A 90,251-nucleotide genomic window follows, 5' to 3' on the forward strand; every position below is an offset into this window, starting at 1 on the left:
GTACGGCGTCCGCGGCGAGACCAGCAGGTATCGCCCCTCGCCGTCCGCCAGGCGTGAGTCGGCCTCGAGCAGGGTGACGACGACCGTCGCGTCGCCGCTGCTGGGGAGACTGCCAGCGTTCGCGCCGGCCTCCGCGTCCGGAGCGACCAGCCGCGTACCGGGCACGTCGGCGGCCGGCGGCAGCGCGGAGTACGGGAGGGCGGCGTTCGCGCTCCCGTCGCCGCCGTGTGTCATCGGCTCGAGCGCCCCGCGATCTCCCCACCGCTCCCGCTCGAGCAGGTCGATCCCCTCGACTACGTCCTCGCGGAACGCCCGATCGTACGTGAACTCGAACGTCGCGGTCCCACCCTCGGTGAACCGGTCCGCGAGGGAGCCGGTCCGCCGCGTCGGGAGCGGCGGGAGATCGACGCTGACGGCGTAGGTGTCGTCCGCCGGCAGCGTGAGGTTGTCGCCGAAGTGGACGCCCATCTCCTGGGAGAGCATGGGCCAGAGCTGTCGGGACGCGATCCGCTCGCCCCGCCGCATGATCGTCACTCTCGGCTCGGCGTCCCCGGGGAGGACGATTCCCGTCTCCCGATCCCAGCACACGAGCATGAGGTGGACGCCGCGACCGGCCGTCGGCTCGACCCGGTGCCGGTCGGTCCCGGTGACGGTCCAGAACGGATGCGGATACGTGAGCATCGGTGTGAGCGCGTACTCGCCGGCCGCGACCGGCTCGAGGACCCGCATCGACTTCCGGTGACCGGGGAGGTAAACCGCCTCGGGTGGGTCCTCGATCCGCGGGATCGGTGCGGTCCCCGCCCCGTCCCGAAACTCATCCCCGTTCCCATCCCCGTCGGTGCTGCCGTCGCTCCCGTCGGTCCCGGTGCCCGGTGCCGCACAGCCCGCGACGGCCAGTGTCGCCGGGAGCACGGTCGCCCGCCGGAGGAACGTTCGTCGGTGCATGTCAGCTGTGACCTCGAGTAGTCTCGTCCCCGCTCGATCGCGTCAGTAGTGCCACGGGAAGTCGTCGAAGTCCGGGTCTCGGCCCTCGACGAAGGCGTCCCGGCCCTCCTTGGCCTCGTCGGTCATATAGCCCAGCCGCGTGGCCTCGCCGGCGAAGACCTGCTGGCCGACCATCCCGTCGTCGGTCATGTTGAACGCGTACTTGAGCATCCGCATCGCCATCGGGCTCTTCGAGTTGATGCGCCGGCCCCACTCGAGGGCGGTCGCCTCTAACTCCTCGTGGGGCACTGCCTCGTTGACCATCCCCATCTCCGCGGCCGCCGCGGCGTCGTAGGTCTTCCCGAGGAAGAACACCTCGCGGGCCTTCTTCTGGCCGATCTGTTTGGCGAGATAGGCCGAGCCGAAGCCGGCGTCGTAGCTCGCTACGTCGGGATCGGTCTGCAAGAACTTCGCGTGCTCCTCGCTCGCGAGCGTGAGATCGCAGACCACGTGCAGCGAGTGCCCCCCACCGACGGCCCAGCCGGGGACCACGGCGACGACCACCTTCGGAATGTGACGGATCAGCCGCTGGACCTCGAGAATGTGGAGCCGCCCCTGCTCCGATGCCCGCGCTCGCGGACCCTGTCCGCTCGCGTCTTCCGAGGCGCTTCGCGCCTCGCCCTCCTCGTCACCTTCGTACTGATACCCGTCCTCACCGCGAACCGTCTGGTCCCCGCCGGAACAGAACGCCCAGCCGCCGTCCTTCGAGGACGGGCCGTTCCCGGTCAGCAGGATACAGCCCACGTCGGTCTGGCGCTTGGCGTGGTCGAGCGCGTCGTAGAGTTCGTCGACGGTCCCCGGCCGGAAGGCGTTTCGCACGTCGGGCCGGTCGAACGCGATCCGGACCGTCCCGGAATCGACCGCGCGGTGGTACGTAACGTCCCGTAACTCGCGATCGAGGTCATCGATCGGTTCCCACCGGTCCGCGTCGAAGAGTTCCGAAACCATTTGTCCGACGTTGGTGTGCCGGACGTGAAATAGGTTCGCGTCCGACCGGCGCATCGTCGGCCGGCAGTGAGCCGGCGGTTCGTCGCCCGTCGCTGTCCAGGGAATTCGACACGGACTGTCTTCCCTGATAGTGAGTGATTGCTATATCGAAATAAGATTTATTGACCGCGAGACGGCCGTCAGTGAATCGCGATCGATCGATTCCGATGCCCGAGAAACCTATCGCCGTCGCCGACAGTCGTTTCAGCCGAGTGGTTTTTTACGCAGCCAGCCGACCGTTCACGCGATGGGGGACACGTACTACGACGTTCTCGGGGTCGATCCGGACGCGACCCGGGACGAAATCGAGTCGGCCTATCGCGACCGCGTCCTCGAGACGCATCCGGATCACTCCGACGACCCCGATGCGGCCGAGCGGTTCCAGCGGGTGATGACCGCGAAATCGGTGCTCACGGACGAGACGGAGCGCGCGCGGTACGACCGCCTCGGCCACGAGGCGTACGTCGATCCCGGCGACGGAGCCGCCGCCGGCTCGGGCGACGCGTCCGAGCGGTCGGCTACGGCCTCGGGCCAAACGAATGCTCGGCGAACGTCGACCGGGAACGAGACGGGGGCGACTGAGGGGCAGACGACGAGCGGTTCGGGAACGGCGACTGGGACGGGAACGGCCGGATCGGACACGGCCGGCGGACGGACGACCGCGAACGGCCGACGAACGAGCGATGGAACCGAGGACACTACCAGAACGGAGAGTCACCACGCACGACAGCGGTCCAAGCGCCGCCGGCAACGAGCGAAACGGCACGCGGCGGCCGGCTGGTCGTTCGACGGGGACGAGACGGCGCGTTCGAACGCCGAAACGGCCACGTCCTCGGGGGCTACGACGGCTACGACGACGGACGCGACGGACACAACGGAGTCCGAGGAAACCGCGTACTCCGTCCACGACTGGAACGACGAGGTCGACCTCGAGTGGGAGGGGCCGCGGATCGATCAGACTGCAGTCCTCTCGCTCGGCACCGCTGCGCTCCTCTATCCGCTCTTCGTCGCCGCGAGTCTGACGCCGCTGTTTTCGCTCCCGATCAACGCGATCGTCGCCGCCTGTACGCTCGCCCTGATCGGCTATCTGCTGACGATGCCGCGGATCGCGGCCGTGACGTTCGGGATCTGGAGCGTGCTCTTTCCCGTCGGCATCGCCCGATTCGAATCGGTCGAACTCCTCTCGCTGTTCGGCCTGCTGGCGCTGGCCTTCGCCTGGATTCCACTCGGGTACGCGGGCGCGCTCTGGTGGGTCCTACGGCCCTGACTCAGTCGCGGTCCGACTCGAGCCCCGCATCGACCGCGTCCTCGACCTGCGTCTCGAGTTCGTCGCGTCGTCGGTGACTCGCTTCGGAATCGAATTCGACCGCAAGTACCTGTGTCCCCGCTCGCTCGAGGGACCGTCGGTAGGCGTCCGCGAACGCCGCGGGTGCGACGCGCTCGAACTCGAGACCGTATGCGTCGGCGAGCGCGTCGAACGCGACGCCGTGGGGGGTCTTGAACTGGTCGGTGAACGGCGGATCGAACGCCTCGATCGGGAGTTCGTGGAAGATGCCGCCGCCGTCGTTGTCTATGAGGACGATCGTGGCGTCGACGTCGCACCGATCGACCGCGAGCAGCCCGTTCGAATCGTGATAGAACGCTAAGTCGCCGGTCACGAGCACCAGTGGGTCGTCGGTCGTGCTGCCGGCACCGAGCGCCGTGCTGGCGATCCCGTCGATCCCGCTCGCGCCACGATTCGCGAGCATGGTCACGGCGGCCGCCCGCGGCCGGGCGAACCGGTCGGCGTCCCGGATCGGCATGCTGTTCGAGACGAACACCGTCGCCGGGTCCGGCGCGTTCGAGACCACCGACGCGAGGATCGCACCCTCGAACGGGGCGGCCTCGAGCGCGTCGGCGGTCAGCGCCTCGTCGCGGATCGCCCAGTGGCGGCGCTCGGCCGCATCGAACCGATCCCGCCACGCGTCGTCGGACCTGGCCTCCGCGGCCGTCACCGTCTCGAGCAGTCCGTCGACGACGGTCTCGGGCGCGGCCGCGAGCAGGTCGGTCGCGGTAAAGGTCGCCTCGCGCCACGCGCCCGCGGGATCGACGAGGAACTGTCGGGCGTCGGCGTCCCGCAGCCAGTGGCGGAGCGGTTTCGACGTGGGAGAGGCACCGAACCGGAGCACGACGTCCGGCGCCGGCAACGCGGGGACGTAGGTATCGTAGCCGCCGTAGATCGTCCGCGAGTCGCCGTCGCCCGCTCCGCCGACGTGGGGGCCGAATCGGAGCCCCGAGAGCGGGTCCGCGAGGACCGGCGCACCGAGTCGGTCCGCGAGGTCGGCGACGGCCGCGGGCTCGAGGGTCGCGAGCGTCGCCGGATCGGCGGGGCCGGCGACGATCAGCGGTCGGTCGGCGGCAACGAGCGCGTGTCGGAGTCGGTGACGGTCGTCGTCCGCGAGCGTCCGCGTTCCGCCGCCGGTATCGACGAAGGGGCCGTCCCGCCCTCGTCCGGCAGTCGTCTCGGCGAAGGAGTCGGGCACGTCGCCCGGCACCGCGATCGGCTCGAGGGGCTTGCGGAACGGACAGTTCAGATGGACGGGGCCGGGTTCGACGCCGGTCGTCTCAGCAAGTGCGCGGGCGGCGGTCGTTCGGAGGCTGCGGACTTTCCGCTCGTCGGCTTCGGGCTCGGGGAGGTCGGCGTCCCACCGGACCGCGTCGCCGTAGAGGGCGACCTGATCGACGGTCTGGTTCGCGCCGCTGTTACGGAGTTCGGGCGGTCGATCGGCCGTGAGGACGAGCAGCGGGACGCGGGCCCGGTCGGCTTCCATCACCGCGGGGTGAAAGTTCGCCGCGGCCGTGCCGGAGGTACAGACCAGTGCCGTCGGTTCGCCGGTCCGGCGGGCGCGTCCGAGCGCGAAGTAGGCCGCCGAGCGTTCGTCTAACTGCGAGTAAACGTCGACTTCGGGATGCTCGGCGAACGCAACCGTCAGCGGTGTCGAGCGGCTCCCGGGGGCAATACAGACGGCATCGAGACCTCCCTTCACGAGTTCGTCGGCGAGGACGCGACCCCACAGGGTCGCGCGGTTCGGTGCGGACATCGGTGTCAGGTACTACTGCAGTTCATCGAGGATCGGGCGGTACTTCAGCTGTACTTCGTCCCACTCTTCCTCGGGGTCGCTATCGCCGACGATGCCGTTCCCGGCGAAGAGCGTCACCGTTCCGTCGGCCGCGATTCCCGACCGAATAGCGACCGCGAACTCGCCGTCGCCGTCGGCGTCGAACCACCCTACCGGCGACGCGTACCAGCCCCGCTCGAACGTCTCCGTGTCCCGGATCGTCTCCCAGGCCACGTCGGGTGGAACGCCGCCGACCGCGGGCGTCGGATGCAACGCCTCGACGATCTCGAGGACGTGGCGGTCGCCCGACAGCGTCGCTTCGATCGGCGTCTGGAGGTGCTGAATCGTTGCCAGTCGCCGGATCGTCTGGTCGCTCACGGTGAGATCGCGTGCGAACGGGGCGAGTTGCTTTCGGATCGCGTCGACGACGAGCCCGTGTTCGTGCTGGAACTTCTCGTCGGCGCGCATGCGGTCGACGTGCTCCTCGTCTTCGGCCGGCGTCTCCCCGCGGGGCACCGACCCGGCGAGCGCTTCCGTCTCGACGCGCTGGCCGCGTTTCGAAACCAGTCCCTCGGGCGGCGCGCCGAAGAACGTGCCGCCGATATCGTGGCTCACCAGAAACCGGTAACAGTTCGGATACCGTCGGCGCAGGCGCTCGAGGGTCGCGGGAACGTCGACCGGCCCCTCGAGCGTCACCGAAAGGGCCTGCGCGAGGACGGCTTTCGTCAATCGGCCGTCGGCGATCCGCTCGAGCACCGCCTCGACCTGGCTGGTCCACACGGCTGGGGAGGTCGTCCGCCGCGTCGCGGCGACGCCGGGCGTCGAACCGCTCGGTCGCATCGCCGGCAGCGCCGTCAGGCGCTCGTGCCAACGCTCGAGTCGGTCGTCGACGTCGTCGCTGCGATTTCCGACGGCGGTCAACCACGTCCCGTCGTCGGTCCTCGTGACGAGCACCTGCGGGACGACGAAGGAGGCGGCGTCGAAACCAGTCCAGGGCGGGGCCGGTTCGTGGCCGTCGTGAAACGAGACGCCGCCGAAGGCTCGCGGGCGGGCCGCTTCGGGGCCGTCGTGGACGAGTCCGTCGAAGGCGCGGCTCGCCTGCGTTCGAACGCGGTCGAACCGGTCGGGGCCGTCGGCGGTGAAGCGAGCGGCGACGCCGCGACCGACGAGTTCGAGACCGCCGGGCGTAGCCCACTGGACGCGTGACTCGGCGCTCCCGTCGAGAATCGCACTGAAAGAGACATCCTCGAGCTCGCGACTCCGGCTGACGAGGTCACCGGCAGCGTCCACTGCCCCCGTTTCGCCCGTCAGTCGGCCATCGCCCAACGATCGATCCATCGACCGCACGTCAGGACCGCCCGGCCTTCAGCCTAACTATTCTTCGACCGGGACCGGTGTGCTAACTGTACCGTTCCTCCTGCCACGGGTCCGCCGTCTGCGAGTAGCCTCGCCGCTCCCAGTAGCCACGTTGGGGTTCGGTGAGGAACTCGACCCCGTCGACCCACTTCGCGCCCTTGTAGGCGTACCGGTGTGGCGTGACGACGCGGAGCGGCCCGCCGTGGTCCGCGGGGAGCGGGTCGCCGTCGAACGCCCAGGTAAAGAGGACCTCCTCGCGCATGCAGTCCTCGAGTGGCAGATCCGTCGTGTAGTCGTCAAGCGCGGAGAACATGACGTGGACGGCGTCGTCGTGGACGCCGGCTCGCTCGGCGAGTTCGGGGAAGGGAACGCCGGTGAACTCGCAGTCGAACTTGCTCCAGCCGGTCACGCAATGGAAGTCCTGTCGCTGGGTGACGCTCGGCAGCTCCCGGAACTCGTCCCACGATACGGACAGTTCCTCGTCGACCGCGCCGGTGACGGTAAACTCCCACGTCTCGGGGTCCCAGTCGGGCGTCCCGCTCTTCGAGAGGACGGGAAACGCGCTGGTTTCGCGCTGTCCCGGCGGCAGCCGCTCGTCACCGAACTCCTGATAGAGGTCCGTCACGTCCGTCACATCCATACTCGTGGATACGTCCCGAAAGACGTAGATGTGACGCCTCGTCGTCGATCGCCGATCGCCGGACGACCGCTCGCGCTCGCATCCGTGACGCGGGACGGTCGACGCGTATCGATCGCCCGCACACACGTATCGCGCCGATCGAGGGATCAGTCCGTGAGAAACATCCGATTGACACCCGGGAACGGGGTTCGAAACTGACTGCAACGGTCACGAAACGGGGACAACTCGAGTGTTTCCCGCGAAACCCTCGCCACCACTTAGTACGGTCTCGGCGAGAGATAGCGATGCATGGCGAGCACAGAACAGTTCACGGAGCGGGAGACGTCCGGACAGACAACGGCGGAAGTCGGTGAACAGGCGATGGGGCCCGCGTTCGTCGCGTCAGCGGCATCGGTCGGCCTCGCGCTGTACTATTATTTCATTCAGGGTGAACGCGAACTCGGGACGTTCGTCGGCCTGTGGCCCCCGACGATCCTCGCGTTCGCGAGCTACTTCAATCAGCGGCGGATGCGCAAACAACTCCAGACGCTGACCCAGCCCGGAACGAAACTACGGGACGCGATCGATTCGGTGATGGGTGGCAGTTGAATCGGCCCGCGGGTCTCACCCACGCGGTTCCTGCATCGGCCTGCACCGCGAGAGACGCCACCGGTTCGACCGAGACCGGGCTCCGTCCCGTCGGTGTTGGCTCCCCGTCAAACCTAAATACCCCCTCGCCGAAAGCCGAATCAGATGCCGAAAGTAGAGATCACCATACCGGAACACCTCGAGATGCAGATCGCCCAGATGGTCGAACGCGGCGAGTTCGTCAACCGCGAGGAGGCGATCGAGGACCTCCTTTCGACGGGCATCAAGGCCTACAAGACCAGTGGACCCTCCGACGAAGAGGAGGGCGCAACCGGCGGCACCGGCTTCGAAGACGACGGCATGATGGGCCACGACGACGAATACGTCTTCTAGCTTAGACGCCGACTGCGAGCAACGGTATTCCGAACGCGACCGCCGAGCCGACTAGTGCGACGAGTATCCCGATCAGAACGGCTCGCGCCGAGTACTCGCTCATCGGCGCGGTCGTCCGGTCGGCGACGAGGTCGTGGCCGACGGCCGCTCCCGTGTCCTGTTCTGCCGACTGCTCCGCGTCGTCTGACATACGTGCGTGTTGCCGGGTCGAGACCTTAAAGACACCTCTCTCGCCGGAGCGCGACCGCGGCGCTCGAGCGACTCCAGCCGCTCACTCGCCTTTTCTGAGTGGTCTTCAAATCAGTCAGCAAGTATTTACCGAGCGGTTACGTATCGGCGGGGCGAATGCCCTCCGCGCCCCTCTCTCGCCGCCGGTTGCTGACTGCCACCGGCGGCTTCTCCATGGCGGTCGCCGGCTGTACCGGAACCGGGAGCAACGACTCGGCCAGCGGGACCGGCGACGATCCCACCCTCGACTCGCCCCACGAGCACGAGACGATGTCCGTACAAGCCGAACGTGCGTTCCCGGTCGTGTATCCGAACGCTGACGCCGCCGAAGCCGCTGCGGACGATCGAAGAGCGAGACTTCACTGGACGTTCGTCGTCACCGACGCCGACGACGCCGCGGCGCTGCGGATCGACGACATCGACGACGCGGCTGACGTACGATCGTTCGTCGCGGCGACCGACTTCGACGCGGCATCCGTCCTCGTCGACCAGCAGTCGATCGACGATTGCTACCGGCGACGGCTGCTCGGCGTCCGCGCGACCGACGAGACCGTCCGTACGAGCTACTGTCTGGCCCTGAAGGCACCGACGACGGCTTGCGAAGCCGAGACGACCGTACTGGACGTGACTCTCGTCCGCATTCATCGCCCCTACGAGGGTCATCCCCCGGGACGGCGCAGCAGTCAACGCCGGTCCTGTCCGGAAAGCGGTCCCACCGACGAAACGGCAGCCGGTGAGGGACCGACCGACGAGACCGCGACCACCGGAGCGGCGAGCACATCCAGGGAGTCGGATACGACGGACGAACGACCCGAGACGAGCGAGGCGATCGGCCGATGACCGGACGCCGTGGCCGCCACCGGCGGCAGTTCCTCGCGGGGTGCGCCGCGATCGGCGGCGTGACCGTCGCCGGCTGCAACGGGCTCCCCTGGAGCGACGACACCGGACCGACGTTCACCGCGGCCGACGCCGCTACCGTCGTCACCGACCCGGCACCGCCGATCGAGTGGCCGGTCCCGGTCGTCCCCGCGGCCAGCGCCGTCGACGAGGGCCTCGAGCGCGTCGACGCCCTGCTCGCCGACGTACCGGACCCGCTCGACGCCGAAACGGTGCCCAACGGCGTCGTCAGGGAGGAGATACGCGACAGCCGGGACAGCGCCCGCGAGCATCGAGCCGAAGCCGCCGCGGCGACCGGCGACGGGCTGTACCACGCGCTGCACACGACGCGTGACGCTCGGGAGACCGCTCGGTCCGCGAGGGCGACGTTCGCCGCGATCGACGACGACCGACTGGTCGAAATCGTCCGCGACGAACGCCGCGAGGTTCGCTCGATCGCCCGCGACCAACTCGAGTCGGTCGCGTATCGGGGCAGCGAAGACCGGCTGCTCCGCTCGGCGCTGGTGTACGCGCGTCTCGAATCGGACCTCGAGCGCGTCACGACTCGCCTCGGCGATCGACGCTGGGACGTCGGTCCCGATTCCACCGTCGTCGACATCGGAACCGGTGCTGGCGCGGTCGAGTTCGGCGCGGCGACGACGGCGGTCTGGGACCACCTCGACGAGCGCCACCGCGATCGACTCGCCGAACCGACGGACGTGACGGGGGTTTTCGACGCCGCACTCGAGGCGTCGGCCGAGCGCGTCGACGCCGCCGCCCTTCCGGTCCGGCGGGACGCTCGGGACTGGCTCGCCGACATCGACGCGGACCTCGACGACCGCCTCGAACAGGTGCTCTGGCGGGCAATCGACCCTGTCTCGAGCGCGAAAACCGGCCTGCGAACGGCGAGCGACAGCGGACAGTTGGGACGCGGCCTCCACGAGGCCGTTCGGTTCGAACAGCGGTATCGGGCCCTCGAACGCGTCCGCAACGGTGTCGAAGACGGAACGGTCGCCGTCCCCGAAACGGTCGACGAGATCCGTACGGCACGAACGGCTGCGGTCGACGCAGCCGCGTCGGTGCGGGAGTCACTCACTGACCCCTCGCTCGGGATGTACGTCCTCGCGGAGACGCTGCGATCGCTCGAGTGGACCGACGATCGAGTGCGACGAGCCGCGGACAACGACGCCGAGACCGGCGTCTCGCTCGTCGACGAATACGGCGAGTACACGCGTCTGCGGGCGCAATTCGAGGTGCTGCCGGACGCCGTCGCGGCGTTCCGTACGCGCCTCCGGTCCGCCTGAGAGCCGTGCAGACCGACTCGAGTCCTGGGTTGCGGATTCCGCGGGCGACCCTCGACGACCGCCCGATCCAGACCCCTTTACTACCCCCGGTCCGAAGGAACGGGTACGAATCACATGGTACTGACCAAGCGAGTCATCCCGTGTATCGACGTGGATCTCGACGAGGACGGGAACCCGGCGGTCTACACCGGCGTCAACTTCGAGGACCTGCAATACACCGGCGATCCGGTCGAGATGGCCAAAGCCTACAACGAGTCCGGCGCGGACGAGTTCGTCTTCCTCGACATCACCGCCTCCGCGGAGGGCCGCGAGACGATGCTCGACGTCGTCGAGCGCGTCGCCGACGAAGTCTTCATCCCGCTCACCGTGGGCGGCGGCATCCGCACCACCGCGGACATCAAGGAAACGCTACGGGCCGGCGCGGACAAGGTCTCGATCACCACCGGCGCGCTCGAGCGGCCCGAACTGATCACCGAGGGCGCGCGCGCGTTCGGCAATCAATGTATCGTCATCAGCGTCGACGCCAGACGGCGGTTCGACGAAGGGGGCGAACACTACGTCGAGGTCGACGGCGAGTCCTGCTGGTTCGAATGCACGAAAAAGGGCGGCCGCGAAGGGACCGGCATCGACGTCCTCGAGTGGGCCGCCGAAGCCGAATCCCGCGGCGCGGGCGAACTCTTCGTCAACTCGATCGACAAGGACGGGACGAAAGACGGCTACGACCTGGCGCTGACGGAAGCGGTCTGTGACACCGTCGACACGCCGGTGATCGCCTCCTCGGGCTGTGGCAGCCCCGAAGACATGTACGATGTGTTCACCGAGGCGGGTGCCGACGCTGGCCTCGCGGCCTCGATTTTCCACTTCGACGAGTACTCCATCGCGGAGACGAAGGCCTACCTCGATGAGCACGGCGTTCCCGTCCGAATCTGAGAGTCCGCCGCCAGGGATCGGTTGCGACACGCGGTCTGCGGCGATTCCTCGAGGTGGACGATAGCGATAGACAGGCACGGTCTAGAGAAATAGAGATCGGTACTGCAGCGATTTTCGAAGCAGCAGGAATACAACCTTCGAGAGGGGGATCTGAAACGGGGACATTCGCGGGTTACATTTTAGTCCCATCTCTCTTAGATCGTATCCGCTATTAATTGTGACCGCGTGTGGTGACCACTGAACAGCTTTATACGAATTGTCCACCGCCGTGCGACGAGGCGACAGTGACTTCCAGCGGTATTTGATAGATGAGCAAGGCGAGTACCTCGAGGCTTGACCCCGAAAAAGTTCACGCAGTACTGATGGGACCTGGATTTCCAGTATCCTTATACGCTCGCGGTCGTGCCTTTCTACCAGTGAAGTGGCGGTGTACGCGGTGTGGCAAACCGCACGCGAACGACGACCCACCCTGTGACGCCTGCGGCCACAACAGCTTCGAGAAGGCGGTCGTTCGCGTCGACGCAGAGCGCGACTCCGGATCCGGGAGCGGTGGCACTCCCGACGGTAATCGCGATCCCGTCCCGTCCGGGACCGTCGAAACCGGCCCGGAATACGTCTGGGCCTGTTCGAACTGCGGCCGCGAGCACGTCCGGAACACCCCGCCCTGTTCGCGCTGTGGCAATCCGGACCTCGAGCGGGTCGAGCAGACCTACGACGGACTCGAACAGGACCTCGCCACGCCGAGTTGGTTCGAGGTCGCGAAGCCCTACCTCCCGATCTTCGTCGTCATTGGCATCGTCGTCGCCCTGTTCGCGACGGGGATCGTCCCGCCGTCGGTGCTGCCGGGGATCGGCCAACCGTCACCGCCGGATGCGCCCGGGGACGGGACCGAGTCGGGAGGGCTCGATCTCGAGGCCACCGAGGGGGCGATCCATGACCGACTCGAGGACGAGCGGGACACAGCCGAGAGTCGGACCTACGACAGCGGCCTCGCGGCCTACGCGGAGTACCAGAACCGTCGGCTCGTCGAGCGCGAGTTCGGGGACTCCGATCCCGAGACCGTCGACGCCGGCAGGTTCGATCACGTGTGTGGCGAGGCGATCCCCCAGGAAGGACCGATCGTCATTACGGGCGTCTCGGCCGCGGACTACACCGACGAGGCAGCCCTCGCCGACGCGATCGTCGCGGGGTCTCTCTCGCGGTACGGCGATGCGATGCGAACCGGGTTCGACGCGGAGGGGGTCGACGTTCACGTCGCTCCGAACGGGGACATCTACGCCTTTTACGCGACGTGCTGACCGGTGGTGCGGCGGCCAGTGGCCCCGTGGCTCGACGTGATCGAGCCGCCGCTCTCGGCGACGGATAGGGAACTCGATCCGGATGAAAACGAGCGCCGAAATCGAATCATGCGATCGGTTCGCCGACAGCAGCTGCGTTTCAGGCCGCCGCTTCGAACGCGTTCTTGAACGAGTTCGCTTTCTCGCGAACGGTCACGGCCCCGTCCTCGAGACACTCGAGGGGATCGGCATCGTCCTCGGTCTTGATGGTCAGGATGGGCTCGGTCTGGCCGCCCGACTGTTCGGGGTTGACGTCGTAGGTCGCTGCACTCACGTCGTCGTGCTCGAGCAGTGCGCCTTTGAGCACGTTCATGAAGGTGTGGTCCTCGCCGGCGATTTCGATCGAGAGTTCGTTCTCGGTGCTCTCGGTGACCCGCAGTTCCATGTCATCCAATCCGGTCGTCGGCTGTTTGTACCTTTCGAAGCCGCCGCTCGCGCGGGTCGCTGAAGGCAAATCACTATACGCCCCCGTTCGAACCACGGGACATGCGCTCGCTTGCGGCCCTGCTGACGGTCCTCGTCGCCGCGGCGCTGGTGGGGTCGATCGCCGTCGTGCGACGGCTCCATCGGCCGACTCGGCGCTGGCGTGACGTGCTCCAGTCGCGATTCGTCTACGGCGTCCCATGGGGATCGCTCGTGGTCATCGCGTTCGTGGTCTGTGTCTATCTCTTCGTGCAGGACGGGGTCACGAACGTCGACGAGCCGGTGACGATCCCCTACCGGACCTGGTCGTACTTCTATCCGCTCGGGATGGTCACGGCGGCGTTTTCCCACGCCGGCCCCGGCCATCTCGTCGGGAACCTGGCCGGGACGGCCGTCGTCGCACCGCTCACCGAGTTCATCTGGGGACACTACCCCGCCGAGAACGACCCGGGCCGGACCGACGCCTGGTATGCTGCTCCTCGAGTGCGGGCGTTCGTGGGCTTTCCGCTGGCCGTCATCGCCGTCGGCCTGATCACGAGCCTGTTCGCGCTCGGTCCCGTGATCGGCTTCTCCGGCGTCGTCTTCGCCTTTGCCGGCTTCGCGATCGTCCACTATCCGATCGTCACGATCGTGGGCACCCTCGGCGTCCAGAGCGTACTCCTGCGACTCTTCTACGCGCTCCGGGAACCGATCAGCGTCTACACCGCCCAGTCGCGGCCGCCCACCGCCCCGTCGTGGGCCGGGATCGCCATTCAGGGCCACGCACTGGGGCTGTTTCTCGGCTTCGTTCTCGGCATCGCGCTCCTCGAGCGCCGGGGACAGCGCCCGAATCCGGTGCGACTCTGGCTCGCGATCCTCATCTTCGGATTCTCGAAGCGGCTGTGGGCGATCTACTGGTTCGGCGGCGAGAACACGTACGTCCTCTACCAAGGGCCGGGCATCGCCATCGTGTCGGTGCTCGCACTGGTCGTCACGCTCTCGATGACCGCGTCGGAGCGGCCGCTGGTCCCGCAGCGACTCGAGGGGCTGTTCACGCGGCCGGAGCGGCCGACACTCGGACAGGACGGCGGCGAGCGGCCGTCGATCGACCGAGTGCTCGAACTGGTCACCACCGATCGCGGCGACGGGGCCGTCACCGCACGCGTCGACCGCGTTCGAGAGATCGCCGCCGGAACCCGAACGCGAGCCCGCGACTCGGGTTCGCTGTTCGGCCGCGGCCGCAAACGGACCGCTTTGCTGGCGGTCATGGTCGTTCTCGCAGTCCTCGCGGGCATCGCCATCCCCGCCAATTTCCTCGTCGTCGATGAGACTCCCGCGTCTTCGGAGTCGGCCGTCGAGATCGAGGATTACACGATCGAGTACGCCGAAGGCGTCCAGAACGCGCTCGTCAGCGGCATCGGTATCGAGGCACTCGAGAGCGACGCGGGCCTCGAGTCGAGCGGGGTGATCGTCTCGAGCGACGAGCGGGAACTCTGGCTCGAGGCGGTCAGCGCTCGGCGACTCTCCGTGACGGGCGAGGAAACGGTGTACGTCGGCGGACCCGGCTGGCGCGAAGCGGTTCACGTCGAACGCACCGGCTGGGACCCGGTCGGCAACGATACCGTGTATCAGGTCCGACTGGGGGAAGGCGAAGCGACCGAACTCGCGTACGAATCGAACGAGTCACGAGCCACGGCGCGAATCGCCGACCGGAACGTGACGATCGACTCCGACGACGGGACGTTCGTCCTCGAGGTAACAGCGGCCGAGACCGACGCGGTCGCGACGACGACGGTGCCGGCCGCAAACGAGACGACGACGGCGGGCGGGCTCACCTTCGACCGCGAAAACGAGTCGATCTACGCGGCCGCCGACGGAACGCGAGTCGCGATCGCGAGCGAAGAGACGTACGGCGCGGTCGGGTAATCGCGGTCCCGTCTCGGGTGCTTATCAGTTACTTTTTAGTAATGAATGTAGTAGTTAGATACATGCCATTTGATGGCAGTCGGCTCCGCAAACGGGGCCGTTCGCTCGTCTCGGTCGTATCGCCCTGGTTCGTCGGTCGCCGTCCCGCCGCGTCCTTGGCCGTCGGGTTCCTCGCGGCCGTGCTCGCCCTCGCGGTCGCAGCAGGTGTCGGGACGACGATCGGTAGCGGCCGCGTCGCCGACCTCGTCGTCGAAACGTGGACCGGTGCCGAACTCCACGTCGAGGTCGTGGCCGCGACCTGTCTGGTCGTCGCCATCGGCGCTGTAAGCGCCGCCGTCACTCGTGGGTTCGTCCCGACGTTCGCGCTGGTCGCCAGCGTCCCGTTCGGCGTCGGACTCGCTCGGTACGGAATCGAATACACGGTCGGCCACATGACCGCGGTCGTCTCGCTACCTGAGGCGTTCGCCGATGGGGCGGGCGCTGCGATCGTCATCGGCCTTCCGCTCGCGGTGGTCAGCTATCTCGTGGGCGTCAGCGTTCGACGCGCCGCCGACAGCGACGGTGGTAGTTCCGGCCCCGGACTTCACCCCCACCGGACCTAACCCGTTACTCCCACTCGATCCGGAAGACCTCGGCCTCGAGCGTCTCCTCACTCTCGGTGTGAAACGCGAACCGCTTCGCGATCGGGAACGTAGCCCGGAACGCGTGCGTTACCTCACCGCCGGCGTCCGCGGCGTAGGATTCGACGAACGACTGACTCCCCTCGTTGTGGATCGTGTACGACACGGCCGCGATTTCGCCGGCCGTCTCGAGGAAGTCCCGATCCGCGTGTCGATTCCCGCGTTGGGCACCGAACGGGGGGTTCGAGACCACGGTCGCGTCGCTCGTCGAAAACGGATGCCGTGTGACGTCCCCACGGAGCCACTCGAGAGTGCGGTCGCTGCCCGCTCCGTGCCCGTTCAGAACCGTCCGCTCGTTCCGTCGAGCCAGGTCGAGAGCCCCCGCGTCCACGTCGATCCCCGCGACTCGGCGAGCACCGGCCAGCGACGCCGCGATCGCGAGCATCCCGGTTCCCGTTCCGAGATCGACGACTCGTCGGTCGAGGTCGTCGTGCAACCCGGCCAGATGACAGATGTGGGCCGCAAGCTCCGCCGGCGTCAGGTACTGCTCGAGGTCGGCCGCGGGATCGGAAAAGTCCACGATCGACTCGAGACGGCGGGCGAGCGTCCGTCGCGAGGGACCGGCCATCTCACGCGTCGACGGCGATGGGTCCCTCGAGAGCGAACGCGAGTCCGTCGCGATCGGCTCGTTCGGCACAGGCCGCCAGCGCGGGTCGGACCTTCTCGGGGTCCGCGACGCCATCGACGGTGACGGTCACCGTGCCGACGCCGAGGAAGGACCCGGCGCGTACGTAGCCGCGGATGCGATCCACTTCCGCCTGCGTCGCGAGCGAGCAATCCTCGTCGAAACACGCGTCGACGGTCAGTTCGGCGGGGACCAACCCCTCGTCGGTCAGCCGTTCCTTGAGATCGCGGAGGTACGCCGGTGCCGTCGACTCGAGCGCTGCGGCCTCGATGGTGACCGGCGTTGCGTCTGCGGGATGACAGCGATCGATCGTGGAGCCGTGGGACGACGTCGTACTCATTACCGCACCATACATAGGCTGCATACAAAAAGGTTGTTGAATACTCAGTAGTAATATCTCGAGCGACCAGAGGGCGTCCACGGACCGACGGGTCGGCCCGAGGGGAACGCTTCCGCGTCGCGACAGGTTCGAATAGAGTTAAGGACGGTCCGGGAAAGTTACACGTATGGAGCAGTGTCCACGGTGTGGGGGTACCGTCGAAGAACTCTCCCTCGGAGCGGTGTCGACGGTCGCGTGTCCCCACTGTGGGTTCGCCGATGTCCCCGTCGAACACCAGCCGGAGGGCGACGAGCCCGAATCCTGGCGGGACGCGTTCAACCGCTTCTACGAGGAGCAGGCCGTCGAGTGACCTCGAGACCCGCTGCTCTCCGTGGCATCCCGAAAGAATCGCGGCCCGCGGTTCCGAGACTTATTCGCTTGCGGCCGCTGCTTCCGCGTCCTCGTCGTCCTGTTGGTGTTCGGCGTCCTCGTCGGAGCGTGCAGCGACGAGACCGCCGCGGGCGACGCTGTACAGCGGTTCGTTCGCGTGGCTCACGCCGCTGATCGAGAACGGAATGTTCGCGTCTGCCAGGTGGTCACGGAACAGCGCCTCGAAGCCGCTCGGGCTCGAGGTCCCGCCGGTGACGACGACAGGGACATCCAGCCCTTCCTCGACGTCTTCCTCGTCGACCTCTTTGACGATGTTTTCGATGACGTAGTCAAGGAGGTTCTCGTAGTAGATCGAAAGCGCCCCTTCGACGCCCCCGACATCGGTCGTGAAGTCGAGTTCGAAGTCGTCTTCCTTGATCGAGGTGACCTTGTCGACGGGCGTTCCGGTCGCGCGGGCTGCTTGCTCGTCGACCCAGTCGCCGCCGCGGGCGACGGAGAACTTCATGACGGGCACCGCGTAGTAGGAGAGACAGACGTTCGTCATCCCGGCACCGAAGCTGATCCCCAGGCCGGTGAAGTTGTTGTCCGCGAGTTCGCTGTAGATGACGGACATGCCCTCGTTGATCGGTTCGGAGTCGTATCCCATGTCGTCGAGGAACGACTCGATCGTCTTCTGGTGGTACAGCGTCGAGAGGTCGGAATCGATCGGGTCGGCGGGGGACGAGAAGTAGAGTTTCTCGTCGGGATAGGCGGGTTCGCCGACGACCTGCTCGATGATGAGTTTCATCATCGGGATCGCGCTCTGCTCGTCGTTCGAGAGGATCCCGTGTTTCATCGGGCGGCGGGTCTCCTTGTTGAAGATGTTCGCAAAGTTGAGCGCGTCGTCGCCGACGACGTAGACCTTGTCGTCCTTGCGAATGTGGAGTACTTCGCTTCGCGAGAGCATCTGCTCGGCCATATCCGAGTACTCGATCTCGACGAATGAGTTACGCTGTTGCACGAAAACCGTATCGTTCCCATCCTGCTGTGCTGACAGGATGTTCATCGTACCGACGTCCAGGCCTTTGGCCATACGTGGGCAAGGCCACTGACGGGTTATAAATCTATGTGGATTAATTCCGCCCTCACAAATTACGATACAATTTCATATTTCCTACAGCCAGCCGACATTAATTCCGTTTTACGAGAGCCCGTAGTTTCTCGATGAGCCCTGAAAAGGGCTTCGTCACGGTTTCGACGGCGGTGTCGTCGTCGGCCGTAGCCAACTCCTCCGCGCGCTGTTGTTCGCGCAGTTCCCGCAGTTTCGCCGTCTGGTCGTCGACCGTCGAACTCGAGGTGGTCTCTTTGGTCTCGCCACCTTTCAATCCCTTGAGGCCCGCGACCTGTGCATCGACGCCCGACGAGCGGGTCGTCGTCGTCCCGGCGTCCGAGTCGATACTGACGTCGTCGAGGTCGTCGCTCGAGAAAGTGAGTCGTTTGTGCTCGGTCTGTTCGACGCCGCCCCACGAGAGTTCGACGCCGTCCATCGCGTCGTCGATGTCCCGTTGCACCTCCGCGTCGGTGAGTTCGGGTTCGGAATCGTCCGCGTCGGCTTCGGTCGCGACGGCCTCGGCTTGCTGTGCCATGTCGAGGTAGTGTGCGATCAGCGCCGCGCCAGTCGAGGCGGTGATCCCGGCGAGTCCGAGGGCGTAGACCGGGACGACGTAAACGGTGTAATTGGCACCGTAGCCGTTCCAGTGGTGGGGATAGACGACCAGGAAGCCGACGACTGCGCCGGCAGTGATGGCGCCGCCGGCGACCGAGGTATACAGCATCCGGCGCTCCGAGGGGAGGAGCACGACGATTCCGAGCATAGTCACGGGCAGTGCCATCATCGCGAGCGCGTACGCGGGACCGGCCCACGCGAAGTAGCTCCCGGACCGCACCTCGAACGTGCTGGCCCAGACGAAGAGTACGAGGGCGACGATCGCCAGCCCGATCCCGCCGAGAAACAGACCGAAGCCGACGTAGACGTCGGTCCGGTCCTCCGGTTCACCGATGTATCGACGATAGAGGTCGAAGAGATAGCCGTCTGCGGCCTGTTCCGCTGCCATTAACCCTCCGTTTATGCTCCAGTACTATGACTGTTGGGACGACAAACGAACGCTCGAGCGGCCGCACACGTCGACTCGACTGCCGGACGGCGGCGGCGGCCGCTTCCGGTTGCCGGACGGCAGCGATCGGCGGCCGGCCCAGTCCCGGCACGCAGATCCCGTCGTGTACGACGCACACGCGTGTCTCGGCACAGCGTGCAGTATATACGTCCGTGGGCGTTAGGGCGGCCAATGAGTCAGGAGTCGGAGTACACCGAGGGGGACCTCCGGAACACGGGAATGCGTCTCAAGCACGACCGGGAGTGGGACTACGAACTCGAGGAGATCGTCGACGCGATCGAGGAACGGGACGCGACGAAGGTCGGACTCCAGTTCCCCGAAGGACTGAAGCGGCGCGGCCCGGCCGTCGCGGACGACCTCCGCGAGTTGGCCGACGACGACGTGACGTTCATGCTCTCGGGCCAGCCGTGTTACGGTGCCTGCGATCTCGATACCTATCTGATGAAACGCACCGACGTGTTCGTTCACTTCGGCCACTCGCCGATGAAAGACACGGACAAGGTGATTTACGTCCCGCTGTTCTCGAACGTCGAGGTCACGCCGATCATGGAGGAGTCCCTCGAGACGCTCGAGCCCCCCGAGGAGACGGAGGGCGTCGGCCTCGTCACCACGGCCCAGCACATGAACCGCTACGACGAGATGAAGGCGTTCTTAGAGGAGCGAGGGTACGAGGTCTACAGCCGTCGCGGCGACGATCGACTCACCCACGAGGGGCAGGTGCTCGGCTGTAACTACGCGAGCGCGGACGTGCCCGCGGATCAGGTGTTGTACGTCGGCGGCGGGAAGTTCCACCCCCTCGGGCTAGCGATGGAACACCCCGACAAACACGTCGTCATCGCCGACCCAGTCAACAACGTCGTCACCGTCGCGGACACGGACAAGTTCATGAAACAACGCTACGGGGCGATCCATCGTGCGATGGACGCCGAGAAGTGGGGCGTCATCTTCTGTACCAAGATCGGCCAGGGCCGCTGGGAGATGGCCCAGGAGATCCTCGAGGACAACGATAACGCCTACCTCATCACGATGGACGAGGTGACGCCGGACCGCCTGCGAAACTTCGACATGGACGCGTTCGTCAACACCGGCTGTCCGCGGATCACGACCGACGACGGTCCGCAGTTCCACAAGCCGATGCTCACCCCCGGCGAGTACCGGATCGCCGTCGGTGACGAGCCGCTCGATAGCCTCTCGTTCGATACGTTCCACGGCACCTGGTAGCGACGAGCGATCGGGGTCCACGTCTCGCTCGTTTGCCGATCCGGTCGAGTCGTTTCGATGGTAGTCCGGACACGGCGACCGCAGTCGGCGAACGACGGTAGCGACCGATTGCGTGCTCGGCAGTCGGATCGGAGCGAAATAGGACGTTCTCGGCAGAAATAACGTCTTTAGTTGATTTTCTCCTCACGATGAGGGATCGAACACCGCATCCAAAGTGGTTTGGAGGAGTTCTTTTGCATGCTAGTCCCCGACGGGTAGTCGATGAGTAACACAGCACGAAGCGCGTCCGCGGCCGCCACCCGCGACGAACTCTTCGGTGCCCTCGCCGACGCCCGCCGCCGAACCGTTCTCCGTCTCGTCCGCGACCGAACGCCTCAGGGAATCGGGAAAGACGATCTTGCGCTCCGGCTCGCGGCGGTCACGACCGATAAAGCACTCGCTACGGTGACCGACGACGACCACCATCGAGCGCTCGTCGCGCTCCACCACCGACACCTGCCCCGCCTGACGGACGCAGGGCTGCTCGAGGAGACCGACGACGGTCTGCTCCGGGTCGCCGATCACCCAGTGATCGACGAACTCGATGTCGCGCGTTCGGATAGCGAGACGACGGATGCTGACGGAGCCGATGCCGTCTTCGAGGCTCCGCTCGACGGCCGCTGACGGACGGTTTTGGCGGTCCACGGATCCGCACTAGCGTGGGTCGGTACCGCGTCGGCGGAGACGACAACACTTACCCAATCGGTCACCGCATCCTCCCGTATGATCCGAAGCGACTGGGGCGACTGGCTCGTTCGCGACGTGGAGGACGCGACTCCGGACGGCGTCGCGATCTGGTATCTCGGCTGTAACGGTTTCGTCGTCAAGGGCCGCGAGGGAACGACGATTTACGTCGATCCGTACCTCGGCCTGGGTGATCCGCCGCGGACGATTCGCATGATCCCCGTGCCGTTCGATCCTGACGACGTCCAAGCGGCCGACGCGGTGCTGGCGACCCACGAACACACCGACCACGTTCACGGGCCGAGCCAAGCGCCGATCCTCGCGAACACGGGAGCCCCCTTCTACGCGCCCGACGACAGCGTCGCGGTCGCCCGCGAAGAAGAGGCCTGGACCGACGAGTGGGACGTGGCCGACGATCAGCTAACCGACGTCGTCGAGAGCGACACCCTCGAGATCGGCGAGTTCACCGTCCACGTCGAGCAGGCGAACGATCCCGATGCGACCCACCCCGTGAGCTACGTGTTCGAGCACGAGGCGGGGACGTTCTTCCACGGCGGGGACACGAAACCCACCGACGAGTTCGAGCGGATCGGCGACGAGTACGCGATCGACCTCGCGGCGCTCGCGTTCGGTACCGTCGGACAGATTCCGGACAAGCGGACCCGCGACCCGAAGCGGACACGCTGGTACAACGACGAGAATCAGATCGTCGAGTGCGCCGCCGCCCTCGAGTGCGAGCGCCTCCTGCCGAGCCACTGGGACATGTGGAAGGGGCTTACCGCCGATCCAGCGGCGCTGCACCACCACGCGGCGAGCTTCGATCACCCCCGACGACTCGAGCTCGTCGAGATCGGTGATCGCGTCGACCTGTCGTAGATCGAGACTGAATCCGTCCGCACAATTTATAGTAATGGTATCGTAACGTTGGGTCCATATGAGTAGCACCGCCGACACGGATGACGTGATCGAGGTCAGTACTGACGGGATAGCCGTCCGAAAGACGTTCACGGCGGACGAGTTCCCCGTCCCCGCGATTCGGTTCGAAATCGAGTCGAATCGCGATGATCCCGTGACGTTTCAGCTTTCGGAGGACATTCCCGAGTCGTTCCCGATGGACAAGGTCGGGTTCCACCCCGATTTTCACAGCGACGACTGGACGGCCTATCAGGACCACCACGTCGAGTTCACCGCCACGATCGAGCCGGGCGCGCGACTCGAGACGGTCTACGGCATCCAGATCGACGACGAAAGTCGGGCCGCGGCGTTTCTCACCGAACCGACGATCGTCGAACGCGAGACCGGCGGCGACGACACGGTAGAGGCCGACGAAGTCGATGACGAGGTCATCGACAATATCGTCTCCGAGGACCGCAACCAGGCCGTCAAGGACATGATCGCCGGCGACTCCGACACCGTGCCGGGGCTCGAGGACGACGATGCCGACGCCACGACCGCAGAGACGGAGACCGACGCCGGCGAGGACGACGAAGGATCCGACGGGCTCGATCTCGACTTCGGTGACGTCGATACCGACCCTGGGTCGACCGACGTCGACGCGGGTGACGACGAAGAAACGGACACACCCGACATCGACCTCGGATTCGAGGAAGACGAGATTCCCGAGTCCGACGACGACGACGCGGGGATCGATGTCGCTGCGGACGAGACGGACGACGAGCCCGCGGTCGAACTCGATCTCGGTACCGACGCGGACGAGGCGGAGACGGACGACGACGGACTCGGCGACGACGCTGCGGCGGCCGAGGACGCCGAGCCCGAAATCGACCTCGGACTCGAGGAGGCGGCTGCCGCCGCCGACGAAGACGAAATCGCGTCGGAGCCCGACCCGGACCCCGTCGAATCCATCGAGGAACCCGACGAGTCGGAGGACACAAGCGAGGACGGCGACGCCGAGTCGACACTCGACGTCGATCTCGAGACCGAAGTCGAGGCTGACGATTCGGAACCCGAGTCGGACGCGGATGAGACGGAAGCCGAATCGGCTACCGACGTGGATGACGCAGAAACCGCATCGACTACCGACGCAGCTGACGCGGAACCCGAGTCGGCGATCGATACGGACGGGAGCGACGACGAGCCGGCTGCCGACGAGGGATCGATCGACGACGACGATCGGGCTATCGCAGACGATGCTCCCGCGACGGACGATAACGACTCGAGCGACACGTCCGAGCCGGCACGCGCGGACGCGGCCGACGATGCGGCGACCAAGGCCGACGCCATCGACGGCTCGATCGCGACCCGCCTCGCGGCCGAGATCCGCGACGGGACGGTCGACGACGACGATCTCGAGACCGTTCGGGCGGCACTCGATCTGGAGCCGTCCGGACCCGACATCGCAAAAGTCGAGCACCTCCAGTCCCGCGTCGAGGAAGTCGCCGCCTACACCGACGCGCTCGAAACGTTCCTCGAGGAGAACGGCACGGGCGCAGCCCTCATCGAGGACCTCCAGACCGATCTCGAGGCGCTGGAAGCCGACCTCGCGTCGGTAGACGAGCGACTCGGCGGAACGGAATCACGGGTCGACGACCTCGACGGCGACGTCGGCGATCTGAGCGAGTGGAACGCCGATCTCGAGGCCGATCTGAACGCGGTCGACGAGGACATGGACGACCTCGAAGCGACCGTCGACGACCTCGCTGCCGATCTCGATGGGGTCGACGACGAGGTCGAGACAGTAGCCAGCGGGCTCGAAACGGTCGAAGAAACCGTCGAAACCGTCGAAGACGGCCTGGAAACCGTCGAATCGGATGTCGAATCGGTCGAGGGGACCGTCGAGTCCGTGGAGGCCGACGTCACGGACATCGAGGACGGGCTCGAAGACGTGGAAGACGACGTCGAGTCGGTCGAGGACGAACTCGAAGACGTGAAGGCGGACGTGACGGACATCCAGGAGTGGCGCGACCAGCTCGGCTCGATGTTCTCGGACTGAATCGGTCACGGTTCCGGACCGAGAGACGGCTATTCCGGAAACACAACTCGTTTATCCGTCGGCAGTAGACCATCGGTCGATGGGCGAGACGATACCGATCGCTGTTCCGCGCAAAGGACGACCCCTCGAGTCGGTGCTCGACCGATTCGCTGACCGTCTCGGGGTCCCCGGACTCGCGGACGACATTACGTCGACGCTTCGCCACGAAAAGGCGCTCACGAAGGGCAGCATAGACCCCGACGAGGAGGACGTCTACCATCGTCTCGCCGACTACAGCGCCGTCGACGATCCGACCGAACCCGAGTACACGTTGGTGCGGGACGACCGGGCCGGCAAACCGCGCCGAATCGTCTTCGACAGTGTAACGGTTCCGCTGACGGGCGTCGAAGGGGCTCCCGACGGCGCGGCGATCCAACTCGTAGGTCGCGAAGAGCCGTTTCGCTCCCTACGGACCCACGAGTTCGCGCTCGGATTCGACAGCGCCGATCTCGTCCTCGAGGAAGTCGTCGAACTCAGACCGGAACCGCTCGGCCGGATCGCCGACATCAACGCTCGGATCGATCCCTCCGACACCGACGTACAGGTCGTCACCGGCCTCGGCGATACCGTCTATCACACGCTGTTGGCCACGCCCGAGGTCGCTCCGGCCTCGGAGTCGCTCGATCGCGACTTCCTCGAGCACTACGAGGGATCGCTCTGTATCGAACCGAGATACGAACGGCTCGTGCAGGCGGTGCTCGGCACCCGGGCGCTCGCCGGCATCGACTTCCGCTACCCCGAGGAGGGCCGCGAAGAAGAAGCGGCCATCGCCGACGTGGGGCTGGGCGTTTACTTGACGGTGACCGGCTCGACCGCCCGCGAATACGGACTCTTGCTGGGCGAACAGTTGTTCCCCAGTGAGACGGTGTTGCTCGAAAACGCAGCGGAGACGACCGAGACGGTCGCGTTCGTCCGGTCGCTATTGAACGGCGGCGACCTCGAGACGGAACTCGCGGTCAGCCGGTAGCAGTCCCGTCCGCTTGTCGAGCGCTCGCCGAACGCGTGAGCCGTCCGCTCCAATTCGTACCGAAAGCCGGTCGTTCGTCTCGAGACCCGACGAGATCGGTGACTCGAGATCGGCCACGATTCTCCGCGTGACGCGTCGATCCGACGAGAACACCGTTCAGTAGTGGTGCGAGAAGTGGGCACGAGACGCGTCGACTGTCCCGTCCTCGTTTTCGCATCCGCCGGAAGTATATTGATATCGCAGTATGTGGTTTACGGGTTGCATTCGGGACAGAATGATTGAGTCGGGGCGTAGTAAATATGCGCCCGATCCGAACGAATTCCGCAGCACTGACCGAAACAGCGACACCGACCCACCGCAGACGTGGTCGGCGGCCCACGGTTCGTTCTCGCTACCGAGTCACCCCGTAGATACACTCGAGGTAGGTTTCACGGACCCGGTCACCCCAGTTGTGGGTGTAGGTGTCGATCACGTCGCCGGCGACGTCGCCGCGGAGGTACTGGACGATCCCCCGATCGCCGGTTCGATCCCGGAGATGGGTGGTAAAGAAGTGCCGGAAGTAGTGGGGCGTCACGTTCTCCTGGGTTCCGCCGCCAGTCCGGTACCAGCCGTGCTCTCGAGCGTGTTTCTCGACGAAATAGCGCACGTCCGACGGCGTGAGCCGCTGACCCCACGAATCGCGCGTATCGAGAAAGAGCGGCCGCGCCCCCGAGACCGCATCCGGACGAATCGCCAGCCACTCGAGCAGTACGCGTCGGAGTTCGTCGTCGACCGGAACGACCGTCTCCCGCTTTCGCTTGTTCGAGGCCGTCCGTTCCTCCCCGTTGACGGTCGTTCCGCGGTCGGGTTCCGCCGAGACGAACAGTGACGACGGCCGCCGCTCGAGTCCGACGCGGGGCGTCCACTCGAGATCGAGTGCGGGCGTCTCGAGGTGGAGGTCCCGTAGATCGAGGTTACACAGTTCGCCGACACGCATCCCGGTCTTCAGGAGGGTGACGACGACGGCCCGCTCGAGGGGATGGGTGATCGAGCCGACGAACGATCGCATTTCGCCGACCGAGAGGTCGCGTCTCGTCGGGTTCGTATCGATCGATTCGGACATCTCTTCCATGACCAGCCCCATCGGGTTGTCGTCGAAGACGCCGACGCGGGTCATGTAATCGTAAAACCGGTTGAGATACGAAGCGTAGGTCGCGATCGTGCTGGATTCGAACTCGCCGCGCAGCGAGTGAATCCAGGCCATACACTCGCGACGCTGGGCCGTACCGATCGCCTCGACATCGAAGCGTTCCCGGACGAACGCTTCGAACCGCCGGAGCACACGCTCGTAGGCCTCGAGGGTCCGCTCGCTTTTGCCGTGGTATCGCTGATCGTCGAGGAAGTACTCGATTGGGTCCGCCACGTCCGTCGGGGCATCGGCCCCGGGTTCAGTCGCCATCGCCACCACCGTCGACGGTCGTGTACCCGCCGTGGCGTCCGCTGTATCGAATCCGGTTTGCCGACTGCAGTTCCTCGAGCGTCTCGTCCAATCGCGACTCGATGTCGTCGGCGACCGCCTCGAGGAGTTCGTCCCAGGTATACGTGTCAGCGGACAGCAATTCGAGGACCCGTGTCTCGAGGGCGTTACCCCCAGGGTCTGGATCCGGAGAATCGGGTTCCGCTGAGCCGGATTCGAACCCCCGACGGCCAGCCTGAACCATCGTCCGAACGAACTCGCTCTGGCTCATGTCGAGGCGGTCAGCATGGGATTGCCACTCCTCTTTTTGATAGGTCGGAACGTATGTTTTGACGGCAGTCTTCTCAGTGTCCGTCGAATCGCCCATACGCCATCCATCAGAGGCGACGATATTCAATCTGCCTATTATCCGAGCTAAGTGAGTTTATCTTCATCAATAGCACCTATATTGCGCAGCTGTTAGTACTACAGTTAGAGATTAGTATAGTCTATAGGCATGTGAGTAGGGATAAAAGTGGATTAGCGCTAGTACCAAAGTTCAAGATACAAGTGAGATCGAACGGCCGGTGAACGATATCCGATCGTCACTCGCGGTCCCCGCCTCTCCTGCCCGCGGAGGGTGATCCGCCTCCCCTATCCTCTCAGGTCGCTCTCGTCCTCGAGTGCTGGAGGTCGAACGCGTTTGCGGAACCACGAGTGCCACGCAACTGTCGCGGCCATCGTCCCGGTCGGGTTGGCTACCGTCTATCGAATCGTCGATTTCTCGACCGGTGGGGGTAGATCCCTAGTGCTCGAATCGACCTGTAGCTCATCGGATGGAGTGACGTTCAGTCGGCACTGGCCGGCATGCTACCAGCCCCGACCCACCCCCGGAGTCGGTTCGACTGTTATCCGGCGGGGTGCAGTACCCGCTGTCTCACCGAGTCGTCACTTTCTGCCTCGAGCGTCCTGATTCTGTGGCGACCACGATACACGTCGCAACCGACGATCGCAAACGGCGGCTCCGGTCGACTGCAACGACCATCCGGCCACTCTCTTGGCGAAGCGGACCGCTGTGGTATCGCGACTCGCCGGCGTTCATTCAGTTCGGTTTCGAGCGGCCAGCGGTGGGCTCGCGTCTCCTCTCAGCCGTCGACGGGAGTGGGCGAGTCGTCCGAAGGGATCGTTGGAAGACGACTGGCCCCGACCGCGACGGTTTCGATGAGGGCCGCCACAGCGGACGTATCCGCCCGGCAGTCGCAGGTCGTGTGTGGGTTCTCGTACACTCCGCTGACAGCGACGTTCACCGGATCGGTTTGAGTTTGGTCCTCCCCTGGGTTGGGCCCCCTCAGAACGCCACTGAGAGGGTTTCAGCGGAGAGAGTGATGGCTTCGCTATCGGAACTGTTCGAGCGATCCATCTCGGCACTGCGTGCGAAGGAGTTTCGGGCCACGTTCGACGGTGTTCTCAGTCATTCGGATTTCAGGCGGAGTGTCCGTCCGAACCCATATAAATAATATATCGCTATACACAGTACAGGGCCCCACGGTACGTATCGACGCTCGTCGGAAACGCGTCAACGAGACTGGAGGTCGAATAGCTAACCCGCTTTCCCGCCCTCGAGACCTAAATCGACGATTCACCGGTGGCACGTGGACTCCTTCCGGGCGGTAGTTATTCCACGCTGGTCGCCGTCCGACTCGATATGGCAGACATGACCGTCGACGAGGCCCTGGCGAAGTACGGACCGTCCAAACTCGCTCGCGACGATCTACTGGTTCTCGAGGACCCACACTACACCGCCGAGAACATCGCAATCGTGACGGGGGCCGGCTCGGGGATCGGCCGGGCAACCGCGCTGGCCTTCGCCGCGAACGGATTGACCGTCGTCGCGACGGATCGCGACGAAGAGGGTCTCGCCGAGACGCAAACGCAGTCCGAGGAGTTGTCCCTGCCGGGCGAACTCGTTACGGTCGTCGGCGACCTAACTACCGATTCGGATCTCGAGCGGATCGTCGACGAAGCGGCCGACCGCGGCAGTATCCGCTATCTAGCCAACATCGCCGGACTGCAGACGGTCGCGCCCATCGAGTCGTTCCCGCTCGAGAAGTACGACCTGATGCACGATGTCATGCAGCGGGCTCCGTTGGTGCTCACCAAACACTGTCTCCCGCATTTCCGCGACAACGAGGACGGCGCGGGAGTCGTCGGGAACATGTGTTCGGTCCACGGCCACATCGTCACCCAAGACAAGGTCGCGTACAACACGACGAAGTTCGGACTGCGCGGGCTCACACAATCGATCGCCGCCGAAGGCGAGGGAAACGTCCGGGCGTTCACCGTCAGCACTGCCTACGTCAAGACGGCGCTCGTCGCGAAACAACTCCCCGAGACGGCCGACCGCCGCGACATGACCGTCGACGAGGTCGTCGAGAACGTCATGTTAGAGCACACCCGCGGCACGGAGATGATGGAACCCTACGAGGTCGCGAACCTGTTCGTGATGGGCTGTTCACACCACAGCAAACACCTCAACGGCGGTGATATGACTCACGAAGGCGGGATGAGCCTGACGTACTGATTCACATCGGTCAGTCACTCCTCGCCGTCACTCTCGGTCGCCGACTCCTCGTCCGTCGGATCGATCCCGTCCCGGAACCATCGCCGTCCCGTCCGCTGGTGCTGACGCGCCCGGAGGCGCTCCTGCAACCGGTCCTCGATGGCGGCCTGCATCTCGAGGCCCCGGTCCGTATCCACGTCGTGAGCGGTCGCGGCTCGACCGAGTAACGAGGCGGAACTGGCGGTATCGGCGGTGACGCTGGCGAGTCGCCGTCGGCGCTGGAAGATCGTCGCCTGGTGGAGGACGGCCTGCACCCGGTAGTAGGGGACGACCTTCGTCGTCCGCCGCCAGAACCCCGTCCGGGCGAGGACGTATCGGTCGTCGAGGCGGACGCCCCGATTCCGCCATTTCAGATGCGCCGCGATCGGGACGAGGACCGCGAGGGCGGCGAGAACGTACCACTGGCGGATGAATCCCGTGTATCGCGCCAACAGAAACGCGACGCCGACGACGGCGGCGACGACGAGCAGGTATCGGACCGCGTACCGCTCGCGGGCGCGTCGCGGCGGCGACTCGAGGTCAATCGGACCAAACGGCTCGATCGCACGCGCGAGTTCGGCGACCCGGTCGGCGTCGGCCAGCGGAATCGCGGACTCCGAACCGCGGGAATCGGACTGGCCGGGAGCGTAACCGGCCGTCTCGACGCTCAACGCGGCGTAACCGAACCAGCGGAAGGGGATCGATTCCGTGATCGTCAGCGTCTGGATCTTCTCGAGGGGGATCGTCCCGCTGTAGCGCTGGAGGAGGCCGCGTTCGTAGTAGAGTTCGTCGCCGACGCGGGTGAGACGGAAGCCGTAGTAACGGGTGAACGTGAGAGCGGCACTGATGAGCCAAGCCGCGAGCACGAAGAGCAGGAGGCCCCACGCGATCGCGATCAAGCCCGTTTCCGGGCCGGGGAGCCCGCCGAGACGGTTCGCCGGAACCAGCGCCACAGGGTCGAACCCGCTGGCGAACGAGAGCGCGATGCCGCCCAGCAGGCTCGCCCCCGGATCGATCGTGAAGACACTCAGAATCGCGAGTTCGTGGGGTCGAATTTCGAACAGGACCGTCTCGTCGCCGGCCGACGCCGCGTCGGTGTCCCTGACGGCGGTCCCCGTCTCGTCCGTGTCGGACGCGTCGGTACTCACACCGTCGCGGAGTTGGCGTCTGAGACGGCGGGCTTCGTCCTCGTCGACGTATTGCAGGCTGACTTCGGTCTGGCCGCCGCCCGCGGTCTCGATGTGGACGGCGGCGATGCCGAGGACGCGGACGAGGACGTTCTGCCTGATGTCGACGTTCTGGACTCGCCCCAGAGGAAGTTCCCGATCCCTGCGTGCGAGGACGCCGGAGGTAACGTCGAACGTGTCGTCGGTGAGTTCGTATCGGAACCGCCGATAGTAGGCGAACTCGTAGACGATCCCGAGGACGATCCCGATCGCGACGAGTCCGACCACGGACAGCAGGTTCGTCCCGTTCCCGCCGGGCGAGGCGACGATCCCGACGACGAAAAACAGGAAGCCGGTGTTGAGGCTCCGCGAGAGCGAGCGGACGGCGACCGACGCCGGATGGAGCGTCGTCATACGGCGTCCTCACCCGCCGTCTCGATCGCGAGTTGGCGAAGCGATTCCTGCAGGTCCTCGGCTCGAGTCGGCGTGAGTCCCGGGATCGCCACATCGGAACTTCGGGAGCCGGCCGTATAGACCACGACCGTCGCGAGCCCGGTCGTGCGCTCGAGCGGTGACCGCCGAGAGTCGACGTGCTGGACTCGGACGTAGGGGACGACCGTCTTGACGCGCGTGAAGACGCCGCGTTCGATGTAGAGATCGTCGTCCCGAAGCTCGAACCGCCAGACGCCGTAGCGACGCCAGGCCACGAGGATGCGAAGGAGCGCGAGAGCGACGGCGAGAGCGACGGCGGCCGGCACGAGGACGTCCGGCGCGGACTCCCAGACTGCCGTACGGGTGAGACCGAACGCCGCGCCGACGATGGCGCCACCGAAAATCGCGGCTCGAACGAGCGCGAGGAGGAGCCAAACGACGCGCACTCGTGGAGTGAGCCGTTCCATACGTATCGTCAGGGCACGATCGGATTAAAGGATGGGAAAGCGACGGTCGTTCTCACGGGGTGAAACGGAGTTGACCCGTGAGGACGGTTCGATCGGGCACTCGCGACGATCTCCGTTGTCGAGTGAACGTCCGTCTCGGCGGCGAACCACAGGTATTTGTGCACAGTTACCATAGGACTGGATAATGGGAAACGATCACGTCACCCCCGATCTGTTCGCCCTCCGGACGGCGGCCGATGACGTCCCGATTGACGACGTGATCCGTCTTCTCGGGACGTTTCACGCTCGAAACGCGATCGTCTATCTCTCCGATCACTCGACGGTGACGGTCGACGAACTCGCCGACGTACTCGCGGCCGCGGCGGCGAGTAACGACGAGACGATCGCGACGCCATCGGACCGCGACCGGATTCGGATCCGACTCTACCACGCGATCCTCCCGCGACTCGCCGACCTGGAGTTCATCACGTTCGACAGCGAGACGAACACCGTGACCGAGACATCGATTCCGGACGCGGTCACTGCCGCGTTGCGGATCGACGACTGATCGGCATGCACTCGCTTCGAGACGCTTTCGAGAACGTCGACCGACGACGGAAGACGCTCGAGATCCACACCGACGAGGAGTCGGTCATCGCGGAGTTCCGACAGCAGTTCGATACGCGGAACGTCGACGTGACCCACCGGTCACTGGGGGCGATCGACGAGATGGGGTTCGTGATCGTTCGGGATGGCGACGGGGAGTTCCGGGGTGCGCTGGGTATCGATCAGTTCGAGGCGGTCCTCTCGCCCGACCTCCACCCGCCGTGGGAACTCGCCGAACGGGACCTCGACAGCGCGGCCCTGTTCAGTTTCCTCGAGAACACGCTGTTTTCGTCGTACGATCGCCGGCAGATGGTGGCCACGTCCCGGGAGATCGAAGAACGGGCGTGGCGCGTCGGAACGGGGCGACTGTACGCCGGCTTCCAGCGGCCGGCAGCGCTCCGTGCACAAACTGACGTGTACCGGCGGTTCGGCGACCGCGACTCGCTCACCGTGGTCGTATTCATAGACGGGGAGTACGACGGGATGCTCACCGACGACGTAACGGTCGTCACGGACGCCAACGACGAATTCGACGCGTTCTGGTTCGTGGTGTTCGACGGCGGCGGAACCGACCACCATCGCTGTGCGTTGGTCGCCGAAGAACGCGATCCGGGTCGGTACTACGGCTTCTGGACGTACGACCCGATGCTCGTCGGCGATCTGGTCGCCTATCTCGAGGCGGCATCCGACGGCCGGTGACTCGCCTGTCGAGCCGCCTTCGGTCTCGGCATGCCGGCCCCGATAGTCGATCCGCTATCGTCGGCCGGCCGAGGGACGAAACGGAACGCTCCGGCGTTACTGGGTCGCGGTGCGAACGGCGCCGACGCGATAGAGGTCTTTCTCGAGTCCGTCCCCATCACAGTCCTCGTTCGGACACTCGTAGTGCCAGCCGTCCTGGGTCGCCGCGCCTTCCTGAAATCGCTCCCCGCATACCTCACAGAGGAGTTGTCCGTTTGTACACGTATCCCGGTGTAATTCGAGGGCGAGTTCGGTCTGGAACGACTGGTTGCAGTTACGACAGGTGTGCATAGTTCGTCTGACGCGAGCATTCGCCAAAACTGCTTGGGTTCTTTTATTCCGCTCTATTTCGGGCTGATTAGGCGGCTCTGTCCGGATTTGGCGTCGACAGTTCGGGAAAAAAGACAGCCCGAACGGAGCGTTTACTCGCCCTCGAGTATTCCGTGTGCTGGGGGATCAGCCGAACGGCGGGCTCGGAACAACACCGCCCGATGGGGTGTCAGGTAACTAGTAGGACGGGCGTCAGCCGGTCGATTCGGACGGGAACGATTTCCCCGACTGATTTATGTTCACCGGTTCAATGGCCGAATGATGAACTCGCTTGTCATCGGTGGACGGCTGTTCGCGGGCGTAGTGCTCATTCTGGCGAACGCCTTCTTCGTCGCGATCGAGTTCGCGCTGACGCGCGCTCGGCAGTTCTCGGAGGCGGAGTTCGTCGGTGACAACCCGAAACTCGAACGGGCGTGGGCGATGACCGACGATCTCGAACTCTATCTCACCACGTGCCAGGTGGGGATCACTGCCTCGAGCATCGCGGTCGGGATCGTCGCCGAGCCCGCGCTGGCCGCGATCTTCGAGCCACTGTTCGAGAACACGGTGCTGGCGACGATCGGCAGCGGGGCGATCCTCGCCTTCCTCATCATCAACCTCGTCCACCTGACCCACGGCGAGCAGACGCCGACGTATCTCGGCGTCGAGCGCTCGCGGCTGGTCTGTCGGTACGGCGCGACGCCCCTGTACTGGTTCTACCGGCTCATCTCGCCGGTTATCGCGCTCGGCGACGGCATCGCGAAACTGACCCTCAAGCTCTTCGGGATCGAAATGACAGGCGCGTGGCTCGAGACCGAGGAGGACGTCATCGAGTCCCGCGCCGACCTGCGGAACCGGCTGGGTTCGATCCTTCAGGAAGGGAATCTCTCCGAGGAACGGCGCGAAGAGGTCATGAACGCGTTCCAGATCGGTGAACAGTCCATCAGCGAACTGATGGTGCCCCCCGAGGAGATCGTCGCGCTCTCGACCGACGCCGACCCCGAAGAGAACTTCCGGAAGATGGAGGAGCGCCCCCAGACCCGCTATCCGCTGGTCGGCGGCGAACTGACGGACTTCCGCGGCATCCTCTACACGCCGATCCTCGTCAGACACCGCCAGGAACTGGCCGATGGCACCGTCGACTTCGAAGAGCTGGCGGCGCCGCCAATGACGCTCTCGCCCGACGCGGACGTCAGCGACGCGGTCGACCAGTTCCAGGCCGAAAATCAGGAACTCGCCCTGGTGATCGAGGACGGCAAGGTCGCCGGCCTCGTCACCGTGACCGACCTGCTCGAGGCGGTGATGGGCGACATCGAAGATCCGCTCGACGGCGCACAGCTCGAGCCGGTCGATCGCTGATCGCCGCGGGCACGGCCGAGACAATCGGTCCCCGCGAGTGCGCGTGTTCGCTTTTTGTCCGCCGGCGTGAAAACGACTGTCGTGTACGACGACGTACTGGTTCCGACCGACGGGAGCGCGACGAGCGAGGCGGCGGTCGAGCAGGCCGTTTCGATCGCCGAAGGGGCGGGAGCGACGATTCACTTCCTCCACGTCGTTGACATAGGGACGAAGATGTCCGCCGGCGCGACGGGAAGCATCGCCCCGCAACTCACCGAGACGCTCGAGGAAGCGGCCGAGTCGGCCCTCGACGAGGCCGCGAGCCGGGCCGAATCGGCCGGGGTGACCTACGAACGGTTCACCCGCGAGGGGGATCCCCACGAGGTGATCGAAGCGTACTGCGACGAGCACGACGTCGATCTCGTCGCCATGGGGGCCAGCGGCCACTCAGGCGTGAAAGAACGGCTGCTCGGTAGCACGACCGATCGCGTCGTCCGGAGCGTCGAGGCGTCGGTCCTCGTCGCACGGCCCTGAGAGGGATCCGGAGCGTCGATCGGAAACGGGATTCAGCGCCGTCTCAGTCGTCCCGCCCGAGAATACCGCGCTCGGCCATCTTGCGGGGATCGAGGACTTCGTCTGCCTCCTCCTCGTCGAGATAGCCCTTCTCGAGGACGACCTCGCGGACGGTCTTGTCCTCCTTGAGCGCGGTCTTTGCGACCTCGCTGGCCTTGTCGTAGCCGATGTGGACGTTCAGCGAGGTGGCCATCGCCATCGACTGCTCGACGCGCTCCTCGCAGTACTCCGCGTTGGCCTCGAGCTCGCGGACGAACCGCTCGGCGAAGACCTGACTCGCGTTCGAGATCAGTTCGGCCGACTCGAGGAAGTTGTGCGCGAGCACGGGCTTGTAGAGGTTGAGGTCGATCTGGCCCTCGGCCGCGCCGGCGGAGACGGCGGCGTCGTTGCCGACGACCTGCTTGTGGACCTGGTTGACCGCCTCGGCGACGACCGGGTTGATCTTGCCGGGCATGATCGAGGAGCCGGGCTGGTTCTCGGGCTGTTCGACCTCGCCGAGGCCGTTGCGCGGCCCGGACGCGAGCAGCCGGAGGTCGTTTGCGATCTTGTTCAGCGAGCCCGCCACCGTACGGAGCGCGCCATGGGCCTCGCTCATCGCGTCGTGGGCGGCCTGGGCCTCGAAGTGGTTGTCTGCCTCGCGGAACTGGACGCCGGTCTCCTTCGTGATGTACTCGGCGGCGCGGCCGGGGAACTCCTCGTGGGTGTTCAGCCCCGTTCCGGTCGCGGTCCCGCCGAGCGCGAGTTCGCCGAGATGGTCACGCACCTGGTCGACGCGGGCCAGGCCCTTCTCGACCTGCGTGCGGTAGCCGCCAAACTCCTGGCCCAGCGTGACCGGCGTCGCGTCCTGTAGGTGCGTGCGGCCGGTCTTGATCACGTCGTCGAACTCCTCCTCTTTTGCCTCGAGCGCTTCGCGGAGCGTGTCGAGCGCCGGAATGACGTCTTTCTCCACCGCCTCGAGCGAGGCGACGTGCATCGCGGTCGGGATGACGTCGTTGCTCGACTGGCCGTAGTTGACGTGGTCGTTGGGATGGACGACGCGGTCGCCGATCTCCGCGCCCATGAGTTCGGCGGCGCGGTTGGCGATGACCTCGTTGGCGTTCATGTTCGAGGACGTGCCCGACCCGGTCTGGAAGACGTCGACGGGGAACTGGTCGTCGTGCTCGCCGGCGATGACCTCGTCGGCGGCCTCGATGATCGCTTCGGCGACGTCGTCGTCGACGAGTCCGAGGTCGCGGTTGGCCTGCGCGGCGGCCTTCTTGACGACGCCCAGCCCGCGGACGAACCGCCGGCTGAACGTGATCCCCGAGATTGGGAAGTTCTGAATCGCGCGTTGGGTCTGTGCGCCCCAGTAGGCGTCGGCCGGGACCTGCATCTCGCCGAGGCTGTCCTCCTCGAGTCGGTAATCGTCTCCGTCTGCCATACGCGGAGCCTCGGGGCCGGTCACGTAAAATCCACCGAAAGCCCGATATCGTCCGTGCGAGCGCGGTCGCGCAGCGTCGACTGGCAGACTCAAGTCAAAGTCGCTGGTCCCAGCCACAGATCCTACTGTTTCAGCAACAATGATTCACACACTGATTTTGATTTTCTACAGATTTCCGGAGATGATCGTATGAAGTACTCGAAACCCACCTATTGACACAACTAGCGCTAAAAAGGCAAGGAGACGATATTCATTGAACCAAATAATCCCGATCAATAATGATGCTAGAGAAAGGACTGCGACCATCGCTGTGGTGAACACAACGGACTGTGCAATCGGTTCGTATGTTGTTGCCAATACGTACACGAACGCGAAACATCCGGCCGCTAATAGCACAGCATTCGTGTTTTGTTCAACCAAATAATACAATAATGTCCCAAGAATTATTGCACCGAACCCACGATCGGCTTGTATTTGTTCTAAACCCATATTATAATAATTTGATTAAAATTACATAATATTTTCTAGATATGGCCAGAATCACCTACGTAGATACGCCCTCTGAATGGGCCGGCTCATTGGAGGTTCGAAAGCCATCCTGTGGTCTTCCGTCGCAGTAACGACTGGTACTCTCGCTTAGTCACTTCGAGGCAATTCCTATCAATCCTGGCTATAATCTGCGGGGAATCGGTTTGAGTCACGTAAAATCCACCGAAAGCCCGATATCGTCCGTGCGAGCGCGGTCGCGCAGCGCCGACTGAAGCCGTTCTCGGCTCGTGCCGTGGATCTCGCGGGCCGTCTCGAGGTCGATGTCGTAGATCGTCGGCGTTCCCCAGACGAAGGTCCGCGAACTGGCGGTGTCGACGGTCAGCGACGCCAGTTCGAGCCGCCGCTGGAAGACGGATCGTCGCGTCGCGACCGTTTGGATCCGGTAGTAGGGAATTACGGTCGTCCGGCGCTTCCAGAAGCCGGTCCGGATCACGAGGTGATCGGCTCCAACGACGTAGCCCAGGTTGGCGTACCGCAGGTGTGCCGCGGGCGGCACTGCGACGAAGACGACCGCCGCGAGATACCAGCGCTCGAGGGCCGAGACCTGCGCAAGTCCGAACGCGGCGACGACGACGACGGCCGCGAGCAGAGCGTAGCGGACGAAGTACCGTCGACGCGCCAGCGGCGGCGGGCTTTGGAATCCCGACGGCTCGGCACCGGTGAGGTTCTCCGCGAAGCGATGGACGCGATCGCGTCGAGCCATCGGAACCGTCGCCTGGCTGCCGTCGCCGCTGTCGGGTCCGTAACCCGCCGTCTCGACCCAGAGGCCGGCGTAGCCGAGCAACCGCTGGAGCGGGTTCTCGGCGATCGTGACCGACTGGACCTTGTCCGCGGGGATGGAGCCGCTGTATCGCTGAATCAGTCCGCGCTCGTAGACGAAGTCGTCGCCCGCGCGTCCGAGACGGAACCCGTAGTAGTTCGCGACCGTATAGATCGCGCTCGAGACGTACGTGAAAACCGACCACTGGACGAGCGACACGGCGATCAACACGAGCACCGGGCCGATCGACACCCCCTCGAGCGTCGCCGGGCCGCCGAAGGGACGCGCGGCGTCGAACACGAATGCGGGCACGAGGCCCGACCCCGAATCGGAGCCGGTCAGGAACAATACTAGTACGAGCGGGAAGATCGCCGCCCCCCACCGAAACGACGAGAGGGCGTAGAGCAGCAGTTCCTCGGCCTCGAGTTCGAACAACTGGGTCGGCGTGGCCCCGTCTCCCGGTCGGTCGCGACGGGTGGATTCGGAAGGGGAAGCCGACTCGTCGGCGGATCCCGGACGGTCGGCGTCGGGTTCGGCGGTCGACTCCGCTGTCGCAGCCGTCAGCCGGCGAATCTCCGATCGAATCCGTTCGGCTTCCTCCTCGCTGACGAAGTGGAGCGTCGCCTCGGTGTCGCCGCCGCCGGCGGTCTCGATCGAGACGATGGCGACACCGAGCACCCGCTGGAGGAGCCCCTGCGAGACGTCGACGTTCTGAATCCGCCGGTAGGGAATCTCCCGGGATCGTCGGGAGAACACCCCCGACGAGACATCGACGGTATCGGCCGTCACTGCGTAGCCAAATCGGTAGTAGTGGGCGATGCCGTACCCCGCGCCGGCGACGAAGCCGATCGGGGCCAACCAGAACACCCAACCGATAGCGACGAAATCGACGACGCTCGCCGCGACCATGACGAAGAAAAACGGCATGGAGAATCCGGTGACGCCGCGCTGGAGGGCCAGCATCGCTCCGCTCAGTGGGTGTAAGCGCTTCATGTTAGACGGCGTCCTCGGCCTCGCTCTCGACCGCCAGTTCACGGAGGGTTTCCTGAAGGCTCCGGGCTCGATCCGGCGTCAGTCCCGGAATCCGAACGTCGGCGTTCCGGGAGCCGGCCGTGTAGACCACGACGCTCGAGAGTCCGAGGACGCGCTCGATCGGCCCGAACTGCGTGTCGACGTGCTGGACGCGGACGAACGGGACCGCGGTCTCGACGAAGGTGACGACGCCCCGCTCGAGGTAGAGGGCGTCGTCCTGGAGTTCGAACCGCCAGACCTGATAGAGGCGAACGGCGTAGGCGACGACGAGGACGAGCGCGAGCGCGACGACGACCCCGATCGCGACCGTGGGGACGGTGAGCTGCCACTGGTCGAGGACGACCAGTGCGACGGCGAGGACGACCGCCGCGAGCGCGCCGCGAGCGATCCAGAGCAACCGGATGCGGGGATGAAGCGACTCCATACCCACATCATGTCAATCCCAGTGGATAAAGCTACGGTTCAGAGCGGTCGGGCGGCGTCGTGATCGAAGCCGCCGACGAGAGCCGTCTCGAGGACGGCGCGAAACCGGTCCGCACTACTGCTCGTCGAGGTCGGCGTACTCCTCGGGCGTGTACGTCGAGAGTTCCAGGGCGTGGATGTCGGTCGTCATGTGATCGCCGAGCGCGTCGTAGACCCGTTCGTGTTGTTGGACGAGCGAGAGCCCATCGAAGACCGGCGAGACGACCGTCGCAGCGAGGTGGTCATCGTCGTGTTCGTCGCGTGCGTGCGTGACCGTCGCCTCGCTGTCCTCGAGATTCGATTCGATGACGTCCTCGACGGCTGCTGGTTCCATACGAAGGGCATGCATCGCTCGTGGCAAAAGTACCGCGGTCGCGGCCAACTGCCGACGGGTCCGTAGTAAGTGTTGTGCGACGGGGAATGCCGCCAATTCGCCGCGATCGGACCCTTCGTTGCGGGTCCCGTCCGGCCCGGGAACGGCTCGAGTGCTGGAACCGAGACCGTGAGTCGGGGTGTCAGAACGGGGTGTCGGGCGGTACGTTGCGACCCGAGGAACTCTCGTCGGCGAGCCCCTCGAGACCGGTACTGACCGACACGTGGTCGATCGCGTCGATTTCGGACGGGAGACGCCGACGAATCGCCTGCGTCGTCATCGGGCTGACGCCACAGCCGCTGCAGGCACCGCTCAGGTTGATCGAGACGTGGCGCTCGTCCAGGTCGACCGCGGTGATCGACGAGTCGCCGCCGTGCATCTCGATCTGGGGGAAGTTCCGTCGGAGGAACAGCGACACTTCGTCGCGGACCGCGTCCTCGGGGGACTGCTCCGTGTCGGACTCGCTCATGGGTAAGGCCAGGTGCTGGAGCGATATATACTGTCGGGCGAACGTTCCCTCGGACGGCGGCGACGGCGCGACTGCGAGCCGTCCGACACGATGGCGGCGACTTTATGCCGACGCGAGACGCCGTCCCCGATATGTCACTGGCAGCCGAAACCCGTCGGGCGGTCGATCGGCGGCCGTTCCTCCGGACCGCCCTGCGAGCCGGCGTCGTCAACTACACCGCCGCGGCTCGCTTTCTCGCGGTCGACGGCGAGACCGACGCCATTGCGACGGCGTTGCGGCGATACGCCGACGAGTTACCGGCGTACGAGACCGAATCGCGAGCCGTTCGGGTCCGGATGGAACGCGGGATCGGCCCGCTCGAGACCACTGCCGACGGAGCCGACGTGGACGGCGAACCCGACGCCCCGCTCGTTAGCGTCGGCGGTGTGACGGTCGGCCCCTGCGGCGGTGATCGCACCGCGATCGTCGCGACGGGCGATGTCGATGCCGCCGCACTCGCCGACGTACTGGCGCGGCTTTCGGCCGACGGACTGGCAGCGACTGCGGCGGGCGTCGCCGACGGAACGATGGTGGTCACGGTCGACCGCCTCGAGGGTGCCGACGCGCTGCGGGCGGTCGAAGACACGCTCGATCGAGCGGACAGCGAAACGGTGTGAAAAGCGGAGAAACGGCTTCGAACGACAGAAGAGTGATCGAGATTCCCGTGCTCAGTGCTCGCTGCTATCGTACGCCTCGCTGAACGCCCATTCGCGACGGAGGAGTTCCTCGACGCCGTGCTCGAGGATGACGTCACCGAGGATCGTCGCCCTGTAGTACGTATACAACCCCTCGCTGTCCCGTTCGGTCCGGACGCGTTTTTCGATAAGGCCCACGTCCCGGAGTTCGTTGAGGTGGTAGTGGAGGGTGCTATCGTCGATCTCCATCATCGACTCGAATTCCGTGGGGGTCAGTTCGTCGGTCCGGGAGAGCCGGTAGACGATCTCGAAACGGGTCCGATTGCCGATCGCGGCCTGCATCTCGAGGTACTCCTCGAGGGAGAGCACGCTCTCCGCCGGGAGGAGGTCGTCCGGATCGTCCGGGTCGTCGGCGATCCGCGTGTGTTTCGTCCCCATCGTAGCGCGAACTACTCGCGCTCGTCTCTTAGTCCTTGTCAAGCCAGCATCTGCTGAAAACACCGTTCTTTATATTATCCCGCCGAATTGGTCGGGGTATGTCCCCGAATATCACGCGAGATCGTATCGCCGACCGGCTCGGCGCGGTCACGTACGATCGGTTCCTCCTCTACCTGATGGGACCGTACAAATCCTTCAATCTGAACTACGTCCTGTCCGACGAGGAGTTACGGGACGTGGACATCGACGCCCTTCCCGGCCCGTTCAGAACGCTCTTTCGGAACGAGGACGCGATCGACGAGGCGAAAGCGCTGCTCCGGCGGGTGCAGGGAACGCTTCGGACCGACCCGGGCGTAAACGCGTTCCTCGCCGTCGACGTCGATATCGATACGGACGAGATCGATGCGGTGACCCAGAGTATCGAGTACGCCCGCCACGCGAACGCGACCGTCTTCGTCGTCCCCTTTCTCGGCCACAACTTCGGTGTCGGCGAGGAAGCGGGAAGCATCCTCGAGAACGTCGCGAAAACGCACGGGGACAGGATCGTCTTCGTCCACGAGGCGAACGTGACGAGCGAGATGATCCGGTCGGCACGAACCCGCTGGGACCTCCGGGTCGAAACGTACGACACGGAGGCGGACCTGATCGATACGGTGCGCCGGTTCGTCGTCACGACGATGAACCGCGAGCGGTTCGGCGACCTCGAGGCGCTCGACTGACACATCGGTCGTGCTATCGGCCCCGGCGTCGGGCACCTCGTGTCCGACCGGTCTCGGTCACGCCCGGAGCGCGCTCGTCCCGCTGACCGGCGCGTGGCACACCGGGTGTCATCACACCGTTTAACTTTCGTCCGGGGGAAATGCGCGTAATGACCCTGCACGTGACGAACACGCTGACGGGCGAGCGCGAGCCGTTCGAGCCACGGGACCCCGAGGACGTGCTCCTGTATTACTGTGGCCTGACGGTCTCCGACCCGCCGCATCTGGGCCACGCGCGGTCGTGGGTCCACGTCGACGTCATGCACCGCTGGCTCGAGCACCTCGGCTACGACGTCCGTCACGTCGAGAACTTCACCGACGTCAACGAGAAGATCGTCGCCCGCGTCGGCGAGGACGACCTCGGCGAGAGCGAAGCCGCGGTCGCGGAGACCTACATCCAGCGGACGATCGACGACATGCGCTCGCTGAACCTCCTGCGTGCGGAGGTCTATCCCCGCGTTTCCGAACACGTGCCCGAGATCATCGACCTCGTCGAGACCCTGATCGAGAAGGACTACGCCTACGAGTCCAACGGCTCGGTCTACTTCGACGTGACCGGGTTCGACGAGTACGGCAAGCTCTCGAACCAGGAACTCGACGAGATCGAATCCCAGGGCGAGCCCGACGAGCGCGCCGAGAAGCGGAATCCGGCGGACTTCGCGCTCTGGAAGGCCGGCGGTGTCGATCCCGACGCCGTCGAAGAGCACCGCCACGAGGGTGTCGACCACGGCGGCGACCCGCCCGCGGGGCTGACCTGGGACTCGCCGTGGGGCGAGGGCCGTCCGGGCTGGCACATCGAGTGCTCGGCGATGAGCATGACCCACCTGGACGAGACCCTGGATATCCACGTCGGTGGCCGTGATCTCGTCTTTCCCCACCACGAAAACGAGATCGCACAGTCCGAAGCCGCGACGGACCAACAGTTCGCCAACTACTGGCTCCACTGTGAACTGTTCCAGATGGACGACGAAAAGATGTCCTCGAGTCTGGGCAACTTCGTCACGGTCGACGAAGCGATCGACCGCTGGGGAACGAACGTCGTACGGACGTTCCTGACCGCCGGCTCCTACAACAGCAAACAGCTCTACTCCGACGAGACGATCGCCGAGGCCGAGCAGCGCTGGGCGCAACTCGAGCGGGGCTACGAGGCAGCCGTCGAGGCGCTTGACTCCCCGGCGGCGAGTTCGAAGGTCGAAGACGGGACGTTGCGCGACGCGATCGACGGCGCGCGCGAGGCGTTTACGACCGCGATGAACGACGACTTCAACACGCGGGAGGCCCAGTCCGCACTGCTGTCGATCGCCACGGCCATCAACCGGCATCTCGAGGCCGCACGCGACGAGATCGACCGCGACGCCGGACCCGAGTACGACTACCGCGGCCTCCGGCGGGCCGTCGACACGCTCGCGGAACTGGGCGGCGTGCTCGGCCTCACCTTTACCGGCGAGACGACCGGTTCTGCGGAACTCGCGGGTGATGTCGTCGACCTCGTCCTCGAGGTCCGCGAGCGGGAGCGCGAGGCCGGCAACTACGAGCGCGCCGACGAGTTGCGCGACGAGCTCGCGGCGCTCGGGATCGAGGTGCAGGATACGGACGACGGCTCGACGTATCGGCTGCCGACCGCGGAGTGAGCGGGGTTCGATCCCGTGCTCGCCGGGCCCGCCGTGGTCGGCCAGGAGTCGTATGACAGCCCAACGGCAAGACGTCTCAAGTAGGTCGCGTTCAAAGGAGACACAATGAGACGTTCAGGCTCGTTCGTCGCGGCCGGGTTCGACGCGCTCCCCGCGCGCATCGCCATTCTGGACGACGCAGGTGACATCGTCTACACGAACGAGTCGTGGCACTCGTTTGGCGACGCACAGGGACTGAGCGAGGACACGGGTGGAGTCGGGAGCAACTACCTCGAAGTCTGCGAAGCCAGCGACGATCCCGACGCGACGGCGACGGCACGGGGCATCCGCGCCGTCGCAGCCGGCGAGCGCGACACGTTTTCCCTCGAGTACCCCTGTCACGGCCCCGAGGAGGACGGCTGGTACATGATGCAGGCGACGCCGTACGAACACGACGGCGAGGCGTACGTCCTCGTCATGCACATCGACATCACCGAGCGACGGCTGCTCGAGCAACGGACCAGAGACCAGGCCGACCGGATGGAGTCGTTCGCGAAACTGCTCTCGCACGACCTTCGCAATCCGTTATCGGTCGCGCTGGCCCACGCGGAGATGCTCGAGTTGGACGACGGTGCCACGCTCGAAGCCGGCGACGAGGATCGGAGCGCGTTGCGCTCGTCGCTCGAGCGCATGGAAGCGATCATCGACGACGCGCTGGTGCTCGTGACCGTCGACGAAGTCGAGGAGGCCGACCCGCTTCCGCTCGCGACCGCGGTCGAAACCGCGTGGGCCAACGTCCGGACGGGGTCGGCGACGGTCTCGGTCCGCGACGACATCGTGATCCGTGCGAACGCTTCGCTCGTGAGTCACCTGTTCGAGAACCTGTTCAGAAACGCCGTGGAGCACGCGGGCGACGCTCCGCGCATCGAAATCGGGGCGCTCGAGGCGGTGGCAGGAAGCGAGCCGGCGGTCGACGAGGATCGCCGCGAAGAAGCGGGGGATGCGGACTGGACGGGCGAGGCGGGCGCGTTCGACGGGTTCTACGTCGAAGACGACGGACCGGGGATTCCGGCCGCCCAGCGCGAGCAGGTGTTCGAATCCGGCTATTCGAACGCCGGTGGATCGGGGTTCGGGCTCGCGATCGTCCGACACGTCGTCGACGCACACGGCTGGTCGGTTTCGGCCACGACGGGCCGTGACGGCGGTGCCAGATTCGAAGTACGCGGCGTCTCCGTCCTCGGCTCGTAGGTCAGGGAGACAACGCCGATCGCGCGGTCATCAGGCGGTGAAGATCGCCGCGTCGCTTATCCGTTCGACGCTGGTCGGAGTGAGTGACATGGACCGACGGCAGTTCATCGGCGCGCTCGCGGCCGGCGTGATCGGGACGGCGGCCGGCTGCCTCAGCGGTATCGACGACATGACGACGTTTTCGGCAGCGCCGGCGCGCGTCTCGGAAGAAGCGGCCGCCGAGGCCGGCTACGAGTACCGGGGGACGAGACGACGGGTCGACGAGGAACGCGTCGGCGGCGAGGACATCGAAGCGACGAGTTACGTCAGCACGTACGATCGGGCGATCGACTTGCCGGCCGAGCAGTTCGGCGACGAGCCGGTTCGATCCGGCGTGTTCGGCGTGCTCACGACGCCGCAGGTTCGCGTCGGTGACGCGGATTTCAACCCGGTGAGCGATCTCTCGAACAGGGAGATCGCCGACCGCATTCAGGACCACTACGCGGGCCTCACGATCGAACGGGCCGTCGGCGGTCGCGCGCTCGAGGCACTGGGCGAGCGCTTTTCGTTCCAGACGTACGGGGGAACGGCAACGCTGCAGGACGAGTACGAGGCCGATATCGTTCTCGACATCGTCCAGCGCGACCACGAGGACGACCACATCGTCGTGGCCGCCGTGTATCCCGCCGCCGACGTCGTGCCGGGCGAGACCGCGCGGATCGATACGCTGGTTCGCGGTCTCGAGCACTACGACGATCTCGAGGTCGATCTCGTCGAGGACGGTGCGGACGGCGGCGAGGAGTGAGTCCAGCCGAATCGACGGCTCGGGAAGTCGCCACGAGAGGTGACAGCGGATCGGCGACTGCGGAGCGCGTTCAGAGGCCGATCGCGGTGGCGATCGAGAGCCCGCTTGCGAGCGCCCCGAGCAGGTAGCCGCCGATCGCGCCGCCGTTGAGCAGCGGCAGTCCGGCGTGGGCCCGCCCCTCGAGAACCATGTACATGAGCGCGAGCAGGCCGGCGATCGTGCCGACCGCCGCGCCGAGGGCCGGCAGGTTCACCGCGAGGACGGGGACGGAAAGGGTGCCGGCGTCGAGGAACGCCGCCGCGCTAGCCACGAGCACCGTCGGAATGACGGCGTCGCCGAGGCCGATGAACAGCGCGTCCCGATCGAGCGCGCCGTCCGCGTCCGATCCGGCGTCGGCAGCCGCGTCGGTATCGTCGGGGTCGGCTGCATCGCCGTCCGTGGCGTCATCGCCGAGCGCGTCACCGGCGGGATCGTCGTGCGGCTCAGTTTCGGTGCCGCCGTCCTCGAGAACGTCGTCGGTGCTGCCGGCCGCGCGGTAGGAGTACGAGAGGGTCAGCGGGACGACGAGCACGACGGGAATCTTGAGGTCCATCACGCCCTCGGCGAGGTCGAGCATGTGTTCGGTGCCGTAGACGCTGATGGCGTCGTAGATCGCGAGCGCCGAGAGCAACAGCAGTGCGGGAAGGAGGCCGAAGCTGATCCCGAACAGGGCGGCGGCACCGGCCCCCATCACCACCCCCGCGCCGTCGATGACGTACCACTCGGGATACCACAGGAGTGCGCCGCCGACGGCCAGCGAGGCGACGATCGCGAGCCCGCTTGCGACCCCTTCGGAGACGAACGGGTCGACGACCGCGGGGACGAGTTCGGCGAAGACGTACCACGAGATCATCACGCTCACGCCGATGAGCAGGAGTCGAATGAGGCGGTCGAGGTCGTACTTGAACGCGGCGAGCATGAGCCCGGTCGCGACGAGCATGACGCCGACGTAGAGGATGCTGTTGGTCGGGTCGTCGGGGTTTTCGACGGCCTGTCGGCCCGATTCGGTGAACGGGTCGACCAACGCCAGCGCGCCGAGTTGGACGCCGAGAAACAGGCAGACCGTCGCGCCGACGGCGGCGAGGACCCGAGTGCGGTCGTTCATGGCGCGGCGTTTGCACCCCGTTCCTATTGGCCTTTCCACTTCGAGGTCGCCGAAAAAAGAGCGATCGGTTCCGAACGGAACGCCGTCGGATCGGGCGTTACCGGGCGTACAACGTCGATCCGACCAGCGACGGCAGGTGTGTCCCGTCGTCGGGGGTCACCGCCAGATAGGGCCGCGAAACCGGTCCGAAGACGTCGACGACGCGGCCGACGGTCTCGAGGTCGTCGTCGATGACCATCGTCCCGATATCGTCGCGGTGGCCGTCGATATCGGTGGCGCGCTCGCCGCTGTCACCCTCGTCCGCCCGCAGGATTGCGAGCCCCTGTGCAGTACGGACGACCGTTCCAACCCGATGCATGTTACTCACGCATCGCGACGACGTACGCCGCGACGGCCTGAACGAGGTCGTTTTTCGTCGAGTCGTCGGCCCCGCGGACGACGACGCGGCCCCGTTCGGCCCAGTGTTCTCGAGAGTAGGCTTTGTCCCGCTCGATCGTGGCGTCGTACCCGATCTGCTGGACGGCCTTCGCGATCTCGTCGACCGTCGGCTCCTCGACCGCCAGATCCTGGGATACGCGCCGTCCCTCGGCCCGCGAGAGGGACGCATCGAGATAGGCGGGCCAGATAACGTTCTCGACCATGCGCGTCCCTGGGAGGTCCGGCGAGTAAACCCTTTTCAAAACGATACGTAACTGGCTCCGAACTGAACGGGGGAGTGGCCGAAAAGGGTCGCTCGGATTATCGACGCCGTGTGGCGATCCCGAGAGTGGCCAACAGGGTGACGACGGCGACGGGGACCCCAAATCCGGGGATGGCGCTCTCGCCGCTTGCCGCGTCGGTATCGGTCTCATCGCTGCTCCCGTCGCCGTTCTCGGGAGCCGCCTCGAGATCGTCGCTCACCTGTTCGTAGGCCTCGGGATGCACCGTCTCGACGAGATCGATGATCGTGGAGACGATTCCCGGTGCGGGCTGGTTCATCCGATTCGCGTCGACCGCGATGACGTTGTCGTTCCGGGATGCCGTCGTCGCCCGAATCGACTCGTGAATCGGGGGCTCCTCCCTGTCGTCGGGATAGACGATCCACTCGGGGTTCTCGTTGACGACCGTCTCGGGATTGATCGACCCGTAGCCCTCGATGCCGGCGCGGTCCGCGACGGGTTCCAGCCCCGCCGTCGTCATCGCATCGTGGATGAACGTCCCCGAACCGGCGGTGTAGCCGTCGCCCATCGCGTAGTACGCCAGCGGGCGGTCGGTCCCCTCGAGCGCCCGGTCGATGATCGCGAGTTGCTCGTCCATCCAGTCGACCGTCGCTTCGGCCCCGTCGCACTCGCCGGTGAGTCGGCCGGTCGTCAGGATGTTGTCGCGAACGTCGGCGATCGATTCGGCGTCGTCGAACTGGTAGACGGTAAGTCCGGCGGCACGGAGTTGCGCGATGGTTTCGCCGTCGGTCGTATTGGCGGCCACGACGAGGTCGGGATCGAGATCGACCACTCGTTCGGGAAGAACCTCGTAGCCGTCGGTGACGGCCGTTCGGTCACCCATCTCGAGGTCGCTCGTCGCCGGGTTGTCGGGCAGCCCGACGAGGCGGTCCTCGGCCCCGATTTCGAACATCGTCCGGGCGTCGCTCGGCTGGAGCGCGACGACGGAGTCGGGCGGGTCCTCGAGCGTCACCGTCTCGCCCGTGGCGTCGGTGACCTCGAGCGGGAACTCGCACTCGACCGACGAGTCGGGGCCGTCGGTCGATTGTCCGGTGACAGCGGGTGCGAACGCCGAAATGGCGATCAGTACGGCCAGGAAGACGGGGAGCGATCGTCGCATCGCACGATCCTCCACCCTACTTCAACAAATATTTGCCCACTGCAAGTTTGGTTGCCATATGTACCGACCGGTCCGAACGGCGGCATGGTCGGCCGGGTTAGTCGTTCTGCTGGTCGTCGTTTCCCTCACCAGCGCCGCCCTCGGCCCGGTCAGGATCGACCTCGTGACGGTCGCGATGGCGATGCTGAACGCGATCGTCGTCCCCGCAGGCGTAACCGTCGGCAGCGCCTCGATTCCCCTCCTCGGCCTCTCCGTGCCGGTTCCCGGACTCGAGTACGCCGCGGTCTTTTCGTTCGACGTTCCGGCGACGCGCCAGATCATCGTCGCGGACATTCGGTTACCCCGCATCGCGCTCGCGGCGACGGTCGGGCTCGCACTCGCCGCCGCGGGAACCGTGATGCAGGGGTTCTTTCGAAACCCGCTGGCCGATCCGTCTATCATCGGCGTCTCCTCCGGTGCCGCCGCGGGGGCGGTCGCCGCCATCGCGTTTCCGGCGCTGGTTCCGTTCGGGGGGCTTCACCTCTCGGCGTTCGTCGGCGCGCTCGCGACGGCGTTTCTGGTCTACGCGATCGCGACCGACGGGGGACGGACGCCGGTCGCGACGCTGTTGCTCGCCGGCGTCGCGGTCCAGGCGTTCCTCGGTGCGATGATTTCCTACATGCTCGTCCACAGCGGCGACTCGCTGCGGGAAGCCGTCTTCTGGATGATGGGACGTCTCAACAACAGCCAGTGGAGCGACGTGGCGTTCGCGTTCCCGATCACGCTGGTCGGCGTCCTCGTTTTGTGTGCGTTCAGACGGGACCTGAACGTCCTCCTGCTCGGCGAGGAGGACGCTCACCACCTCGGCATCGAGGTCGAACGCACCAAACTGCTCTTGCTCGCGCTCGCGAGCGTCATTACCGCCGCCGGCGTCGCGGTCGCGGGTATCATCGGCTTCGTCGGGCTCGTCGTCCCGCACATCATGCGGCTCGTCGTCGGCCCCGATCACCGAATCCTGTTGCCGACCAGCGCGCTCGCCGGCGCGTCGTTCCTGGTCGCGACCGATACGATCGCCCGGGCCGGTCCCGCCGTCGTCCCCGTCGGGATCATCACGGCGGCGCTCGGCGCACCGTTCTTCCTGTTTCTGCTCACCCGTCGGGAGGTGCATTCGGTATGACCGACGCCGATCGCGGCGACGACGAACGGGACTCCGGGTTCGGACCCGAGCCGGTGACCGTCTCCATCGACGGCTGTTCCCTCGCGTTCGGTGATCTTTCGGTGCTCGAGGGGATCTCCCTCACGATCGAGCCCGGCGAGTTCGTCGGTATCATCGGACCCAACGGGGCCGGGAAGACCACGCTATTGCGGGCGATCAGCGGCGCGCTCGAGCCCGATTCGGGAACGGTACGGATCGACGGCGTCGACGTCCACGACCTCTCCTCGCGGGCCTCGAGCCGGCTCGTCTCCGTCGTGCCCCAGGACACGTCGCTCTCGTTTTCCTTCCCGGCCCGCGACGTCGTCGAGATGGGGCGACAGCCACATCGCTCGCGGTTCTCCTCGCCGGGCCCCGAAGACCGCGCTGCGGTCGAGCGCGCCCTCGAGCGGACCCGCACGGCAGAGTTGGCCGACCGGCCGATCGACGAGATCAGCGGCGGCCAGCGACAGCGCGTTGTCCTGGCGCGCGCGATCGCCCAGGAAACGCCGGTCACGGTGCTCGACGAACCGACGGCAAGTCTCGATATCAATCATCAGATCGAGACGCTCGAACTCGTCCGCGACCTGGTCGCGGAGGGACGGACCGTGGTCGCGGCGATTCACGATCTGAATCTGGCCGCGCGGTACTGCGATCGGCTCGTGTTGCTCGCCGACGGCGCGGTCGCCCGGGACGGACCTCCCGCGAGCGTTCTGACCGGCGATGCCCTCGCGGCGTCGTTCGACGCGAACGCGGTCGTCATGCCCAACCCGGTGACGGGAACCGAAACGGTGACCGCGTTCAGGGCCGACTGCCACGCCGATTCCCACCCGGAGCGCGTCCACGTGGTGGGGAGTGGAGTCGCCGCTGCCGGCGTCGTCGCTCGATTGAGCGCCGCGGGAATCGACGTGACGCTCGGCCCGGTCTCGAGCGGCGATACCGCGGCCGAAACGGCGCGGTCGATCGGCATCGAGCACCTCGAAACCGAGCCGTTCGCGACGCTCTCCCCCGCGGAGCTGGAGGCTGCCGAGACGCTGATTCGTGATGCCGGCGTAACGGTCCTCGCCGATTTCGTGGTCGGGTCCGGAACCCGAGCGCTCCTCGAGGTGGTCGACGATGCCGAATCGCTCGTCCTGATCGAAACGCGGCCATTCGAGGAGCGGAACTTCGCCGGCAGTGCCGCCCGAAACCGGTACGAGAGCTATCGAGAGCGTGCGATCGAAGTCCCACGGCGTCGCGTGCTCGATGCGGTCACAGCGGGTGACGGGAATCGGCCACAGTCCCAGCCGTCGCCGTCGATCGATCCGACCGACGAATGACGACTGCCGGCTGTCGACGGTGAGCGCGGTCAAGCGGGTATTACACGATCAAAACGCGTTCCGAGACCGAGACGTCCGACCGAGATCGACACCAGTACAGCGGGCGGAACCCGATCGGCTCGCAACGGGAGCCGGTATCCGTTTCGTCGATCGGGAAGCGAATCAATGCCCGCTTCCCCCGTCAAACCTCACTCTGTCTCGAGAAACGGGAGCACGCTTTTTTCGTCGTCGCCGGAGTCGACGCGATGTATGACCCGCTCCGAACGGACGCGGCGAACGGCACTCGAACTCATCGGTGCGACGGCTGCGGCCACCGGTGTAGCGGGCGCGGTGACCGCCCAGGAGAACGGGAACGAGGAGGAAGAGGAAACCGATCGGCGTCCGATCATCCTCGCTGGCCGAATCGACCACTGGTACGGCATCGCACCCGAGGAGATCGAAGGCGAAGAGAACCCGACGCTGGAGTTCGAGGACGGAGAGGCGTACGAGCTCGTCTGGATCAACGCCGACGGCGCCGAGCACGAACTGGTCCTCGAGAGCGACGACGGGGAGGAACTCGAGGCATCCGACTCGTCGGAGACGGGGGGCGAGACAGTATCGGTGACGTTCGAGGCGGACGAGGACGTCACCGAGTACTACTGTGCGTTCCATCCCGAGTCGATGCGCGGTGACGTCGAGTTCGACGGCGGGTTCGACCTCTAATCGAACGGGCACGACGAGCAGGGGCCGAGACCGAAGCGGAATCGAAGAGCGAGACGGGAGACGACGGGACCGGGTAGTGGCTGGTCCGCCGCGACGGCGCGGACTGGACGGTTTTTTACCCCTCCGCCACCGAGTGGCCGCCAATGACTGACTACGATTACGAGGCGCTTGGCCTCGTCGCCGGGCTGGAGATCCACCAGCAACTCGACACGGCGACGAAGCTGTTCTGTCAGTGTCCGACCGCCCTCCGGGAGCCCGAGGAGTCGACGCGCAGCTTCACGCGCTACCTCCACCCGACTCGGAGCGAACTGGGCGAACTCGACGACGCCGCCGTCGAGGAGAGCAAGGTCGAACGGGAGTTCGAGTACCTCGCCTACGATACGACCTGTCTCGTCGAAGAGGACGACGAACCGCCCCACGAGTTGGACGAAGAGGCCCTCGAGACGACCCTCGAGGTCGCCCAGCTGATGGACATGAAGCCGGTCGATCAAGCCCACGTCATGCGCAAGATCGTCGTCGACGGCTCGAACACGACGGGGTTCCAGCGCTCGTCGCTGATCGCCACCGACGGCGAGATCGAGACCAGCGAGGGCACCGTCGGGATCGAGGACATGCTGCTCGAGGAGGAGAGCGCCCAGCGCGTCGCGGAGACCGACGACGGGGTGCGCTACAGCCTCGATCGACTCGGCATTCCGCTGGTCGAGATCGGGACGAGGCCGGACATTTCGAGCCCCGAACAGGCGCTCGAGGCGGCCGAACGGATCGGGATGTTGCTGCGCTCGACCGGGAAGGTCAAGCGCGGACTGGGGACGATCCGCCAGGACGTCAACGTCTCCATCGCGGAGGGCGCTCGCGTCGAGATCAAGGGCGTCCAGAGCCTCGACGACATCGACGACATCGTCCGCAACGAGGTCGCCCGACAGGCCGAACTGGTCGAGATCCGGGACGAACTCGCGGATCGCGACGCGTCGGTCGGTGACCGACGGGACGTGACCGAGGTCTTCGAGGACACCGACAGCGGCGTCATCGCGGGGGCACTGAACGCCGGTGGGTCCGTCACGGCGGTCCCGCTGTATGGCTTCGACGGGATCGTGGGTCGCGAGATCGCTCCCGACCGCCGGCTCGGGACCGAACTCTCGGATCACGCGAAGCGCCACGGCGCGGGCGGGATCTTCCACACCGACGAACTGCCTGCGTACGGGGTCACGGAGGACGAGGTCACGGCCCTGCGCGAGGCGGTCGGTGCGGGTCCCGAGGACGCCGTCGCGATCGTCGCCGCGGAGACGGACGTGGCCGAGGCCGCCATCGAGGCCGCCGCCGAGCGCGCCGAAACCGCGCTCGAGGGAGTGCCCGAAGAAACGCGGGGTGCGAACGACGACGGGACGACCCGCTATCTCCGTCCCCTGCCGGGCGCGGCGCGAATGTACCCCGAAACGGACGTGCCGCCGGTCGAACCCGACCCGAGCGACGTCCCCGAACCCGAACTCCTGACGGAGAAGGTCGACCGCTATCAGGAGGAGTTCGACCTCGGCGAGGGGCTGGCCGAGCAGGTCGCCTTCGGCGAGTACATGCCCCTGTTCGAGGCTGTCGTGGCCGACGGGATCGATCCGACGCTGGCCGCGACGACGCTCGAGTCGACGCTGACGGAACTCCGACGCGACGACGTACCCGTCGAAAAGCTGACTCGGGACCATCTCGAAGACGTCCTCCGCATGGTCGAGGACGGCGACCTCCCCAACGAGGGCGTGCCGGACCTGCTCGAGGCGTTGGCCGAGGACCCGGACCGAACGGCTGCGGCGGCGGCCGACGACGCCGGACTCGGCGGGGCCGATGAGGCGGAGGTCCGCGAGGCGATCGTCGAGGTCGTCGACCGAAACGGCGACCAGGTCGAAGAAGAGGGCATGCAGGCATTCTCGGGACTCATGGGCGAGTGTATGGGTGCGCTCCGCGGGAAGGCCGACGGCGACCTCGTCAGCGAACTCCTCCGCGAGGAGATTCAGAAGCGAACGTAGCCCGGTAGCCGGCGTCTCGTTTTCCCGCGGTCGTCACTCGACGAGTTCCTCGAGCAGCGTCTCGAGGCTGTAGCTCTGAAGCGCGTCCCGTTCTTCGATCGCCGAAATGACGAACGTCGAGTCGGTCCGTTCGACGCCCTCGAGTTGTTCGAACTCGGCGATCAGGCGTTCGACCATGCCGCTGTCGCTCAGGCGCGCGACGACGATGAAGTCCGTCTCGCCCATCGTGAAATAGACGTTCGTGACTCCTTCGACGGTCAGGAGCCGATCCGCGAACGTCTCGTAGGAGCCCTGATAGTCCGCGTGCACCTCGATCAACACGGTGACACCCAGGCCGAGTTCCTCGAGATCGATATCGTAGCGGTCGTTCTCGATGACGCCCTCGTCCCGGAGGTTGTTGAGCCGATAGTGGATCGTCGAGATCGGGATGTCGGTCGCCTCGTGGAGCCGTTCGGGGCTCCCCGTCTCGAGTTCGGCGATCGCCTTGAGGAGGCGCACGTCGCGTTCGTCCATAGGACGGCGTTCGGCCCCAACCGGCATGTGTTTTCCGACCGACGTAATTGGATATTTCTACAACTAGAGGCGAACCAGTGGCTGCCGATTCGAAATTCATTCATATGTGTGGTCTTTGGTTCTCAAAACACGGTGCGCTTGTAGAAGGATCTAAATACGGCCGTGATTTCCGAATGGAATATGAGATCAATCGATTCGGTTCCAGACGGGTACCGCGAAGCGGTGCTCTTTTCGATGCTCGCACTGTGTTGGGGGAGTTCGTTCGTCGCGATCGAGATCGGACTCGAGTACGTCCCGCCGCTTCTGTTCGCCGGCTTTCGATACGCGATCGCGGGTGCGATCGTCTTCGGATACGCGGCCGTGACGAACGATCGGGTTCGACCGGCGGGTCGGGGCGAATGGGCGGCCGTTGCCGTCGCCGGCACGTTCGTCATCGCGCTCTATCACGGCCTGTTGTATCTCGGCGAACTGTACGTCTCGGGCGCGGTGGCGGCGACCATCGTCAGCACGGCACCGATCCTGACGGCAGCGTTCGCCGGCGTGGTCCTCCCGGAAGAGCGGCTGGCACCCGCCGGCGTTGCGGGCTTCGTGCTCGGTCTGGTGGGCGTGATCGCCGTCGTCCAGCCGTCGTCAGCCGCACTCGGCAGCGATGTCACGGTCGGTGCGACCCTCGTGTTCGGTGCGGCCATCGCGTTCGCACTCGGGGGCGTCCTCGTCCGCCCGATCGACTCGGCGCTCCCGATCGAGACGCTCCAGGCGTGGGCGATGCTCATCGGGGCCGGCGTGTTGCTCGGCTGGGCGTTCCTGCGCGGGGAGTCGGTCGCGGCGATCGAACTGACCTCGGGAATGGTGCTCTCGTTTGCCTACCTGACGCTGGTCTCCGGCGTGTTCGCGTTCTTCCTTTACTTCCACCTGCTCGAGCGAAGCGGGGCGACGCAGGTCATTCTCGTCAGCTACGCCGAGCCGGTGGTCGCGATGGGCGTGAGTTGGGTCACGCTGGGATACCTCGTCGATTCGCTCACCCTCGTCGGTCTGGTAACGATCCTCGCCGGCTTCGTCATGATCAAACGCGAGGCGCTGCGGTCCCTGCTTCGCTCGGCCGTCGACGGAGCCACCACCACGACGCCGTGATCGGGCCGGTCACGGGCGACTGCGGCAGTTCCCGCTCGCGCCGGCCGGTCGGGTTGGCGGGTCATATCCGCCCCGTCGAAAACATTTATTAGCACACACGTTGCCCGACCACCTGACTGATGACTCTGACGAGAGAACCTGACCGACCGGCACTGACCGTGGTGTGTCACGTCCGAGCGCCGCTGCTGCTCGAGCCGGTGGACGAACAGATCGAGACGATACAGGCCTGCGAGACGGAAGGCGCGATCGACGACTTGTTGCTTCGGAGCTGGCCCAAGGAGATCGCACTGTCCGAGGAGAGCCCCCACCAGGAAGTCCTCGAGAGCTACGAACGGTTCTCGGCGTGGGCCGACGAGCGAGGCGTGACGATCCGGCCGCCGTTCCGAAAGCGTACGACGACATCACAGGTGACCGGCGAGACCCGGGAGCGACTCGTGACGCCGCTGTTGTGCCTCGAACTCTACGCCGGCGACGAACTGCTCGGCGTCTTCCCACACTCCGACGAGGCGACCACGGACACCTACACCACCGACGAGGCGATCGCGACGCTTCGAACCGGCGGTCTCCCGACGCCGCTCGGGTCGGTCACCGATTCCGACGAGCGTCTCGAGTCGGGGACGGCGGACACGTGCCCCGACTGCGGCGGGTCGTTGATCGACGGCCAAGGGCTGTTCGCGTGTGGCGACTGTGGCTGGATCGGGACCGTCTCCGAGTCCGGCCGCCGCGAGTCGCAGCCGACGCGACCGACACGGGAAGGGGAGCCGTCGATCGTCGAACCGCAGTAGCGATTCGGGAGATGGGGACCGGAATCGGGGGACTGCCTGCCCCGTCGGGCTCGACCGGGCTCGAGTCGGCGATCGATGGAGCGGTTACTCGCGGGCGAACTCCCCACCGTACTCGGCGTCGATTTCGACCCGCGAGCCGACGGTGGCGAACTCGACGGTCTCCGCTTCCGTTCCCAGCGCCGACTCGAGGCGGCCCTGATCGACGCGGTCCTCGCTGCGATAGGTGACGACGGCCGTCGCGGTCGCGGCCGCATCGGCGTCGGTCACCGCAAGGTGCTGGGAGACGCCGTTCGCCCCCTCGAAGGCATCGAAGGCGAACTGCAGGCTGTCCTCGTCGGTCGCCCGATCGCTCGAGAGAGCGTCCGCGTCGAACTCGTCGGCGTCGGTGTACAGACAGCTCGTGATCCCGCCGTTCTCGCCGGCTCGAAGCAGTCGGTCGAAGCCGTCGTCGACCTCGTGTTTCGGCGGTCGGTCACCGGCCGCCGTCGCGACCGTCCGCTCGACCGCGGCGATCGGATCGAAGTCGGACTCGTCGCCGTTGGGATACGAGTACGCGTACACGCCTGCCGAGATCCCGACGACCTCGTCGCTCTCGGCGTCGGTATAGACGGCGTAGGCGTCCGCCTCGCGTTCGGCGGTGTAGCCCGCCGCCTCGAGCGCCGTCGCGAGGCCGTCACGATCGTACGAGCCGACGAGGGCGTAGACACCGTCGGCGTAGACGAACTGCTCCTCGCCGTCGGCCGTCTCGTTGTGGTCGGTGTACGCACTGCGTCCGGCGGAGGACCCCAGTTGTTGCAGGCCGAACGAACAGAGGAGCGCGACGACGACCGGGTTGCCGACGAGCGGGTCCGTCGGTTCCGCGCCGGCTTCGGCACCCTCGTCCTCGAGCAGGGTGCTCATCGTCTCGACATCGATCGCGCCGTAGAAGTATGTCGAGCGCTCGGTCGTCGGGAGTACCGAGGCGTACGACGGGAGGTCTCCCTCGATGGTATCGTTCGGGTCGTTCGAATCGTTCGGGTCGTTCGAATCGTTCGAGCCGGTGTCGTCGGTTTCGGTACCGTTTCCGTCGGACGTCTCCGAGCAACCGGCCAGAAACGCCATGCCACCGCCGAGCAACTGCAACGCGTTCCGTCGACGTAAGTCGGTCATCCAGTAGTCGTGGTTACCGGGACCGTATTACTGTAATGGCCATCGAGAGAGGCTGTGTTGATCGATTTGACAGTTTTAGGCCGACGGGTTGACAGCTTCCTCAGCCCGACGAGTCGATACCTACTGCCCGAGAGTCAGTTTTCGGCCGGCCGGTCGGTCGCCCGCCGGAGGAGACCCACCAACGTGGTCGCCTCGCGTTCGGTCAGGTCGGCCCGTCCGTACACCCGGCGGAGCATCCGCATCGTCTTGTCGCGTTTCTCCGCCGGGTGGTTGATCTCCTCGAGCAGCGCCGCCCACTGGTCGTAGAGCCGATCGATCGTCTGTTCGGGCGCGCGGACGCGCTCGAGATCGGGTAACTGCGTTTCCTCGAGCGTGAGCGAGCGGAGTTCGTAGAGAGTTACCGTGGCGGCCTGCCCGAGATTGAGCACAGGGTACTCGGCGCTCGCGGGGATCGAGCAGATCTCGTCGATCCGGGCGAGTTCCTCGTTCGTCAGGCCGACGCGCTCGCGACCGAAGACGAGCGCGGTCGGCCCCTCGACGGTCGGCAATCGCTCGGCCAACGCCGCCGGCGTCGAGTAGGGAAACCGCGTGTGGCTACGGTCATCCTCGTTCGTCACCGCCGTACAGCCGATCGTGTGGTAGTTCTCGGCGAGGTGGTCGAACGTGATCTCGTCGGCGTCGGGAAGGACGTCTTCGCGAGCGTGTCCCGCGAAGCCGTAGGCCTCGCCGTCGGGGTCCAGTTCGGGCGGGTCGACCAACAGGAGGTCCTCGAAGCCGAAGTTCTTCATCGCGCGAGCGATCGTTCCGACGTTACCCGGTGACTGTGCGTCGACCACGGCGACGGCCGGCGGCGTCCGATCCACGTCCGTCCGGGTATCGGGGGCGTCGTCACTCATTGGGTCGTCGGTGCGATGGACTCGAGACGATGGGTGACCGTACCGGTTCGGAGACGATGGGACGTGAGCGCGTCCGACGGTCCCGTCGTCGCGATGAGCGTGTGCATACCTGGAGTACCGAACGGGAACGCAAAAAGAAACGCGTTCGCCGCCTCGTGCGAGTCCTCTCACGTGTGTTCCGTTCGGGTCCCTCACGCACGCTCGAGTGTCCACGTTTCCCACAGTTCGCGTCCTTTGCAGTCCGAGTGCTACTTTCTTCTGCTCTTTCTCGGTTCTGGTTAAACTAGTCTAGTAACTAGTTGTTACGGGAAACGAGGAGAGACGCGTTTGACGGCGCATACGTGCGCCTTTTCGAGGGAGAGCCTGACATCGTACACAGTGGGAGAGGGACACACCCCCCTCGCGTTTGTAACGGGAATTCCGTGTGGGGTCCCTGTTTGGGAACACACCATCTCCGCGGATGTAAATTCGGGCCGAAATCGGGATCTAAACACGAATATTTCGGGATCAGCTGTTCCCACCCTTACGCTGTTGCCGTTACAAACGCGAGGGGGGTGTGTCCCCCGACTGGAACCAGCTAACCGCTCGTTTACGGTCTTTCCGGGCCGTTTCCGATGCATTCGCCGTCGTTCTGTCCTCGTGAAAAGAACTCGATCGGATTCCCCGAACCGGACCGAGTGGCGCTCACACCGACTCGTTCGTGCGAGCCTTACATCCGCGATGGGGGTGTCCGCCGACGGTCACGTCCCGCCTCGGTTAGAAGCGCGAGGGTGGCCCTGGGACAGCGGCTCCGATATACCGCTGTTATCCTCCGATTCAGCCCACTCACGAGGGTTATTTACATCCGCGATCGATCTCCATACCTTTATTTCAATCCAGTTGGAAGGGGCTGGATATCGCAATGTCCGCCAACGACGATCGAGACCCGCTCTTTCGGTACGACGATCCGGTCTTCGCCGACGAGCGCCTGCTCGAGATCACGCACCTGCCCGGTCCGGATCGGATCGTCGGTCGTGACGAGCAGATGCAACGGGTTGCGGACGCCCTGAACCCGGCTATCTTCGGGAGCGAACCCAACCACCTGTTTATCTTCGGCAAGACCGGAACCGGTAAATCGCTTATCTCGCGGTCGGTCACCCAGCGCGTGATCACCGAGGCCGAGCACGACGATATCACGGTCAAGTACGCCTTCATCGACTGTGGCGAGCAGAACACGGAAGCCTCCATCGTCAAGACGATCGCCCAACTCGTCAACGAACCCGATGCGAGCGGGGTCACCATCCCCGACCGCGGGCTCGGGACCGGCGACTACTACAAGCGCCTCTGGCAGGCCATCGATCACTGTACCGACGTGACCATCGTCATCCTGGACGAGATCGACATGCTCGAGGACGACGAAGTACTGCGTAAACTCTCCCGAGCCGGCGAAAACCGCCGTATCTCGGACTCGAGTATCGGGATCATCGGCATCTCGAACAAGATCGACTTCCCAGATCACCTCTCCGAACGCGTCAAATCGAGCCTCTCGCGGGACGAACTCGTCTTCTCGCCGTACGACGCCAACCAACTCGTCGAGATCCTCGAGAAACGGCGCGACGCCTTCCACGACGGGGTGCTCTCCGACGACGTGATTCCGCTGACCGCCGCGCTGGCCGCCCAGGAACACGGCGACGCGCGAAAGGCGATCGATATCCTCCGGAACGCGGGTCGGATCGCGAAGAAACAAAACGACACGCGGGTCACCGCCGATCACGTCCGCGACGCCAAGGAGAAGACCGAAGCCGACCGGTTCAACGAACTGATCGAGGGCTCGCCCCAGCAGGCGAAGGCGATCCTCTACTCGTTGACGTTGCTGACCGAGAACAGTTCGGAGAAGGAGTTCCCGACGAAGATCATCTACAACCAGTACAAGGAGGTCGCACGTCGACTCGATTTCGACGTGCTCTCGGAACGCCGCGTCCAGGAGATCCTCCAGGAACAGAACTTCCTCAACGTGATCCAGTCCGAACGCGAGGGCCGGGGTCGCGGCCGCGGCGCACACGCGAAACACCGTCTGCTCGAGAACCCCTCGATCGTCAAGAAGGTCCTCCTGCGGGATTCGCGACTCGCCGTCCTCGAGGACGGCGAGTGACGACTCGGCCGAGCGTCCGACTGGCGCATCGTTCCGCGGAGGACCATCGGCCTAACGGCCACACCTCACGACCTCCGGTTCTATTCGACGGTTCTCCAATCGGTGTGGGCTGACCAACTCTCTGCTACACTAACGACGCTCCGGCGGCCCACTAACCGACGCGGTCGTCCTCGGGGGCGAGCTACGCGAGGAGGCGATAGCGGCTCGCCGGAACCACGATGCCTTTTTGCCTCGCTTCCACAGACCGAGTATGGACAGCGTCGACGCTGCCGGCCTCGGGATCGGTGACGAGTACCCGCCCCGAATCATGGGCGTATTGAACGTCAGCGAGGAATCGCCGTACGATCCGAGCGTCTTCGACGACCCCGGCGAGGCGGCCCGTTACGTCGACGAGGAACTGATCGATGAGGGGGCCGACATCGTCGATATCGGCCTCGAGTCGGCGAACAAGCGCTTCGACGTGCTCTCGGCCGAAGAGGAACTCGAGCGGCTGTCCGTCGCGCTCGAGACGATCGAGAGCGTTTCCGGGGACGCGATCTTCTCGATCGAGACGCGGTACGCCGAGGTAGCCGACGAGGCTCTCTCGCAGGGGTTCGACATGGTCAACGACATCTGCGGCTTCGCCGATCCCGAGCTGCCGACCGTCTGCGAGGACTACGATGTCGCCGTCGCCAAGATGGCGAGTCCGCCCGATCTCGAGCGGCCGGGTGCCGTCGAGGAGACCGACTGGGCGGCGCGGAAGTCCCCCGAGTGGGCCGCCGAGGCCGACTACGTCGAGCAGGTCTACGAGGCGCTCAAACAAAACGGGATCACGGACAAGACGATCGTCGATCCCGCGTTCGGCGGCTGGAGCGAGGCCCAGACGCTCGCCGACGACCGCGATACCTTCCGCCGACTCCACGAGTTCCGTGCGCTCGACCGACCGATGCTGGTCTCGATCAATCGGAAGAACTTCCTCGGCGAACTCGCGGACCGCGAGACCGACGAGCGGTTACCGGTGAGTCTGGCGGCGACTTCGATGGCCGTCGAACGCGGGGCACACGTGATTCGGACCCACGACGTGGCCGAAACGCGGGACGCGGCGCTGATCGGGAAGGCCTTTACCGAGCGTACAAGCGCCAGTATCGGCGGGGTCACCATCTCGCAACTGGACGTGGACTCGACCCGCGCGTTTCGGACCCATCTCAGAGAGCGCGGGATCGATCCCACGTTCGCGGACGACTGGGGAACCCAACTGCTCGAGATCGAGGGTCTCGATGACGACGCGAGCGAGCGGCTGACGTCGATCGCAGCGGAACACGGTGCGGTCATCCAGCCGTCGTCCGACGGCGACCTTCTTCTTATAGGATCGGCGACGGCCGTTTCCGATGTTTCAGGTCGTCTCGCCGGAAAAACCGGCGACATCGGGGCCCTCGGAGAGAAGCTGTCAAGGCTGCTGCGTTAAGAGAAAGCTTATGCCGGATGCTTCAAAAGGAGGGAGTGGACGCCGGGGTAGCCTCCCGGGTAGGGGTACTTTGGAGGCGACCCCCGGCCCATAACACGGAATTATTGCGCTACTACATTGCCCAGTGCGAACTGGGTCCAGCTACGGAGTATTGTGGGTACCCCATCACTCCTGACACGCAGTGATGCTCGCTGCTATTCGGCCCTGCTCTCGGTCTCCCGAGACCGAACACACAAACGGGTAGAGCGTCGAAGACGGTCACATGGAGTTCGACGACTGGGAACCCGTCTACGAGGCGATCCGCCGGGATTTCGGCTACGATCGCGCCGGCGACGAGCGTGGGCGCGATCGTCTCGCGTCCCTTCTCGAGACGTCGTTCGACCCCTCCGAACTGCCGATCGGCCCCGAAACGACCGTCGCCGTGGCGGGAGCGGGGCCGTCTCTCGAGACCGACCGATCCCTCGAGCGGGCGCGCGAGGCCGATGTCGTCGTCGCCGCATCGACGGCCGTCGACACCCTCGCGGCCCACGGCGTCGAGGTGGACTGTATGGTGACGGATCTCGACAAGAACCCGGCGACCGTCGAGCGACTCACCGCGCGGGGCGTCCCGGTCGCGGTTCACGGTCACGGCGACAATCTCGACGCGATCCGGACGGTCGTTCCGAACTGCGACCACGAGTACGTTCTGCCGACGACACAGGCCGCGCCGTACGGCCCGGTCCGGAACGTCGGCGGCTTTACCGACGGCGACCGGGCCGCGTTTCTCGCCGATCACGCCGGAGCCGCTCGACTCGTCTTCGTCGGCTGGGACTTCGACGATCCCGCGGTCGACCCGCCGAAAGCGCGCAAACTCGAGTGGGCCGAACGCCTCCTCTTCTGGCTCGAGACGCGCCGCGACGAGCGATTCGCGGTGCTCGACGGCCGACGCGACACCATCGAGACGACCGCACTCCCGATCCCGTAACGGGACTTGTCGGTCCTCGATTTACCTCCAACTACCGACTCCCGGCGTGACCGACGCCGCTGACTCCGGTTTCGACTATAGGCTGGACAGTGCGCGAGCGTCGACTCGAGCGTCGTCCCACACCGACGACACTCCTCGATAACCGTTCCGTCGTCTCCCGGGAGCAACGCCACCTCGAGTGCTTTTCGCATCATCGATCGCATCGTGGGCCCGTTCTCCTGTCTCCTCATGAGCAGTCGGTCGAGAATATCACCGATCGTTATGACCTGCCGACATATGTCATAGAACCATGTCTATCCAGATACCCGTTCCGGTAGGGGCGAATCCGCTGTCGCCATTTCCGGGTGGGTTGCTGAGCAACGCCGCTCTTCTCCTCACCAGTCAGAACCGTCCAGATCAACAGCCCACCCAGTGTCACATAGAGATTGGCGTCAGTACTCACAGGAGAGTGATTCGATGAATTGGGACCAAATCACCTGTTCGAAGGGCTTCAGTCCCCTCGCTACACAGAGCCTGTGACTGTGTGTGTGATACCCAGCACCCGGCGATTGCACAGAGTGCCGACAGTAACGCACTGAATGTGATCACGAAGAGAGACCACAGCACTCCCACCACGTTCGCAAGAGCCAGAATGTCAAGCGGTGCTGAAAGCTCTGCTACGACGAGATCCGCAGAGGACCAGACTACCGGTAAGCCACCGATGGCCCCAGTTCGAAGGCCGGCACGTTTCACCGACCCAGAGTGTGTCCCGGAGTACAGCCCGGACAGGAAACCGGCCACGAGAACCGGAGTCAAGTAAATCATCGACGGATCGGACGTCAGAATTACTGTGAACGGTATTGAGATAACACCGAGGAGAACGTCCACCCCCATGTATGTTTTTTCCAGTGAGTGGTCATTACTGTTGGAGCCCATAGTGTCTATGAATGTAGTATCTCGTCCCGATATCAAGTATTCTTTGAATACAGGGAATGAAAGAAAAACCGTTCACTCGTCTCGAGCATCGTCCTTCTGAACGTCTTCGCTTTGACTAGACCCGTCCTCTGAGTCGTTATCGTCGAACATAGTATATACTCATAAATTCGACATGGATCTGTTACGGTCACTACGTCTCTCCGATAGTTTCTGCAAAACATATTCACTCGAGGTCCCGATTACAGCCCGGCCGACCGACGGACGATGTCGACGTGGTGGTGGTGGTTCCGAAGGCTCCTGCCGCCCGGCCGGGTGACTGTCGGGGCTCGAGCGAGCCCGTATAGTAGCAACTGAAACGATTGACACACTGATCGCAACGCCGTCGTGCGATCAGGTGTACAATGACTTTCAGTTGCTACTATAGTTGTCGCGGTGGACGAGTTTCGGCGGCACCGTACAGCCACAGGGGCTCGCGGAGGCGGTCATGGGGCCGGAGACGGTGAGGAATCCGATGGGGGTACCGCAGCGCGGGCACTCCGGGGGCGGCGAGTCGTCGTCCGGATCGCCGTCGCGGCCGCTACGCATGGGTCGCACACCTCGAGCGGGGGGACGGCGATGACACTCCTGCAGTCGGGCGATTCCGCGGTCGTGCGGGACGTTTATATCCCGGTAGAATGTACGCAATCATTGCTTGCAAATCCCCGCAGGGATTTGGAAGCGAGTCTCGGGTGGTACCAGCACCCGGGACGTTTCGATACGTCCCCTTACCTTTGGAGACTGCTTCCAGTATATCCGTTGACTCGTTGGCACTTATATCTACTGCAAGCGGCGCGAAAACGACCGTCGCCGCCCGCGCTCCCCGCCGCTCGAGGCCCGCCCTGCGGACGCGGCTGTCCGCCTCGGGGTTGATTTTTCGACGGGGTTCAGTCTCCGCTCAAGAGAACGGACCTCGTCCTCTGTGAGTGTTATTGTTTCGGTATACTGAACGCCGCTCGCTCCGTCGCGTGGTAATTCGTTCCTAACTCCGTTTGCACGACCGCTCCCGTCGTTCGATCGACGTGCTCGTCCCGAACGGGATCGATGGGATCGCGCTCGCGGGTGTTAAAACAGCGCGTCGAGTTCGTCGCCAGTGTCCATCAGCGACGCGAAGTCCTCGTCGGCGGTCGCCCGCACGTCCGCGGTCGTCTCCTGAGCCTCGATCGCGACCTCCTGGAGTTGGTCGATCCGCGGCACGTCGGTCACGCCCGACAGCAGGACGATCGTCCCGACCTCGTCCCGAACCGTGATCGGGTAATCCCCGCCGCGGATCTCCATGCTGCCGGTCTCGTCCTCGAGCCACTGGCGGCCGCGTTCGACGCCCTTGCGATTGAGGTAGTTCGGCGGACCACTCGCGACGACCAGGCCGCGGTCGGCGCTGGCGACGTCGCAGGGGAGCGTGAGGCGGCCGAGGGTTGCCTTGCGGACGAGGCTGGTCAGTCGGTTCGTCGCCGATCCTTCGTCGAACTCGTCGTCGGCGGTCAGCGACGACAGGAGGCCGTCGTCGATCTCGACCGTCTCGCTGGCGTAGCCGACCGTGGAGACGCCGCTGTTCGAGAGCGTGTTGATGATCTCGCTCGAGTCGACGACGCTCTCGGCGACGTGATCGCCTTCCCGAACCTCGCCGGCGGCGAAGAGGAGGCCGAACCGCTCGACGATTTCGCGGTTGATGCGGTCGTAGCCGCCTTCGACGGACTCGCCGGCGCTGCGCCAGGCGTCGTTGTCGAAGACCAGCAGGTTGTCGACCTGGTCGACGAACGTCCGGAACGAGCGGGCTGCGTTGAGCGTGTAAATGCCACCCTCGTCCGTGCCGGGGAGGATACCCAGCCCGTAGACGGGTTGGGTGTAGACCCGCTGGAGGTGTTTCGCGAGGACCGGCGCGCCGCCGCTCCCGGTGCCGCCGCCCATGCCAGCGACGACGAGGAACGCGTCGATCTCGTGGACCGGAATCCGATCGATCGCGCCCTGTAGTTCGTCGATGTTCGCCTCGGCGATTTCCGCGCCGAGTTCGTTGTCAGCGCCGACGCCGTGGCCTTTCACGCGTGCCTGTCCGATGAGGACTCGGTTCTCCACGGAGACGCGGTCGAGGCCTTTGAGGTCCGTCGTCGCCGAGTTGATCGCGATCGCCGATTCGACGAAGCCGCCGTCGATCGCGTCGTCGAACGCGAGGAACTCGTCGACGACCTTCCCGCCTGCCTGACCGAAGCCGATGAGTGCGAGTTTCATAGCTGTCTGACGTGGCCGTTCCCCGGCGCGACCGCGACCGGATAGCGTCGCCGGGCGGATCAGCCGGGATCGGAACGGGTTCCACGTCCCGTGAATCCGCGGACGTAGGCATTGTTATGAGCCGCATATACTCGAAGAAAATACACTCACGAATTCGTTACCCTCTGTAAGCCGTGACTCCCATTGGAAGCTAACTGTCCGCATCAGTCGGGCACCGACGACGTGGCAGTGCAGTCGTACCCCGAACGAATCGTCGCTCGTGGCGCGTCGATACCCCCACGTTTTCCGTTCTCCGCCCGTCAGATCCGGGTATGATCGTTCACTGGCACCGTCGGGACCTCCGTCCGGGTGATAACCGCGGGCTCGCACGCGCCGCCTCGGCCGACGAGCCCGTCGTCCCGCTGTTCGTGCTCGACCCGTCCGTCCTCGAACACGCCTCGCCGGTCCGTGTCGCATGCCTGCTCGAGGCCCTCGAGAGCCTTCGGTCGTGGTACGACGCGCACGGGAGTGACCTGCTCGTGGTGCGGGACGAGGCGAGCGCGGCCGTACCCCGGGTCGCGACGGCACACGACGCCGCGACGGTCGTCTGGAACGAGGACTACAGCGGACTCGCCCGGGAACGCGACCAGGCCGTCCGGGCGGCGCTCGCGGACGAGGGGATCACGGCCGAGTCGGTCCACGATGCGGTCCACCACGAACCGGGGTCGATTACGCCGAATCAGGGCGATCACTACTCGGTCTTTTCCTACTTCTGGAAGAAGTGGCGCGACCGCGACAAGCGAGCGCCGGCCGACGAGCCCGAGTCGAGCGACCTCGCGGCCGTCTCGGGCGACCCGATTCCGACGCTCGCGGATCTCGGGTTCGACGAGCCCGAGGCGACGCCGCCGACGGTGACGACGGCGGCGGCCCGGGAGCGGGTGGCCGACTTCTGTTCGGGACCGATCTACGAGTACGCCGCGCTGCGCGACTATCCCGCCGAAAGCGGGACCTCCCGGCTCTCGCCACACCTCAAGTGGGGAACGATCGGGCCGCGGGAACTGTACGCCGCCACCGAGCGCGCCGCCGACCGAGCCGAGCGCGACGCCGATCGCGAGAGCGTCCGCGAGTTCCAGCGCCAACTCGCCTGGCGAGAGTTCTACGCCCACGTCCTCGCGTTCAACCCGAACACGGTCACCGAGGACTTCAGCGGCTACGACAACGAGATCGACTGGCGCGACGATCCCGACGCGCTCGAGGCCTGGAAAGCCGGCACGACGGGGTATCCGATCATCGACGCGGGGATGCGCCAACTCCGCGCGGACGGGTGGATGCACAACCGCGTGCGGATGCTCGTCGCCTCTTTCCTGACGAAGGACCTCCTGACCGACTGGCGCGCGGGCTACGCCTGGTTCCGGGAGAAACTGGCGGACCACGACACCGCAAACGACGTCGGCGGGTGGCAGTGGGCGGGATCGACCGGGACCGACGCCCAGCCGTATTTCCGGGTGTTCAACCCGATGAAACAGGGCCGTGAGTACGATCCCGACGCCGAGTACATCCGCGAGTACGTCCCCGAACTCGCGGACGCGACTGCCGCGGACATCCACGGCTGGCACGACCTCGAGCCGGCCGAGCGCGAGCGGATCGCCCCCGACTATCCGGGGCCGATCGTCGACCACGCCGAGCGTCGGGACCGAGCCATCGAACTCTTCGAACGGGCGCGCGGCGAGTCGTCGGAGTAGGGTCGCGCCGCCTCGTCGTTCGGGAGTGGGTCGGAACGCCGTCGACGGAGTCGGCCGACGAGTGGCCGCCGAGGTCGGCCTACGCCCAGTAGGCGTCTCCGGGCTGGGTCTCGAAGATCGCCCGCTCGAGGAGGTCGATCGCCTTCTCGAGGCCTTCCCGCGAACTGGTCAGGGAATCCTCATGTTCGATGCTCAGGGCGCCGTCGTAGCCGACCAGTCGGAGCGTCGAGACGATGTCCTTCCAGTGGGTTTCGTCGTGACCGTACCCGACCGACCGGAAGAGCCACGAGCGGTTGGGTTCGTCGTCGTAGGCGGTCGTGTCTAGAACTCCCTTTTCGCGGGCCTGTGCGTCGTAGATCTTGGTATCCTTGGCGTGGACGTGGTGGATCGCGTCGCGCTCGCCCAGATAGCGGATCGCGTCGGTGATCGTGATCCCTTGCCAGTAGAGGTGGGACGGATCGAAATTCGCCCCGATCCGCTCGCCGGTCTCCTCGCGTAGCCGTGCCAGGCCGTGGGGCTCGTAGACCAGCATGTTCGGATGCATCTCGATCGCGATATCGACCTCGTGATCGGCGGCTAGAGCCGCGATCTCACCCCAGTAGTCGACGGCCCGCTCCCACTGGTACTCGAGCGCGGCGGCGTGTTCGGGCGGCCACGGGGCCGTGATCCAGTTTGGCACCTCGTCGTTCGGCCCGCCGGCCGGGAGTCCCGAGAAGCAAGTGACGGTCCCGACCTCGAGTTGGGCGGCCAGTCGGATCGCCTCGCGGAGTTCGGTGTCGGCCTCCTCGGCCCGCTGGTCGTCGGGATGGAGCGGATTGTTGTGGGTCGCGAGCGCGCTGATCCGCATGTCGTACTCTTCGAGCAGATCGCGGAGTGCCGCCTGTTCGCTCTCGTCGTCGAGGTATGCGGCCCGCTCGAGGTGGTCCTGTCCCGGATGCCCGCCGACGCCCGGTTCGATCGCCCCGACGCCGAGTCCGTCGAGGTCGGGCAGCGCGCTCTCGAGCGGTTCGTCGGCCAGCGGTGGGGTATGCACGCCGATCTCCATGGGCGTGCCAGCACGGCCGGAAAAATAAAACGAGGGCTGGCAGGCACTCGGTGGCGTCGACCGGTCGCCCGCGTTTCACTCCTCGATCGGAACCGTGTGGCCGGCGTCGCTCGAGCGGTAGATGCCGTTGATGACCCGCTGGACCGTGAGGGCCTCTTCGATACTGTTCCCGCGCGTGCCCTCGCCGACGATCCGATCGAAGAACTCCCGTTGTTCGTCCGAGTGAGTGTCGTTCTGGCGCGTTTCGATGGTCGTATCCTCGAGATGATCCGGTCCGACCTTGCTCGCCGAGTGGATCGTGAGATCGCCGTCGAGGAGGTCGAAGCGGGCCGCGGAGTCGGTCCCGCGGGCGACGAATTCGTGGGTCGCCGGCCGATTGGTCGCCCACGCGACCTCGAGCGAGATCGTTCGATTCCCCGCACAGCGGATGAAGGCACTGGCGGAGTCGTCGACGTCGAACCCGTCGGGTCCCGCGTCGTCGGCCCACATGTCGAGGTAGGCGTACTCCTCACGGGAGCCGAACTCGCTGCGGGCGATGCCGCTTACCTCCTCGACCTCGGGATAGCCGAGCAGGTAGAGGGCGAGATCGACGGCGTGAACGCCGAGATCGATCAGTGCACCGCCACCAGCGATCTGCTGCCGGGTGAACCACGAGCCCCGACCCGGGATGCCGCGCCGCCGGACGTAGTTCGCTTCGACGTGGGACACGTCGCCGAGTTCGCCCCGATCGATCCGGTTTTTCACGATTCGGACCGTGTTGGCAAAGCGGTTGTTGAACCCCACCATCGCGCAGCCGTCCGACGCTGCTGCCGCGGTAGCGATTCGCTCGGCGCTTTCCGTCGAGTGACCGAGGGGCTTTTCCAACAGGACGTGGAGGTCCCGCTCGAAGGCGTCGATGGCGTACTCCTCGTGGTACTTGTTCGGCGTCGTGATGATGACCGCGTCGATGGCATCGTATAGTTCGTGGTGGTCGTCGTAGACGTCCACGTCGTACCGTCGTGCAAAGCGCGTTCGCGCCTCAGCGACGACGTCCATGCCCCCGGCGAGCGTCACGCCGAGGTCGACGAGTCGCTCGGCGTGATACTGGCCGATGTTGCCGAGGCCGACGATCCCGGTTTCGATTTCCGATCGATCTTCTATCATTTCCCTGGTGTTTTGGCACTGCCAACGTTCGTCTCCGTTCGGACTGATACACCCACATCCGCTATATAGAACTCTTCGGCTCGAGGAACTTCCGTCCGTCGCCAAACGCCGAGCGCTCTGCGGCGGGGATCGCTCTCGAGAACGCTCCGGCACCGAGGGCGCTCAGCTGTCGGCTTCGGTCGGCGTCGTCCCGGGCTCTCGTTCGGGGAGGTCGGTGATGTCGTGAACCAGCGCGTCACCGGTCGCGGTATCGAAGAGATGAATCCTCGACCGGTCCAGGACGACATCGACGTCCTGGCCCGCCTCGATCTCCGTGTCGGGCGTGACGCTCATCAGCAACTGGTTCGGTGACGCCGCGGGGTCTTGTTCCATCGAGCCCGTGGCGGCCTCGGAGAGCAGCAGGTAGACGAAGACCTCGTCGCCCATCGGTTCCAAGACGTCGGTTCGGGCGTCGATCCGGTCCGTCGACGACGCGAGCGACTCCGCGTACGACGACAGATGGACGTCCTCCGGTCTGATCCCGAGCGTGACGGCGTCGCCGACCGCCACGTCCGGCAGCCGGGACGGATCGAGATCGACGGTGAAGTTGTTCGTCTCGAGGCCGCCCTCGACGAGCGTCCCTTCGACGAAGTTCATCGACGGCGAGCCGATGAAGCCGGCGACGAACAGGTTTGTGGGTTCGTTGTAACAGACCAGCGGCGGGGCGATCTGCTGGAGTCGGCCGTCGTTCAGCACGGCGATCCGGTTCGACATCGTCATCGCCTCGGCCTGATCGTGGGTGACGTAGATCACCGTCGCATCCAGCTCCCGATGGAGCCGCTGGAGTTCGGTCCGCATGTGGACGCGCAGCTTCGCGTCCAGATTGGCCAGCGGCTCGTCCATCAGGAACACGTCGGGGTTGCGCACGATCGCGCGGGCGATCCCGACCCGCTGTTGCTGGCCGCCGGACATCTCCTTGGGCATCCGATCGAGCATGCCCTCGAGCTGGACGATATCGGCGGCCTCTTCGACGCGCCGCCGGACCTCCTCGTCGTCGTACTTTCGGAGGCGCAGCCCGAACGAGATGTTCTCGTAGACGTCCATGTGCGGGAACAGAGCGATGTTCTGGAAGACCATCGCGACGCCCCGGTTCTTCGGGGCGAGATCGGTCACGTCGTCGTCGCCGATGTAGACCCGCCCCTCGGTCGGCCGGGTCAACCCCGCGACCGTCTCCATCGTCGTCGACTTCCCACAGCCCGAGGGGCCGACGAAAGTAACGAACTCCCCGTCTTCGACCTCGAGGCTGATGTCGTCGACCGCCGTTTCGTCTCCGTACCGTTTCGTGATGTTCTCGAGTCGGACTCGTGACATTGTCTTACTCTTTGAGTGCGCCCGCAGTCAGCCCGCTAACGATCTTTTCCTGCGCGATCACCACGAGAATCGCGACGGGGATGACCCCGAGGATGCTCGCGGCCGCCATGAGATTGTACAGGACTTCGTACTGCCCTTGATACGCGAGAATCCCGTCGAGAATGGGCGCCCAGTTTTCCGGCTGGCCGTCCGTCATCAGGAACGAGAAGAAGAACTCGTTGTAGACGGCGATGAAGGTCAACACGCCGGCCGTCGCGACGCCCGGTGCCGACAGCGGGATGATGACCCGGAACAACGCACCGAGCCGAGTCGTCCCCTCGACCCGAGCCGCGTCCTCGAGGCCGTCCGGGATCTGTCCGTAGAACGTCGTGAGGATAAAGATCGCGAGCGGCATGAAGATCGCCGACAGCGGGGTCACGAGGGCGAACGGCGTGTTGTAGAGCGTCCCGTCGCCGGTGACCGGCTCGAGGAACACGAACGAGGTGTTGAAGAGGTCGTTCAGCGGGATGAAGAACGCGGCCGGCGGGAAGAAGGAAATAACCAGCACGAGCAGCATGAGCGGGGTCCGGCCGGGGAACTCGAGGCGACCGAAGGCGTAGCCGGCGAGGCTGGCGATGACGAGGACGACGACCGTCGAGGCGAGCGCGATCACGAAGCTGTTGAACATGTAGACGTGGAAGGGGATGACCTCGAAGACCTCGACGAACGCGCCCGGATTGAAGCCGTTCGGCGTAAAGACGATGTCCTGAAGCTGTCCTTCCGGCGTCAGTGCGACCATGAGCAGCCAGTAGAACGGGAACAGCGTCGTCACGAGGAAGAAGATCGCTGCGACGTAGAACATCGCCCGGTACACCCGCTCGGGATGGGAGATGGAGTTCGCCACCCACCGCTGGAACGGGCCACGGTCGAGTTCGGCGTCGCGGTCGTCCTCGAGGACCGTCGTCCCGCCGTCGGGTCGGCGGAGGGTCGGGTCTCGCGGCGGGCCGCCGCCAGCGTCGTCGATACCTCCAGTGTCGTTCGGATCGGTGGACTCCGTTGAATCGGACATCAGTACATCCCTCCTTCGGTGTCACGGAAGAGGAGCACGTAGCCGCCGATGATCAGGCCGATCGCGAGTGCCGTGGCGAAGGCCACGGCGGCGGCCGTCGCGTAGATGCGAGTCCCGCCGAACATCGCTTCGACGACGAGACAACTCAGCGAGGGAACGGTCGTACAGCCGGCAGTCGACTCGATCAGTCCGAAGACGCGCATCGCGTCCATGGTTCGGAACAGCATCGCGACCAGCAGGGCCGGCATCACGAGCGGCAGCGTGATCATCTTGAATCGCTGCCACGGCGAGGCCCCGGCCACGCGGGCGACGTCGTAGAGGCTTCGATCGACGCTCTGGAGTCCCGCGAGGATCAGCAGGGCCATGAACGCCGACGACTTCCAGATGTCGGCGACGAGGATGATGATGAACGCGTCCCGGCTGTTGGCCAGCGGCGTCCCGCTGAAGACCCCGATGCTCTGCATGAGATCGGAGCCGAACCCGACCGTCGGCTGGAACAGCAGGAAGAAGATCATCCCCTGAATGACGATCGGCACCGCCCACGGGAGGATGATCGCCACGCGGACCCAGCGACGCCCCGTGAACTCCTGGTCGAGCACGTAAGCCTGGCCGAACCCGATCACCGTCTCGAAGATGACGCTGATGACCGCGAAGGCGAGCGTGACGAACAGCGCCTGCTGGAAGAACGGGGTTCCGAGTTCGATAAACGGAAACGACGAGGTCAGTCCGACGTCGAGGAACTGCCGGGCCAGTCGCGCGTTCCCGGTGAGGATGTCGACGTAGTTTTCGATGCCGACGAACCCCCCGAGGGGGTCGAGTCCTCGCGTTTGGTTGGCGCGAAGCGACATGACGAACGTTCGGAGCATCGGATAGAACGCGATCAGCGTCAGCAACGCGAACGCCGGCAGCAACAGCAGGTACGCGTATGCCGCCTCGCTCAGCCCTTCCATCCAGTTGACGACGGGGTTACCGGTCCGTTCACGGTCTCGTTCCCGTCCGGACTCGCCGCCGATCAACCCGTCCGTATCAGTTGCCATTCGTCTCCACCTCGGCTTCGCTCTGCTCGAGTTCTGCCGCGAGGTCGCTCATCGCGACCTCGGGGGATCGCTCGCCGCGATACGCCGCGTTGACCGGTTGGTAGATCAGTGCGGACTGTTCCGGCCAGAGGTCGGTCGCCGGTCGCGGGACCGCGTTCTCGCTGGCCCGCTGGACCACGTCGCCGTAGCGAGCGACGGGCCCGACCTCGTCCGGACTGGCCTCCGCGACCAGGTCGAGGTTCGGCGGTAAGTAGCCCCCGAGTTCGAAGACCGTGAGCATGACCTCCTCGGTGGCGAAGGCCTCGAGGACCTGCAGTGCTTGCTCCTGTCGCTCGGAAAACGGGCTCACGGCGAGGTTCCAACCGCCCAGTGCCGCAATGGTGCCACCGGTGCCGTCGTACTTGGCTTCCTGCCGAGAGACCGCGTACGGTCGCGTCGTGACCCCGAGGTTTTCGCCGAAGACGTCTTCCGTACCCGTCTCCGCGATCGCGTACGACCAGTTGCGGTTCGAGACGGCTGCGCCGTTGGCGAACGGGTTGAGTGACTGCTGTTCGGTCCATTGGACGATCGCCGACGGACAGATCTGGGCGTAGCCGTCCATGGTGTGTTGCTCCTCGCCCTCGATGAACGAGCGCATCATCCGGATCGCGTCGATGCAGCGCTCCTCGTCGACGGTGATCGGCCGATCGCCCGCGGTGAAGAGGTTGTCGACCCCGCCGAAGTATGCCCCACCCCAGGACGTCATCACTTCGTTGAACGTACAGCAGGACAACCCCTCGTAGGCGGCCGCCTGCGTCGTGAACCCGTAGTTGAGGCCGGCCTGATCACGTGCATCGTGGACCGCCGCCGAGAACTCCTCCCAGGACGGCGGTTCCGACGGCCAGTTGTTGGTGTCGTAGCCGGCGTTTTCGATCAGGTCCTCACGGTACAGCGTGAACCCCAGGTCCGGAAAGAACGGCAGCCCGTGGAGGTCTCCGGACTGCGGATCGCGCGCCGTCCTGAGGATCGCATCGAGGTACTGATCATTGACCCGCTCGAGGACATCGTTCGAGAGCTCTGCGGTCAGGTTTACCGTCTGGTTCCGGAGAATGAAAGGAACCGTCCAGCCGCTGTCCATCATGTGGATGTCGGGCGGAGCCCGACCCGCCTCGAGCGCCGACTGAGCCGTCTGCATCCGCGATGCGGAGTCGCTGACGACGGTCTGGATCTCGACCCGGATGTCTTCGTCGAGGCCGGCGTCCCAGAGTGCCTGCTGAACCGAAGGCTCGTCGCCGTCGCTGTGTATGATCCCCGCGACACCCGAGTCGGCAGTCATCACCACGGTATTCGGGCTGCGACCCCGACCGAGACAGCCGGTGACGGCGACCGCTCCCACCGTCGATGCCGATGCGGCCGTCAGGAACGACCGCCGTCTCAGACGGGCGCGGTCATACTGTCCGGTGGTATCGCGTCCCATGCGAGACAACGGACTACGTTCACCATCTTAATTATTGGCTATAAATATCGTAATAAAATCTGAGTGTTCGGATTTCGTTTCGATTACGGATTCCATCCGTCGAGCGCCGGCGGCACGGACGGCGGCCCGTTACCGGCCGGACCTGCCTCGAGAGCGCTAATTACCGATTGGCCGACAGCGGTCGGCAGATGCCGGCCGACGGCCTACGTGGCTGCTCGCCGTACGGAACGCGGCAAATTCAGTACCCCGGTTCGGCGTGCCCGGCCGGATCGGCGCGGCGAAGTCGGCTCCCGGCACGGTCGGTTCCAGTGGCGGGATCAGCGATCCTCGAGCGTCGGCGGTTCGTCCCGGCCGATGTGGATCTCGTGGGCTTCGATATCCTCGAGTGCGGCGACGCGGCCACCGACGGAAACGTCGCCGTCGTCGGTTTCGATCGTGAGGCTGGCGACCTCTTCGCTGACCTCGAAGGAAATGTCGCGGACGCGACCGCGGACGATCCGCTGGCCGCCGACCTCGACGTCCCGGCCCTCGACGGTCGCGTAGAACTCGCCGCCCTCCTCGATGAGGTCCTTTACACACCGGCGGATCGAGGCGTACTTCCGGGGGTACGTTCGATCGGTTCCGTCCTCGCCCAGCACCCGCTCGGCGGTCGTCCAGAGGACCGTCCCGAAGAACCCGGAGATGAGGAAGCCGAGCGCTGAACGGTTGAAGATAACGCCGTATCGATCCTGATCGTCGCGCAGGGCGTCCTGGGTGGCATAGACCGAGTAGTTGCCGTCGGCGACGGCGACGACCGGCGTCGTGATCCCCCGCCGAGCACGGGCGGTCGACGCGACCGCGCCGTATTCGAACTCCGAGGGATCGGGCGCTTCGCTCGCGGGCGTCACGATGAGGTCGACGCTCACGCCGGCCTCGACCGCCGTGCGCAACTCCGCCTCGAACCGCGTCAACAGGTCCGGCGTCAGCGACAGGGAGAGTTCGTACTCCGCGGCGTCGATGACCTCCTCGAGATAGCGCAGGATCGTCGATCGCGATTTCACGAGGGAGACGGCCTCCGTATCGCGGGCCGGCGCGGTGTAGCGGGCCTCGAGTTCCGAAATCATCTGCTCGAAGGAGGTCTGGACGTCGTCGAAGGCCTCCCCGGGATCGATCGCGACGACCTTCATCGGGCGGGACTCCCGCAGTTCGACCAGTCCGCGATCACTGAGGCTGCGGACGGTATCGTAGACGCGAGGCTGGGGAATCTCCGTTCGGTCCGCGATCTCGCTCGCCGTGAGCTGACCCTGCTCGAGGACGGTGAGGTAGGCGTCGATCTCGTACTCGCCGAGGTTAAAGCGGTCCCCGACGCGCTCGACGGTCGAGCGAAGTTCGTCTGGTGCCATACCGGTCGCTACGACCCCGACCGCTAAATGATTTATTATACTTCGAGTAGCACGCGTTTTCGAAATCGGGTTGTCCGGGTTTCGGTCCCCGAAGCTGACGGTCAGAACGCTTAACCACAACGGGCCTGAGCCTCTTGGTATGCGCGAGGTCCTCCAGAGAGATGCGAGTTCGGTAGTCGAGGCGGCTCAGGCTGTGCTGCCGAGCGGGACGCCCGAACTCGCGGTCGAAATCGCGCTGGCCCTCTTCGTCCTCGCTGTCGGCTGGTACCTCTCGAAACTCGCCGTTCGGGTCGCCGGTCGCACGGTCGCTCGCAGAATCGAACGACCGAGCGTCACGCGGACCGTGCTCCGTGGCGTCAGACTCGCCGTGTTGCTCTGGGCGATCGGCGTCGCGGCCGGCATCCTCGGCGTCGGCGACACGCAGATCCTCCTCTCGGTGACCGTCATCTCGGCCGTGATCGCGATCGTGCTCGCGCCGCTGGTCGGGAGTCTGATCAACGGCCTCTACATCCTCGCGGATCGCCCCTACGAGATCGGCGACATGATCGAAGTCACCGACGCCGGCCACCGCGGATTCGTCGAGGACATCACGATCCGCTACACGAAGATCTTCACGCTCCAGAATACCTTCATCGTCATCCCCAACTCCGAAATCCACGCGCGCGACGTCGTCAACTTCTCCGCGGAGGACGAACGGACGCGAATCTCCATCGGGTTCGATATCACCTACGACAGCGATCTCGAGGCGGCGCGACAGGCCGCGGAACGAGCAGCCAGGAGCGTCGACGAAGTGATCTCCGGCGGCCCCGACATCCGGATCGGCAGCGCCCGCTACGCCGCCGCTCCCTCCTGTTACATCGCCGAGTACGGGGATCACGGGATCGCCCTCGAGCTGTTCTTCTGGATGAACCACCCCTACAAGCAGACCGTCGTCCGATCGGCGGTTCAGGACGCTATCAACGAGCGCTTCGCCGACATCGATGCGGAGTTCGCCTACCCGCGTCGTCACCACGTCTTCGACGGAAGCAGCGGCGTCGCCCGCGTGTCCGTCGACGACTCCGGCTTCGAGCGACCGCGCACGAACCCGTCCCGGTCACCGGGACCGGCGGGCGAGCGCCCTGCGGACCCGACGGATCAGTGACGGCGGCCGGCGTTTCCGCTCGCTCGGTATCGTGGGGGTGATTTATGCTGTCCCCGGTTCAATGCGCAGTCAGTCGACAGATGTACGACGATATTCTCATCCCGACGGACGGAAGCGATACCGTTCCCGAGACACTCGCTCACGGACTGCCGCTCGCCGCGGACAACGATGCGACGGTCCACTCGCTGTACGTCGTCGATAGCCGCGTCACCGCCGCGGCCGACGACGAGACCGGTGCCGACCTCGAGCGCTCGCTCGAGGACGAGGGACGGGACGCGGTCGCCGATGTCGAGGAACGGGCGGCAGCGGCGGGTCTCGAGACCGTCGGCGAAGTTCGCCACGGGACGCCCGCGAAGACGATCCTCGAGTACGCCGACGAGGCGGGGATCGACCTGATCGTGATCGGGACGCGCGGCAAAAGCCCACGAGAAAAGGTAACGTCGTTAGGGAGCGTCTCGGAGCGCGTCGTCGACAACGCCTCGGTTCCGGTGTTCGTCGTTCGAAACGCCGGTGCCGACGAGTGAGCGGCCAGTTTTCGACTGCGGTCACGCGCGTGCGCTATCGACCGTGATGACTTCGCAGTCGAGGTGGGCTCGGAGATAGCGGTCGATGTCCGGGTTATCCGTCAGGCGTTGGAAGAGCCGTCGCAGCCGACTCGCCTGTTTGGTCCCGATGACGACGGCGTCGGCACCCTCCGCCCCGACCTCGTCGAGAATGCTCTCCTCGACGAGGAAGCCGGTACGGACGACGTACCGCGCGTTCTCGAGCCGTCCGAAGGTCCGCTCGACGGCGCTTTTCAGATCCATTCGCGTTGTTTTCTTCCCGTTCTGGTACAGGTCGACGTGGAGTATCGTCAGCGCCGCGTCGCGCTCGCGAGCGATCTCGATCGCCTGCTCGAGCGTTCGCCGCGAGTGTTTCGACAGCGGATACCGAACGGGAACCACGACCAGCGACATTAGGCATCCGAACGCCTTCCGAGCGGGTAAACCTTTCAGTACGGACTATCAGGGATGAGTACCTGTCTCATGCGGTGGTATATAACACGGATTGGATTCCGGATTCGGCGAACCGCTCGCGGCGGCGAATTCGACCCGGAAAGACAGTCATTTACCGGGTGCAAGCCTACGAGCGGGCATGCAAAGCAGGTCGACCGACGACGGCGACACCGTCTACGTTTCGGAGACGGATGGCGACAGGGGATCGAAAGGAGCGTTCCTCGTCGCCTACGAATCGCCAGACACGAACCATCGGTATGGGTGGTTCTGTACGAACTGCGAGAGCCTCGACAACGCGATGGATTCGATGGGTCGAATCAAATGCAACCGGTGTGGGAACTTCCGCAAGCCTACCGAGTGGGACGCCGCCCACGAGTGATCGACTCTGACTGCCGCGCCGCTCGAGTCCTCGTTCGACCGCCTTTGCGGCCGTGGACCCCGTAGAACGGCCGGTAAATATCTATTACTGACCGCACGTCGGCTCCGCGCCGACACGGGCGAATCCTCCTTTCGAGGCGGGGACTCGCTTCGACGAGTCCCACCCGCTCCTCTTGTCACGCACTAACATTTATGGTGGATGGCGACATAGACGGTAGTGAATGGGTCCTGTTAACATGCGACTCGTCGAGCAGGCCAGGTCGATCTTCGCTGAACTGGGCTACACCGTCGAAGGCAACGGCCCCGAGTTCCGCGCCGAACGAGCATGGAAAGTCGTTCACGTAAACGCCGTCCTCGAGACGGGACAGCTCCCGTCGCCCGCGTCGGGGCAGTTTCACTGTTTCGTCGCCGAACCCGAGGACGCCGACGATCTCGAGGCGCGACTCGAGCGGACGAATCCGAACTACGAGTGGGCGATTATCGTCGTCGACGGGGAAGACTATCAGGTCGAACGAGCGCCGCCAGGACCGCGAGTAACAGCGTAAAAACCGCCGACAGCGTCCGGCCACCTTATTCTTCGAGCGCGTTGCGCGTCGCAGTGACACCTGCGCCCGGATCGACGGCCGCGCCCATCGATTCCAAGACGTCGCCCAGCGCCGTCACGACGTAGATCACGTTCTCCGGGCGCGCGGAGTGACCCATACAGCCGATCCGGAATATCTCGCCGGCGAGATCGCCCAGCCCACCGGCGATCTCGAGGTCGTACTGCTCGAGCAGGGCGTTACAGACCGCGCCGTCGTCGATCCCGTCGGGAACGCGGACGGCGTTGAGACTCGGCAGCCAGTACTCGTCGGGGGCGTTCATCTCGAGCCCCATCGCCTCGACGCCGGCTTTCAGTGCGCCGGCCAGGCGTTCGTGGCGGGCCCAGCGCTGCTCGATGCCTTCCTCGGCGACCAGCCGCAGGGCCTCCCGGATCGCGTAGACGTTCGTAATCGGCGCGGTGTGGTGGTAGGCTCGTTCGTCGCCCCAGTACCCCTCGAGCAGTGAGAGATCGAGGTACCACGAGCGAGGGTCCTCGTCGCGCGAGAGGACCTTCTCCATGGCCTCGTCCGAGAGAGTCAGCGGGCTCGCGCCCGGCGGACAGGAGAGACACTTCTGCGGGCCCGAGTACGCCACGTCGATCTCCCACTCGTCGACTCGCAACTCGACCCCGCCCAGCGAGGTGACGCTGTCGGCGATCACGAGGGCGTCGTGGTCGTGGGCCGCGGCGGTCAGTTCCGTCACGTCGGGCTGGAGGACACCCGTACTCGTCTCGGCGTGGACGAACCCGAAGACGTCGGGGTCGTGTTCGGCCAGCGCGTCCGCGACGTCGTCGGACTCGAGCGGCTCGCCCCACGGCGCGTCGACTGCGACGACCTCGCCACCCGCTCGCCGAGCCATCGATGCCATCCGGCCGCTGAAGTAGCCGTTCGTCGGCACGAGCATGGTGTCGCCGGGCTCGACGACGTTGCCGATCGCGGCCTCCATCGCCGCGGAGCCGGTCCCCGAGACCGGAATGGTCCACTGATTGTCCGTCCGGAACGTGTACCGGAGTAGTTCCTGAACCTCGTCCATGATCTCGACGAAAGAGGGGTCGAGGTGGCCGACCAGCGGCGTACTCATCGCCCGAAGGACGCGCGGGTGCACGTCGCTCGGTCCGGGTCCCATCAGGGTCCGATCCGGTGGTGTGAGTTCGCCGACGGATGGCGCGCGAGCCGCCTCGTTCGCCGCGTCCTGAGACATGGGCGTGTGCTCGCCGGCCACTCGCAAAGGCCTACCGGCACCGGCGAATTACAGGCCACGATCGGCCGACCGGACCACCATGCGCTCGGTATCGCCCGTCAGCGACAGTCCTTCCCCACGAGTCGTTTCGTGGCTCCTGCTACCAGTTATCGTTGCTGCGAGCCGCTTAAGGCTTCACGACACATAACGGAACTATCGTGTTTATCGGTCACGGACTCCTCGCGTTTGCCGTCGCCGCGTGCGTCGCCGACTGGCGGGGCTGGGAGCCTCGACGAGCCCTCCTCGTCGGTGCCGTCGCCGGCGCGTTCGCGACGATTCCGGACATCGATGTCGTCTACGCGCTCGTCGGCCTCCTCGAGTGGCAGGTGTCCGACGGTGCCCTCGGGGCGTCGACGGCCTTCTGGGACGCGAGCCGCGACGTCCACCGGTCCGTGACCCACTCGCTGGTGGTCGGTGCGATCGCCGCACCGGCGTTCGGACTACTCGCCGCCCGCAGCAGTTCCGCTCGCGCTCGCATCGCCCGGGGCGCTGCGATCGCCCTTCTCGTGGGACTCGTCGTCATCGCCGTCCTCCGAGACGGGCCGATCGCGGCGCTCGTCATGTGCCTGTTCGCAGCGAGTGGTCTCCTCGTCGCCCGCGGCGTCGCTCGAGCGTCGACGCTCTCGCCGGCGACGGTCGTCCTCGCTGCCCTCTGGGGGCTCTGGTCACACCCGTGGGGCGACCTCCTCACCGGCTCGCCGCCCGACTGGCTGTTCCCGTTCGGAGCACCCGTTCTCGAGTCGCGTCTCGTCCTCCACTCGGACCCGACGCTCAATCTGCTCGGCGCGTTCGGGATCGAACTCGCGACGATCTGGCTCGCGCTCGCGGTCGGCTGCCGACTTACCGACCGTTCGCTCCTCGCAGCCGTCGATCGGCGGGCGGGGGTCGGCGTCGCCTACGGCGTGGCCGCGCTCGCGGTAACGCCGCCGACCCTCGACGTGTCCTATCACTTCGTCTTCTCGATACTCGGGGTCGGCCTCCTCTGTGGCGTCGTTCGGGAACCCACCTCGCTGACGCTGCCCCGCTCGCGCGCTCGCCGGCTCCCGTCGTCCGACGGACTGCTCGAGATCGCACTCACCGCGCTGACCGCCGTGACCGTCGCCCTCGGCGCGTACGTCGTCGTCTATGTGGTTGCGGTGCCGTCGTAAGGTGGTCTCGGCGGCCCGGGACTCCGTACGCTTTTGTGAGGGCAGTCAGTACGGGCTACTGTGTCTCGGACCCCCCTCGCGAACCTGATCGCTGACGACCGCTCCAACGCGGTGGTCGCGTGGCTGTTGGTCGTTGCGATCGCACTCATCGGCCTCGGTGAGTTCGTGACGGGTGGCGTCCTTTGGACGACGTTCGCGGTGATACTCGTCGTGTTGGCGTTGTTGCCGCCGCTTGCCGTTCGGTCCCCGGTCGCAATGCTCCCCTGGGAAGTGCTCTTGCTCGCGGCGCTGCCCGTGCTCGGGATGGTTCTCGAGGCGGACCGGCTGACGGGGAACTTCGCGTCGTACCTCTCGGTCGCGGCGATCGCACTCGTCATCGCCGTCGAACTGCAGGCGTTTACCACCGTGCGGATGACACCGGGCTTCGCCGTCATCTTCGTCGCCGTGACGACGATGGCCGCTGCCGCCCTGTGGGCGCTCTTTCGGTGGAGCGTTTCCGGACTGCTCGGCGTGCCGTTCCCGAGCGACCACGACGCCGTGATGTGGGAGTTCGTCTATTCCGCGGCCACCGGGCTCGGTGCCGGCATCGTTTTCGAACTGTATTTCAGGCGACTCGGTCGCCTCGAGCAGTACGGGACCGGCGAGGAAGCGTCCCCGGGGGAGGGCACCGATGCGTAACATCTCCGGGTTGTTGCCGTCCCAGGAGCAACAGCGGCGACTGACCTATTTCATGGAGATCGGGTTGATCGGCATGCTGTTCGTCGGGATCGAACGCGGCAACGGCGGCATCGTCCTGAACACGGCCGTCGCACTCGCCGTCACCCAACTCCCGCCGCTCCTCGAGCGCGACTACGAGATCCCGATGGACCCGCGACTCACGCTCTGGATCACCACTGCGGTCTTCCTCCACGCTTTCGGGACCGTCGGACTCCCGGGTGCTACCAAAACGCTCTACAGTCAAGTCTGGTGGTGGGACCACATGACCCACGCGCTCTCGGCGTCGCTCGTCGCCGGCGCGGGATACGCGACCGTCCGTGCGCTCCACGAGCACGCCGACGGCATCCACTTCCCACAGCGGTTCGTCGCGGTGTTCATCCTGCTTTTCGTCCTCGCGTTCGGCGTCCTCTGGGAAATCCTCGAGTTCGCCATCGCGCTGTCGGCGCAAGCACTGGGGATCAGAGCCGTGCTCACACAGTACGGTCTCGCCGATACGATGCTCGACTTCGTGTTCAACTCGATCGGCGGTCTGATCGTCGCCCTGTGGGGCGGTGCCTACCTCGCGGACGTCACCGGCGCGATCCGCGATCGACTCGACGCGCGGGACGACTGAATCGGACAGTATCGACGCCGACGATGTCGGGTCACACCTGAACGGACGCCGTGTTTTACGTTACTACGCAGCGTACCCGCACAGGCCATGGTCTTCAAGAAGATAACGCTCATCGGCACCAGTCCGGAAAGTTTCGACGCCGCGGCCGACGACGCCATCGACCGCGCGGAAGCGACCCTGCAGAACGTGCAGTGGATCGAGGTCGACGAACTCGGCGTCGAAGTCGCCAGCGCGGACGATCGGGAGTACCAGGCCGAAGTCACCGTCGCGTTCGAACTCGAGGAGTAGTCGACCGATGCGGCGGCTTTCGCCGGCCGCTCTCGAGCGCTCCTTTTCGTCGAGCCGATCGATCGTTCCTGTCCGTCAGCCGTCGGTCGCGACCCAGGCCGGCAGAAAGCAGGGCGGTACGGAATCGGCTGTGAACGGCTTCGGTTACGTTCGGAACGATTCGCCGCAGCCGCATTCGCTGACGACGTTTGGATTGTCCACGTGGAACCCTTCGGCCTGCAACCCGTCCTCGTAGTCGAGGACGCTCCCCTCGATGTACTTCAGACTCGCCGGATCGACGAACACGCGCAGGTCGTGGTGCTCGTAGATCGTGTCGTCCTCGTCCGGCGCGTCGTCGAACCGCATGCCGTAGGAGAGACCGGCACAGCCACCCTGTTGGACGAATAGCCGAAGGCCGGCTTCCGTCACGTCGAGGTCCTCGCCCTCGAGGAGGGACAGCGCCTGTTCGGCCGCGTCTTCGGTCACTTCGATCGTCGGGCGCGTGTCCGCCTCCCCGCCGTCCATACTGTCCGTGCTCATACCACTCCATTCCGGCGCAACGATGTTAACTGTGACGCCGTTCTCGGACTCCTGAACTAGCCGAATCCGGTTACGCACGGCCTCGATCGACCGATCGCGACTCGGCTACCAGTTCGCACGCCGGAGCGATCGATAGCACGTCCCGAACTGTCGCTCGTCGTTGCGCGAGAGTTCGATGTCGTGTTCCGCCAGCAACTCGAGCATCCGCTCCGGGTCGCAATCGTACCACATCGAGAGGAGCCGCACGTTCCGCTGTGCGTAGTCGTAGTTGCGCTCGAGGACGCGCCCGTCCATCGGATCGACACGCGGTTCCATCTCGGTCCCTACTCCGGCCTCCAGCTACGTAAAACCGGTCCGCAATTCCGTCTGCTGAAACCGTCCTCCTCCCGTTTCCAATGGCTATTCGTCGTCGTCCGTCCCGTCCTCGAGTCGACTCCGGACGCTCTCGGCGTGGGCCTCGAGTCCTTCGGCCGTCGCGAGCGTGGTGATCGTCTCGCCCATGTCGGCGAGGCCCGTCTCGGAGAGTCGCTGGACCGTCGTCGACCGCAGGAACGTCTCGACCGCGAGCCCGCCGGTCACGCGCGCGCCGCCGTTGGTCGGCAGGACGTGGTTGGTACCGCTGGCGTAGTCACCCGCCGCGACGGGGGTGTTCGGACCGAGAAAGACGCTACCGGCGCTGTCGATGCGCTCGAGGAGCGATTCGTCGTCCTCGGCGATGATCGAGAGGTGCTCGGGCGCGTACTCCTCGGCGAAGAGGATCGCTTCGCTCATCGATCGCGCACGGAGGACACCGCTCGCATCGTTTTCGAGCGCCTCTCGAATCACGGTCTCTCGTTCGCGCGCGTCGGCCTGCTCGTCGACGGCTGCGGCCACCGCGTCGGCGGTCTCGGCGTCGTCGGTGACGGCCACGACCGAGGCGTTGGGATCGTGCTCGGCCTGTGCGACGAGTTCCGCGGCGACGAGTTCCGGGTCCGCGCTCCCGTCGGCCACGACGACCACTTCGCTCGGTCCGGCGAGGAAGTCGATCTCGACGTCACCCCGTACCTCGGCCTTGGCCGCGGTCACCCACTTGTTTCCGGGCCCGACGACCTTCTGGACGCGGGTGATCGTTTCCGTCCCGTAGGCCATTCCTGCGATCGCCTGCGCGCCGCCGACGCAGTAGACCGCGTCCGCGCCCGCCGCGTGGATCGCCGCCAACGTCACCGGGTTCAGTTCGTCCGCCGGCGGCGTAACCACGGACACGTGATCGACGCCGGCGACGACCGCCGGCACGATACCCATGATCGCACTCGAGGGGTAGGCCGCCGAGCCGCCGGGGACGTAGACGCCGACGCGCTCTATCGGTCGAAAGCGCCGGCCCAGCGTGCGCCCCTCGCTGAACTCCCGCCGCCAATCCTCGGGACGTTGTGCCTCGTGGAACTCGCGGACGTTCGCCGCGGCCCGCTCGATCGCGTCCCGCATCCCGTCGTCGATCTCGTCGTACGCGCGCTCGCAGTCGTCGGTGATCTCGAGGTTGCCGACCTCGACGTCGTCGAACTCGCTGGTGTACTCACGGACGGCGACGTCTCCCTCCGTGCGAACGCGTTCGACGATCTCCCGAACGTCTCCCCTGACCGACTCGATACCAGCGTCGCGATCGAAGAATGCCGCACGGTCGTCCGGCCCGAGATCGGCGACCGTCTGCACGTCGATTGTCATACCGCAGCGTTCGTGGAGCGGTCGAAAAACGGTTTCCTTCCGCTCACGTCTCGGCGTCCTCGACCGTCCAGATCCCGACGGCGTCGAGCGTCGCCCTGACGAAGAGGTAGACGAGGAGTCCGAACCCGACGACGGCAAGCGGTGCCTGCAGCAATTCGGCGACCGCCGCACCGAGAACGAGTCGACTGATACCGCGCACGAAGAAACTCACGATCACGAGCCCGAACGCGACGAGCGCGAGTTTGACGAATCCCGACCGGTCCATGTGCTCCCCTACGCACACGGTCGCTAAATGACATCGGTTCCGTTCCGTCCGACCGCCGGCCACCTCACCGCACGTCGGCGCTCGCCGCGCGGCCGATCGCGTAGACGGCCACCGACCCGAAGACCAAGGCGAGTCCCAACAGGACGGCCAGCGCAGGGACGAGCGTGTTCCACATCCCGTCGAACTGCGTGATCTCGATGACCGTCATGGTGTCCTCGCCGAGCATCACCGCACGGGCGGCATCCACGCCGTACGTAATCGGATTGAACGTCGCGACCGTCCGAATCCACCCCGGCAGCGCCGGCAGCGGGAGGAACGCACTCGAGACGAACAGCAAGGGCAACTGGAGCAGGTTCGCCCCGATGATCGTCGATTCTTCGTCACGGGTCAACACCGCGAGGACGTTCGAGAACGCGGTAAACCAGACCGAGAACAGGACGCAAATACCGACGATCGCGACCGCGCCGACCACCCCGGTCGCGATCTCGGCACCGAGCAACACGCCCAGGACGAGCACGATCGTGACCTGAACGACGATGCGGACGATCTCGGCCAGCGTCTTGCCCAGGAAGACGGCGCTGCGGTTCATCGGACTCACCAGCGTCTTCTCGAACATGCCGTTCTCGATGTCGTTGACCAGCCCGATTCCCGACGTCGCGGCCGCCACCAGCGCGACCTGAATCACGATCGCCGGCACGAGGTACGTCTCGTAACTGATCCCCTCAAGCGCGCTCGTCGCGACGCCACCGAACACCTGCGTGAACAGGACGAGGAAGATGATCGGCTGGACGAGCGAGACGACCAGCACGAACGGGTTCCGGACCGACTTGATCGTCCAGCGGACGAACGTGACCCACACGTCGCTCGCGAAGCTCCCGCCGTGGCGGTCGACGTGCGGTGCGCTCATCGGTCCACCCCACTTCCCGTCCGCTCGTCGGTCCCGCTCGTCGATCGGCCGCTCGAGTCACGGCCGCCGGCACCGACCGGCCCGGAGCGGACACCGTCCGTCGGCTCCCGTTCGGTTTCAGTTCCCGACGCGTTCCCGTCCGGTTCTCCGGTCACCGCGAGGAAGACGTCGTCGAGCGTCGGTGCCCGAACGTCGAACCCCACGACGCCGATTCCGGCGTCGCGAAGGGCGACCAGCAAATCCGTTCCGCGCGCCCGCGCGTCACGCGCGGTCACCGTCACCCCGGACTCACTGGGCTCGATCACCGCACCGTCCGCGAACAGCCCCTCCTCGCGTGCGATCGAGACCGCCCGATCGCTCTCGTCGGCGTCCGCCAGTTCGACGGCGAGGATCTCGCCGCCGACCCGCCGTTTCAGTTCGTCCGGGGTCCCTTCCGCGACGACGGCTCCGTTCTGGATGACCGACAGCCGATCGCACAGCTGGTCGGCCTCCTCGAGATACTGCGTCGTCAGAAAGACGGTCGTTCCCTCGTCGTTGATCCGCCGGAAGTACGCCCAGAGGCGGTTTCGCGCCGCCGGGTCAAGCCCGGTCGTCGGCTCATCGAGGAAGACGAGCGGCGGTCGGTGGACGAGCGCCGTCGCCGCGTCGAGGCGCTTTTTCATCCCGCCGGAGAAGTCGTCGGCGACCTTGTCCGCGACGTCGGTTAGCTCGACGAGCTCGAGCAGTTCGGCGATTCGGTCGTCCCGTCGGGAGCGTGCCACACCGTAGGCATCACAGGCGAAGCGGAGGTTCTCGCGGGCCGTCAGCTCCGGATCGACGCTCGTCTCCTGGGCCATGTATCCGACCGTCGCCCGCACGCTCCGCGGGTCCGCGACGGCGTCGCACCCGTTTACCGTCACCGACCCGTCGGTCGGCCGCAACAGCGTCACCAGCGTTTTGATCATGGTCGTCTTGCCCGCGCCGTTGGGTCCGAGAAACCCGAAGAACTCCCCGCGCTCTACGAGGAGGTCGACGCCGCGAACTGCTCGCGTTCCGTCCGCGTACGTCACCGCCACGTCGCGGGCCTCGATAGCGTAGTCGGTCACGGTCGTGCTACGACGACCACGGGGAAATACGTGTGAGTCGAATTGTACGTCGTCGCTCGGTCCGTTGACTGCTCGACCGGCGGCCACGACGAGCCGACCGGAACCGCTCGACGGTCGCCAATGTTACGCTGCCCGTACTCCACTGTGTCCTCGAGTCGGCCCTTCGCCGACGACATTTTCAGTTCGCTCTCGAGAACGACCTGCCGGCACACGTTCAGCGCCGACAAGCGCTGCATAACTATTCCGCGTCCACCGTACCACCGTCGTATGTGGCCGTGGGAACACGCGATCGTCGCCTATCTCTCGTACTCGCTCCTCTGTCATCTCGTCGTCCGCGATTCCCCTGGCGGACTCGACGCCTTCGCCGTCGTCGTCGCGTCGGTTCTTCCGGACCTGATCGACAAGCCCCTCGCGTGGACGTACGGCGTCTTCGACGTCGGCTACGGCCTCGGCCACTCGATCTTCTTCGCAGTGCCGGTGGCGATCGTCGCCGGCACGGTCGCACGGGCGGCCGATCGTCCGCTGGTCGGCCTCGCGTTCGGACTCGGCTACCTGTCACATCCCTTCGCCGATATCGTGGATTCGGTCTTCCGACAGGATACCTTTCTCATCGAGATCACCCTCTGGCCCATCGCACCGGCAGAGGGCCGGCCGCCCGGACCCGACGTCCTCGACGTGTTCGTCACGCTGGCCGGCCGCTACGCGAATACCGTCCTCGCCGGCGATCTCTCGACGTACCTCTGGATACAGGTCGGGCTCGCCGTGCTCACGGCGCTCGTCTGGCTTCTCGATGGCGCTCCCGTCCTCCGGGAGTGTCTCCGAGCGACCGGCCGAGCGATCGCGACGCTTCTCGGGCGGGACACCGCCTCGAGTCGGACCGATCCGGAGCAACGATAGGCCTGGCTCCGCTCCATCGATACTCAGCCGCAGTAACAGTGCCCGTCCGGGCAGTTAGCCATCTCCTGCTCACCGATGTCGACGCCGAGCGCAGCGAGCGAGCCGCGGACTCGCTGGCTCGTGTCCGTGTCCGGACGGATGGTTCCGGCGACCGCTCCCGTCGGTGACGCTCCCGCGTCGACGGTCGCCGCGACCGCTCGCTCGGCGTGGTCGATCACCGCAACGTGGTTTGCCGTCTGCACCGGGACGTATAGCTTTTCCCGAGCGGGGCCCCACGCGCCCGCGATCGACCGCCCGCCGACGTCGAGGTCGCCCTCGACCGTCCCGGTCTCGCAGTCGATCACCGTCACGCTTTCCCCGTCCGGGGTGAAGAGGTACGCTATCTCTCCATCGGGGCCGATCTCGCTCGTAATCGGGGCCGCCGGCAAGCCGTCGTCGCGCGTGATGCGCTCGCGTTCGACTGGCGTCGTCGGGTCCGAAATGTCCCAGATGCTTTCCGACCCCTCACGCGGGATCGCCGGATCGGTTCCGAGCTCGCCCTCGCCGTTCTCGACGAGCAGGGTTTCTCCCTCGAACGAGGCCATTCCCATGAACGGCAGGACCTTCGCGTCTCCGACGGGGTCACCGACATCGACTCGCTCGACGATTTCGAACGGATCGACGGAGAAGACCGCCACCGTTTCGTTCGCGATCTCCGGGACGAAAGCGTACTTTCCGTCGGGCCCGAGGGTCGCGTCGCAGGGGCCCGTGTACTCGGTCTCGACCTTGCCGGTCACCTCTCCGAACTCGTCGCTCCCGCGATCGGCATCGATCCGGACGATCGCGTGCGTCTCCTGCTCGTCCGGTTCGGGATCGAGCGTCGTCGTCCCGCCCGAAGCGACTATGAGGTGTTTTTCGTCCGGCGTCAGGTTCGGATAGTTCGGTTCATATCCCGTCTCGACGCGTTCGATCCCCTCGAGCGTATGTTGATCGACCGCACGAACGCCCCCGTTGACGTTGAGCCAGAGCCCGTCGTACGCCGAGTCGAGACTCGTTCCGTACTGGTTGGCGGGAAACGATGCCGTCGTATCGATGAAGGCGTTCTCGAGGCGTTCATCCGCCTCGGCATCGATGACGCTCACCGTTCGATCGCCGTTGTTAAACACGAACACCGTCGGCACGCCTTCGGTACTCCCCTGAGAGAGACAGTCCGTTGCGGAGACCATTGCACCCACGGCCGCGGACGACTCGAGTAGTCGCCGCCGACCGACGCCGTTGGCAAACGGGTCCGTCGGACCTAGACTCGAGTCCGTATCACGGTCGCGTCCATCGTTCGTTGCTCTCCCGTCCATACCGTTCGTCCGACGGCCAGTGTCAAAAGTGACCGTGCACTAATAGCGAGTGCGAGCCATCCACCGATCACCGCCGGGGACGCGTCGGTTTTGCCCTCGATCGGCGCGTTCGGCCCGACGAGCGCGGATCTCCCGTCCATCGGTCGGCCCTAGTCTTCCGGGAGTGACTATCCCTCTCCCGTGAATGCCCAACACAGAGCAATGAGCGTCCGAGACGACGGCCTTATGTGTTCGCCCGGCGTTCGACACTAATGCGAACGACGTGGCGCACGCCGTCACGTTCCCTCCGGCCGTGACCCGGCACGGAGGTAGGCATCATATCCGCCCTCGCGACGCCAGCGGACCACTCCGTTGCCGTCCATCTCGAGGCACTCGGACTCACCGCGACTGACGCCGATCGACGGCGTCACGATACGACGCCCTTATACGATAGGGGATCGTCGGTCGGAGCACGCGGAAGTCCTCGCCGGATGCGGTTTCCGGCGGGGACGTGATCCGATGCCCTTATATGTACGAGGCCAGTTGGATATGAACGCGAACGAAGACGTGATCGGCGGGGCGTTCAACTCGCTCCGTCATCTCGGATGGATCGG

General features: G+C 65.6%; 91 protein-coding genes and 1 pseudogene (1 of these 92 only partly in view). 44 read left to right on the forward strand and 48 right to left on the reverse strand.

Annotation, left to right across the window (positions count from 1 at the left end):
* Both ALTAJ2_RS14600 and ALTAJ2_RS14605 read right to left on the reverse strand, forming a co-directional pair.
* Positions 1 to 945 carry the 5' portion of a DUF7350 domain-containing protein gene (locus ALTAJ2_RS14600; RefSeq protein ID WP_007108572.1) on the reverse strand. Its footprint begins 261 nt before the window's first position, so only the first 945 of its 1,206 coding nucleotides appear in the window; the start codon lies at positions 943 to 945; the stop codon falls past the left edge of the window.
* A gap of 42 nt (positions 946 to 987) precedes the next feature.
* On the reverse strand, positions 988 to 1,932 hold the full coding sequence (locus ALTAJ2_RS14605; protein ID WP_007108573.1) for a 1,4-dihydroxy-2-naphthoyl-CoA synthase: 945 nt from the start codon (positions 1,930 to 1,932) through the stop codon (positions 988 to 990).
* Positions 1,933 to 2,218: 286 nt separating this feature from the next.
* Here ALTAJ2_RS14605 and ALTAJ2_RS14610 point away from each other — a divergent pair, with 286 nt between their 5' ends.
* Positions 2,219 to 3,238 (forward strand): J domain-containing protein, encoded by a 1,020-nt coding sequence (locus tag ALTAJ2_RS14610; RefSeq protein WP_007108574.1) that lies wholly within the window; start codon positions 2,219 to 2,221, stop codon positions 3,236 to 3,238.
* A gap of 1 nt (position 3,239) precedes the next feature.
* Here the strand turns inward: ALTAJ2_RS14610 and menD are convergent, their stop codons facing one another.
* The 3 genes from menD to ALTAJ2_RS14625 all read right to left on the reverse strand — a co-directional run bounded on the left by menD (position 3,240) and on the right by ALTAJ2_RS14625 (position 7,065).
* The gene (gene menD, locus ALTAJ2_RS14615) at positions 3,240 to 5,051 is read right to left on the reverse strand and encodes a 2-succinyl-5-enolpyruvyl-6-hydroxy-3-cyclohexene-1-carboxylic-acid synthase (protein ID WP_007108575.1); all 1,812 of its coding nucleotides are present in this window, start codon (positions 5,049 to 5,051) and stop codon (positions 3,240 to 3,242) included.
* 12 nt (positions 5,052 to 5,063) lie between these two features.
* On the reverse strand, positions 5,064 to 6,407 hold the full coding sequence (locus tag ALTAJ2_RS14620) for an isochorismate synthase (RefSeq protein ID WP_007108576.1): 1,344 nt from the start codon (positions 6,405 to 6,407) through the stop codon (positions 5,064 to 5,066).
* 61 nt (positions 6,408 to 6,468) lie between these two features.
* Positions 6,469 to 7,065, reverse strand: coding sequence for a sulfite oxidase-like oxidoreductase (locus ALTAJ2_RS14625; protein WP_049900027.1), 597 nt, complete (start codon positions 7,063 to 7,065; stop codon positions 6,469 to 6,471).
* Between the two features lie 288 nt (positions 7,066 to 7,353).
* On the opposite strand from ALTAJ2_RS14625, the gene ALTAJ2_RS14630 reads away from it, so the two are divergent.
* The gene (locus tag ALTAJ2_RS14630) at positions 7,354 to 7,653 is read left to right on the forward strand and encodes a hypothetical protein (RefSeq protein ID WP_007108578.1); all 300 of its coding nucleotides are present in this window, start codon (positions 7,354 to 7,356) and stop codon (positions 7,651 to 7,653) included.
* Between the two features lie 144 nt (positions 7,654 to 7,797).
* A complete protein-coding gene (locus tag ALTAJ2_RS14635; protein WP_006184071.1) occupies positions 7,798 to 8,025 on the forward strand; it encodes a ribbon-helix-helix domain-containing protein in 228 nt (75 codons plus the stop codon).
* A gap of 1 nt (position 8,026) precedes the next feature.
* Here the strand turns inward: ALTAJ2_RS14635 and ALTAJ2_RS14640 are convergent, their stop codons facing one another.
* Complete coding sequence (locus tag ALTAJ2_RS14640; RefSeq protein WP_007108579.1) at positions 8,027 to 8,215, reverse strand: DUF7550 family protein; 189 nt, start codon at positions 8,213 to 8,215, stop codon at positions 8,027 to 8,029.
* Positions 8,216 to 8,370: 155 nt separating this feature from the next.
* On the opposite strand from ALTAJ2_RS14640, the gene ALTAJ2_RS14645 reads away from it, so the two are divergent.
* The 4 genes from ALTAJ2_RS14645 (at position 8,371) to ALTAJ2_RS14660 (ending at position 12,661) form a co-directional block, all read left to right on the forward strand.
* Entirely contained in the window at positions 8,371 to 9,093 is a 723-nt protein-coding gene (locus ALTAJ2_RS14645; RefSeq protein WP_239647740.1) for a hypothetical protein, read from the forward strand.
* Complete coding sequence (locus ALTAJ2_RS14650) at positions 9,090 to 10,433, forward strand: hypothetical protein (protein WP_007108581.1); 1,344 nt, start codon at positions 9,090 to 9,092, stop codon at positions 10,431 to 10,433. Before ALTAJ2_RS14645 ends, ALTAJ2_RS14650 begins: the two co-directional genes overlap by 4 nt.
* 114 nt (positions 10,434 to 10,547) lie before the next feature.
* A complete protein-coding gene (hisF, locus tag ALTAJ2_RS14655) occupies positions 10,548 to 11,363 on the forward strand; it encodes an imidazole glycerol phosphate synthase subunit HisF (RefSeq protein ID WP_007108582.1) in 816 nt (271 codons plus the stop codon).
* A 416-nt stretch (positions 11,364 to 11,779) separates the two neighbouring features.
* Positions 11,780 to 12,661 (forward strand): hypothetical protein, encoded by an 882-nt coding sequence (locus ALTAJ2_RS14660; RefSeq protein ID WP_007108583.1) that lies wholly within the window; start codon positions 11,780 to 11,782, stop codon positions 12,659 to 12,661.
* Between the two features lie 139 nt (positions 12,662 to 12,800).
* On the opposite strand, the gene ALTAJ2_RS14665 is transcribed toward ALTAJ2_RS14660, so the two are convergent.
* On the reverse strand, positions 12,801 to 13,085 hold the full coding sequence (locus ALTAJ2_RS14665; RefSeq protein ID WP_007108584.1) for a DNA-directed RNA polymerase subunit L: 285 nt from the start codon (positions 13,083 to 13,085) through the stop codon (positions 12,801 to 12,803).
* A gap of 101 nt (positions 13,086 to 13,186) precedes the next feature.
* On the opposite strand from ALTAJ2_RS14665, the gene ALTAJ2_RS14670 reads away from it, so the two are divergent.
* A complete protein-coding gene (locus tag ALTAJ2_RS14670) occupies positions 13,187 to 15,028 on the forward strand; it encodes a rhomboid family intramembrane serine protease (RefSeq protein WP_007108585.1) in 1,842 nt (613 codons plus the stop codon).
* A gap of 62 nt (positions 15,029 to 15,090) precedes the next feature.
* Positions 15,091 to 15,630 (forward strand): hypothetical protein, encoded by a 540-nt coding sequence (locus tag ALTAJ2_RS14675; protein ID WP_007108586.1) that lies wholly within the window; start codon positions 15,091 to 15,093, stop codon positions 15,628 to 15,630.
* Positions 15,631 to 15,634: 4 nt separating this feature from the next.
* On the opposite strand, the gene ALTAJ2_RS14680 is transcribed toward ALTAJ2_RS14675, so the two are convergent.
* Together ALTAJ2_RS14680 and ALTAJ2_RS14685 are read right to left on the reverse strand one after the other, a co-directional pair.
* Positions 15,635 to 16,276, reverse strand: a complete 642-nt coding sequence (locus ALTAJ2_RS14680) for an METTL5 family protein (protein ID WP_007108587.1) — start codon at positions 16,274 to 16,276, stop codon at positions 15,635 to 15,637.
* A 1-nt stretch (position 16,277) separates the two neighbouring features.
* Complete coding sequence (locus ALTAJ2_RS14685) at positions 16,278 to 16,673, reverse strand: hypothetical protein (RefSeq protein ID WP_007108588.1); 396 nt, start codon at positions 16,671 to 16,673, stop codon at positions 16,278 to 16,280.
* 166 nt (positions 16,674 to 16,839) lie between these two features.
* On the opposite strand from ALTAJ2_RS14685, the gene ALTAJ2_RS14690 reads away from it, so the two are divergent.
* The gene (locus ALTAJ2_RS14690) at positions 16,840 to 17,022 is read left to right on the forward strand and encodes a zinc finger domain-containing protein (RefSeq protein WP_007108589.1); all 183 of its coding nucleotides are present in this window, start codon (positions 16,840 to 16,842) and stop codon (positions 17,020 to 17,022) included.
* 60 nt (positions 17,023 to 17,082) lie between these two features.
* Here ALTAJ2_RS14690 and ALTAJ2_RS14695 read toward each other — a convergent pair whose 3' ends face one another.
* Together ALTAJ2_RS14695 and ALTAJ2_RS14700 are read right to left on the reverse strand one after the other, a co-directional pair.
* On the reverse strand, positions 17,083 to 18,114 hold the full coding sequence (locus ALTAJ2_RS14695; protein ID WP_007108590.1) for a disk-shape morphogenesis protein volactin: 1,032 nt from the start codon (positions 18,112 to 18,114) through the stop codon (positions 17,083 to 17,085).
* A 97-nt stretch (positions 18,115 to 18,211) separates the two neighbouring features.
* Positions 18,212 to 19,135, reverse strand: a complete 924-nt coding sequence (locus ALTAJ2_RS14700; protein ID WP_007108591.1) for a DUF7139 domain-containing protein — start codon at positions 19,133 to 19,135, stop codon at positions 18,212 to 18,214.
* 231 nt (positions 19,136 to 19,366) lie between these two features.
* On the opposite strand from ALTAJ2_RS14700, the gene dph2 reads away from it, so the two are divergent.
* The 5 genes from dph2 (at position 19,367) to ALTAJ2_RS14730 (ending at position 25,098) form a co-directional block, all read left to right on the forward strand.
* A complete protein-coding gene (gene dph2, locus ALTAJ2_RS14710; protein WP_007108593.1) occupies positions 19,367 to 20,416 on the forward strand; it encodes a diphthamide biosynthesis enzyme Dph2 in 1,050 nt (349 codons plus the stop codon).
* Between the two features lie 261 nt (positions 20,417 to 20,677).
* Positions 20,678 to 21,079: a DUF7344 domain-containing protein gene (locus tag ALTAJ2_RS14715; RefSeq protein ID WP_007108594.1), complete on the forward strand. Its 402-nt coding sequence runs from the start codon at positions 20,678 to 20,680 to the stop codon at positions 21,077 to 21,079.
* Between the two features lie 99 nt (positions 21,080 to 21,178).
* Entirely contained in the window at positions 21,179 to 22,015 is an 837-nt protein-coding gene (locus ALTAJ2_RS14720) for an MBL fold metallo-hydrolase (protein WP_007108595.1), read from the forward strand.
* 58 nt (positions 22,016 to 22,073) lie between these two features.
* A complete protein-coding gene (locus ALTAJ2_RS14725; RefSeq protein ID WP_007108596.1) occupies positions 22,074 to 24,092 on the forward strand; it encodes a midas domain-containing protein in 2,019 nt (672 codons plus the stop codon).
* A gap of 79 nt (positions 24,093 to 24,171) precedes the next feature.
* Positions 24,172 to 25,098, forward strand: a complete 927-nt coding sequence (locus ALTAJ2_RS14730) for a hypothetical protein (RefSeq protein ID WP_007108597.1) — start codon at positions 24,172 to 24,174, stop codon at positions 25,096 to 25,098.
* A gap of 391 nt (positions 25,099 to 25,489) precedes the next feature.
* On the opposite strand, the gene ALTAJ2_RS14735 is transcribed toward ALTAJ2_RS14730, so the two are convergent.
* Together ALTAJ2_RS14735 and ALTAJ2_RS14740 are read right to left on the reverse strand one after the other, a co-directional pair.
* Positions 25,490 to 26,536: a tyrosine-type recombinase/integrase gene (locus tag ALTAJ2_RS14735; RefSeq protein WP_007108598.1), complete on the reverse strand. Its 1,047-nt coding sequence runs from the start codon at positions 26,534 to 26,536 to the stop codon at positions 25,490 to 25,492.
* Positions 26,526 to 26,921: a DUF5805 domain-containing protein gene (locus ALTAJ2_RS14740; RefSeq protein WP_007108599.1), complete on the reverse strand. Its 396-nt coding sequence runs from the start codon at positions 26,919 to 26,921 to the stop codon at positions 26,526 to 26,528. The genes ALTAJ2_RS14735 and ALTAJ2_RS14740 overlap by 11 nt, the downstream gene beginning before the upstream one ends.
* Positions 26,922 to 28,247: 1,326 nt before the next feature.
* Here ALTAJ2_RS14740 and ALTAJ2_RS14745 point away from each other — a divergent pair.
* Entirely contained in the window at positions 28,248 to 29,114 is an 867-nt protein-coding gene (locus tag ALTAJ2_RS14745) for an SDR family NAD(P)-dependent oxidoreductase (RefSeq protein WP_007108600.1), read from the forward strand.
* Positions 29,115 to 29,128: 14 nt separating this feature from the next.
* Here ALTAJ2_RS14745 and ALTAJ2_RS14750 read toward each other — a convergent pair whose 3' ends face one another.
* Together ALTAJ2_RS14750 and ALTAJ2_RS14755 are read right to left on the reverse strand one after the other, a co-directional pair.
* Complete coding sequence (locus ALTAJ2_RS14750; RefSeq protein WP_007108601.1) at positions 29,129 to 30,712, reverse strand: PH domain-containing protein; 1,584 nt, start codon at positions 30,710 to 30,712, stop codon at positions 29,129 to 29,131.
* Positions 30,709 to 31,197, reverse strand: coding sequence for a PH domain-containing protein (locus ALTAJ2_RS14755; RefSeq protein ID WP_007108602.1), 489 nt, complete (start codon positions 31,195 to 31,197; stop codon positions 30,709 to 30,711). The genes ALTAJ2_RS14750 and ALTAJ2_RS14755 overlap by 4 nt, the downstream gene beginning before the upstream one ends.
* A gap of 184 nt (positions 31,198 to 31,381) precedes the next feature.
* Here ALTAJ2_RS14755 and ALTAJ2_RS14760 point away from each other — a divergent pair, with 184 nt between their 5' ends.
* Both ALTAJ2_RS14760 and ALTAJ2_RS14765 read left to right on the forward strand, forming a co-directional pair.
* Positions 31,382 to 31,744 carry a DUF7344 domain-containing protein gene (locus ALTAJ2_RS14760; RefSeq protein ID WP_007108603.1) on the forward strand — a complete coding sequence of 121 codons (363 nt, stop codon included), beginning with the start codon at positions 31,382 to 31,384 and terminating at the stop codon, positions 31,742 to 31,744.
* 5 nt (positions 31,745 to 31,749) lie between these two features.
* The gene (locus tag ALTAJ2_RS14765) at positions 31,750 to 32,481 is read left to right on the forward strand and encodes a DICT sensory domain-containing protein (protein ID WP_007108604.1); all 732 of its coding nucleotides are present in this window, start codon (positions 31,750 to 31,752) and stop codon (positions 32,479 to 32,481) included.
* A gap of 96 nt (positions 32,482 to 32,577) precedes the next feature.
* Here ALTAJ2_RS14765 and ALTAJ2_RS14770 read toward each other — a convergent pair whose 3' ends face one another.
* The gene (locus ALTAJ2_RS14770) at positions 32,578 to 32,811 is read right to left on the reverse strand and encodes an HVO_2901 family zinc finger protein (protein ID WP_007108605.1); all 234 of its coding nucleotides are present in this window, start codon (positions 32,809 to 32,811) and stop codon (positions 32,578 to 32,580) included.
* Between the two features lie 300 nt (positions 32,812 to 33,111).
* On the opposite strand from ALTAJ2_RS14770, the gene ALTAJ2_RS14775 reads away from it, so the two are divergent.
* Together ALTAJ2_RS14775 and ALTAJ2_RS14780 are read left to right on the forward strand one after the other, a co-directional pair.
* Entirely contained in the window at positions 33,112 to 34,188 is a 1,077-nt protein-coding gene (locus tag ALTAJ2_RS14775; RefSeq protein WP_007108606.1) for a CNNM domain-containing protein, read from the forward strand.
* Positions 34,189 to 34,269: 81 nt separating this feature from the next.
* Positions 34,270 to 34,701 (forward strand): universal stress protein, encoded by a 432-nt coding sequence (locus ALTAJ2_RS14780; RefSeq protein ID WP_007108607.1) that lies wholly within the window; start codon positions 34,270 to 34,272, stop codon positions 34,699 to 34,701.
* A 43-nt stretch (positions 34,702 to 34,744) separates the two neighbouring features.
* On the opposite strand, the gene ALTAJ2_RS14785 is transcribed toward ALTAJ2_RS14780, so the two are convergent.
* The 5 genes from ALTAJ2_RS14785 to ALTAJ2_RS14805 form a co-directional block, all read right to left on the reverse strand.
* Positions 34,745 to 36,160 carry a class II fumarate hydratase gene (locus ALTAJ2_RS14785; RefSeq protein WP_007108608.1) on the reverse strand — a complete coding sequence of 472 codons (1,416 nt, stop codon included), beginning with the start codon at positions 36,158 to 36,160 and terminating at the stop codon, positions 34,745 to 34,747.
* A 697-nt stretch (positions 36,161 to 36,857) separates the two neighbouring features.
* Complete coding sequence (locus ALTAJ2_RS14790; protein ID WP_007108609.1) at positions 36,858 to 38,432, reverse strand: PH domain-containing protein; 1,575 nt, start codon at positions 38,430 to 38,432, stop codon at positions 36,858 to 36,860.
* Positions 38,433 to 38,463: 31 nt separating this feature from the next.
* Complete coding sequence (locus ALTAJ2_RS14795; protein ID WP_007108610.1) at positions 38,464 to 38,925, reverse strand: PH domain-containing protein; 462 nt, start codon at positions 38,923 to 38,925, stop codon at positions 38,464 to 38,466.
* 114 nt (positions 38,926 to 39,039) lie between these two features.
* The gene (locus ALTAJ2_RS14800; protein ID WP_007108611.1) at positions 39,040 to 39,297 is read right to left on the reverse strand and encodes a BolA family protein; all 258 of its coding nucleotides are present in this window, start codon (positions 39,295 to 39,297) and stop codon (positions 39,040 to 39,042) included.
* Between the two features lie 181 nt (positions 39,298 to 39,478).
* Positions 39,479 to 39,805: a NifU family protein gene (locus ALTAJ2_RS14805; protein WP_007108612.1), complete on the reverse strand. Its 327-nt coding sequence runs from the start codon at positions 39,803 to 39,805 to the stop codon at positions 39,479 to 39,481.
* A 104-nt stretch (positions 39,806 to 39,909) separates the two neighbouring features.
* Between ALTAJ2_RS14805 and ALTAJ2_RS14810 the strand changes: the two genes are divergently transcribed.
* Positions 39,910 to 40,461: a DUF7523 family protein gene (locus ALTAJ2_RS14810; RefSeq protein ID WP_007108613.1), complete on the forward strand. Its 552-nt coding sequence runs from the start codon at positions 39,910 to 39,912 to the stop codon at positions 40,459 to 40,461.
* Positions 40,462 to 40,512: 51 nt separating this feature from the next.
* Here ALTAJ2_RS14810 and ALTAJ2_RS14815 read toward each other — a convergent pair whose 3' ends face one another.
* On the reverse strand, positions 40,513 to 40,917 hold the full coding sequence (locus tag ALTAJ2_RS14815; protein WP_007108614.1) for a winged helix-turn-helix domain-containing protein: 405 nt from the start codon (positions 40,915 to 40,917) through the stop codon (positions 40,513 to 40,515).
* A 98-nt stretch (positions 40,918 to 41,015) separates the two neighbouring features.
* Here ALTAJ2_RS14815 and ALTAJ2_RS14820 point away from each other — a divergent pair, with 98 nt between their 5' ends.
* From ALTAJ2_RS14820 to ALTAJ2_RS14835, 4 genes are all read left to right on the forward strand, one after another.
* Positions 41,016 to 41,636, forward strand: a complete 621-nt coding sequence (locus tag ALTAJ2_RS14820) for a DUF7509 family protein (protein WP_007108615.1) — start codon at positions 41,016 to 41,018, stop codon at positions 41,634 to 41,636.
* A 149-nt stretch (positions 41,637 to 41,785) separates the two neighbouring features.
* The gene (gene cysS, locus ALTAJ2_RS14825) at positions 41,786 to 43,306 is read left to right on the forward strand and encodes a cysteine--tRNA ligase (protein ID WP_007108616.1); all 1,521 of its coding nucleotides are present in this window, start codon (positions 41,786 to 41,788) and stop codon (positions 43,304 to 43,306) included.
* Between the two features lie 105 nt (positions 43,307 to 43,411).
* Positions 43,412 to 44,533, forward strand: a complete 1,122-nt coding sequence (locus ALTAJ2_RS14830) for a sensor histidine kinase (RefSeq protein ID WP_007108617.1) — start codon at positions 43,412 to 43,414, stop codon at positions 44,531 to 44,533.
* Positions 44,534 to 44,621: 88 nt separating this feature from the next.
* Positions 44,622 to 45,317 carry a DUF6517 family protein gene (locus tag ALTAJ2_RS14835; protein WP_007108618.1) on the forward strand — a complete coding sequence of 232 codons (696 nt, stop codon included), beginning with the start codon at positions 44,622 to 44,624 and terminating at the stop codon, positions 45,315 to 45,317.
* A gap of 70 nt (positions 45,318 to 45,387) precedes the next feature.
* Here the strand turns inward: ALTAJ2_RS14835 and ALTAJ2_RS14840 are convergent, their stop codons facing one another.
* The 4 genes from ALTAJ2_RS14840 to ALTAJ2_RS14855 all read right to left on the reverse strand — a co-directional run bounded on the left by ALTAJ2_RS14840 (position 45,388) and on the right by ALTAJ2_RS14855 (position 48,279).
* Positions 45,388 to 46,461, reverse strand: a complete 1,074-nt coding sequence (locus ALTAJ2_RS14840) for a presenilin family intramembrane aspartyl protease PSH (protein WP_007108619.1) — start codon at positions 46,459 to 46,461, stop codon at positions 45,388 to 45,390.
* 97 nt (positions 46,462 to 46,558) lie between these two features.
* Entirely contained in the window at positions 46,559 to 46,819 is a 261-nt protein-coding gene (locus tag ALTAJ2_RS14845) for an H/ACA ribonucleoprotein complex subunit GAR1 (RefSeq protein WP_007108620.1), read from the reverse strand.
* A gap of 1 nt (position 46,820) precedes the next feature.
* Positions 46,821 to 47,102 carry a signal recognition particle subunit SRP19 gene (srp19, locus tag ALTAJ2_RS14850; protein ID WP_006184118.1) on the reverse strand — a complete coding sequence of 94 codons (282 nt, stop codon included), beginning with the start codon at positions 47,100 to 47,102 and terminating at the stop codon, positions 46,821 to 46,823.
* Positions 47,103 to 47,199: 97 nt separating this feature from the next.
* Positions 47,200 to 48,279: a PGF-CTERM-anchored ABC transporter substrate-binding protein gene (locus ALTAJ2_RS14855; protein WP_007108621.1), complete on the reverse strand. Its 1,080-nt coding sequence runs from the start codon at positions 48,277 to 48,279 to the stop codon at positions 47,200 to 47,202.
* A gap of 58 nt (positions 48,280 to 48,337) precedes the next feature.
* Between ALTAJ2_RS14855 and btuC the strand changes: the two genes are divergently transcribed.
* From btuC to gatE, 4 genes and pseudogenes are all read left to right on the forward strand, one after another.
* Complete coding sequence (gene btuC, locus ALTAJ2_RS14860) at positions 48,338 to 49,435, forward strand: vitamin B12 ABC transporter permease BtuC (RefSeq protein ID WP_007108622.1); 1,098 nt, start codon at positions 48,338 to 48,340, stop codon at positions 49,433 to 49,435.
* 116 nt (positions 49,436 to 49,551) lie between these two features.
* A pseudogene (locus ALTAJ2_RS14865) lies at positions 49,552 to 50,769 on the forward strand (ATP-binding cassette domain-containing protein); the annotation flags it as partial.
* A 249-nt stretch (positions 50,770 to 51,018) separates the two neighbouring features.
* On the forward strand, positions 51,019 to 51,471 hold the full coding sequence (locus tag ALTAJ2_RS14870; RefSeq protein WP_007108625.1) for a cupredoxin domain-containing protein: 453 nt from the start codon (positions 51,019 to 51,021) through the stop codon (positions 51,469 to 51,471).
* A gap of 143 nt (positions 51,472 to 51,614) precedes the next feature.
* On the forward strand, positions 51,615 to 53,483 hold the full coding sequence (gatE, locus tag ALTAJ2_RS14875) for a Glu-tRNA(Gln) amidotransferase subunit GatE (protein ID WP_007108626.1): 1,869 nt from the start codon (positions 51,615 to 51,617) through the stop codon (positions 53,481 to 53,483).
* Positions 53,484 to 53,516: 33 nt separating this feature from the next.
* Here gatE and ALTAJ2_RS14880 read toward each other — a convergent pair whose 3' ends face one another.
* A complete protein-coding gene (locus ALTAJ2_RS14880; RefSeq protein ID WP_007108627.1) occupies positions 53,517 to 53,996 on the reverse strand; it encodes an Lrp/AsnC family transcriptional regulator in 480 nt (159 codons plus the stop codon).
* Positions 53,997 to 54,176: 180 nt separating this feature from the next.
* On the opposite strand from ALTAJ2_RS14880, the gene ALTAJ2_RS14885 reads away from it, so the two are divergent.
* A complete protein-coding gene (locus ALTAJ2_RS14885; RefSeq protein WP_007108628.1) occupies positions 54,177 to 55,127 on the forward strand; it encodes a DMT family transporter in 951 nt (316 codons plus the stop codon).
* A 119-nt stretch (positions 55,128 to 55,246) separates the two neighbouring features.
* Complete coding sequence (locus ALTAJ2_RS14890) at positions 55,247 to 55,912, forward strand: HTH domain-containing protein (RefSeq protein ID WP_049900008.1); 666 nt, start codon at positions 55,247 to 55,249, stop codon at positions 55,910 to 55,912.
* A gap of 84 nt (positions 55,913 to 55,996) precedes the next feature.
* Here the strand turns inward: ALTAJ2_RS14890 and ALTAJ2_RS14895 are convergent, their stop codons facing one another.
* Together ALTAJ2_RS14895 and ALTAJ2_RS14900 are read right to left on the reverse strand one after the other, a co-directional pair.
* Positions 55,997 to 57,061, reverse strand: coding sequence for a hypothetical protein (locus tag ALTAJ2_RS14895; protein WP_007108630.1), 1,065 nt, complete (start codon positions 57,059 to 57,061; stop codon positions 55,997 to 55,999).
* 134 nt (positions 57,062 to 57,195) lie between these two features.
* The gene (locus ALTAJ2_RS14900; RefSeq protein ID WP_007108631.1) at positions 57,196 to 57,957 is read right to left on the reverse strand and encodes an RNA methyltransferase; all 762 of its coding nucleotides are present in this window, start codon (positions 57,955 to 57,957) and stop codon (positions 57,196 to 57,198) included.
* 901 nt (positions 57,958 to 58,858) lie between these two features.
* Between ALTAJ2_RS14900 and ALTAJ2_RS14905 the strand changes: the two genes are divergently transcribed.
* The 3 genes from ALTAJ2_RS14905 to ALTAJ2_RS14915 all read left to right on the forward strand — a co-directional run bounded on the left by ALTAJ2_RS14905 (position 58,859) and on the right by ALTAJ2_RS14915 (position 62,496).
* Complete coding sequence (locus tag ALTAJ2_RS14905) at positions 58,859 to 60,088, forward strand: Cdc6/Cdc18 family protein (RefSeq protein WP_007108633.1); 1,230 nt, start codon at positions 58,859 to 58,861, stop codon at positions 60,086 to 60,088.
* Between the two features lie 250 nt (positions 60,089 to 60,338).
* The gene (gene folP, locus ALTAJ2_RS14910) at positions 60,339 to 61,532 is read left to right on the forward strand and encodes a dihydropteroate synthase (protein ID WP_007108634.1); all 1,194 of its coding nucleotides are present in this window, start codon (positions 60,339 to 60,341) and stop codon (positions 61,530 to 61,532) included.
* A gap of 262 nt (positions 61,533 to 61,794) precedes the next feature.
* Entirely contained in the window at positions 61,795 to 62,496 is a 702-nt protein-coding gene (locus ALTAJ2_RS14915; protein ID WP_007108635.1) for a 6-hydroxymethylpterin diphosphokinase MptE-like protein, read from the forward strand.
* A gap of 438 nt (positions 62,497 to 62,934) precedes the next feature.
* Here the strand turns inward: ALTAJ2_RS14915 and ALTAJ2_RS20460 are convergent, their stop codons facing one another.
* From ALTAJ2_RS20460 to ALTAJ2_RS14920, 3 genes are all read right to left on the reverse strand, one after another.
* Entirely contained in the window at positions 62,935 to 63,411 is a 477-nt protein-coding gene (locus ALTAJ2_RS20460; RefSeq protein WP_394295501.1) for a DUF5518 domain-containing protein, read from the reverse strand.
* A 408-nt stretch (positions 63,412 to 63,819) separates the two neighbouring features.
* Positions 63,820 to 63,996: a hypothetical protein gene (locus ALTAJ2_RS19805; protein WP_007108636.1), complete on the reverse strand. Its 177-nt coding sequence runs from the start codon at positions 63,994 to 63,996 to the stop codon at positions 63,820 to 63,822.
* A gap of 516 nt (positions 63,997 to 64,512) precedes the next feature.
* Positions 64,513 to 65,673 (reverse strand): tubulin/FtsZ family protein, encoded by a 1,161-nt coding sequence (locus tag ALTAJ2_RS14920; RefSeq protein ID WP_007108637.1) that lies wholly within the window; start codon positions 65,671 to 65,673, stop codon positions 64,513 to 64,515.
* 311 nt (positions 65,674 to 65,984) lie between these two features.
* Here ALTAJ2_RS14920 and ALTAJ2_RS14925 point away from each other — a divergent pair, with 311 nt between their 5' ends.
* Positions 65,985 to 67,394 carry a cryptochrome/photolyase family protein gene (locus ALTAJ2_RS14925; protein WP_007108638.1) on the forward strand — a complete coding sequence of 470 codons (1,410 nt, stop codon included), beginning with the start codon at positions 65,985 to 65,987 and terminating at the stop codon, positions 67,392 to 67,394.
* Positions 67,395 to 67,473: 79 nt separating this feature from the next.
* Here the strand turns inward: ALTAJ2_RS14925 and ALTAJ2_RS14930 are convergent, their stop codons facing one another.
* From ALTAJ2_RS14930 to trmB, 7 genes are all read right to left on the reverse strand, one after another.
* On the reverse strand, positions 67,474 to 68,439 hold the full coding sequence (locus ALTAJ2_RS14930; RefSeq protein WP_007108639.1) for a sugar phosphate isomerase/epimerase family protein: 966 nt from the start codon (positions 68,437 to 68,439) through the stop codon (positions 67,474 to 67,476).
* A 75-nt stretch (positions 68,440 to 68,514) separates the two neighbouring features.
* Entirely contained in the window at positions 68,515 to 69,630 is a 1,116-nt protein-coding gene (locus tag ALTAJ2_RS14935; protein WP_338041744.1) for a Gfo/Idh/MocA family protein, read from the reverse strand.
* 114 nt (positions 69,631 to 69,744) lie between these two features.
* Entirely contained in the window at positions 69,745 to 70,932 is a 1,188-nt protein-coding gene (locus ALTAJ2_RS14940) for an ABC transporter ATP-binding protein (RefSeq protein ID WP_007108641.1), read from the reverse strand.
* 4 nt (positions 70,933 to 70,936) lie between these two features.
* Positions 70,937 to 71,980, reverse strand: coding sequence for a carbohydrate ABC transporter permease (locus tag ALTAJ2_RS14945; RefSeq protein ID WP_007108642.1), 1,044 nt, complete (start codon positions 71,978 to 71,980; stop codon positions 70,937 to 70,939).
* A complete protein-coding gene (locus ALTAJ2_RS14950; protein ID WP_007108643.1) occupies positions 71,980 to 73,017 on the reverse strand; it encodes a carbohydrate ABC transporter permease in 1,038 nt (345 codons plus the stop codon). Before ALTAJ2_RS14950 ends, ALTAJ2_RS14945 begins: the two co-directional genes overlap by 1 nt.
* Complete coding sequence (locus ALTAJ2_RS14955; RefSeq protein ID WP_007108644.1) at positions 73,007 to 74,473, reverse strand: extracellular solute-binding protein; 1,467 nt, start codon at positions 74,471 to 74,473, stop codon at positions 73,007 to 73,009. The genes ALTAJ2_RS14950 and ALTAJ2_RS14955 overlap by 11 nt, the downstream gene beginning before the upstream one ends.
* A 317-nt stretch (positions 74,474 to 74,790) precedes the next feature.
* Positions 74,791 to 75,855, reverse strand: a complete 1,065-nt coding sequence (gene trmB, locus ALTAJ2_RS14960; protein WP_007108645.1) for an HTH-type sugar sensing transcriptional regulator TrmB — start codon at positions 75,853 to 75,855, stop codon at positions 74,791 to 74,793.
* A 139-nt stretch (positions 75,856 to 75,994) separates the two neighbouring features.
* On the opposite strand from trmB, the gene ALTAJ2_RS14965 reads away from it, so the two are divergent.
* Together ALTAJ2_RS14965 and ALTAJ2_RS14970 are read left to right on the forward strand one after the other, a co-directional pair.
* Positions 75,995 to 76,996, forward strand: a complete 1,002-nt coding sequence (locus ALTAJ2_RS14965) for a mechanosensitive ion channel family protein (RefSeq protein WP_049900013.1) — start codon at positions 75,995 to 75,997, stop codon at positions 76,994 to 76,996.
* An 80-nt stretch (positions 76,997 to 77,076) separates the two neighbouring features.
* The gene (locus ALTAJ2_RS14970) at positions 77,077 to 77,520 is read left to right on the forward strand and encodes a universal stress protein (RefSeq protein WP_007108647.1); all 444 of its coding nucleotides are present in this window, start codon (positions 77,077 to 77,079) and stop codon (positions 77,518 to 77,520) included.
* Between the two features lie 21 nt (positions 77,521 to 77,541).
* Here the strand turns inward: ALTAJ2_RS14970 and ALTAJ2_RS14975 are convergent, their stop codons facing one another.
* Positions 77,542 to 77,952, reverse strand: coding sequence for a universal stress protein (locus tag ALTAJ2_RS14975; RefSeq protein ID WP_007108648.1), 411 nt, complete (start codon positions 77,950 to 77,952; stop codon positions 77,542 to 77,544).
* A 178-nt stretch (positions 77,953 to 78,130) separates the two neighbouring features.
* Here ALTAJ2_RS14975 and ALTAJ2_RS14980 point away from each other — a divergent pair, with 178 nt between their 5' ends.
* Both ALTAJ2_RS14980 and ALTAJ2_RS14985 read left to right on the forward strand, forming a co-directional pair.
* Positions 78,131 to 78,370 carry a DUF5816 domain-containing protein gene (locus tag ALTAJ2_RS14980; RefSeq protein ID WP_007108649.1) on the forward strand — a complete coding sequence of 80 codons (240 nt, stop codon included), beginning with the start codon at positions 78,131 to 78,133 and terminating at the stop codon, positions 78,368 to 78,370.
* Positions 78,371 to 78,605: 235 nt separating this feature from the next.
* Entirely contained in the window at positions 78,606 to 78,914 is a 309-nt protein-coding gene (locus ALTAJ2_RS14985) for a DUF7116 family protein (RefSeq protein WP_007108650.1), read from the forward strand.
* Positions 78,915 to 78,939: 25 nt separating this feature from the next.
* Here ALTAJ2_RS14985 and ALTAJ2_RS14990 read toward each other — a convergent pair whose 3' ends face one another.
* A complete protein-coding gene (locus ALTAJ2_RS14990) occupies positions 78,940 to 80,151 on the reverse strand; it encodes a pyridoxal-phosphate-dependent aminotransferase family protein (RefSeq protein ID WP_007108651.1) in 1,212 nt (403 codons plus the stop codon).
* 197 nt (positions 80,152 to 80,348) lie between these two features.
* Here ALTAJ2_RS14990 and ALTAJ2_RS14995 point away from each other — a divergent pair, with 197 nt between their 5' ends.
* The 4 genes from ALTAJ2_RS14995 (at position 80,349) to ALTAJ2_RS15010 (ending at position 82,956) form a co-directional block, all read left to right on the forward strand.
* A complete protein-coding gene (locus ALTAJ2_RS14995; protein ID WP_050031478.1) occupies positions 80,349 to 81,338 on the forward strand; it encodes a metal-dependent hydrolase in 990 nt (329 codons plus the stop codon).
* Positions 81,339 to 81,398: 60 nt separating this feature from the next.
* The gene (locus ALTAJ2_RS15000; protein WP_007108653.1) at positions 81,399 to 82,016 is read left to right on the forward strand and encodes a hypothetical protein; all 618 of its coding nucleotides are present in this window, start codon (positions 81,399 to 81,401) and stop codon (positions 82,014 to 82,016) included.
* On the forward strand, positions 82,009 to 82,668 hold the full coding sequence (locus ALTAJ2_RS15005) for a hypothetical protein (protein WP_007108654.1): 660 nt from the start codon (positions 82,009 to 82,011) through the stop codon (positions 82,666 to 82,668). Before ALTAJ2_RS15000 ends, ALTAJ2_RS15005 begins: the two co-directional genes overlap by 8 nt.
* A gap of 87 nt (positions 82,669 to 82,755) precedes the next feature.
* Positions 82,756 to 82,956, forward strand: a complete 201-nt coding sequence (locus tag ALTAJ2_RS15010; protein WP_006180927.1) for a dodecin — start codon at positions 82,756 to 82,758, stop codon at positions 82,954 to 82,956.
* Positions 82,957 to 83,100: 144 nt separating this feature from the next.
* Here ALTAJ2_RS15010 and ALTAJ2_RS15015 read toward each other — a convergent pair whose 3' ends face one another.
* From ALTAJ2_RS15015 to ALTAJ2_RS15040, 6 genes are all read right to left on the reverse strand, one after another.
* Positions 83,101 to 83,475, reverse strand: coding sequence for a HesB/IscA family protein (locus tag ALTAJ2_RS15015; RefSeq protein WP_006184153.1), 375 nt, complete (start codon positions 83,473 to 83,475; stop codon positions 83,101 to 83,103).
* 105 nt (positions 83,476 to 83,580) lie between these two features.
* On the reverse strand, positions 83,581 to 83,790 hold the full coding sequence (locus tag ALTAJ2_RS15020) for a hypothetical protein (RefSeq protein ID WP_007108655.1): 210 nt from the start codon (positions 83,788 to 83,790) through the stop codon (positions 83,581 to 83,583).
* Between the two features lie 84 nt (positions 83,791 to 83,874).
* Positions 83,875 to 85,173 carry a histidinol dehydrogenase gene (hisD, locus tag ALTAJ2_RS15025; protein WP_007108656.1) on the reverse strand — a complete coding sequence of 433 codons (1,299 nt, stop codon included), beginning with the start codon at positions 85,171 to 85,173 and terminating at the stop codon, positions 83,875 to 83,877.
* Between the two features lie 43 nt (positions 85,174 to 85,216).
* Positions 85,217 to 85,438 (reverse strand): hypothetical protein, encoded by a 222-nt coding sequence (locus ALTAJ2_RS15030; RefSeq protein WP_007108657.1) that lies wholly within the window; start codon positions 85,436 to 85,438, stop codon positions 85,217 to 85,219.
* Positions 85,439 to 85,502: 64 nt separating this feature from the next.
* Entirely contained in the window at positions 85,503 to 86,345 is an 843-nt protein-coding gene (locus ALTAJ2_RS15035) for an ABC transporter permease (protein ID WP_007108658.1), read from the reverse strand.
* Entirely contained in the window at positions 86,342 to 87,430 is a 1,089-nt protein-coding gene (locus ALTAJ2_RS15040) for an ABC transporter ATP-binding protein (protein ID WP_007108659.1), read from the reverse strand. The genes ALTAJ2_RS15035 and ALTAJ2_RS15040 overlap by 4 nt, the downstream gene beginning before the upstream one ends.
* A gap of 267 nt (positions 87,431 to 87,697) precedes the next feature.
* On the opposite strand from ALTAJ2_RS15040, the gene ALTAJ2_RS15050 reads away from it, so the two are divergent.
* Positions 87,698 to 88,327, forward strand: coding sequence for a metal-dependent hydrolase (locus ALTAJ2_RS15050; protein ID WP_007108661.1), 630 nt, complete (start codon positions 87,698 to 87,700; stop codon positions 88,325 to 88,327).
* Positions 88,328 to 88,350: 23 nt separating this feature from the next.
* On the opposite strand, the gene ALTAJ2_RS15055 is transcribed toward ALTAJ2_RS15050, so the two are convergent.
* A complete protein-coding gene (locus ALTAJ2_RS15055; protein WP_007108662.1) occupies positions 88,351 to 89,532 on the reverse strand; it encodes a beta-propeller fold lactonase family protein in 1,182 nt (393 codons plus the stop codon).
* Positions 89,533 to 90,251: the final 719 nt, after the last annotated feature.

This window comes from Natrinema altunense, from assembly GCF_000731985.1.
Classification (GTDB): Archaea; Halobacteriota; Halobacteria; order Halobacteriales; family Natrialbaceae; genus Natrinema; species Natrinema altunense.

What these genes read in the sequence shown, in the direction of transcription:
- ALTAJ2_RS14605 (WP_007108573.1), bottom strand. Translation starts at nt 1,932, where the DNA reads ATGGTTTCGGAACTCTTCGACGCGGACCGGTGGGAACCGATCGATGAC.
- ALTAJ2_RS14610 (WP_007108574.1), top strand. Translation starts at nt 2,219, where the DNA reads ATGGGGGACACGTACTACGACGTTCTCGGGGTCGATCCGGACGCGACC.
- menD (WP_007108575.1), bottom strand. Translation starts at nt 5,051, where the DNA reads ATGTCCGCACCGAACCGCGCGACCCTGTGGGGTCGCGTCCTCGCCGAC.
- ALTAJ2_RS14620 (WP_007108576.1), bottom strand. Translation starts at nt 6,407, where the DNA reads ATGGATCGATCGTTGGGCGATGGCCGACTGACGGGCGAAACGGGGGCA.
- ALTAJ2_RS14625 (WP_049900027.1), bottom strand. Translation starts at nt 7,065, where the DNA reads ATGGATGTGACGGACGTGACGGACCTCTATCAGGAGTTCGGTGACGAG.
- ALTAJ2_RS14630 (WP_007108578.1), top strand. Translation starts at nt 7,354, where the DNA reads ATGGCGAGCACAGAACAGTTCACGGAGCGGGAGACGTCCGGACAGACA.
- ALTAJ2_RS14635 (WP_006184071.1), top strand. Translation starts at nt 7,798, where the DNA reads ATGCCGAAAGTAGAGATCACCATACCGGAACACCTCGAGATGCAGATC.
- ALTAJ2_RS14640 (WP_007108579.1), bottom strand. Translation starts at nt 8,215, where the DNA reads ATGTCAGACGACGCGGAGCAGTCGGCAGAACAGGACACGGGAGCGGCC.
- ALTAJ2_RS14645 (WP_239647740.1), top strand. Translation starts at nt 8,371, where the DNA reads ATGCCCTCCGCGCCCCTCTCTCGCCGCCGGTTGCTGACTGCCACCGGC.
- ALTAJ2_RS14650 (WP_007108581.1), top strand. Translation starts at nt 9,090, where the DNA reads ATGACCGGACGCCGTGGCCGCCACCGGCGGCAGTTCCTCGCGGGGTGC.
- hisF (WP_007108582.1), top strand. Translation starts at nt 10,548, where the DNA reads ATGGTACTGACCAAGCGAGTCATCCCGTGTATCGACGTGGATCTCGAC.
- ALTAJ2_RS14665 (WP_007108584.1), bottom strand. Translation starts at nt 13,085, where the DNA reads ATGGAACTGCGGGTCACCGAGAGCACCGAGAACGAACTCTCGATCGAA.
- ALTAJ2_RS14670 (WP_007108585.1), top strand. Translation starts at nt 13,187, where the DNA reads ATGCGCTCGCTTGCGGCCCTGCTGACGGTCCTCGTCGCCGCGGCGCTG.
- ALTAJ2_RS14675 (WP_007108586.1), top strand. Translation starts at nt 15,091, where the DNA reads ATGCCATTTGATGGCAGTCGGCTCCGCAAACGGGGCCGTTCGCTCGTC.
- ALTAJ2_RS14680 (WP_007108587.1), bottom strand. Translation starts at nt 16,276, where the DNA reads ATGGCCGGTCCCTCGCGACGGACGCTCGCCCGCCGTCTCGAGTCGATC.
- ALTAJ2_RS14685 (WP_007108588.1), bottom strand. Translation starts at nt 16,673, where the DNA reads ATGAGTACGACGTCGTCCCACGGCTCCACGATCGATCGCTGTCATCCC.
- ALTAJ2_RS14690 (WP_007108589.1), top strand. Translation starts at nt 16,840, where the DNA reads ATGGAGCAGTGTCCACGGTGTGGGGGTACCGTCGAAGAACTCTCCCTC.
- ALTAJ2_RS14695 (WP_007108590.1), bottom strand. Translation starts at nt 18,114, where the DNA reads ATGGCCAAAGGCCTGGACGTCGGTACGATGAACATCCTGTCAGCACAG.
- ALTAJ2_RS14700 (WP_007108591.1), bottom strand. Translation starts at nt 19,135, where the DNA reads ATGGCAGCGGAACAGGCCGCAGACGGCTATCTCTTCGACCTCTATCGT.
- dph2 (WP_007108593.1), top strand. Translation starts at nt 19,367, where the DNA reads ATGAGTCAGGAGTCGGAGTACACCGAGGGGGACCTCCGGAACACGGGA.
- ALTAJ2_RS14715 (WP_007108594.1), top strand. Translation starts at nt 20,678, where the DNA reads ATGAGTAACACAGCACGAAGCGCGTCCGCGGCCGCCACCCGCGACGAA.
- ALTAJ2_RS14720 (WP_007108595.1), top strand. Translation starts at nt 21,179, where the DNA reads ATGATCCGAAGCGACTGGGGCGACTGGCTCGTTCGCGACGTGGAGGAC.
- ALTAJ2_RS14725 (WP_007108596.1), top strand. Translation starts at nt 22,074, where the DNA reads ATGAGTAGCACCGCCGACACGGATGACGTGATCGAGGTCAGTACTGAC.
- ALTAJ2_RS14730 (WP_007108597.1), top strand. Translation starts at nt 24,172, where the DNA reads ATGGGCGAGACGATACCGATCGCTGTTCCGCGCAAAGGACGACCCCTC.
- ALTAJ2_RS14735 (WP_007108598.1), bottom strand. Translation starts at nt 26,536, where the DNA reads ATGGCGACTGAACCCGGGGCCGATGCCCCGACGGACGTGGCGGACCCA.
- ALTAJ2_RS14740 (WP_007108599.1), bottom strand. Translation starts at nt 26,921, where the DNA reads ATGGGCGATTCGACGGACACTGAGAAGACTGCCGTCAAAACATACGTT.
- ALTAJ2_RS14745 (WP_007108600.1), top strand. Translation starts at nt 28,248, where the DNA reads ATGACCGTCGACGAGGCCCTGGCGAAGTACGGACCGTCCAAACTCGCT.
- ALTAJ2_RS14750 (WP_007108601.1), bottom strand. Translation starts at nt 30,712, where the DNA reads ATGACGACGCTCCATCCGGCGTCGGTCGCCGTCCGCTCGCTCTCGCGG.
- ALTAJ2_RS14755 (WP_007108602.1), bottom strand. Translation starts at nt 31,197, where the DNA reads ATGGAACGGCTCACTCCACGAGTGCGCGTCGTTTGGCTCCTCCTCGCG.
- ALTAJ2_RS14760 (WP_007108603.1), top strand. Translation starts at nt 31,382, where the DNA reads ATGGGAAACGATCACGTCACCCCCGATCTGTTCGCCCTCCGGACGGCG.
- ALTAJ2_RS14765 (WP_007108604.1), top strand. Translation starts at nt 31,750, where the DNA reads ATGCACTCGCTTCGAGACGCTTTCGAGAACGTCGACCGACGACGGAAG.
- ALTAJ2_RS14770 (WP_007108605.1), bottom strand. Translation starts at nt 32,811, where the DNA reads ATGCACACCTGTCGTAACTGCAACCAGTCGTTCCAGACCGAACTCGCC.
- ALTAJ2_RS14775 (WP_007108606.1), top strand. Translation starts at nt 33,112, where the DNA reads ATGAACTCGCTTGTCATCGGTGGACGGCTGTTCGCGGGCGTAGTGCTC.
- ALTAJ2_RS14785 (WP_007108608.1), bottom strand. Translation starts at nt 36,160, where the DNA reads ATGGCAGACGGAGACGATTACCGACTCGAGGAGGACAGCCTCGGCGAG.
- ALTAJ2_RS14790 (WP_007108609.1), bottom strand. Translation starts at nt 38,432, where the DNA reads ATGCTGGCCCTCCAGCGCGGCGTCACCGGATTCTCCATGCCGTTTTTC.
- ALTAJ2_RS14795 (WP_007108610.1), bottom strand. Translation starts at nt 38,925, where the DNA reads ATGGAGTCGCTTCATCCCCGCATCCGGTTGCTCTGGATCGCTCGCGGC.
- ALTAJ2_RS14800 (WP_007108611.1), bottom strand. Translation starts at nt 39,297, where the DNA reads ATGGAACCAGCAGCCGTCGAGGACGTCATCGAATCGAATCTCGAGGAC.
- ALTAJ2_RS14805 (WP_007108612.1), bottom strand. Translation starts at nt 39,805, where the DNA reads ATGAGCGAGTCCGACACGGAGCAGTCCCCCGAGGACGCGGTCCGCGAC.
- ALTAJ2_RS14810 (WP_007108613.1), top strand. Translation starts at nt 39,910, where the DNA reads ATGCCGACGCGAGACGCCGTCCCCGATATGTCACTGGCAGCCGAAACC.
- ALTAJ2_RS14815 (WP_007108614.1), bottom strand. Translation starts at nt 40,917, where the DNA reads ATGGGGACGAAACACACGCGGATCGCCGACGACCCGGACGATCCGGAC.
- ALTAJ2_RS14820 (WP_007108615.1), top strand. Translation starts at nt 41,016, where the DNA reads ATGTCCCCGAATATCACGCGAGATCGTATCGCCGACCGGCTCGGCGCG.
- cysS (WP_007108616.1), top strand. Translation starts at nt 41,786, where the DNA reads ATGACCCTGCACGTGACGAACACGCTGACGGGCGAGCGCGAGCCGTTC.
- ALTAJ2_RS14830 (WP_007108617.1), top strand. Translation starts at nt 43,412, where the DNA reads ATGAGACGTTCAGGCTCGTTCGTCGCGGCCGGGTTCGACGCGCTCCCC.
- ALTAJ2_RS14835 (WP_007108618.1), top strand. Translation starts at nt 44,622, where the DNA reads ATGGACCGACGGCAGTTCATCGGCGCGCTCGCGGCCGGCGTGATCGGG.
- ALTAJ2_RS14840 (WP_007108619.1), bottom strand. Translation starts at nt 46,461, where the DNA reads ATGAACGACCGCACTCGGGTCCTCGCCGCCGTCGGCGCGACGGTCTGC.
- ALTAJ2_RS14845 (WP_007108620.1), bottom strand. Translation starts at nt 46,819, where the DNA reads ATGCATCGGGTTGGAACGGTCGTCCGTACTGCACAGGGGCTCGCAATC.
- srp19 (WP_006184118.1), bottom strand. Translation starts at nt 47,102, where the DNA reads ATGGTCGAGAACGTTATCTGGCCCGCCTATCTCGATGCGTCCCTCTCG.
- ALTAJ2_RS14855 (WP_007108621.1), bottom strand. Translation starts at nt 48,279, where the DNA reads ATGCGACGATCGCTCCCCGTCTTCCTGGCCGTACTGATCGCCATTTCG.
- btuC (WP_007108622.1), top strand. Translation starts at nt 48,338, where the DNA reads ATGTACCGACCGGTCCGAACGGCGGCATGGTCGGCCGGGTTAGTCGTT.
- ALTAJ2_RS14870 (WP_007108625.1), top strand. Translation starts at nt 51,019, where the DNA reads ATGACCCGCTCCGAACGGACGCGGCGAACGGCACTCGAACTCATCGGT.
- gatE (WP_007108626.1), top strand. Translation starts at nt 51,615, where the DNA reads ATGACTGACTACGATTACGAGGCGCTTGGCCTCGTCGCCGGGCTGGAG.
- ALTAJ2_RS14880 (WP_007108627.1), bottom strand. Translation starts at nt 53,996, where the DNA reads ATGGACGAACGCGACGTGCGCCTCCTCAAGGCGATCGCCGAACTCGAG.
- ALTAJ2_RS14885 (WP_007108628.1), top strand. Translation starts at nt 54,177, where the DNA reads ATGAGATCAATCGATTCGGTTCCAGACGGGTACCGCGAAGCGGTGCTC.
- ALTAJ2_RS14890 (WP_049900008.1), top strand. Translation starts at nt 55,247, where the DNA reads ATGACTCTGACGAGAGAACCTGACCGACCGGCACTGACCGTGGTGTGT.
- ALTAJ2_RS14895 (WP_007108630.1), bottom strand. Translation starts at nt 57,061, where the DNA reads ATGACCGACTTACGTCGACGGAACGCGTTGCAGTTGCTCGGCGGTGGC.
- ALTAJ2_RS14900 (WP_007108631.1), bottom strand. Translation starts at nt 57,957, where the DNA reads ATGAGTGACGACGCCCCCGATACCCGGACGGACGTGGATCGGACGCCG.
- ALTAJ2_RS14905 (WP_007108633.1), top strand. Translation starts at nt 58,859, where the DNA reads ATGTCCGCCAACGACGATCGAGACCCGCTCTTTCGGTACGACGATCCG.
- folP (WP_007108634.1), top strand. Translation starts at nt 60,339, where the DNA reads ATGGACAGCGTCGACGCTGCCGGCCTCGGGATCGGTGACGAGTACCCG.
- ALTAJ2_RS14915 (WP_007108635.1), top strand. Translation starts at nt 61,795, where the DNA reads ATGGAGTTCGACGACTGGGAACCCGTCTACGAGGCGATCCGCCGGGAT.
- ALTAJ2_RS20460 (WP_394295501.1), bottom strand. Translation starts at nt 63,411, where the DNA reads ATGGGCTCCAACAGTAATGACCACTCACTGGAAAAAACATACATGGGG.
- ALTAJ2_RS19805 (WP_007108636.1), bottom strand. Translation starts at nt 63,996, where the DNA reads ATGCGTAGCGGCCGCGACGGCGATCCGGACGACGACTCGCCGCCCCCG.
- ALTAJ2_RS14920 (WP_007108637.1), bottom strand. Translation starts at nt 65,673, where the DNA reads ATGAAACTCGCACTCATCGGCTTCGGTCAGGCAGGCGGGAAGGTCGTC.
- ALTAJ2_RS14925 (WP_007108638.1), top strand. Translation starts at nt 65,985, where the DNA reads ATGATCGTTCACTGGCACCGTCGGGACCTCCGTCCGGGTGATAACCGC.
- ALTAJ2_RS14930 (WP_007108639.1), bottom strand. Translation starts at nt 68,439, where the DNA reads ATGGAGATCGGCGTGCATACCCCACCGCTGGCCGACGAACCGCTCGAG.
- ALTAJ2_RS14940 (WP_007108641.1), bottom strand. Translation starts at nt 70,932, where the DNA reads ATGTCACGAGTCCGACTCGAGAACATCACGAAACGGTACGGAGACGAA.
- ALTAJ2_RS14945 (WP_007108642.1), bottom strand. Translation starts at nt 71,980, where the DNA reads ATGTCCGATTCAACGGAGTCCACCGATCCGAACGACACTGGAGGTATC.
- ALTAJ2_RS14950 (WP_007108643.1), bottom strand. Translation starts at nt 73,017, where the DNA reads ATGGCAACTGATACGGACGGGTTGATCGGCGGCGAGTCCGGACGGGAA.
- ALTAJ2_RS14955 (WP_007108644.1), bottom strand. Translation starts at nt 74,473, where the DNA reads ATGGGACGCGATACCACCGGACAGTATGACCGCGCCCGTCTGAGACGG.
- trmB (WP_007108645.1), bottom strand. Translation starts at nt 75,855, where the DNA reads ATGGCACCAGACGAACTTCGCTCGACCGTCGAGCGCGTCGGGGACCGC.
- ALTAJ2_RS14965 (WP_049900013.1), top strand. Translation starts at nt 75,995, where the DNA reads ATGCGCGAGGTCCTCCAGAGAGATGCGAGTTCGGTAGTCGAGGCGGCT.
- ALTAJ2_RS14970 (WP_007108647.1), top strand. Translation starts at nt 77,077, where the DNA reads ATGTACGACGATATTCTCATCCCGACGGACGGAAGCGATACCGTTCCC.
- ALTAJ2_RS14975 (WP_007108648.1), bottom strand. Translation starts at nt 77,952, where the DNA reads ATGTCGCTGGTCGTGGTTCCCGTTCGGTATCCGCTGTCGAAACACTCG.
- ALTAJ2_RS14980 (WP_007108649.1), top strand. Translation starts at nt 78,131, where the DNA reads ATGCAAAGCAGGTCGACCGACGACGGCGACACCGTCTACGTTTCGGAG.
- ALTAJ2_RS14985 (WP_007108650.1), top strand. Translation starts at nt 78,606, where the DNA reads ATGCGACTCGTCGAGCAGGCCAGGTCGATCTTCGCTGAACTGGGCTAC.
- ALTAJ2_RS14990 (WP_007108651.1), bottom strand. Translation starts at nt 80,151, where the DNA reads ATGTCTCAGGACGCGGCGAACGAGGCGGCTCGCGCGCCATCCGTCGGC.
- ALTAJ2_RS15005 (WP_007108654.1), top strand. Translation starts at nt 82,009, where the DNA reads ATGCGTAACATCTCCGGGTTGTTGCCGTCCCAGGAGCAACAGCGGCGA.
- ALTAJ2_RS15010 (WP_006180927.1), top strand. Translation starts at nt 82,756, where the DNA reads ATGGTCTTCAAGAAGATAACGCTCATCGGCACCAGTCCGGAAAGTTTC.
- ALTAJ2_RS15015 (WP_006184153.1), bottom strand. Translation starts at nt 83,475, where the DNA reads ATGAGCACGGACAGTATGGACGGCGGGGAGGCGGACACGCGCCCGACG.
- ALTAJ2_RS15020 (WP_007108655.1), bottom strand. Translation starts at nt 83,790, where the DNA reads ATGGAACCGCGTGTCGATCCGATGGACGGGCGCGTCCTCGAGCGCAAC.
- hisD (WP_007108656.1), bottom strand. Translation starts at nt 85,173, where the DNA reads ATGACAATCGACGTGCAGACGGTCGCCGATCTCGGGCCGGACGACCGT.
- ALTAJ2_RS15030 (WP_007108657.1), bottom strand. Translation starts at nt 85,438, where the DNA reads ATGGACCGGTCGGGATTCGTCAAACTCGCGCTCGTCGCGTTCGGGCTC.
- ALTAJ2_RS15035 (WP_007108658.1), bottom strand. Translation starts at nt 86,345, where the DNA reads ATGAGCGCACCGCACGTCGACCGCCACGGCGGGAGCTTCGCGAGCGAC.
- ALTAJ2_RS15050 (WP_007108661.1), top strand. Translation starts at nt 87,698, where the DNA reads ATGTGGCCGTGGGAACACGCGATCGTCGCCTATCTCTCGTACTCGCTC.
- ALTAJ2_RS15055 (WP_007108662.1), bottom strand. Translation starts at nt 89,532, where the DNA reads ATGGTCTCCGCAACGGACTGTCTCTCTCAGGGGAGTACCGAAGGCGTG.